Raw genomic sequence first — 115,343 nt, forward strand, 5'->3', positions numbered from 1 at the left:
GCTTGTTTTCAATTGTTTTCTTGAGAAGATGCTTACTCTTGTAAACACTTTCGACATCCTTGGTCAATAAGGAACTGAGGTCTTTTTTTAACGCATCCTGGGCTTCCAGTGTCGATAATAAATCTAGGTGGAAGTCGCGGTAATTAGTGATCGTGACCTGTATTTCCTGGATGGTCATTTTTTTGACGGTTTCTTTATTCTGTGTTTTGGATTCCTTTTCCCAAATGTCCAATTTATTTTTCTGTTCGGCTATCTCTTGCTTCAAATCGATAATGGTGGAAATTTGCCGCTCCTGCATCGAACTGTACATGTAAAGGAATATTAGCCAGCTGATGATGCCGCCGATGGCTATCCCCGCAAAGAAACGCTGCCACATTTTATTGAAGTCGATCGAGGGAGACTTCATAAGGGCATATGCTCCTGTGTAAACCATTTGATGATAATCGCGCCCGTATTGGCTCCCGCCAAAGCAGCAAGTATCCATAGAATTTGTTTAATGATGTCCCGCGATTCCCCGTTGAAAATCCCCCTTTCAAATGTATAGAACGTATCGAACGTACCTCCAATTGCTGCTACAATCGCCCAAATGCGCAGACTCTCCGAAAAACGGAGGATGGCCGTCAAGGGCGGCTGATTGGTAAAAAAAGCAGCCATGCCCCCAATAAGCGAGCCTCCCAGCAGCACACCCAAAGCAATAAAAAAACTATTTAAAAAAGCAGGAAAAAATGCTTCATTCATAGAATCCCATCCTTTATTAAATAACAAAAGTATACGGCATAGACCAACAGAGTTACATATTCTTGGACATGCCGAACCTAATCCATGTATATGAGGAAAAAAGGCAATTAAGTCCTTTTCTCCAAAACAGAACATATTTTCTTTTTGCTGAAAAAGACTTTATACTAAAGGATAAGAAAAACTTTCGATAGAAAGGGAGGGGTTTATATGGATTTCGTTCATCTTCATGTGCAGTCTGCATACAGCTTGCTATCAAGCACTGTCAGGATTGAAGAATTGGTACAAGCCGCAAAAGATAATGGAATGGACTCCATTGCCCTGGCAGACAGGAACGTCATGTATGGAGCCATTCCTTTTTATAAGGAATGCCGCAAATCAGGCATCAAGCCAATTATCGGCCTTCTTGCCGATGTCCTCCACGAAGAGGAAGCTTATCCACTCTTGTTGTTGGCTCTAAATAATACAGGCTATAAACATTTATTGAAGATAAGTTCCGCTATCCAGACAAAATCCAAGGAAGGCATACCGCTTCGTTGGCTCAAAGGCTACAGCGAAGGCCTATACGCCATATCACCGGGGCTGGGCGGATATATTGAGGCTTGTTTAGATCATGAAAAGGAAGAAGAGGCAAGGAAAGGCGTGGAGCTGTGGAAGGAATTATTCGGCGCTGACTCTTTTTCTTTATCTATACAGCCAGAATCAGCGAGCCAGGAGAAAATCCTTCAATTGGCGGTGGAAACAGAGACAACCACTGTCGCCACAAGTCCGGTTTTATATTTGGAACGGGAGGACGCTCTGGCATATACGGCGATGCAAGCCTTGAAAAATGGAGATAAGCTGGCTGATATAACCGTAGAAGCTAATAAAGGACAACCTTTTTATTTTCGCAAGCGGGAAGAGATGGCTTCCCTTTTTCGGGATAACCCGGAGGCGTTAAGCCAAACCGTACGGATTGCGGAACAATGCCGCCTTGATATAGCTTTCCACCAAAATCTCCTGCCAAAATATCCTTCAGACCTTCCAGCGGATGAACTATTGGAGCAGCTATGCAAAGAAGGATTTAAGGAACGTTATTCAAATGCTCCTGAACAGTACTATAAGCGTCTCCAATACGAATTGAATGTCATCAAAAAGATGAAATATAGCGACTATTTCCTGATCGTTTGGGATTTTATGAAATTTGCCCGCAAGCAAAAAATTATAACAGGGCCGGGCCGTGGCTCTGCCGCTGGATCGCTCGTGTCCTATGTTCTTCGCATTACAGATGTCGATCCAATGAAATATAACCTATTGTTTGAGCGGTTCTTGAATCCAGAGAGGGTGACCATGCCTGATATTGATATAGACTTTTCGGATGTCCGGAGGGATGAAGTCATTGCCTACGTCGCTAAAAAGTATGGTGAATTGCATGTTGCCCAAATTATCACATTCGGGACATTTGCTGCTAAAGCGGCTTTGAGGGATACGGGCAGAGTGTTTGGGTTGAATAACAAAGAGTTGGAGCAGCTGTCAAAAATGGTTTCTGGCAGGGTCGGTATGACACTTTCTGAAGCACTCCGGGAATCGCAGGCTTTAAGGGGATATATGGAAGAAGACGGCATGAACCGTACATTGGTCCAGACAGCTTTGAAACTAGAAGGGCTGCCCCGGCATACATCCACTCATGCTGCGGGCGTAGTGATTAGTGCCTTTCCCCTTATAGACAGTATTGCTATACAGGATGGCCATGATGGAATCCATTTGACGCAATGTACCATGGATCAACTCGAAGAACTGGGCTTATTGAAAATGGACTTCCTTGGATTGCGAAACCTAACTCTGATGGAACGGGTATTGAACGCCATCCAGCTAAAAACAGGCAAAAAAATAGATATAAAACAATTTCCGGAAAATGATGAACAAACATTAAGAATGCTTGGCCAAGGCGATACGACAGGCATATTCCAGTTTGAATCAGAAGGCATGAAAAGTGTCCTTAAACGGCTGAAGCCTGAACGTTTCACTGACTTGGTCGCCGTCAATGCGCTCTATCGCCCCGGTCCGATGGATAATATTCCTTCCTATATCAGAAGGAAGCATGGCGAGGAACCGATTGACTATTTACATCCTGATTTGGAGCCAATCCTAAAAGACACCTATGGCATAATCGTTTACCAGGAGCAAATCATGCAAATTGCTTCTCAATTTGCCGGGTTTTCACTTGGAGAGGCAGACCTTCTAAGGAGAGCAGTTTCCAAAAAAAAGGCGGAAACATTGGAGCAGCAAAGGCGGGCGTTCGTACAGGGCAGTGTCCGGCAAGGGTATCCGGAAGATGTGGCTGACCGTATCTATAACCATATCGTCAAATTCGCCAATTATGGTTTTCCGTTGGCGCATGCCACTGCTTATAGCTTGATTGCCTACCAGCTTGCCTATTTAAAAGCGCACTTTCCTTCTTTCTTCATGGCGGCACTGATGAGCAGTGTAATCGGTAATGACTCTAAGATTGCTCTGTATGCCCGTGAATTAAGAAGAATGGAGATCTCCTTGCTGCCGCCTTCGATTAATAGCGGGTATTATCCCTTCCAGGCAACAGATGAAGGCATTATTTACAGCCTTGCAGCGATTAAGGGCGTCGGAGGAAATACGGTAAAGGAAATTGTCCAAGTAAGAAAAGAAGGTCGTTTTGCAGACTTGTTTGATTTCTGCATGAGGATGCCGCCCCATCTACTGAACCGAAAATTGCTGGAGGCATTTGTCCATTCAGGAGCCTTTGATGAATGGGGCGTGGACCGTGCTGTTTTGCTCGCGAGCCTTGATGTAGCCCTTGACCACGCAGAGCTTGTATCAAGCGATGATGGAAGCTTTGATTTTTTCAAGGAAACCGGCTTCGACCTGAAGCCTAAATATATTGAAGTAGAGCCGATTCCTTTGGAAACAAAGCTTGAATTTGAAAAAGAGGTGTTAGGATTCTATATTTCCGATCATCCTTTGGCATCCTATAAACCGCTTTACCGCCATTTTGGCGCACTCCCGCTATTCGCTGCGATGGAAACAAGAGATACAAAGCATGCTGTAGCAGCATACCTGGCGGATGAAAGGACGATACGGACTAAGAAAGGGGAGGCGATGGCATTTGCTACACTGGCGGATGAAAGCGATGAACTGGAAGCAGTCGCGTTTCCCGCAGTTTATAAAAAGCACTCCCTTCATTTTAAAAAAGGGATGATCGGATTGTTTCTGGGTGTTGTAGAAATGAGAAATGGGAAATCTCAATTTGTCATCCAAGACTTGATTCCAGTTGAGGAGCTAAAGGCTTTGAAAAAGGAAGAATCAAAGATCATGTACATCCGGATAGAGGATTCCAAGGATCATCAATCGATGTTGGCCAAAATAAACCGCATCCTCAAAAAATATCCAGGCAAGACCCGAGTCGTTCTCCACCAGTCAAAAGAAAAGCGGACCATTCAGCTTCCTATGTGGGATTGGGTGCAAATTACACAGGCTTTGACCGAGGATTTAAGGAAAGAATTAGGCGAAAAAAATGTCATTGTGAAAGATGTTTGAGTTTTACATCCTTTTTAATTATGTTATAGTGAAATATATTGCAATGTGGTCTGACCACTGCAAGCTGCACTAATATTTGTTTGTTTTCCTTTTTTTAATTTGATAAGGAGTGGAAATTCATGACACTTAGAGATGAAGCTTTACATATGCATCGCATTCATAAAGGAAAGTTAGAAACAGTATCAAAAGTAGAAGTCAAAAATGCACAGGATTTAAGTTTAGCTTATTCTCCGGGAGTCGCTGAACCTTGCAAAGATATTTACGACAAACCTGAACTTGTATATGAATATACGATGAAGGGGAACACTGTAGCAGTCGTTTCTGATGGCACTGCTGTGCTTGGCCTAGGCAATATTGGCCCTGAAGCTGCAATGCCTGTTATGGAAGGTAAGGCAGTGCTTTTTAAAAGCTTTGCCGGTGTTGATGCATTCCCTCTTTGCCTAAATACAACAGATGTAGACCAAATTGTCCAAACGGTTAAGTACCTCGAACCGACTTTTGGCGGTGTGAACCTTGAAGATATCGCCGCACCTAATTGTTTTGTCATTGAAGAACGCCTCAAGAAGGAAACAAACATCCCTGTATTCCATGACGATCAGCACGGCACGGCTATCGTAACAGTAGCCGGGCTTGTGAACGCGCTAAAATTGGCGGGCAAGTCGATGTCAGAGATCAAAGTCGTGGCCAATGGAGCCGGAGCTGCGGGAATAGCCATTATTAAACTATTATTCACGTACGGGGTGCGTGAAGTGATCATGTGTGACAGCAAAGGAGCCATTTTTGAAGGCCGTACATACGGCATGAATACAGTTAAGGATAAAATTGCTGAAGTGACTAACCGTGATAAGATCGAAGGAAGCTTAAGCGATGTGATTAAAGGGGCAGATGTATTCATCGGTGTTTCTGTTGCAGGAGGCCTTACGAAGGAACATGTAGAATCGATGAATGAAAACCCGATCATTTTTGCCATGGCAAACCCTACACCGGAAATAATGCCGGCTGAGGCTAAAGAAGCGGGTGCTTTGGTTGTCGGTACAGGCCGCTCGGACTTTCCAAACCAAGTAAACAATGTCTTGGCTTTCCCGGGGATTTTTAGAGGCGCGTTGGATGTCAGAGCCACACATATAAACGAAAAAATGAAAATGGCTGCGGTCGAAGCAATCGCAGGCTTGATTAAACCTGAAGAATTAAATGCGGATTATGTTATCCCTGGGCCATTTGATCCAAGAGTGGCACCGGAAGTAGCTGCTGCAGTTGCCAGAGCTGCTATGGAAACAGGTGTTGCAAGAATTAAAGTAGATCCAGAAGAAGTGAAAGCAAAAACAAAAGAGCTGGCAATCATCGGAAAGTAGTGAAGGTTGAATTGGAAAAAAAGGATCATAAGTCTTCAAAGGTATATTTGGATATTGTTGAAAAATTGAAAAATATGATAGAAGAAGATGGTCTCCTGCCAGGAGATAAAATTCCTTCTGAACGAGAATTATCAGAACGCCTTCAGGCTGGCCGTTCCTCAGTCAGGGAAGCTTTGCGCGCATTGGAGCTTTTGGGCCTAATTGAGACTCGGCGGGGCGAAGGCACCTTTATAAATGATTTTCAGCAACATAAGCTTGTCGAAATACTTGGAGGTTTCTTTTTACAGGATCCGAAAATAAAAGACAAATTAACACAAACAAAGCATCTATTAGAAATGGACTGCCTCAGGCTGGCCGTAAAGGATGTGCCAAAAGAAAAATGGGATGAAATGATTCAATGGGCCGAGGAGTCGGTTTTCACTGACCATGATTTCTTTAAAAAAATGGCGTTTCTCCACAATAATTCGTTAATGGCGCGTATCTGGACTGCTGTTGCCAGTTATGAAAGCTTAGTATCATCTATAGATCCAATAGATAATAAACAACCTTATTTAACATTATTGGCTCATGTACAAAAACAACAGGAACAAGAAATGCTTCAGACATATGTAGAATTAATACGAAAAAAGTCGAATGTCTATTGACATATTTTTACAACATCTTAGAGGTAACTGTTGTAAAGTAGTGGACATGCAGAGCAAGTGCATGCAAGAAGTTACATGGAAAAAGGGGGATTCCTCTTGCTGAAAGAGTTATTTTCAAAACCTAAAAAGAAAAAGTACGCTACCATTCCTTCTGAAAGGAACAAACATGATGTTCCAGAGGGGATAATGACTAAATGTCCAGAATGCAAAAAAATTATGTATACAAAAGAATTGGTTAAAAATGAAAAAGTGTGCACACATTGCGGCTATCATCATCGCATGTCGGCTGCGGAAAGATTCAACTGCACACTTGACGAAGGTTCTTTTGAAGAACACTTTGCAGATATGATCTCTTCCAATCCATTGCAATTTCCGGGATATGAAGAAAAAGTGCAAAGCGATATGAAAAAAACGAATCTGAACGAAGCAGTTGTGACCGGAACTGGCACTATATCAGGCCATGAAGTAGTAATGGCTGTTATGGATGCCAATTTCCGGATGGGAAGTATGGGTTCTGTAGTAGGAGAAAAAATTACTCGGGCTGTTGAATTGGCCCATGAACGGGGAATTCCCTTTGTCATCTTCACGGCTTCTGGCGGTGCGAGAATGCAGGAGGGAATCTTGAGCCTTATGCAGATGGCCAAGACAAGCATCGCATTGAAACATTTCAGCGATGATGGCGGATTGTTCATTTCGGTCATGACAAATCCGACAACAGGCGGAGTGTCGGCAAGTTTTGCTTCATTAGGCGATTACAATTTGGCAGAGCCGCGTGCTTTAATCGGTTTTGCCGGAAGAAGTGTCATCGAATCAACCATCAGGGAAGAGCTGCCTGAAGATTTCCAGACGTCGGAATTTTTAATGAAGCATGGACAGCTCGATGCCGTCATTTCACGTTTGGAAATGAAGGAAAAATTAGCGACAATTCTTAAAATACATCAAAAGGGTGGTGAAAACACATGGTTGGAGAACTAGAGTTTGAGCGCCCGGTCATTGAGCTGCGGGAAAAGATTGAAGAGCTGAAAAAGATTACTGAAGAAGCGGATGTAGATCTTTCTGAAGAAATCAAAAAGCTTGAAAATCGCCTGACCAAGCTTGAAAATGACGTGTATGATAATATGAAGCCATGGGATCGAGTGCAGGTTGCCCGCCATCCGGGACGCCCGACAACCCTCGACTATATCTCTCATTTGTTCAGCGATTTTATCGAGTGCCATGGAGACCGTGTCTTTGGCGAGGATGAAGCCATCGTTGGAGGAATTGCAACGTACAGAGGCTTGCCGATAACGATTATTGGCCATCAGCGCGGCAAAGATACAAAAGAAAATATTCGCCGCAATTTTGGTATGCCCCATCCTGAAGGATACCGGAAAGCCTTACGGTTAATGAAGCAGGCTGAAAAGTTCCATCGACCTATTGTCTGCTTCATCGATACAAAAGGTGCCTATCCAGGGATGGCTGCAGAACAAAGGGGCCAAAGTGAAGCCATTGCCCGCAATCTGTTCGAAATGGCCGGTTTAAAAGTGCCTGTCATTTCTATTGTGATCGGAGAAGGCGGAAGTGGAGGCGCGTTGGCTTTAGGAGTTGCCGACCGTATTTATATGCTTGAGAATTCTACGTATTCGGTCATTTCTCCTGAAGGTGCAGCGACCATTTTGTGGAAAGACGCCAGCCTCTCGAAAAAAGCGGCGGAAAGCATGCGCATTACGGCACCGGACCTGGAGGATTTGGGAGTTGTAGACGCTCTAATCCCTGAAGTGAAAGGCGGCGCCCATAAGGATGCAAAGAAACAAGCTGAATATATGGATACCGTTCTTTATCCTGCATTAAAAGAGCTTTTTACCAAGAATGCCGAGACTCTTATAAATGAACGGTATGATAAATTTAAAGCAATTGGGAAATACGAGTTTTCAAAATCGTTAACAGAGGTAAAATAAATGGTGTGGCCTTTGGGCTGCACTTTTTTACATTTGCCTTATCTGTCGGAAAAGTCGGGGAATTCGGTCTGTTCTTCTAAAAATGAATATTTTTTTAAAATGTTATAGATTTTTCACCATGTAAACGCATTCTATCTATAATTAATGTTACTTCCTTCACAAACGGACTTTACGAATATGGAAAACTCCTTTAGAATGTATAGGCAGTAAGAGAATTAACACCTTCTGTACATACATTACATACGAAATGTTTTCGGAAAGAATTCAAAAGTACATTCATAAAAATGCATGTAATGACAAAGGATATTCATTAAGAAGTAGTTTGATGAGAATGAGGAACATGAACTATCTTGGGAATAATTCATTTTTACATAGAAGAACAATGCGTTGATATGTTTTCGGTTTATTCCCAGAAAGAATAATTTAGAGGTGAATCACGTGAAAAGAATAGGTGTATTAACAAGTGGTGGAGATGCTCCAGGCATGAATGCTGCGGTACGTGCAGTCGTACGTAAGGCTATTTATCATGATCTTGAGGTTTTTGGCATTTACCAAGGCTATCAAGGGCTTATGAATGGCAATATTAAGAAATTGGAATTAGGCTCTGTCGGCGATATTATCCAACGCGGAGGCACTACTCTATTTTCTGCAAGATGTCCAGAATTCAAAACAAAAGAGGGGCAGCTTCTTGGAATCGAGCAATTAAAGAAACATGGCATTGACGGTTTGGTCGTCATCGGAGGCGACGGTTCTTACATGGGGGCAAAAGCTCTTACTGAACATGGTTTCCCTTGTATCGGCGTACCTGGAACAATTGATAATGATATACCTGGCACTGAATTCACAATCGGATTCGATACGGCTTTAAATACAGTAATCGATGCGATTGATAAAATCCGTGATACAGCAACTTCCCATGAAAGAACATATGTAATTGAAGTGATGGGAAGAAATGCAGGGGACATCGCTCTATGGGCTGGCCTTGCTGGCGGTGCTGAAACCATTATTATTCCAGAAGAGAATTTTGACATCAATGATATTGTGGGCAAGCTGAAAAGAGGACATGAACGCGGCAAGAAACACAGTATTATTGTTGTAGCTGAAGGCGTTGGCAGCGCAAGCGATATCTCAAAGAAAATTGAAGAGATGACATCGTTCGAAACTCGTGTAACGGTCCTTGGACATGTCCAACGCGGAGGATCGCCAACTGCTGTTGACCGTGTACTTGCAAGCCGTCTGGGGGCAAAAGCGGTTGAGCTTCTTCTGGAAGGAAAAGGCGGCCGTGCAGTTGGCATCGAAAAAAATCAGCTAGTTGATTACGATATCATTGAAGCTCTTGGCAGACCTCATACGATCGATATGAGCATGTACAAGTTATCAGAAGAACTTTCTATTTAAATAAAAGTAGCTTACTTAGCAACATTCTTATTACTAAAAGGAGGCTATTTAGCCAAATGCGTAAAACAAAAATTGTATGTACCATCGGACCTGCAAGTGAATCTTTAGAAAAATTAACAAGCCTGATTGAAGCTGGAATGAATGTATGCCGTCTTAACTTCTCTCACGGAAGCCACGAAGAGCATGCTGCCCGCATCAAGACAATTCGTGAAGCAGTTGAAAAAACTGGTAAACAAGTAGCCATTCTTCTTGATACAAAAGGGCCTGAAATCCGTACAAATGATATGGAAAACGGCGCTGTAGAATTGAAAACAGGCAACAACATCATTATTTCAACTACAGAAGTATTAGGTAATGCAGATAAATTCTCTATTACGTATGCTGAATTGATCAATGACGTTGCAATCGGTTCAAAAATTCTTCTTGATGACGGATTGGTGGGCCTTGAGGTCACTAAAATTGACAAAGAAAATGGAGAAATCCATACTCGCATCCTGAATGATGGAACGCTAAAGAATAAAAAAGGCGTAAACGTTCCGGGCGTGTCTGTAAACCTTCCAGGAATCACAGAAAAAGATACTCAAGATATCCTATTCGGTATCGAACAAGGAGTGGACTTTGTAGCTGCATCTTTCGTGCGCCGAGCTTCTGACGTATTAGAAATCCGCGAACTTCTTGACAACAACAATGGCCGCCATATCAACATCATCCCTAAAATCGAAAACCAAGAGGGTGTGGATAACATCGATGATATCCTTGCCGTTTCTGAAGGTTTAATGGTTGCGCGTGGAGACCTTGGCGTGGAAATCCCGGCTGAAGAAGTACCATTGGTGCAAAAACAATTGATCAAGAAGTGCAATGCACTTGGCAAGCCAGTTATCACTGCTACTCAAATGCTAGATTCTATGCAGCGCAACCCGCGTCCGACACGTGCGGAAGCTTCTGACGTAGCGAATGCTATCTTCGATGGAACAGATGCAATCATGCTTTCTGGCGAAACGGCTGCCGGATCTTATCCAGTAGAAGCTGTGCAAACCATGCATAACATTGCTACACGCACTGAAACAGCTTTAAACCATAAAGAATTAATTTCAAAACGCAGCAAAGACAGTGAACATAATATCACTGATGCAATTGGACAGTCTGTAGCGCATACTACTTTGAACTTGAATGCCAATGCGATTATCACTCCTACTGAAAGCGGCCATACGGCTCGCATGATTTCTAAATACAAGCCGGAGGCTCCGATCATCGCTATCTCTTCAAACGATTTCGTGGCTCGCCGCCTGTGCCTTGTTTGGGGCGTTCAACCAATCGTAGGACCTAAAACAAACTCTACAGATGAAATGCTGGACAACGCGATTACACAAAGCTTGAATTCTGGCCTAGTTTCATACGGAGACCTTGTTGTCATCACTGCTGGTGTACCTGTTGGCGAAACAGGCACAACAAACATGATGAAAATCCAATCACTTGGTAAAACCATTCTTAAAGCCCAAGGAATCGGCCGCAAAAAAGCTGCTGGTAAAGTTGTCATTGCCAAGAATGCAGCTGAAGCAAACTCAAAAGTGCAATCAGGCGACGTGCTTGTAACAATCGGTTCAGACAAAGAAATGATGCCTGCTATCGAAAAATGCGGTGCGTTGATCACTGTAGAGGGCGGATTGACAAGCCATGCAGCAGTTGTGGGCGTTAATCTTGGAATCCCTGTAATTGTCGGTGCAGACAATGCTATGACAACTCTTACAGAAGGCCAAGTAGTTACAGTTGATGCACAACGCGGCATTATCAATGATGGAAAAGCAAACTTGCTGTAAGCACTATAATTGAAAAGAGGCCCCCGGGCCTCTTTTTATCATTTCCGGGAAAAAAACTGAGAAAATGAGGTAGAAGGAATTATTTGTTTTTGCATAGAAAGAGGCCAAGCATTGTATAATGTAGGCAGGAGGTGCAGGATGTTACGTATCCTATTATTGTTATTCGTTGTATTGCCTGCCTGTGAAATTGGATTAATGATATATTCAGGCAGAATGCTCGGGCTGTTGCCGACTGTATTGCTGATCATAGCGACAGGGATAGGCGGTGCATATTTGGCCAAATACCAGGGGCTTGTTACCTTTCAGAAGGTTCAGCAACAAATGAATCAGGGAATGATGCCGGGTGAGGAACTTATAGACGGTATAAGCATTCTTGCGGGCGGAATTTTTTTAGTTCTTCCTGGGTTCATTACGGATGTCATAGGCCTTTTGCTATTGCTGCCTCCAACACGGGCTTTGATCAAACCGGTGATTAAGAAGATGTTCCGCAAAAAGATGAATCGGACAAACATTACGATTATCCAGTAATGATGTAAATAATAGCACGAAGAAAAGGCATACTGATGTCGCGTAGATAAAAGCGAAGCATCATGCATGCCTTTTTTTATTGGCACTATTCTTCGTGGCCGCGTATATAAGCCCATAATGTATGGAACACGGAGCTTTTGTTCAAGGTTTGGATGATGACCAGTGAAACCGGCCCGACAATCAGCCCTATAAATCCGAACAATTGAAACCCGACGAAGAGAGCTACCAATGTAGCAAGAGGGTCGAGTCCGATATTCGCTGAAAGGACTTTCGGTTCCATTATTTGCCTTTGGATAAGAATAATACTATACAGAATGCCAAGACCTATAGCCAGTCCCACATGGCCTGTGATGGACTGGTAAAGGATCCAAGGAATAAAGACTGCCCCGCTTCCAATGTAAGGCAGCAGATCGACAAGGCCAGTGACTAGGGCGATCGTAATAGCATAGTCGACACGAAGGATAAGAAGACCGATAAGTACAATAAGCGTGGTCATTGATATAAGTGTTAATTGGGCTTTTAAATAACCGAATAATGCCTTTTTTAAATCGGCAAAAATAGGTTCAAGTTGAGAAATCAAGGCACTTGGCATTATGGCTTTAGCGTAACTTTGCAGCTTGTCCCAGTCATTGCTGATAAAAAATGTGGCCAGTACTGAAAACACAAGCCCAGTAGCAGCAGTAGGAAACCAGCCAAGAACTGCCGGTATCTTGTGGAAAAAATTTTTTATGAAGGTCCCTATACTGGAAGCAAGAGTGGTTCCCGCATTCTTTATATTTTCAAGAATAGTTTCTTGTTGGCCTGTGTCAAGGTGATTAAATAAAGCGGCAATCGTATTGTAAACAGGCATAATTTTATGCTCAAATAGATTTTCGCTGAAAGTTATAAGGGTAGTAAGCTGTTTGGGCACATTGTCACCAAGATACGTTGCGCCTGAAATGATCTCGGCGATTAATAAGGTGATAATGCCTGCAAACACAAGGACAATACTTAATAAAGCAACAATGATGGCTAAAGCCCTTGGAAGCCGAAGAACACTTTGTAAATAGTGGACAAAAGGGTTTATTAGGAAAGCCAATGCAAATCCTATTATAAATGGGTATGTTATGCCAGCTGTGTAATATAGCGATATGCCGCCTAGTATAAATGCGCTAATGACGATAATGATCCGTATAAACCGATAAATATGAACGGGGTTCACAGGAGAACCTCCTTTTCCTTATAAGCGGGATAAGGGTATGAGTGAGGAGAGCCAACGTAGCATATCCGCGTCTAATACAACCTATGCAAGCGTATAGTAAAAAAGACAAAGACATTGCAAAAAATAGAAATGCCTTTATGGGGATTCCCGGGTATAATGTAGAGGGCGGTTAGCCAAAATCAACAATTTAGGGCATCATAAGATAAGTCAAGAAGAGAAAAGGATGAGTAAGTTGACATCACCATATGTGTTTTTAGTATTATTACTGGCGATTGCAATTATTGCTAAAAATAATTCCTTGATCATTGCGATAGGATTTTTGTTAATAATTAAGATCATTGGCTTGGGGGATAAAGTTTTTCCGTTTCTCCAAAGCAAAGGGATCAATTTAGGTGTCACCGTTATCACCATTGCTGTCCTCGTGCCGATAGCGACTGGTGCGATTGGTTTTAAGGATTTAGGGGAGGCGGTCAAATCTCCCTTAGCTTGGATTGCTCTTGCTTCGGGGATTGTAGTGGCTATGTTGGCCAAGAATGGAGTTACCCTTCTTGCGGCAGATCCGCATATTACCACAGCGCTGGTTTTTGGCACGATTCTGGCTGTAGCTGTCTTTAAGGGAGTTGCAGTCGGTCCGCTTATCGGCGCGGGCATTGCATTTGTCGCTATGAGAATATTTCAGTTCTTTCAATGATATTCAGCTTAAGAACGCCAGCATCCATTCACTTTCATAGTGCAATGGATGCTTTTTTATATGTGGAAGGAATAGGGGATTGCTGGTGAAGCCCCAAGCTCAGTAAGGCCGGCAAGGCTTATTGAAGGGAATCCTTTCTCTGGGTGCCGGCTTGTTTTCTTTCAATATTTGTGCCATGTTTTCAAGAAGTTCCTATCCATTCTAGCCATATAAGCATTAATCTTTCCATTAAAGGGAAGAAAAAATATAAAGATAGAATACCTTTGTTATAGTACAATCTTAATTTAATGTTTTTTATAATAAATACGATTATCGTTTGATTTATGCTAGGCACATTTGTTGCTTGAAAACGCTTATTGTTATAACCTGTTTGTAGTGCTGTGATTATATTTTCAATAAATGTAAATTTTAGAAAGTTTATTCAATAGTTATATAATTATAATTTTTAGCAAGATGTGAGTTTTTCTGGAAAAACATTAATTTTTTTCAAAATAAGTGCTTTTCATTTTCAAAATGACAATAATTGTTTATAATGTTAAATGGAAGCGTCATCTTTTGTACTATTAATAATTTTTCAAATATTAATTCTTGTTGGCGATCTAACGAACTTTTCAGGGAGTGAATCTAGATTCGCTCGGGATATGCGCGTTTACATATGCGAAGCATAGGGAAAATCCGCAAAAAGGGCTTGTTGATTCAATAAGAGCAGTATGATGTTGGGATGGCTTTCACATCAGGGGGCATACTCCTGCCATTTTCATACGAATTGGCCTAGTTCTTATCCATGGCTGGCCCATTAATAAACACTAATGGATAAAGGGGAATAATTGAAAAGGAGAGATTCTGTATGACAGTAACAAGAGGTCTCGAAGGGATTGTCGCAACAACTTCATCAATCAGTTCAATCATTGATGATACGTTAACTTATGCAGGCTATAATATTGATGATTTGGCTGTGAATGCATCATTCGAGGAAGTCATTTATTTATTATGGCACCGCAGATTACCAAATGAAGTAGAATTAAAGGATTTAACAATGCAATTGGCAAGCAATATGGAATTGCCAAAAGAAGTAATAGAGCATTTTAATCTTTATGATATTAAGAATGTCCATCCAATGGGTGCACTTCGCACGGCTGTATCACTATTAGGCTTGTTCGATGAAGACTCTGAAGTGATGACTGATGAAGCAAACTACCAAAAGGCAATCCGCTTGCAAGCGAAGATTCCTTCAATCGTGACAGCTTTTTCTAGAATCAGAAAAGGACTGAAACCAGTCGCTCCGAAGAAAGATTTAAGTTTCGCAGCTAATTTCCTTTATATGTTAAATGATAAAGTTCCTACAGACCTGGAAGAAGAAGCTTTCAATAAAGCCCTTGTTCTGCATGCGGATCATGAGTTGAATGCATCTACATTCACGGCACGCGTATGTGTAGCCACTCTATCAGATGTTTATTCCGGAGTAACTGCAGCTATCGGCGCGTTGAAAGGCCCGCTTCACGGGGGAGCCAACGAAGCTGTTATGAAAATGCTGACAGACATCGGTTCTGTGGATAAAGTAGAATCTTATATTAATAATAAATTAGATAACAAAGAAAAAATCATGGGCTTTGGACACCGTGTTTACCGCAATGGAGATCCGCGGGCCAAGCATTTAAAAGAAATGTCCAAGAGGCTGACCACATTAACTGGCCAATCCAAATACTATGATATGTCAGTCAAAATTGAAGAGCTTGTGACTTCTAAGAAGCCGCTTCCTCCAAACGTAGACTTCTATTCTGCTTCTGTTTACCATAGCCTTGGAATCGATCATGATATATTTACGCCAATCTTTGCTGTAAGCCGTACATCCGGTTGGTTGGCGCACATTCTTGAACAATATGATAACAATAGACTGATCAGACCTCGTGCCGAATATACAGGCCCAGGCATGCAAACGTATGTGCCTATCGAGGAAAGATAAAGGTTTTATTTTCACAAAATAGATAAAATATAGTAGATTAACAATTATAAGAGAAAAGCGGAGGTTAGAAGCCAATTTAAAGGCTGCTAACCTTTGATAATGATTTTGGAGGGATTCGCATGAGTCAGGGAGAAAAAATCGTAGTACAAAACGGAGAGTTAAAAGTACCAAACAATCCAGTTATTCCTTTCATTGAAGGAGACGGCATTGGTCCTGATATTTGGGCGGCTGCTTCACGCGTATTGGATGCAGCTGTTGAAAAAGCCTATAACGGCGAAAAGAAAATCGAGTGGAAAGAAGTATATGCAGGGGAAAAAGCATTCAATAAGACAGGCGAATGGCTTCCGAAAGAAACGCTTGATTTAATCAAGGAGTATTTCATCGCCATTAAAGGGCCGCTGACTACTCCTGTCGGCGGTGGAATCCGTTCTCTTAACGTAGCATTGAGACAAGAGCTTGATTTATTCGTTTGCTTGCGTCCTGTACGTTATTTCGAAGGCGTTCCTTCACCTGTAAAACGCCCTGAAGATACAGATATGGTCATTTTCCGTGAAAACACAGAAGACATTTATGCGGGAATTGAATATGAGGAAGGCAGCGAAGCAGTTAAAAAGCTATTGAACTTCCTTCAAAATGAAATGGGAGTCAACAAAATCCGCTTCCCTGAAACATCAGGATTGGGAATCAAGCCTGTTTCCAAAGAAGGTACTGAACGCCTTGTACGCGCAGCTCTTAACTATGCTATTAAAGAAGGCCGTAAATCATTGACGCTTGTCCATAAAGGGAACATCATGAAGTTCACTGAAGGGGCATTCAAAAACTGGGGCTATGCACTTGCTGAAAGAGAGTTTGGGGAACAGGTATTCACTTGGAACCAATATGATAGAATCAAAGAAGAAAAAGGCGCTGAAGCAGCCAACAAAGCACAGGCTGATGCGGAAGCTGCAGGAAAAATCATCGTAAAAGATTCAATTGCTGATATCTTCCTTCAACAAATTCTGACTCGTCCAAAAGAGTTTGACGTTGTGGCTACAATGAACTTGAACGGCGACTACATTTCAGATGCCCTTGCAGCGCAAGTCGGCGGAATCGGAATCGCTCCAGGAGCTAATATCAACTACGAAACAGGACACGCTATTTTTGAAGCGACTCACGGAACAGCTCCTAAATACGCTGGAATGGATAAAGTAAATCCATCATCTGTTTTGTTATCAGGCGTATTGATGCTTGAACACCTAGGTTGGAATGAAGCAGCCAAAATGATCATTACATCAGTTGAAGAAACAATCGCCAGCAAGGTAGTAACATATGACTTCGCTCGCTTAATGGATGGAGCAACTGAAGTGAAATGTTCTGAATTCGCGGATGAATTGATTAAGAACCTAAAATAATGTAGTGTGATAATTTAATAACTCTGTTAAAAAAGAGATTGACCGCAAAGCTTAACGACATCGATTGGCAGTGTACCGTGTTGTTAAGTAATCTGGGGGTATAGACGACCATTTTATCAGCATAGGATGGAAGCTATACTGCTTTAGATGAGCGGCCAATCTCTTTTTATATTATTTTTTACGGACGAAGGGGAGGAATCGGTTAGATGGGACGCAAGAAAGTATCCGTGATAGGCGGAGGGTTTACAGGGGCAACTACTGCTTTTCTATTGGCTCAAAAAGAGTTATCCGATGTCGTATTGGTTGATATTCCACAAATGTCGGACCCGACAAAGGGCAAAGCATTGGATATGGCTGAAGCAGGGCCGGTACAAGGATTCGATGCTAAAATCATTGGCACATCCGATTATGTTGATACTAAGGATTCTGATATCGTCATCATCACAGCGGGAATAGCCCGCAAACCGGGAATGAGCAGAGACGATTTGGTGCAAACCAACCAGAAGGTAATGAAGTCTGTGACAAAGGAAATCGTTGCACACTCCCCAAACTGCACAATTATTGTGTTGACGAATCCAGTTGATGCGATGACCTATACAGTTTATAAAGAATCGGGTTTCCCAAAACACCGTGTCATCGGTCAATCAGGTGTTTTGGATACGGCTAGATTCCGTACATTTATTGCAGAAGAACTGCAAATGTCAGTGAAAGACATCACCGGCTTTGTTTTGGGGGGGCACGGCGACGATATGGTTCCTTTAGTCAGGTATTCATATGCTGGCGGCATTCCATTAGAAACGCTTATTCCAGCGGAACGATTAGAAGCGATTGTCGACCGTACTCGGACAGGCGGTGCGGAAATTGTTAACTTGCTCGGAAATGGCAGTGCTTATTATGCTCCTGCCGCTTCCCTTGTTGAAATGGCTGAAGCGATTCTCAAGGACCAAAGACGCGTTCTGCCGGCTATTGCTTTCTTGGAAGGCGAATATGGAATGAATGGCATTTATCTGGGTGTCCCGACCATTTTGGGAGCTGGAGGGATTGAAAAAATCATTGAGCTTGATTTGACTGAGCAAGAGAAAAAAGCATTGGACAAATCTGCTGAATCGGTAAAAAATGTAATGTCAGTTCTGTCGTAAGATAATAACTCAAAATAGAACGGCCTAAAAATTCGGGAATCAATTCCCGGATTTTTTTCAACACTTCAAGAATTGGATATGGTTTCTATGGGAGTGTTATAGTAAGTATAAACTAAGAATGTTGGACAATGATGTAATGAGAAAGGTGGCAGACCCATGATGATGTTAGGGAAAAAAAGAAAGATTGGCCGAAAAATAGACGAAATATCCCCAGGCGAAAAATTGACACTGACAGAAAAAATAGAAGACAAAGAGCTGCTTTTATACCTCGGGCTTTCCGGAGATGCAAATCCCCTTTATATCCAACATGATTATGCATCCTTGACCTCCTACAAAAAACCGGTAGTTCCCAGTTTGATGCTCAATGGAATTGTCACTGCAGCGATCGCTAAATATCTTCCCGGCCCGGGCAGCTATATAAAGTCCATGCAATTTGATTACCCTCAACCTGTATACCATTATGAAACCATCCAATTTTTATTTGAGGTAGATCAGGTTGACCAAACTGCGGCAGAAGTGATAATTAACATACAAGGCATGAATGAAGAAGGCAAATGTGTTCTGGATGGCCGGGTTGCTGTGAAACCTCCTGAAACCATCATCAATACGGATGGATCTGCATTAGACAATTTTTAATCTATTTTCCTAGTGTACAGATGAAAAAGAAAAGAAGAAGAGGCGCTTCAGTGTCTCTTCTTTTTTTAACATGGATGAAAACGTTATCATTAAAATTGTTGCATGATTATTGTTGTCGAATGGAAATAATTCAATTAACATTAGGCTTGAGAAAGCTTTTTCTTGCTTTACATATTTTAGATATACATGTAGTGCTTGGTGATATTTGGAGGGGTCCTTATATTAGCGGGGGCAAATACATGTACAGGAGGCAGTTATGGGAAAGAAGGTTCTTGTAGTAGATGATGAGCAGTCAATACTAACGTTGCTGCAATATAATTTAGAGCAGTCTGGTTTTCAAGTTATTACTGCAATGGATGGAGAAGAAGCGATCGAGAAAGCAATGTCGGAACAGCCAAATCTACTTATTCTGGATTTAATGCTTCCCAAGTTAGATGGAATAGAAGTATGTAAATTATTGAGGCAGCGGAAAATGAGTGTACCTATACTGATGTTAACGGCCAAGGATGATGAGTTGGATAAAATCCTAGGTCTTGAACTTGGTGCAGATGATTATATGACCAAGCCATTCAGTCCGCGAGAAGTCATCGCGCGAGTGAAGGCCATTTTAAGAAGATCAATTATACAGCAGGAATCTAAGGATGCTACTGATGAAGATGGAGAGTCGATCCGAATAGCGGAGCTGATGATTTATCCGGAAAAATATGAAACGTACTTCCGCAATCAAAAACTGGAACTGACACCGAAAGAATTTGAACTATTAGTATATTTGGCGAAGAATAAAGGGCGCGTCCATACGAGGGACCAATTATTGAGCGCCGTTTGGAATTATGATTTTGCAGGGGATACGCGCATCGTAGATGTCCATATTAGCCATCTTCGCGAAAAAATTGAGAATGATACACGTAAGCCTAGATATATAAAAACAATCCGAGGATTGGGATACAAATTTGAGGAGCCGAAAGAAGGATGATCAAATTCCGTTCCAAACTTCTGTTTGCCATTCTTTCTCTCATAGCGGTAAGTATTATCGGCATTGGGCTGCTCTTGGTCCAATTATTCGGATCCTATGATAGAGAAGAATTTATTTCAAGTGAACAGAAACAAGCAAAAAAGATTGCTTCCTTTATTGAAAAACAGGGCGGCATACAGTCTGTAACCTCCGGCCAACCTGTCATGCGCGGTTTGGGATTGCTTGACGATGGCTTGACTATTTTGACAGCGGAAGGGGAGGTCGTTTATCAGGCAAATAAGCCTGATAAAGTAACGGAAGCCAACCATCGCCGCTATTTGTCCATGGTTGTTAAAGGAAATCAGGAAGATTTCATAGAAATGGACGGAGGATTTCCCATTTTTTATTTTGGCAAGAAAATCATGGCGGAGGATGGGAAAGCTGCAGGATATGCGGTTATCACTGCCGAGAGGAAAGATATACGCCAGCTGAATGGGACATCTTGGCTTATTTTAACTGGAGCGCTTGTTTTTTGCATGTTCCTCCTCTCGTTGATCATTATCAAATTATCAAATCGGTTTACGATGCCTATTGAAGCGGCTACCAATACCGCCATTGAACTGGCTAAGGGGAATTACAGGGCGAGAACGTATGAAAACCCTACAGATGAGATGAAGATGCTCAGTACATCCATTAATATCCTTGCCCGCAATCTGCAGGAGATGGAAACATCCAGAGAGATGCAGCAGGATCGCCTTTCTACATTGATTGAGAACATCGGAAGCGGTGTTTTATTGATTGACAGTAAAGGTTATATCACCCTCATGAACAAGACCTACAAGCATTTATTTAACGTATCTCCGTCTGTATTCCTTTATCGTTTATACTATGAAGCTTTGCAATATGAAGAAGTCATTCTGATGATAGAAGAAATATTTATGACAGAGAAAAGTGTAAAAAAACAGATGATGCTCTCTTTGAAGATTGAAAGAAAGCATTTTGAAGTGTACGGTGCTCCGATTATAGGAGTAAATGATGAATGGAAGGGAATTGTTCTTGTTTTCCATGACATTTCCGAATTGAAAAAGCTTGAGCAGATGAGGCAGGATTTTGTAGCGAATGTATCCCATGAATTGAGAACACCTATCACATCGATTAAAGGGTTTTCTGAAACCTTGCTTGATGGAGATCTCAAGGACCAGCAAACGTTGCGCGCTTTCCTGACAATTATCCTGAATGAAAGCGACCGGCTGCAGATGCTGATTCAAGAGCTGCTTGAGCTTTCTAAAATCGAGAAATCGGAATTTGCTTTAGCTATGTCTAAAATTGATTTAGCATCCCTCGTGAGGGACACAGGAGAAATGTTTAAAAGGAAAGCAGAAAAGAAGCAAATTTCCTTCACTGTCGAGAATAAAGGACCAGTTATAATAGAAGCAGATTCCTCCCGCCTGAAACAGGTGTTGATCAATCTGATCAGCAATGCGTTTAACTATACGCAAGAAGGAGGAAATGTGTGGGTAAGGATTAAAGAAGATGACAATTATGCCTATCTGGAAGTAGAAGATACGGGAATTGGGATCGACGAAAAAGAAATACCCCGCATATTTGAGCGGTTCTATCGGGTAGACCGTGCGCGAAGCCGCAATTCCGGCGGCACCGGCCTTGGTTTAGCAATCGTAAAGCATCTTGTCGAAGCGCATAAGGGACTCTTGGAAGTGAACAGCATCCCTGGGGAGGGAACTACTTTTATAGTGAGGCTTAGAAAAAATAGAAGGAAGTATAAGTAACCGTCTTTCAGGAAATTTACAAGACCTTTACATTCTGTTTAATTCCCCTTTACAACAAGCCTTTATACTTATGGAAGAAGGACCCCTTCATCCAAGGAGCTAAAGAAAAGGCAAGGACATGACCCCGTCCTTGCCTTTTCGCGTGCGTTTTCCGCTTTTGTCTCATCCAGCTGTAAGCGCCATCCCCTCGAGGTCTTAAGCCGTGCCTCTGTCAAAGGCGAAGGGCGGCCTTTGTCAGTGCCCCGTCTTAAGCTTGTCGGGGATAAACGGCGCTTTCCGCTTTTGTCTCATCCAGTTGCAGGGACCAGCCACTAGTGAACTTCCCCCTCATCTTCTACGATAAGTCAACATCGAATCGCTGCGCTCTCGTGTATCCTATATCTCAAGAGTGAGGGGTCCAGTTCATACGTGGCTAAACGGTCCCTTCCTCTTTTGTTCTCATCCAGCTGCAAGCGCCATCCCCTCGAGGTCTTAAGCCGTGCCACTGTCAAAGGCGAAGGGCGGCCTTTGTCAGTGCCCCGTCATAAGCTTGTCGGGGATAAACGGCGCTTTCCGCTTTTGTCTCATCCAGCTGCAGGGACCAGCCACTAGTGAACTTCCCCCTCATCTTCTACGATAAGTCAACATCGAATCGCTGCGCTCTTCGTGTATCCTATATCTCAAGAGTGAGCGGTCCAGTTCATACGTGGCTAAACGGTCCCTTCCGCTTTTGTTCTCATCCAGCTGCAAGCGCCATCCCCTCGAGGTCTTAAGCCGTGCCTCTGTCAAAGGCGAAGGGCGGCCTTTGTCAGTGCCCCGCCTTAAGCTTGTCGGGGATAAACGGCGCTTTCCGCTTTTGTCTCATCCAGTTGCAGGGACCAGCCACTAGTGAACTTCCCCCTCATCTTCTACGATAAGTCAACATCGAATCGCTGCGCTCTTCGTGTATCCTATATCTCAAGAGTGAGCGGTCCAGTTCATACGTGGCTAAACGGTCCCTTCCGCTTTTGTAGTACCCTTGTTTTTCTTTGGGGGGCATATCGTGATAAAATAATAGGAAAGAATGTATGACACAGTCTATGAAAGTACTTTACATAAATAGTTTGTATTAGGAGGACGATTCGTTGAATAAAAAATTAATGCTGATTGATGGAAACAGTATCGCTTATAGAGCTTTCTTTGCGCTTCCGTTGTTGAATAACGATAAGGGTGTGCACACTAATGCGATCTACGGGTTTACGATGATGTTGAACAAGATGATTGAGGAGGATAAGCCTACTCATATCTTGGTGGCATTTGACGCAGGAAAAACGACATTTCGCCATGAAACCTTTAAAGAATACAAAGGAGGCAGGCAAAAGACTCCGCCAGAGCTTTCTGAGCAATTCCCTTTTATCCGCGAGCTGCTGGACGCTTATGGAGTGAAGCGTTATGAGCTGCCAAATTATGAAGCGGATGATATTATCGGTACCTTATCGCTGCAAGCCGAAAAGGCTGGTTACGACGTCATTGTCGTTTCTGGCGATAAAGATTTGACGCAGCTTGCTTCTGAGCATACAACCGTGAGCATTACCCGTAAAGGAATTACCGATATTGAAAGCTATACTCCTGAACATATCGAGGAAAAATATGGGCTGAAACCTTTGCAGATCATCGATATGAAAGGATTGATGGGGGATAGTTCTGATAATATTCCAGGTATTCCGGGTGTCGGAGAAAAAACGGCTTTAAAGCTTCTCCATGAATTTGGAAGTGTAGAGCAGGTATTGGCATCTATTGACCAGGTATCAGGGAAAAAATTGAAGGAAAAGCTGGAGGAACATAAAGATTTGGCGGTTATTTCCAAGCAGCTGGCTACAATTACCCGTGAAGCCCCGGTTGAAGTGACGCTTGATCAGCTGGCTTACGAGGGCTATGAAACGTCTAAGCTTGCGGCCATGTATAAGGAGCTTGGCTTCAATTCATTGCTTGAGAAAATGGGAGATGCACCGGCTGAGGAAGCTGACATCTCTTATGAGACAGCGGAAATACAAGTGCTTTCAAGCATCACCGAAGAAGTTTTGACGGAAGAGTCCGGTTTTTATGTAGAAGTGATTGAAGATAATTATCAACGTGCCGATATTATTGGTTTTTCTGTCGATAACGAAAATGGCACTTTTTATATTCCGTTCCAAGTGGCTATGGATTCAGAGTTGTTTAAAGAATGGGCGCAAAACGATTCGAATAAAAAAACAGTGTACGATGCCAAAAAAGCGATTGTTGCTCTTCGTAAACGGGGTGTTGATTTAAAGGGGATTGATTTTGATGTGTTTGTTGCATCCTATATCCTTAATCCGGGCAACCATGGAGAGGATGTTGCAGCTATCGCTAAACAAGAACTGGGTTTCAACTTGCAAAGCGATGAAGCTTTTTATGGAAAAGGAGCCAAACGTGCTATTCCCGAGGAAGAAAAGCTTGCCGGCCATATCGCAATGAAAGCCAAAGCTTTACGCATGCTGAAAGAGAAGATGATAACCGAGCTGGAAGAAAATGAACAGGTATCTCTGCTTGAAGATCTTGAGCTTCCGTTATCGTTGATACTTGCTGAAATGGAAATTATAGGCGTGAAGGTTGATGAAACAACATTACAGAATATGCAAAAGGAACTGGCGCTTAAGCTTGCAGAAATTGAGCAGGATATCTATGAAATGGCAGGGGAAACCTTCAATATCAATTCGCCTAAGCAATTGGGCGTGATCTTGTTTGAAAAGCTGGGGCTTCCGGTCATTAAGAAAACGAAAACGGGTTATTCAACATCTGCTGACGTTCTGGAAAAACTGGAAAGCAAGCATGATATCATCAAATACATTTTGGAATATCGCCAGCTTGGCAAGTTGCAATCCACTTATATTGAGGGATTATTGAAGGTGATCGATCCTCAAACGGGAAAAGTCCATACCCGTTTTAACCAAGCGTTGACACAGACGGGCCGTCTGAGTTCGACGGATCCGAATCTGCAAAACATTCCGATCCGCCTGGAAGAGGGAAGGAAAATCCGCCAAGCATTTGTGCCATCGGTCGAAGGCTGGTCCATTTTTGCAGCTGATTACTCTCAGATCGAATTGCGCGTTCTGGCCCATATTGCCAAGGACCCCGGTTTAATCAGTGCATTCAAGAGTGATATGGATATCCATACAAAAACTGCAATGGATGTCTTTGGAGTGAGTGCAGAAGAGGTCACATCCAATATGCGCAGACAGGCGAAAGCAGTCAATTTCGGCATTGTTTATGGAATTAGTGATTATGGTCTATCCCAAAGTCTTGGAATCACGAGGAAAGAAGCCGCGGCTTTCATCGAGAAATACCTTGAAAGCTTCCCAGGCGTACAGGATTATATGGCGGATATTGTCCGTGATGCAAAAGAAAAGGGCTATGTAACGACGCTTCTGCAACGACGCCGGTACCTGCCTGACATCACGAGCAGAAACTTCAATCTCCGAAGCTTTGCTGAGCGCACGGCTATGAATACGCCTATCCAAGGGAGTGCGGCAGATGTCATTAAGCTAGCTATGATTTCCATGAGCGAGCGCCTAAAGGAGGAGAAGCTTCAAGCCAAGTTGCTTCTGCAAGTGCACGATGAATTGATTTTTGAAGCTCCCCCTGAGGAAATAGAAGTATTGAAGAAAATTGTCCCTGAAGTAATGGAGCATGCGATTGAGTTGGATGTACCGCTTAAAGTGGACTTTGCATTCGGCCCTACCTGGTACGATGCAAAATAAAAAATCTATTGTCCAACCAACAGGAAAGGGAAATCATAAGGAAGTGATACAATATGCCTGAACTTCCAGAAGTGGAAACGGTCAGAAAAACATTGGAACAGCTAGTTATCGGTAAAGAAATTACTCATGTAACTATCCATTGGCCTAACATTATAAAAAAACCTAAGGATTATGTGCAATTTGCGCAAACATTGCCCGGCCAGAAGATAACTGGAATCGGACGCAGGGGGAAGTTCCTTCTTCTCCATTTGGATGATTACACGATTGTTTCCCACCTGCGTATGGAAGGGAAGTACGGTTTATTTCAAAGCGAGGATCCGTTGGACAAACATACACATGTGATATTTGCTTTCGATGATGATACTGAATTAAGGTATAAAGATGTACGCAAATTCGGTACCATGCATCTGTTCGGAAAAGGGGAGGAAATAAACCAATTGCCGTTGTCCCAATTGGGTCCGGAACCTTTGTCGGAGGATTTTTCATCTGGCTATTTATACTCAGTATTGAAGAAAACAAGCAGAAGTATTAAAGCAGTCATCCTTGACCAAAAAGTAGTTGTCGGGGTAGGCAACATCTATGTGGATGAATCATTATTCCGTGCGAAAATCCATCCTGAACGAGTTGCTTCTTCCTTGGAAGAAGCGGAAGTCGAAAGGCTCGTAATGGCTATTAAGGGGACGTTGGCTGAGGCGATTAAGCAGGGAGGTAGCACGATTCGGACATACCTGAATTCTCAGGGCCAAATAGGCATGTTTCAGCAGCAGCTTTTGGTATATGACCGTGCAGGAGAACTATGCACAGAGTGCGATTCCCATATTGATAAAATCAGGGTAGCCGGAAGGGGCACCCATTATTGCCCGACTTGCCAAAAATAGCAGGGACTAGCAACAATCCATAGGCTCTCTCCATATACTATCGTATTCGATTGTAGGGAGGGAGCCTTTTTGCATGTCTAATGTACTTGCATTCACCTTGCTAGCTATAGCTGTCAGCCTTGATAGCTTCAGCGTAGGATTTACTTATGGCCTCAGAAAAATGAGAATACCTTTAGGTTCAATCCTCATTATCGCTTGCATGTCTACAGCCACCTTTCTGTTGAGCATGTTGATAGGTGGGATGTTGAGCCACGTCTTATCCCCGGCTTTCGCTGCGAAATTCGGCGGCGGCCTATTGATTTTAATGGGCATTTGGATTACTTTCCAAACATTTAGATCGCGTGAAACAGATAAAGAAGAATTGCAGGAAGATAGAGTGATTGCTTCTTTTGAAGTGAAGGCATTCGGCATAGCTATCAATATTTTGAAAAAACCAATGGCTGCGGACTTGGACCGGTCAGGAACCATTGTAGGCATGGAAGCCATCTTTCTTGGGTTAGCGCTTTCGTTTGATTCTTTTGGCGCGGGCATAGGGGCAGCTATGCTCGGTTATTCTCCTTTTATTCTGGCAGGATTTGTTGGAATAATGGGCTCGTTGCTGCTTAAAGCCGGCATGATTTTCGGGCATAAGCTTTCTTATCAGCTTTGGATCAATAAATTAACGTTCTTGCCAGGGATTTTACTCATACTGATCGGTATATTAAAATGGAGGTAATCTAGGATGTGAAAGGATTGCCGACAATGAACAGAATAATAGGAATCACAGGCGGGATTGCAAGTGGAAAGAGTACAGTCAGTGCCATGATTACAGAAATGGGATACACGGTGGTTGATGCGGATGTGGCTGCCCGTGCAGTAGTTGAGCCGGGCCAAAAAGCGTATGGAACTGTAGTTGAACAATTTGGAAGAGATATTTTATGTGAAGATGGAACTCTAAACCGCGCTAAACTGGGGGGGATCATTTTCCATGATGAAGAAAAACGGTTGCTGTTAAACAGTATTGTCCATCCTGCTGTTAGAGAGTATATGGATGAACAGCGCGATGCTGCGTTTGCAAGAGGAGAATCGGTTGTGTTCATGGATATTCCGTTATTGTTTGAAAGCAAGCTGCAGGGGACTGTCGACCAGTCGATTCTTGTGTATGTTGATTACGTTGTCCAATTAAAACGCCTTATGGAACGGAATGGGTTTTCCGAGGAAGAGGCAAAAGCAAGAATCCGTTCGCAGATGCCGTTGGAAGACAAGAAAGCAATGGCCGATGCTGTAATTGAAAATAACGGTTCTATTGAAGAGACGAAAGAACAAATTCGCCATATACTTCACAGATGGTCGATCATATAATTCAATCATTGGCTATTATTCAAAGAGAATGCTAAATGCATTCTCTTTTTTTGTGTTTATTGGTTAATAAAGGAAATGGAGAAAACATTTAATAATTTTTATCATAATATATTCACATTTGAAGTTTTAATATGTTATACTAATAGCGATACGGACATAAAAAGTATAACATTAATTCGGGAGGGGCCGAAAAATGAAGGCTAGAATTGCGATCAATGGGTTTGGACGAATTGGGAGAATGGTATTTAGAAAAATGATGTTGGATAATCAAGTGGATGTAGTGGCAATCAATGCATGCTATCCGGCCGAAACTCTGGCCCACTTGGTTAAATACGATACAAACCACGGTAAATTTCTAGGAGAAGTAATCGCCCAGGAAAATGCGTTGGTCGTTAATGGGCATAAAGTGGCCATTACGGGAAGCCGCAACCCGAGTGAGTTGCCTTGGAAAGAAATGAATATAGATATTGTTGTGGAAGCAACAGGAAAGTTCAATGAACGGGATCAGGCAGCACAGCATTTGGATGCGGGCGCTAAAAAAGTCATTTTGACTGCTCCGGGCAAAAATGAAGACGTTACCATTGTCATGGGTGTGAATGAAGGGGCATTGGATTTGAATAAGCATTCGGTTATATCTAACGCATCATGCACAACCAATTGCCTTGCTCCGGTGGCAAAAGTGATTGATGAGCAATTCGGCATCATCAACGGATTGATGACGACTATACATGCCTATACGAATGACCAAAAGAATATTGATAATCCCCATAAAGATTTGAGACGAGCCAGAGCATGTGCACAAAGCATCATTCCGACAACGACCGGTGCCGCGAAAGCGCTCTCTCTTGTATTGCCGCAGCTTCAAGGGAAATTGCACGGGATGTCATTGCGTGTTCCGACCTCGAATGTTTCGCTTGTAGATTTGGTAGTGGATGTAAAACAAACTGTTACCGCTGAAGATGTGAATGGTGCTTTCCTTACATCATCACATGGTTCGTTGAAAAACATCATGGAATATACGGAAGAACCTCTTGTCTCGGTCGATTTTAATACAAATCCGCATTCTGCCATTATTGATGGCCTTTCAACGATGGTTATGGACGGGAATAAAATTAAAGTGCTCGCCTGGTATGATAACGAATGGGGTTATTCATGCCGTGTAGCTGATTTAACCAATTACGTGGCAAAGGAACTGAATAAGTTGAATCAAGTTCCGGCCAATTCATGATAAGAAGCTCCCCTCTTAGTGAGGGGAGTTTTCTATTTTATTGAGAAGCAGCCCGTTTTAAAAGAAACATAAAAGTTACATTTTTTACATTTTATTCTATTATTTATTGAAAAATATTCCTGTACCCTTTATACTAGTCATCGTGAACTTCTTTTTACAGAATTTCACTGTAGCTACTTAAAGGGTTAGGACCTCTTTGGACTAACTTTCCCCCGTGGTAGTTATGGACGTCTTTAACTTTTGCATTGAGAAATTTAAAATGTTAAAAGGGGGAATATGACATGGAAACGATGGGTAGACATGTGATATCAGAACTTTGGGGCTGTGATTTTGAAAAGTTGAATAACGTAGCGAGAATTGAGCAAATTTTTGTTGATGCGGCATTAAGATCAGGTGCTGAAGTCCGAGAGGTGGCATTTCATAAGTTTGCCCCGCAGGGAGTCAGCGGCGTGGTAATCATTTCGGAATCTCATCTGACTATACACAGCTTTCCTGAGCACGGGTATGCTAGTATAGACGTTTATACATGCGGTGAGCTTGATCCCAATATTGCGGCTAACTACATTGCCGAAGCTCTGGGAGCGGAGACGAGGGAGAATGTGGAGCTGCCTCGGGGAATGGGGCCGATCGCTGTCAGCAAGGCGAAAGTGTTTTAATCTGGATAACTCAAAGAGGTGTATATGCACCTCTTTTTTTAATGCCATTTTTCTCGTTTTGCCCAAAGGGGGATACTGTCCTCCTTTGGCAGGGAAGAATATGCCTTATAATGCGACTCACTGAACAAAACACTTTGCTATTGTGAAAATAGCTTGTTTTTTATAATATAAGAATACAATATAACATCGATCTGCAAGTATGGTCCGACTAAGAGATAACGGAGTTGATAATATGAAATGTCCGAGCTGTCAACACAATGGTACACGGGTATTGGATTCACGTCCGATTGATGATGGCCGTTCTACGAGAAGGAGAAGAGAATGCGAGCGGTGCGGTTTCCGTTTCACTACATTTGAAAAGGTAGAAGAGATGCCATTGATTGTAGTGAAGAAGGACGGGACGCGCGAGGAGTTCTCTGGAGATAAAATTATGCGCGGGCTCATCAAAGCATGCGAAAAGAGGCCGGTCCCTTTCAAGGAACTTGAAAATCTCGTCATGGAAGTTGAGAAAGAATTGCGCAGCAGTGGATTTACTGAAGTGAATAGTGAGATAATTGGTGAAAAGGTTATGAACCGCCTGGCTAAAATCGATGAAGTATCATATGTCAGATTTGCTTCTGTTTATCGCCAATTCAAAGACATTAACGTATTTATTGAAGAACTGAAAGATTTAATAAAAAAAGACCGTTAAGAGCTAAGTATATTTGGCTCTTTTTTTAACAGAAAGTGAAGATTGTTTTATCTTTACTGGATAATAAGCATTGAAAGGTTTGAGTGTTGATGATGAATCATTGGCAGCAACTGCTTCCTGTCGACCAATATAGAGTGACGACAAAGGGAATATTGGATGATTACAGCCGGAAGATCATTACGATGCTCTATCAACCGCTGATTGGCCCTCTAAGTGTAAGTTTATATATGACTCTGTGGAGCGAATTGGAGAGCAATAAACGTTGGTCTCAGGAAGCCAATCATTACAGCTTAATGAATATGCTGGATGCGCCTTTGAACGACATATACCAGGCAAGAGTCAAGCTGGAAGGGATCGGGTTAATGAAGGCATTCAAAAGGGTAAATGAGGAAGAGACGACATTCGTGTATGAACTGATGGCCCCTTTATCCCCTGAACAATTTTTTACAGATGGAATGCTGAATATATACCTATATAAAAAAATCGGTAAAGTTCAATTCGCTAAATTGAAAAAATTCTTTTGCGATGAAGAATTCGACCGGAGTTCCTATGAAGAGATAACCAAATCTTTCGCGGATGTTTTCGTCTCCTCGCATCTAACATCATTGTACGTGGCGGAAGATTCAAAAGGAGACTTGGAGCCTGCTGCTGGACAGGCCTTCCATTCGGAAGTGCAGCCTAAGGAGCTAGAAGGATTCAGTCATTCATTCGATTTTGGCCTTTTTTTTGCAGGGTTGAAGTCTTCTTTGGTTCCGGAAAAGGCGTTCTCGAAAAATATAAAAGAAACGATAGCCAAGCTTTCATTTATTTACGGTATAAATCCTTTAGTGATGCAATCGCTTGTGATTAAGGCGATGAATGAACAAAACGAGATTGATGAAGAAGAATTAAGGAAAGCAGCACGGGACTGGTTCCAAATCGAATACAGCGACGAATATCCATCACTGTCCGAACAAATCCAGCCAGCTAAATATAGACAGGCGGCAGCTGAACCTGCATCTGAAGAGGATGTATTTATTCAGCATCTTGAAACGATTTCCCCGCGCGAATTATTGCGCCAATATGGCAATGGGGCAGAACCGACTTCCCAAGTCATGAGAACGGTGGAAGAAGTAATGCTTGACCAAAAGTTGCTGCCGGGCGTGATGAACGTCCTCATCGATTTTGTCATGAATATAAACGATATGAAATTCACGAATTCCTATGTGAAGGCGATAGCGGGCCAATGGGCAAGAAAAAATGTAAAAACCGTAAAAGATGCAATGGAGCTTGCTAGAGCGGAATATAAGAAATCCCAGAATAAACAGGCCAAAGGCAGCAATAGCACTTACAATAGCAAGAAGGCTGTGCGGACAGAAATAGTCCCTGATTGGCTTAAGGAAGGGAAGGTTGAGGCCAGTACAGATCAAACGAAGGCTGAAGAACCTGATTTTGCCCGCCAAAGAGAAGAGATGCAAGCCAAATTAAAGAAAAAATACAATGCAAAAGGGTGATATGTTGTGAAAAAAATTGATAAATCTCTTTCGAAGCTCACCCATACTGAATCATTTGCCAAGAGGTACGAGGCTATCCGCAAAGACACTTTATCCCATCCAGAAGTAGTGGCCTTCCTGAATCGTAATAGCTCGGCTATAAGTGAAGATATGGTTGAGAGAAGCTTAATGGACCTGTATGAATTTACAACCCAAGTGCACGATTGCTCGGAGTGCAAAAGCCTGGCGGAATGTAAAAATATGATGAAGGGCTACATACCCAAGCTGGGATTACAGGGCAACCGCATTGAGCTTTTTTATGAACGGTGCGATAAGAAGATAAAGGAAGATGATCGCAGAGATCGGGAAAAATTGATCCAAAGCCTTTATATCCCGAAAGATATCCTGAAGGCGACTCTTGGGGAAATAGATATCAATAATGCTGAAAAGCTGAAGGCTGTTAGTGCCGCTGATGCTTTTATTGATGATTATATATCCGGCAAAAAGCCTAAGGGGCTGTACTTTTATGGCTCTTTCGGCGTCGGTAAGACCTATTTGCTGGGAGCGATTGCTAATGATCTGGCGGATAAGCATATATCTTCATTGCTGATTTATGTGCCTGATTTCTTAAGGGAGATTAAATCGGCTATTGGCGACAACACGCTGAATGAGAAGCTTGAATTTGTGAAAAAAGCGCCGGTCCTTATGCTGGATGATATCGGAGCTGAAACGATGACCAGTTGGGCTAGGGACGAGGTGCTTGGCCCTATCCTTCAGCACCGGATGGCTGATCGGCTGCCGACTTTCTTTACGTCAAACTTTGACTTCAAACAATTGGAGAACCATCTGACATACTCCCAAAGAGGGGAAAAGGAAGAAGTTAAAGCTGCCCGCTTGATGGAGCGTATCCGTACGTTGGCTTTGCCTTATTTATTGGACGGGGAGAATAGGAGAAAATAAATCCCTGAATGTAAGCGAATCAGATGGCTGGAAGAAGAGATCAAGTGGAAATAGGCTTGATCTCTTTTTGTATAGCTTTTTACTGTTGTTTCTATAGCGAGCGATATCCGCTTTCGAAAGTCTAACTCCTTCCACTCCAATTGCTTGGTGATTCTGCTCTTCTCATAAGCAGAAAAGAGCCTGTTGGATAAAGGGTTTTCCTGAAGGTTGGTCTATCTACTCTCTGATCGCTTTTTTATTTATATGTTAAAATATGGATGTGCCCTTCATATAGTGGTAAGGAAGGGGAGGTTGCAGAAATGGATAAAAAAGCGGCTGTGACGCTCGTATTGGGGATCATGTCCATTTTACTGCCTTATTTTGGCGTTGTTCCGGGAATCTATGGAGCGTTGAATGCGAGAAGAGGATTGCGAGAATGGGAATATGCCGAGAAACGGGAGAATAGGGGCGTCCTAATTGCGGCGTGGATATGCAGTGGCTGTGGTGTTGGATTGCAAGCCATCTTATGGGCCCTTTTCGTAAATGGCATGTAAGCATTTGAGGATAGGAAGTAGCGGTCGAAGGAGGAGTCGGTTTTGAGAAGAGGTTGGGTGATTGGCGATAAATACTTTTTGGTGTTTTCAGTCATACTTTCTGCTTCTTCAGTTGCCATTTTAGCAGCGGGCGGCAAGGAGCAGCCGAATGGCAGTCAGTTCATATGGGCATCTATGCTGGTTGTTACCCTTCTCATGCTGTTAACACTGCACATAAAAAAACGGAGAATATGTGAAACCATTTCTTCCAGCTTATTAAGCATAGTAGCATAATTATTTGTTAGAAATCATATGGCGGAAAGTGGGATAGGATGGGCGATAGAATGTTTATAGATATTTTCGAAGAAATTATTGATATTATGCATCATGATTATGCAGGGGCTAAAGATAAACAGGGATGGGACCACCCGGAGGAGTACAGACAGAAAATAAAGCGGCTAGATGGTTCAACAGAAAGGGAGTCGGAATTGTTTTGTAAACTGGTGAAGGAGTATTTGCTGGATTTTAAGGATCAACATTTATCATTCCATCACGTGAAAGCTGCCTCTCGGACTTACTGCGGTTTCAAGACGAGAAGGTATCAGAATGCCCTCTATATAACGGAGTCTATAAGTGAAAAAAATTTTCAGGCAGGCGATAAAATAACCGCATTGGATGGGGAAGGAATTAGCGAGCTGGCCATCCGGCATAAAAAGGATCTCTATGGAGAAGCCGAGGAAAGGCAGAACTGGAGTGATATTTTGAAGCTGTACAATGAAGCTACTGTGGAGAAGCCGGATGGGCATGCCCGAAAGCAGGCGTTGAAAAAATACCCCGTTGTCCCCTATTCTCCCCAATATAGTGCAGAAAAGCTGGATAACGGCATTGTAAAGATGACATTGACGGACTTCGACAATGCCGATGCCATCCGAAAGCTGATAGGCGAAGTAGAACCACTGCTTTGTTCATCCCGTGTGTTGATTATGGATGTCCGCATTAATTACGGAGGAGCCGATTCTGCCTTTCTTGGATTGCTGCCCTTTATTTTTCCGGTGGGAGTGACAACCATTATTCCGGACGACCTCTATCCAATGGAAATGAATTATACAAAGAGAAATGTAGAATTAAGAAGCAAAGAGTTCCTTGAGTTTATCCAAATAACCGAAGATAAGGGTAGTGTGGATTTTTTCAACCACTGCCTTAGAGAAATGCAGGCTAATAAAGGAAAGGGATTTCAGAAATATGTACACCAGCGTTCTGGGCAATCCATCGATATACAGGGAAGGAAGAACCCGGAACAAATTTTCATTCTTTCGGATGTGGCCTGCGGCAGTTCCGGCGATTCTTTTGTTGATGTATGCAAATTATCGAAGAAAGTGACTGTAGTAGGAAGGGCTACTGCCGGTTTGAATGACTATGCAAATTTAGCGGAACAAACATGGAAGGAAGAATTCAAATTGCAGTATGCGACATCCAGAATGATGTCCGTTGATAAAGGGGAGGGTATGCAAGGCAAAGGAATTGTCCCCCATGTCCATATTCCATGGAAGCCGGAGCATATAGGAACAGACGTAGATTTACTGTATTGCCTTGAAGCTGCCGATAGTAGCAAAGTCTGTAAATAATCCCGATTGAAACCGTCCTTTTTCCTTCTAAAACAGAAGAATGTCCATATACATGTATAGAACATGTGTAAGGGGGGGTACGGTTGGTATCAATCAGTTTTGATTCCGCCCATGAAGCGGAACTATTTTTGCATATATGTCAATATGATTCCGGCAATGAGAGATTGCTTTCACATATGTCCCGCAATGCAGGCAATACAGTTGTGGGGTTGGAACAGCAAAGCGGCTTGGATGCTCTGGTCCCGCTAAAGAGAGTTTTCTTTATATACATACAAAAAGAGTGGCTGCCATTGTGGCTGGATCGGATTGTAAAAGAATCCTTTTATTATAAAGAGCAGGATGAATGTGACCAGATAATAGAAATCGCGGGCATGATGATGATGATGGAGAATGAGCAGACGACTGCCTTTTGGGGGCGTCTCCAGCAGAATTTAGAAGAAGGCCTGTCATCTATACTGGAAAGGGGGGTCCCCTTTTCGTTTTCAGCATTTCTCGCTTTCAGGGAAAAAAGAATTCTCCAAGAGCTTATGTATTTTGTAGAGACGGCCATCGATGAGTATAAAATGGAACAGGAATACCTTAATTTTATCCATACATTGCGCGGGTATATGCATTCTGTCTCGCCTAAATTGCCCCGGCTTCACGTTGTGCACAAGGAACATTTTATGTTCTATAATGATTCATTGCAGGAATTGAACAGGGCTGATTTGGTCCGCTATACGGACAGGCGCCTGTTTTCGGATTATCCTATGTACATCGATTCGAATGTGCTGGCTCCGCTTATATCAATTGCTCCAGAAATTCTGTCGGTATACAGTGATGAGGAAAACCATCCCATTTTAATGACTGTCCGACGGATCTTTGAAGAAAGGGTTGAGATATTGCCGCTCAGCGAGTTTGGAAAAAATGCCAATTTTCAGAACATAGCAGACGAAAAGTAACAAACCTCTCTTGCTTTTATAAACATAACAAACTATAATGATGTACATACGAACGTACCATACGTAAAAGTAATGATGAGGACACGAATAAATTGCAAACGGTTTTTAGAGAGGGAAGCGTGCGCTGGGAGCTTCCTATTCCGGGGGATTTATTTACCACCTCTAAACTTCAGTTGTGAACGCATTCCTTGTATGTAGCGACTGACGGCAGCTGCCGTTATCAGCTTCTAAAGTGTTATCCGGCAAACGGCTGGATAAAACATGGGTGGAACCGCGGGTTAATAATAATTATATCAGCTCGTCCCTGTATTATACAGGGGCGGGCTTTTTTGCTTGGCCTGCGAGCCCCCTGAATCAATGTTATATATAACGCTTAGACAGGCTTTATTCAGCCATCAAAGTCCAAGCATACAATAAAAGGAGGAACACATATTATGTCTGAAATGCTAAAAATCACATTCCCAGATGGATCTGTCAAGGAGTTTGGGCAAGGTACTACAACAGAAGAAATCGCTGCCTCCATTTCACCGGGCTTAAAGAAAAAAGCTCTAGCAGGCAAGGTCAACGGACAAATGTATGACTTGAAACGCTCTATCCTTGAGGATGCTTCTATTGAAATCATCACTCCGGATTCAGAAGAGGCGCTTGAAATTCTTCGCCATAGTACTGCGCATCTGATGGCCCAGGCTGTGAAAAGAATGTACGGAAAAGACAATGTGAAACTGGGAGTCGGCCCTGTCATTGAAGGAGGCTTCTACTACGATATCGATGTAGACCAGCCAATTTCTACAGAAGACCTTCCTGCCATTGAAAAAGAAATGAAAAAAATCATAAACGAAAATATTGAAATCGTTCGTAAAGAAGTCACACGCGACGAAGCGCTTGAACTGTTCAAGGATGACGAATATAAAGTTGAACTGATCGGCGCCATACCTGCCGATGAAAAAGTCACTGTGTATGAACAAGGCGATTTCATTGACCTTTGCCGTGGCGTTCACGTGCCTTCTACCGGAAAATTGAAAGAATTCAAGCTATTGAGCGTGGCTGGTGCCTACTGGAGAGGCAACAGCGATAATAAAATGCTTCAGCGCATTTACGGCACAGCTTTCTTCAAAAAAGAAGATTTAGCGGAACATCTGCGTTTATTGGAAGAAGCTAAAGAACGCGACCACCGTAAAATCGGCAAAGAATTAAACTTGTTCACTTCTTCGCAAAAAGTAGGCCAAGGGATGCCGATGTGGCTTCCTAAGGGTGCGACAATCCGCCGTGTGATTGAACGCTATATTGTGGATAAAGAACAGCGCCTTGGCTATGACCATGTGTACACACCGGTTATCGGAAGCGTTGATTTATATAAAACTTCAGGACATTGGGACCACTACCAAGAAGATATGTTCCCGGTAATGGAAATGGAAAATGAACAATTGGTCCTTCGCCCAATGAATTGCCCGCACCATATGATGGTGTACAAAAATGATATCCATAGCTATCGCGAATTGCCGATCCGTATCGCTGAGCTTGGCATGATGCACCGATATGAAATGAGCGGAGCGCTATCCGGCCTGCAGCGCGTACGTGCAATGACACTGAATGATGCCCACATCTTTGTCCGTCCGGATCAAATCCAGGATGAGTTCAAACGTGTGGTACAGCTTGTGCAAGCCGTATACAAAGATTTTAATATCAATGATTATTCCTTCCGCCTATCCTACCGCGATCCGGAAGACACTGAAAAGTATTTCGATGACGATGAAATGTGGGAAAAAGCACAAAGTATGCTTAAACAGGCAATGGATGACCTTGGCTTGGATTACTTTGAAGCAGAAGGGGAAGCTGCATTCTATGGCCCTAAAGTGGACATTCAAGTCAAAACAGCGCTTGGTAAAGAAGAAACACTTTCTACAGTACAACTGGACTTCCTGCTTCCTGAAAGATTTGACCTTACTTATGTAGGTGAAGACGGCAAGCCTCATCGCCCTGTTGTTATCCACCGTGGAGTTGTATCCACTATGGAGCGTTTTGTTGCATTCCTAATTGAAGAATATAAAGGTGCGTTCCCGACTTGGTTGGCTCCTGTCCAAGTGCAAGTCATTCCGGTGTCGCCTGATGTTCATTTAGATTACGCGAAGCAAGTGCGCGAACAATTACAGGCTGAAGGACTTCGTGTCGACCTAGACCAACGGAATGAGAAAATCGGCTATAAAATCCGTGAAGCACAAATGCAAAAGATTCCATACATGCTGGTTGTCGGCGATAAAGAAGTGGAAGAAAATGCGGTCAATGTCCGTAAGTATGGCGAGCAAAAATCAGAAACAGTGCCATTTGAAGAGTTCAAGAACATGATTACAGCAGAGGTATCACGTTAAACAACTAAATAATATTTAAAAAGCTATTGCAAAAAAGACGCAGCTTTGATAATATAAGTTTTGTTGTTAAGACAGTTGTTTTGTGTTTGACATACAGGACATTCTGTGTTATATTTCTAAGGTATGAAATTGAATACTTCTTTGAGAAAAGAAGGAGCACCCGCTTCTCACCTGCTAACGCTAAAACAGCAGTTTACAGGTTATTGGTTTTCTATTTGACAATTGTCTTATTAGTGATCATACGTGTGGGTGCATCAGCATCCACACTTTTTTAATGCGGTTATGTTCTTCGTCAACTTAAACGAATGTATTCGGAAATAAACCTTGGAGGTGGCTAACTATTAGTAAAGACATGATGGTAAACGAGGGCATCCGTGCCCGCGAAGTTCGTCTCATTGACCAAAACGGTGAACAATTGGGCATTAAGACAAAATTCGAAGCTCTGGATATTGCCGCTCGTGTAAATCTTGATGTAGTGCTAGTTGCTCCAAACGCAAAACCTCCTGTAGCCCGTATTATGGACTACGGAAAATACCGTTTTGAGCTACAAAAGAAAGAAAAAGAAGCGCGAAAAAATCAAAAAATCATCAGTTTGAAAGAGGTTCGCTTGAGCCCGACAATTGATGAGCATGACTTTAATACAAAGCTTCGCAATGCTCATAAGTTCCTTGAAAAAGGAGATAAAGTGAAAGCATCTATTCGCTTTAAAGGTCGTGCGATTACTCATAAAGAAATCGGACAGCGCGTATTGGACCGCTTCTCTGCAGAGTGCAAAGAATTGGCTACTGTAGAACAAGCTCCTAAAATGGACGGACGCAGCATGTTCTTAATCTTAGCACCCAAAAACGAAAAGTAATTTTTAGATTGTAATGAGGAGGAAATCCGTATGCCTAAAATGAAAACTCACCGCGGATCTGCAAAGCGTTTCAAAAAAACTGGATCTGGTAAGCTTAAGCGTTCAAACGCATATACTAGCCACTTATTTGCAAACAAATCTACAAAGCAAAAACGTAAACTTCGTAAAGCTAGTCTTGTAAGCGCAGGCGATTACAAACGTATTCGTCATATGTTAGACAATCTTAAGTAATTAATCGTTCGCATCGATTTATATAGGAGGGAAATACATGCCACGTGTAAAAGGCGGTACTGTTACTCGCAAACGTCGTAAAAAGGTTCTTAAATTAGCTAAAGGTTATTATGGTTCAAAACATACATTATATAAAGTTGCTAACCAACAAGTAATGAAATCTCTAATGTATGCATTCCGCGATCGTCGTCAAAAGAAACGCGACTTCCGCAAACTTTGGATCACTCGTATCAACGCAGCTGCTCGCATGAACGGTCTTTCTTACAGCCGTTTAATGCATGGTTTGAAGCTTGCTGGTATCGAAGTTAACCGTAAAATGTTAGCAGACCTTGCAATTGCTGATGCTTCTGCATTCACTGAATTAGCAAACACTGCAAAAAAACATTTAGATAAATAAGTTATCGTTCTGATAACGGGAAAAGCCATTCTTCAACGAATGGCTTTTTTTTATGAAAAAAGGGGGATGCCGACTATGGAAGTCATCTATGTATGTATAATGAGCGTGATTGCTTTCGTTCTAATGGGGATTGATAAGTCGAGAGCGCGGATGAACAAAAGGAGGATATCGGAAAGGACTTTATGGATCGTTGCGTGGATCGGCGGAGCTCCAGGATCAGTGTGCGGTATGAAATACTTCCGGCATAAAACAAAGCATGTCCAATTTCGGATCGGATTCCCATTCCTGGCTGTTTTTCAAATCCTAATTATCCTTTATGTTGCCGTGCTTTAATCATCGGGATAAATAATCTTCCACTCGATTTCCGCTTCCGGATAGTGGCTGTTAAGCGAATCCTCTATATACCGGATATCTGAATCGGTAAGCTTATTGACGGCCTTCTGCTGGCAATGCCAAATGTGGATGGTGACCACGTTTCCGGATTCAAGCCGATCTGCATATTTCTCGCCTTCCATTAGAAAGCCTTTATAGGTAAGCAAAAAATTCTTCATGGGATTTGAAAAGTCATCCAGCAAATAGAACCGCCTTTGCCGTTTAGCCTTATTGAGCCTGCGTGCCGGGCTCATAATGTAGCCAACCGAGCAATAAAGAAAAAGGATTAACAAAAGAGTGAAAATGAGCGACATAAGAAGTACCATTGTAGCCTCCTTCAAGTTATGGGACAATTGTATATGAATACGTACGAATAAAGGGTGCTGTTGGTTTCATTTTTCAATCATTTCATATTAAAGGAGAATGGTATGAATACAGAACAATTATTCAGGATGCAAAAAGAATTCGACCAGCATGTCCAGCAACATCGCCAATTGCAGGGTGAGCCTCTAATGGATATGAAGTTCCTTGCTCTTTTAGTGGAACTCGGTGAATTGGCGAATGCCACCCGATGCTTTAAATATTGGAGTGCGACAGAGCCTGAATCAAAGCAGCGTATCCTGAAGGAATATGCAGACGGAATCCAGTCCATCCTTTCTTTGGGCATTGAGTTCGGTTTTGATAGCCGAAAGTATGTAGATGGTTCATATTACAGCGGTGAAAAGGAGTTGACCAGCCAATTCCTCCATGTATTCGAAGCGGTCCATTTGTTTAAAGTAAAACGGTCTTTTGATATGTATAAAATTTTATTCTACAAATATCTGCATTTAGGGATGCTGCTCGGTTTTTCGAGCAAAGATATAGAAGAAACCTATACTTCAAGAAATGAAATGCTTTCTTGAAGACAGGATGGCAGGGTTTCATAGTATAATAAGAATAGTTTGAATAGGGAGGAAACTTTAAATGGCTCAATTAGACCAAACATTAGCAATGCTGAAGGATTTAACGGATGCAAACGGTATCCCGGGCAATGAAAAAGAAGTCCGGGAAGTTATGACCAAGTACATACAAGACTATAGCGATGAAGTGGTAAGCGACGGACTCGGAAGCTTAATCGCCAAAAAAACAGGTGATGAAAACGGACCGAAAGTCATGGTTGCCGGCCATTTGGATGAAGTAGGATTTATGGTTACCCGCATTGATGAAAAAGGATTTGTCTATTTTCAGACGGTAGGTGGATGGTGGTCGCAGGTCATGCTGGCCCAGCGTGTCACCTTGTTTACGTCAAAAGGCGAATTGACTGGGATCATGGGCTCTAAACCGCCTCATATTCTGACTGCCGAGGCGCGCAAAAAAACGGTTGATATTAAAGATATCTTCATTGATATCGGAGCTTCCAGCCGTGAAGAAGCAGAAGAATGGGGCGTTCGCCCCGGGGATATGGTGGTGCCATATTTTGAATTCACGGTGATGAACAATCCTAAAATGCTGATGGCCAAAGCATGGGATAACCGTATCGGCTGCGCAATCGCAATTGATGTCATGAAAAATCTTAAAAACGAAAAGCATCCTAATATCGTGTATGGAGTCGGAACCGTACAGGAAGAAGTGGGGCTTCGCGGTGCGAAAACAGCTACTTTCAAAGTGCAGCCTGATTTGGCATTTGCTGTAGATGTGGGCATTGCCGGAGATACACCAGGAGTATCGGAAAAAGAGGCAATGGGTAAGCTAGGCAAGGGTCCGGGAATTGTCCTGTATGATGCAAGCATGGTTTCACATAAAGGATTGCGGGATTTTGTAACTGGCGTAGCCGATGAAATGAATATTCCTTACCAATTCGATGCCATGCCAGGTGGAGGCACGGATTCTGGTTCCATCCATGTAACGGCTAATGGTGTTCCTGCGCTAAGCATTACGATTGCAACGCGTTATATCCATTCGCATGCAGCTGTCCTGCATCGTGATGACTATGAAAACACAGTGAAATTAATTACTGAAGTCATCAAAAGACTGGACCGCGACGCAGTCAATAAAATTACATTTGAATAATAGAGCAAAACACGAGGAGCATGATGACCCTCGTGTTTTCTTTGGTTAAACAGAAAATGGGTCTGTATATTGATTTATCCAAGCTAGATGAAAGGGCATGGAAGAATCCATGCCCTTTCATCATTTGCTCAATCCGCTTTCTAGTGCGTACAGCATTTCTTTTTTTTCGGCATCAGTTGAATTATTCCAAATCACTTCAAATAAAACCCCGAGGCCTGGAAGCATTTTTTCCTCGCCGCTTTGTATGGCATCGACGATTGTGTTTTCGAGCTGGTCCTGTGTATTGCCGGCTACGTTATGGATGACAGCATTCCGCAGATTTAAATTCATTAAGACTCCTCCTAGAATGTACTTCATTATATTTTTTCTCAAGTGTCCGTTTATTATGTATAATAAGTTAGGTTATACTAGGAAAAATTGGGCAGAAGAAAAGGAGTGAATGAAAAATCATGAAATTCATTCAATCTGTACAGAATGAGAAAGTGAAGGCCTGGAAAAAGCTGTTGGCAAAAAAAGGCCGCGATAAGGCAAAGCAATTTATAGTAGAAGGTTATCACCTGGTGGAAGAGGCGCTTAAAAAAGGTGCTGTCACTGCCTTGATTAAGGAAGAAGAAGCAGAGCTTCCGAATAAATGGAATGTGGACGGAATTGACATATACCATGTAACACAGGCAATAGTAAAGGAATTGGCAGAAACAGAAACATCGCAAGGCGTCTTTGCTGTATGTGACATGCAATTGCAGGATGAGCGGCTGCCGAAAAAAGTGTTATTGCTTGATGGGGTGCAGGATCCTGGGAATATCGGGACGATCATCCGTACAGCGGATGCAGCAGGCCTTGATCTCGTTGTTTGCGGCAATGGCTGCGTTGATGTATATAACAGTAAGGCATTGCGGTCAACTCAGGGCGCCATTTTCCATATCCCAGTTATAAAAGCAGATTTACTCTCATATATACCTGAATTGCAAAGCAATGGAGTAACCGTGTACGGAACCTCCCTTCAGGATGCAGTGAATTACAGGGAAGTGGAGACGTCGGAGTCATTTGCGCTTGTTGTAGGCAATGAAGGCAATGGGGTCAGTGCAGCAGTTCTTGATAACTGTGACCAAAATCTGTACATACCGATTTATGGAGAGGCAGAGTCCTTGAATGTGACAGTTGCAGCAGGCATTTTGCTCTACAGTTTAAATAATCGTTGAAATATATGCGCACATGGCTGTTGCATACTGGATTGAAATTCACTATAATATTGTAGAGAAATGAATAATTGAAAAGCGTTGACAGAGAAGAGTAGCTCAACCTGTATGATACAGGGAGAAAATGCCGTGATTGAAAGCATTTTTATCTGAATGGGTAGAGTGAAGTTCACCTCTCGAGCTGGCATCGGGACCGCATGATTCATGCGTAAAGATGCACCCGGTTATTAAAGCCGTTATTGCAATGAAGTAGTGTACAGATTATTTGTGCATCAACAAGGGTGGTACCGCGACGATTACCTCGTCCCTTTTTATGGGAACGAGGTTTTTTTATGTTTTCCGGACTTGTCGATACTTCTGCATGCTTGACATAAAGTGGCCCCTTATGGCCATCCATCACAGGGCGGCTCCATTGGATCCACAAATATCCCGGCCATCGCCGGATTAAAGGAGGAAAAGAATAATGCAGGAAACGTTAAAAAAACTGCAGGAAGAAGCGTTGCAAAAAATTGAAGCGGCTTCCGATCTTAGAGGATTGAATGATATTCGCGTAGCTTATTTAGGGAAAAAAGGGCCGATTACAGAAGTCCTGCGCGGAATGGGGAAATTATCAGCTGAGGAACGCCCGAAGATGGGTGCTCTAGCCAACGAAGTGCGCGAGGCGATTGGAGGCAGCATCGAGCAAAAACAAGCAAAGCTTGAAGAAGCTGCTGTCGCTGAAAAGCTTGCTTCAGAAAAGATTGATGTTACTCTGCCGGGTAATGAAGTGAAGGCGGGCAACCATCATCCTCTTACAAAAATCGTAGAAGAAATTGAAGATTTATTTATTGGAATGGGCTATGAAGTGGCTGAAGGCCCTGAAGTAGAACAGGACTATTATAACTTTGAAGCATTGAATCTTCCTAAGGGCCATCCGGCGCGCGATATGCAGGACAGCTTCTACATTACTGAAGACACATTGATGCGTACACATACATCTCCTGTACAAGTAAGAACGATGCTTAAACATGAAGGCAAAGGACCTGTCAAAATCATTTGTCCAGGCAAAGTGTATCGCAGGGATAATGATGATGCTACCCATTCCCATCAATTCATGCAAATTGAGGGGCTTGTTGTCGACAAGAATATTGCTATGAGTGACCTATCAGGGACGTTGGAAGTATTCGCTAAGAAGATGTTCGGGCAGGACCGCCAAATCCGTTTGCGTCCAAGTTTCTTCCCGTTCACTGAGCCTTCTGTAGAAGTGGATATTTCATGTAAAATCTGCGCTGGCAAAGGATGCAGTGTATGTAAGGGTACAGGATACATCGAGGTGCTTGGAGCTGGAATGGTTCACCCGAACGTATTAAAAATGGCTGGATTCGATCCAAAAGAATACTCAGGTTTCGCTTTCGGAATGGGAGTCGAACGAATTGCGATGCTGAAATACGGCATTGACGATATCAGACACTTCTACAGCAATGATATCCGTTTCTTAAAGCAGTTCGACCGTTGCGAAGGTTAATAATCAGAGGAGGGAATAACGATGTTTGTTTCATATAAATGGCTTCAACAATATGTAGATCTGGAAGGTATATCTGCAGTCGAATTAGCAGATAAAATTACAAAAAGCGGCATTGAAGTAGAAGGTGTCGAAAAAAAGAGTGAAGGTGTATCCGGCGTTGTCATCGGTCATGTGCTGGAAAAAGTGAAGCATCCGGAGGCGGATAAATTAAATATCTGCCAAGTGGATATTGGCGAAGAAGAGCCAGTTCAAATTGTCTGCGGCGCACCTAACGTCGATAAAGGGCAAAAGGTGGCTGTTGCAACAGTCGGTGCTGTTCTTCCTGGCAATTTCAAAATCAAAAAAGCAAAATTGCGCGGCGAAGCATCGCACGGCATGATTTGCTCTTTACAAGAATTAGGCATCGAAAGCAAGCTGATTGCCAAAGAATACAGCACAGGGATTTTTGTCTTCCCTCATGATGTGGAAGTGGGCGCAGATGCCCTTGAGCAATTGGGGTTAAATGATGAGGTGCTGGAATTAGGATTGACACCTAACCGCTCTGATTGTCTAAGCATGCTGGGTGTAGCTTATGAAGTGGGCGCTATTCTTGGAAAAGAAGTTAAGTGGCCGGAAGCTGCCGTATCTGAAAGCGATGATCAAGCGGCAGATTATATAACTGTAGAAGTAGAAGACCAAGAAGACAACCCGCTTTATACGGCGAAAGTTATAAAAGATGTGAAGGTTGGTCCGTCTCCTTTGTGGCTTCAAACAACATTGATGGCAAGCGGCATTCGCCCGCATAACAATGTAGTCGATATCACAAATTATATCTTGCTTGAGTACGGCCAGCCGCTGCATGCTTTCGACTACGATAAGATCGGTTCAAAAAAAATCGTTGTCCGCAAGGCGAAACAGGATGAAATGATCGTTACGCTTGACGACGCTGAACGCAAGCTGCAGCCTCATCAATTAGTCATTACGAATGGTGAAGAGCCGATCGCACTTGCCGGTGTCATGGGAGGGGCAAACTCTGAAGTAAGCGATTCTACTACAACCGTCTTGCTTGAATCTGCTTATTTCTCTGCTGCATCTGTACGAAGAACATCTAAGGACCATGCGCTCCGCAGTGAAGCAAGCGCACGCTATGAAAAAGGCGTTGATCCAAAGCGTGTACGCGCAGCAGCAGAGCGGGCTGCTTCCCTGATGGAGCAATATGCAGGAGGCACTGTACTTGAAGGAACCGTGGAAGTGGACACTCTTACAATTGAGCCTGCTGTAGTTTCCATCACAATTGAAAAAATCAATGCCTTGCTTGGCACAGATTTATCAATGAAGCAGGTTGAAGCTATTTTTGCTGCCCTTCAATTCGAAGCAACTGTTGAAGGCAACTGCATTACAGTGACGGTTCCTACACGACGCGGCGATATTACAATTGAAGAAGATTTAGTAGAAGAAGTAGCACGCCTGTACGGCTATGATAATATTCCAAAAACCCTTCCGGCTGCTTCAGGAACAGCAGGCAAATTGTCTCCTTATCAAGCGAAGCGCCGGGTTGTCCGCCGTTTCCTTGAGGGTGCAGGATTATACCAGGCTGTATCTTATGCGTTGACATCAGAAACAAAGGCAACGGCATTTGCTATTGAGAAACGCGGAACGATTAAGCTTGCCATGCCAATGAGTGAGGAACGCAGCGTCTTGCGCCAAAGCATTGTCCCTCAATTGCTTGAGGCCCTGCAATACAATGTGGCACGCCAAAATGATTCTGTAGCATTGTATGAAACGGGAACTGTCTTCTTGCAATCAGAAGGGGAAGTGCTTCCTGAAGAAAGAGAGCATGTAGCTGGAGCCATAACCGGCCTATGGCATTCTCAACTATGGCAAGGGGAAAAGAAAAAGCTGGATTTCTTCGTTGCTAAAGGCATCCTTGAAGGACTATTCAAGAAACTTGGAGTTGCTGGGCAAATTACATTTGCAGCGGCGGAAGTGGACGGCATGCATCCAGGGCGTACAGCAGCTGTTTCCTTGAATGATCAATATATCGGCTATGTCGGACAGGTTCATCCTACCGTTGAACAACAGCATGATATTAAAGAAACCTATGTATTTGAGTTATCATTGCAAGCTTTGCTTCAAGCGGAGATAGCGCCTATCTCTTACACAAGCATTCCTCGTTTCCCATCTATTACACGCGATATTGCGCTAGTTGTGGATAAGGATACAATTGCGGGAGATGTTCAAAACGTCATTGCAGAAACTGGCGGCAAATTACTGAAAGATGTAACTGTATTTGATTTATATGAAGGGGACCGTATGGAAGAAGGCAAAAAATCTCTTGCGTTCTCATTGAAATACTTTGATCCAGCCAAAACATTGACTGATGAAGAAGTAACAAAGGCGCATGATAAAGTATTGAAGGCTGTAAAAGAAAAAACTGGAGCTGAGCTTCGCGGATAAAGTGAAAGCATTCAGGGATTCCGGTATTTTGTAAGGAAGCAAAAAACGGCAACATCATGTTGCCGTTTTTTTGTGCTTTCTTTTTATTTAATTTTTCTTATGAAGCAACTTTTTAGCTTTGTCTGTATTGGCAAAATGGAGCTTGGTAAAGGTTTTTAAACTATCCATCCCTTTTCTTTCGATTAGCTTGGCGGCAGCGAGGTCAACAGCCGGTCCGGCCCCTTTAGGGATCGTGAAACCGGCTTGCTGGCTAAGTTCGTCGAATTTTCTCACGAATGCTGCACGCGCCAATATAGAAGCTGCAGCTACACTTGAATGGACACTTTCCGCCCCGGTGCTTAAATAAATTTGCTTGCACTGGAACATTTCCTGGTCCTTTAAATAGTTGAAGAAAACATCAGGCTGGGCAAATTGGTCGATCAAGATGGCTTCTGCTTCGATTGGCTTAATTTTTTCGATCAGCTTTTTCAAGGCTAGATTGTGAAGATAGGCTTTTATTTTTCCTTGGGACATTCCGCTTGCTTGCAGCCTGTTATATTTTTCATTATCCAAAACTAGTAGTGTAAAAGGGATTGCGTGCTTTAATTGAGAAGCAATCTCTAATATTTGCGGGTCTTTGAGGTTCTTGGAGTCCTTAACGCCAAGCTCCTTCAATAAAGGTATTTTTTCGGCTGGCGCATAGGCGGCCGCTACGGTAATCGGTCCGAAATAATCTCCTGTGCCTACTTCATCTGAACCGATGACACTCATACTCCCTATAGTTGCTGGAGGGGAATATGAATGATGCTTCACCGTGTTTTTCTTAGCTGGCGGAATGGAAGCCGGTTTATATGCCTGCTTGCTTTGCCATTTGCTTGCTTCTGTTTCCGCATTGGATCCTTGAAATAAAACCTTGCCGGATTTATAGGCTGTGACCGTGCATCCGGCTGGTTTGGCTGTAAATACAGAGCCCTGGGGTGCCTTTGCGTTTTGTGAAGCATGGTAATATGTACTCATTTCAGATATGGTTGCCATATTCATTTGTAAGACAACATTTCCCATTGTTCTCTTCACTCCTTTATAAGGGACTGTTCTCCATTATATACTACATTGGCTGTTTTTATAGGCGCACCTCTAAAAAGAAAGAATCCAGTCACGAAGAAATTGCAGGCTAATGCCACATCTGCCATGCATGCATCTGCCTCTTTTTTTCTGGGTGCGGCTTCATTCAAACCTGTTTTCGCTGGAGGATGAATCTCTTTTCCCTGAGTATAATCTAACAGTCTAATTGTCTCTATATAGTGCACCTAAGAGTATGGTAAATACTATATTCCACATCCCTTTTTAATCCCCTTTATTGAGTGATTGACTTTCTGCTGCATCTCTCGGATCCCTACTAGGACTGTAGGGCAATCTTTTGCTTTAATACTTTCAAGGACCCAACGTTCATGTTATTATAGAGATTAGGATTCTTTGGAATAGGGGGATATGACCTTGTCAGACGGAAAAAAAAACAAAATTACAGTTGATATATACGGGCAGCAGTACACGATTGTCGGCACAGAATCTTCAAGTCATATCCGGTTAGTTGCCTCGATCGTGGACGATCGGATGCGTGAAATTAGTGATAAGAATCCTAATTTGGACGTGAGCCGGTTAGCTGTGTTGACTGCTGTGAATGCAATCCATGACTATTTGAAACTAAAAGATACGTTGGATGCAATCGAGATGGAACAAAAGACGGAAAAGGATTGAAATGAATGTTTGACATACTATTGATAGCTATGTTTCTGATCGGCATTGCCGTTGGTCTGAGGCGCGGTCTGATTCTTCAGCTTATACATATAACAGGCTTTTTGGTGGCCTTTATAGCCGCGGTTGTCTACTATGATGCGCTGGCTCCGAAGCTTGAATTATGGATTCCTTTTCCTTCAATGGGAGATGCAAGCTCTGTAAGTACCTTGTTTAAGGGAATTGGTTTAGAAAATGCTTATTATAACGCTATAGCGTTTATTATTATCTTCTTTGCTGTAAAGATTTTATGGCAAGTATTCGGAAGTATGCTGGATTTCATTGCATCATTCCCGATTCTGAAGCAGCTGAATCGGTGGGGAGGCGGAGTACTGGGATTCCTTGAGGTATACTTGGTTGTTTTTATTCTGTTGTTCTTGGCGGCATTGGTTCCGATTCCATTCATCCAGGACCATGTGCAGAACTCCTTTATTGCAGAGTCGATGATTAAGCATACACCACTGCTTTCTGAGAAGCTTAAAGAACTGTGGTTTCACTATACGTCAGCATAAGGCTGATCCAAAAAAGCTGAACATCCACTTTGGCTTTTTTGGATTAGCTTTTTTATATGCAGGATAAAAGATAGGCAGTTATCATCTAGTCAGCAGGGGAATACTTGTGATTGGGGAAAGAGAAAGGTATCTTTAATTACAGATGGCCTGGTTTGTCCATACATAGACAGATTGTGCATTAAACGCGAACTATTCAATGGAAGCGGTGATTGTATATGACGATAAATAAAAAAGATGTAATTAAATTGTTGGAGAGAATTGCTCTCTATATGGAATTGAAGGGGGAAAACCCTTTTAAGACATCTGCATTCAGGAAAGCGGCAGCTGCTTTGGAGAACGATCAAAGAAGCTTAATGGAAATCGAAGATTTTACGGCTTTGTCCGGCATCGGGAAAGGAACAGCGGCGGTTATAGATGACTATATGGAAACCGGGAAGTCGGCCGTATTAGAAGAATTGCAGAGTGAAGTACCAGAAGGGTTGATTCCCTTGCTGCAGATTGCAGGCCTTGGCGGAAAGAAAATCGCCAAGCTTTATAAAGAGCTCCATATCACTAATAAAGACGAATTATTGGCAGCCTGCGAGGCGAATAAGGTAAGCGCATTGGCAGGGTTCGGAGCCAAATCAGAAGAAAAAATCCTTCACGCGCTGAAAGAAGCCGGAAGCGGGCCGGATCGGCTTCCGTTGGCCTTTGTCCTTCCGATTGCATCCGAAATTGAGCGCTTCTTAGAAACTATTCCTGAAGTTGAGAAGTATTCAAGGGCAGGCAGCCTGCGCAGAATGAGAGAGACCGTAAAGGATCTCGATTTTATCATTGCCACCCACGAACCTAAAGCAGTCCGGGAGAAGCTCTTGAAGCTGCCGAAGGTAAAAAATATTATTGGAGCCGGAGATACAAAGGTATCGGTCACTTTAGCCTACCAGTATGATGTAAGCATCGACTTCCGCATGATTAAACCTGAGGAGTTTTTTACAACACTTCATCATTTCACAGGTTCAAAAGACCATAATGTCCGCATGCGCCAGCTGGCTAAGGAACGCGGAGAGAAAATCAGCGAGTATGGGGTGGAGCAGTCTGGTGACGGCGAAGTATTAACTTTCGGAAGTGAAGAAGCATTTTACCATCACTTCGGATTGCCCTTTATACCGCCTGAATGCAGGGAAGACGGTTCGGAAGTCGACTCATTTCCTAGCGGTGAATTGATTGGATTAGAGGATATCCGAGGGGATATCCATATGCATTCCACTTGGAGCGACGGAGCATATTCCATTGAAGAAATGATAGAAGCATGCCGCGCAAAAGGATATGCGTATATGGCGATTACCGATCATTCACAATATTTGAAGGTCGCAAACGGTTTGACGCCGGATCGGATGAGAGAGCAAATCCAACTCATTAAGGAGTATAATAAGAAATACGATGATATCGAAGTACTGTCGGGTATCGAAATGGACATTCTTCCTGACGGATCGCTCGATTTCGATGACGGGCTTCTTGAGGAATTGGATGTGGTAATTGCCAGCATCCATTCCAGCTTCTCGCAAAGCCGGGAGCAAATCATGAAAAGGCTGCGTACAGCGCTTGAAAATCCGAATGTGGATATCATCGCGCATCCAACTGGACGCCTAATCGGAAAAAGAGACGGTTATGATGTTGATGTTGACCAGCTGATTGAATGGGCCAAAGAGACGAATACAGCATTGGAATTGAATGCAAATCCGAATCGTTTGGATTTATCGGTCGATAACCTGAAAAAAGCCCAGGAGGCAGGTGTGCGCATTGTCATCAATACAGATGCCCATAGTACCGATATGCTGGAGCATATGCCGATTGGCGTTTCTGCAGCGATGAAAGCTCTACTGTCAAAAGAAACAGTATTGAATACGGGAAGCGCAGACCAATTGATTGCTTTCCTGAAACGTAATGATTAAATAAGAAAATTAAGTCTTGAGGAGGATTATTCTCCGTGAATAATAAATCATTAAAAGCATTGGAATTTGATAAGATACGGGAACAATTAATGCAATTTGCTGCATCCTCGCTAGGAAGAAAGCGAGTGAAGGATCTTTTGCCATCAGTTTCTTTTCAAGAAGTCGACAAATGGCAAGCGGAAACAGATGAAGGAGCAACGGTCATCAGGCTGAAGGGAAGAGCCCCTCTGGACGGCATCTTTGATATCGGTCCCCATGCCAAACGTGCAAAGATCGGCGGTATGCTAAGCCCGAATGAATTGAAAGAGGTGGCATCAACGTTGCGTGCCAGCCGCAGATTGCAGCGCTTTATTGAAGACATGGTGGAAGATGAAATTGAATTGCCGCTGTTATCTGAACAAATCCATTCTTTATACGATCTTTTTGATCTGGAAAAATGGATCGCCAATGCAATTGGCGACCAGGGTGAAGTGTTGGATTCTGCGAGCGATAAGCTGCGGACAATCCGCCATCAATTAAGAACAAATGAAGCAAGAGTCAGAGAAAAGCTGGAAAGCATGATTAGATCCTCTAATGCTGCCACTACCTTGTCGGACAGCATTATTACCATCCGGAACGATCGTTTTGTCATTCCGGTCAAACAAGAATACAAGGGCGTGTATGGAGGCATCATCCATGACCAGTCTTCATCCGGACAAACCTTATTTATTGAACCACAGGCTATTGTTTCATTGAATAATGCTTTGCAGGAAGCAAAAGCAAACGAGCAGCAGGAGATAGAACGCATTTTGATCCAGCTATCGGCAACAGTCGGCGAGTATTCATCAGAGCTTTTGCATAGCGTATACGTACTGGGCTGCATGGATTTCATTTTCGCCAAAGCGCGCTATGCCCATAGCATAAAAGCATCAAAACCAAAGCTGAATAATGAAGGGTATATGAAGCTTGTAAAGGCCCGCCATCCATTGATTGACCGTTCCCAGGTGGTTGCGAACGACATCGTTTTGGGAAAAGATTTTTCGACCATCGTTATAACTGGTCCGAATACGGGAGGTAAAACGGTTGCCTTAAAAACTGTCGGGCTTAGCTGCTTGATGGCACAGGCCGGCTTGCAGATTCCGGCTTTGGATGGCTCTGAAATCGGGGTATTTGAAAAAATCTTCGCTGATATCGGTGATGAACAATCTATTGAGCAAAGTCTGAGTACATTTTCTTCACATATGGTCAATATAGTGGAAATTCTGGATGAGGTCGATGAGCATACGTTAGTTCTGTTCGATGAACTCGGTGCCGGTACCGATCCGCAGGAAGGGGCTGCACTCGCTATTTCCATTCTGGATGAAGTGCACGGAAGAGGAACGCGAATCATAGCGACCACCCATTACCCTGAATTGAAAGCGTACGGATACAATCGGGAAGGTGTCATTAATGCCAGCGTCGAATTTGACATTGAGACACTGAGCCCAACCTATCGTCTGCTGATCGGTGTGCCAGGGCGAAGCAACGCTTTTGAAATTTCGAAAAAGCTGGGCCTTCAGCCTTGGATCATTGAGCATGCAAGGGGCTATATAGGAGAAGATACGAATAAAGTTGAAAATATGATTGCTTCTCTAGAAGAAAGCCGGAGACAAGCTGAAAATGAAAAAGTGGAAGCACGCGATTATTTGCGGAGCGCCGAGAAGCTGCACCACGATCTTCAAAAGGAAATGCAACAATACTACGAAGACAAAGATGAGCAATTGGAAAAGGCTAAAATAAAAGCGCAAAGCATCATTGAAAAAGCGAAAGAAGAAGCGGAAGAAATCATTTCAGACCTTCGCAATCTGCGCTTGAATAAACAGGCTGAAGTAAAAGAGCATGAACTGATAGAGGCGCGCAAGAAGCTTGAGGAAGCTGCACCAAAATTGAAGAAAAAGAAAAAAGTGGCGAGCAAACAAGACCATGTCCTTCAACCGGGTGATGAGGTGAAGGTTCTAAGTTTGAATGGAAAAGGCGCTTTGGTTGACCGTGTATCCAGCAATGAATGGCTTGTGCAGATCGGTATTATGAAAATGAAAGTGAAAGAACAGGATCTTCAATTTATTAACGCACCAAAGCCTGTGGAAACGAAGCCTCTTGCAACAGTAAAAGGCAAGGATTTTCATGTGAGCCTGGAGCTGGACTTGCGCGGTGAACGCTATGAAAATGCACTGATGCGCGTCGAAAAATATATTGATGATGCATTGCTGGCCGGATATCCAAGAGTATCCATCATCCATGGAAAAGGAACGGGTGCATTGCGCCAAGGGGTTCAGGAATATTTGAAAAACCATCGTTCTGTTAAAAAAATTCGCTTTGGTGAACAGGGTGAAGGCGGCAGTGGTGTGACCATTGCAGAATTGAAATAGGCAAATTAACGATAGGAGCCAATTATATGGAAGCATTTTGGTCTAATAGTTATGTATTTATCGCTGCCTATTGCAGTGTAGCCCTTCTCTGCACGGTTGTATTTCTTGCTGTGTTCGAACTTGTGACCAAATACAGGAACTGGGAAGAAATCAAAAAGGGAAATGTGGCAGTCGCGATGGCTACAGGCGGGAAAATATTCGGGATTGCGAATATTTTCCGCCATTCCATCCTGGAGCATGATAGTCTTATTGATATGATTTATTGGGGAATCTATGGATTTATCTTATTGGTGGCAGGTTACTTTATTTTTGAATTTTTGACACCGGGTTTTAAAATCGATGAAGAAATTAAAAATGATAACCGGGCTGTCGGCCTGATTGCTATGATTATTTCGGTCGGGCTTTCCTACATCATTGGGGCGGGCATAACCGGGATATCACAATGAGGCCTCATAAACAAAGGTATTTGGAATGGATTTTTCACATGCAATAAAGGGGAGATGTGGATGTGGAGACATTAGCAAAGGTATTAATCGCTGTTGCAGCCACTTTTATTGTGATCGGGATTGTATTTATGTTTGTCGGCAGTTAAGGGATAGGGGATTTTGGTTATGAAGAAGGCAAGCCAGCTTATTGCAAGAAGGCTTGCCTTTTTTTAATCCCTGGAATCGTATTTTTCTTACAGGACAAACCATTGAATGGCTTCGGCTTTAATTTTCTTAATTGTCAGTCATTGGTAGGTATATTATAATTAAATCGGACTATAAGGAAAAAATTTCAAAGGGGGTTAATGTATGGGAGAGAAAATATGGTTAAAAGAATATCCTTCTGAAATACCAACAACGTTGGACTATGGGGATTTGCCGATCCAATCTTATTTAAAAGATGCAGCAGAGCAGTATCCCGATAAGGCGGCAATCCATTTTATGGGGAAGGAAGTCACATTCCAACAGCTTTTTGAAGATGCATTGCGATTTGCCAATTATTTGCGCGGTCTTGGAATTGAAAAAGGCGACCGTGTGGCCATCATGCTTCCGAATACGCCTCAATCCGTCATTGGCTATTTCGGCGTACTGTTTGCGGGAGGTATCGTTGTACAGACAAATCCGCTGTATATGGAACGGGAACTTGAGTACCAAATGAAAGACTCTGGTGCGAAGGTAATCCTTACTATGGATGCATTATTCCCGAGAGTATCATCTATCCAGAAGAATACCGACCTCGAACATATAATTGTAACCGCTATCAAGGATTATTTGCCTTTCCCTAAAAACCTCATTTATCCGTTCATTCAGAAAAAAAATCTAGGCATCGTTGTGAACGTCCGGCATGAAGGGAACATTCATTTATTGACTGAGATTCTTAAAATGAGCGAGGCGAATGAAATTCCGTTGGATGTCGATATTGAAAACGATTTGGCATTACTGCAATATACCGGAGGGACAACAGGATTTCCGAAAGGGGTTATGCTCACCCATAAGAACCTCGTTGCCAATACTAAAATGTGCAAGGCATGGATGTATAAATGTAAAAAAGGAGAGGAATCTGTCCTAGGCATCCTTCCATTTTTCCATGTGTATGGAATGACAACTGTCCTTATCTTATCCGTGATGGAAGCATATAAGATGATCCTTCTGCCGAAGTTTGATATCCAAACAGTTCTAAAAACCATCGATAAACAAAAGCCGACACTTTTTCCTGGAGCACCGACTATGTATATCGCTATTTTAAATCATAAGGACCTATCCAAGTATGACCTATCGTCAATCCAATCCTGCATTAGCGGATCAGCTCCGCTCCCGGTAGAAATCCAAGAGCAATTTGAAAAGGTGACGAACGGTAAATTAGTTGAAGGTTATGGGTTGACGGAAACATCACCAGTTGTCCATTCCAACTTCCTGTGGGATCGCCCTCGCATCAGAGGAAGTATTGGCGTTCCATGGCCAGATACAGATTCCGCCATTCTCTCTATGGATACAGGTGAACCGCTGCAGCCGAATGAAGTTGGCGAAATCGCGGTTAAGGGGCCACAAATTATGCAGGGGTACTGGAACCGGCCTGAAGAGACAGAAGCGGTATTTAAGAATGGCTGGCTGCTGACAGGCGATTTAGGCTATCAGGATGAAAATGGTTATTTCTATATTGTTGACCGTAAAAAAGACATGATTATCGCAGGAGGGTACAATATTTATCCACGTGAAGTGGAAGAAGTGTTATACGAACATAAAGATATTCAGGAGGCTGTAGTGGCAGGTGTGCCAGACCCATACAGAGGAGAAACAGTAAAAGCTTATATTGTCCTCAAGGAAGGGCGCCAGACAACAGAGGAAGAACTGAACCAATTCGCCAGAAAGCATTTGGCTGCTTATAAAGTGCCCAGAAAATATGAATTCAGAAGCGAATTGCCAAAAACGGCTGTAGGGAAAATCCTGCGGAGAAACTTGGTAGAAGAAGAGCGCAAGAAAGTAACCGATGAAAAGAAAGAGGCTTAATTAATTATCCGCCAAGAGTGCCATTCAATCGGCACACTTGCTTGTATGTTTTGGACAGCCTGTCGGTGCAAAGTGTATAATAGACAGGTTCAATGTATGAAGAAGAGCTTCTCGTTTCTTTCTTTTTACTTGACATCCTAGAATAATCAAATTATTATAAAATTATGAATGAATAGTCATTCATTTCTCTGGAAGGGGAAGAAACTGTGAAGCGAAACAAACCTAAATTCAAACAAATTATTGATGCTGCCGTTGTAGTCATTGCCGAGCACGGCTACCATCAAGCGCAAGTCTCGAAGATTGCTAAGCAAGCCGGTGTTGCTGATGGAACGATTTATCTATATTTCAAGAATAAAGAGGATATCCTTATCTCTCTTTTTCAAGAAAAAATGGGCGAATTCGTTGAGAAAATCAGTGCAGAAATTATGCTGAAGGAAAAAGCCTCGGATAAATTGGCGGTTTTGATCCAAACGCACTTCGACATTATGTCGGAAGATCCACACCTTGCTGTTGTCACGCAGCTTGAACTGCGCCAGTCCAATAGCCAATTGCGGACACAGATCAATGAGGTGCTAAGAGGTTATTTAAAGCTAGTGGATGGAATCCTGAAGGAAGGCATGGCGAACGGCGAATTCAAACAGGATTTGAACCATAAGCTGGCCAGACAGATGATTTTCGGAACGCTGGATGAAATTGTGACTAGCTGGGTTATGAATGACCAGAAATACAGTTTGCCGAAATTATCAGCAGATGTTCACAATCTATTCATTGCTGGGCTTGAACAGAGTGCAGCTGACTAATGGAAAAAGGGCTTCATCTACTGCGGCCCTTTTTTTAAAAACTTGCAAGCTGTTAAATAGTGACTGAAATGAATAATATTGTATAATAAAGTAGGATATAGAAACAAAGGGGGATTTGGATGTCATACATTTCATATCAAGTAGATGAGTATATTGCTACTGTAAAACTTGATAAAGCTCCTGCAAACGCTTTATCGTCTGCTGTTCTTCAAGAGCTGTCATCTATCATGGATGAATTGGAAGAGCGGCAGGATGTAAGGGTGGTCGTCATCCAAGGGGAAGGCAGATTTTTCTCGGCAGGCGCCGATATTAAAGAGTTTACAACCATTTCAGATGGCTCTGAATTTTCGAATCTATCGGCAGGGGGACAATCTTTATTTGAGAGAATTGAGACATTCTGCAAGCCGGTTATTGCCAGTATCCATGGCGCAGCGCTTGGAGGCGGACTTGAATTGGCGATGTCTTGCCACATCCGCTATGTAACTGAGTCAGCGCAATTGGGTCTGCCCGAATTGCACTTAGGTTTGGTTCCAGGCTTTGCAGGCACCCAAAGGCTCCCTCGATTGGTCGGTATGGCAAAAGCAGCTGAAATGCTCTTTACTAGCGATTCGATATCCGGCAAGGAAGCGGCTGGCTGGGGATTAGCCAATGCTGCATTCCCGGAAGATGAATTACAGCCGGCGGTCCAAACATTAGCGAAAAAAATTGCGAGAAAGAGCCCGCTTGCCTTAAAGAAAGCAATTGAACTATTAAACTATTCCAAGCATGCCCAGTATTATGAAGGGGTTCAAAAGGAAGCCGCTTCCTTTGGGGACATTTTCGGGTCGGAGGATGCGAAGGAAGGCATTTCGGCTTTTGTCGAAAAGCGCCAGCCTACATTCTCAGGTAAGTAAAAGTAGATTCAATATTCATAATCTTCATAATTAAATCGTAGCAGGAGGCTATTACATGAATATTTATGTGTTGTTAAAAAGAACATTCGATACAGAAGAAAAAATTACGCTATCAAACGGAAAAATCAATGAAGATGGAGCTGAATTCATCATCAATCCATACGATGAATATGCCGTGGAAGAAGCGATTAATGTAAGGGATGCGCATGGCGGTGAAGTGACAGTCGTGACAGTAGGGAGTGAAGAGGCGGAAAAGCAGCTTCGTACAGCACTTGCAATGGGAGCCGATAAAGCGGTGTTGATCAATGTGGAAGACGATGTAGAGGACGGAGACCAATTCTCCACTTCAAAAATTTTAGGGGAATACCTGAAAGATAAAGAAGCAGATTTGATTATCGCAGGGAATGTGGCAATTGACAGCGGTTCAGGGCAAGTCGGACCACGTGTGGCCGAATTTCTTGATATCCCGTATATCACAACCATCACAAAATTGACAATCGACGGCACGAATGTAAGCGTTATCCGCGATGTCGAAGGAGACTCTGAAGTCATCGAAACGAGCCTGCCTTTATTGGTTACAGCACAGCAAGGACTAAACGAACCAAGATATCCATCCCTTCCTGGCATTATGAAAGCGAAAAAGAAACCGCTTGAAGAATTGGAATTGGATGATCTTGATCTTGAAGAAGATGAAGTTGAAGCAAAAACGAAAACGATTGAAATCTATCTTCCAGCTAAAAAAGAAGCTGGTAAAGTGCTAGATGGAGAATTGCAGGACCAAGTGAAGGAGCTAGTAAACCTGCTTCACACAGAAGCGAAAGTTCTTTAATCCAACATGAACGTAATAGGAGGGTAAATAGATGTCTAGAAAAATGCTAGTATTAGGTGAAATTCGTGATGGTGCACTTCGTAATGTATCGTTTGAAGCGGTGGCGGCAGCAAAAGTCGCTTCTGAGGGCGGAGAAATCGTTGGTGTTTTGATTGGAGATTCAGCCCAATCATTAGGAAATGAATTCATTCACTATGGTGCTGATAAAGTAGTAGTGATCGAAGATGAAAAATTATCCCAATATACATCTGACGGCTATTCCCAAGCGTTGATGGCTGTTGTGGATTCAGAGAAACCGGAAGGGATTATCATTGGCCATTCTGCAATGGGGAAAGACCTGGCTCCGCGAATTGCAGGCAAACTGAAATCAGGTTTGATTTCAGATGCTACAGCAGTAGAAGAAGAGGGTGGAAACATTGTTTTCACCAGACCAATATACTCAGGTAAAGCATTCGAGAAAAAAATCATCACTGATGGTGTCATCTTGGCTACAATCCGGCCGAACAACATCAGCCCATTGGCAAAAGATGAGTCCCGTTCCGGTGATGTGACTGCACAAAGCGTTGAAATTAAAGATCTTCGTACAATCATTAAAGAAGTAATCCGGAAGGCTACTGACGGTGTAGATTTATCAGAGGCGAAAGTAGTCATTGCAGGAGGCCGCGGTGTAAAGAGCGCAGACGGATTCCAGCCATTGAAAGAGCTGGCTGATGTACTCGGAGGCGCAATTGGTGCATCACGCGGAGCCTGTGATGCAGACTATTGCGATTACTCCCTGCAAATTGGACAAACGGGTAAAGTGGTTACTCCTGATCTATATATTGCATGCGGCATTTCTGGAGCAATCCAGCATTTAGCCGGTATGTCCAATTCAAAAGTGATCGTTGCCATTAATAAAGACCCAGAAGCAAATATCTTTAAAGTGGCTGATTATGGAATTGTAGGGGATCTATTCGAAGTAGTTCCTATGCTCACTGAGGAATTCAAAAAATTAAAAGTAAATGCGTAATGTAAGAAGAACTAGGGACTCCGTGCCATCGTATAGTGGGCGGAGTCTTTTTTTACATTTCTTTAATAAAAAATGGCTGAGTGAACAATCGGATAGCAAAAATAGGGAATTCCTAGTTGTTTACTTTAATAAGGTTAGGGTACATACTAATATAGAAGCAGTTCAGCTTGCTGAATGCTTTTACAGCACTGTATAGGGATATATTCTATGGGCATATTAGCTTGGACGCTGGAAACAAATAATTAGCTTCTTGCAATATATCTCTGTTATACTTACAATAGAATTTTAGTAATTATTAGGAGGGCATTCGTATGGCAATTGTCAATGCTACTGATCAAACATTTACAACTGAAACTTCTCAAGGTTTAGTGCTTGCTGATTTCTGGGCACCATGGTGCGGACCTTGTAAAATGATTGCTCCTGTACTGCAGGAACTAGATGGCGAAATGAGCGATACAGTCAAGATCGTTAAAGTCGATGTTGACGAAAACCAAGAAACAGCCGGCAAATTCGGAGTAATGAGCATTCCTACTCTAATCCTTCTAAAAGACGGACAAGTTGTCGATAAAGTAGTTGGTTTCCAACCAAAAGAAGCTTTAGCTGAATTGGTTAAAAAACACGCTTAATCTGTCATTGAAGAGAGCTGCCCTGTGGAGGGCGGCTTTTTTGTATGAAAAGAAAGAGATCATTTTGTTCCTGCTGCGGTCGGGAATGAAGCTAATATCTGTTAAAGGCAAAACCGGGCATAGGCATTGCTGAATGATTGCTTTATCAATAGAGACTTCTGTAATGTGAAATCATGCATAATTTTAGACTGATGGATGTTAGAATAGAAACAGAGGTTTTGTAAGGGAATCGTGTATTTACCTTAACATGAAATCGATAGACAGGAGGCGAAGGCGATGAATGAAATAGTGAAAGGAAAGCTGGCTTTGCTTCCTGACCAGCCTGGCTGTTATTTAATGAAAGACCGGCAAGGAACAGTCATTTATGTCGGTAAGGCGAAAATTTTAAAAAATCGAGTCCGATCTTATTTTACAGGCTCGCATGATGGGAAAACATTAAGGCTTGTAAATGAAATTGAGGACTTTGAATATATCATTACATCTTCGGATATGGAAGCTCTCCTTCTAGAGTTGAATTTAATAAAGAAGTATGATCCGAAATATAATATTATGTTAAAAGACGATAAGAGCTATCCTTTTATCCATTTGACAAACGAAAAAAATCCTCGACTGTTAATAACCCGTAAAGTCAAGAAAGGGAAAGGGAAATACTTCGGCCCATACCCAAATGCCAGTGCGGCAAATGAAACGAAGAAGCTATTGGATCGCATTTACCCATTGAGGAAATGCACCAATCTGCCGGACAAGGTGTGCCTCTATTACCATATCGGCCAGTGTCTGGCTCCTTGCGTATACAATATTCAGGAACAGCAGTATAAAGAAATTACAACTGAAATCACTAAATTCCTGAATGGCGGATATGAGGAAATAAAACAGGAGCTGATTGCGCGAATGATGGCTGCTTCGGAAGAGTTGGATTTTGAACGGGCAAAAGAATACCGTGATAAAATTGCCCATATTGAAGCAACAATGGAAAAACAAAAAATGATCATGAACGATTTCACGGACCGCGATATTTTCGGGTATGCCATAGATAAAGGTTGGATGTGTGTCCAAGTTTTCTTTATCCGCCAGGGAAAGCTGATTGAAAGAGATGTCTCCATGTTCCCTATATATGGGGAGCCTGATGAAGAATTTCTAACATTCCTCGGGCAATTCTACAGTAAAGCGAACCATATTAAGCCAAAAGAAGTATTGCTGCCGGATTCAATCGATTTGGAGATGGCCCAGGCTTTGCTCGGAGTCAAAACTATTCAGCCGCAGCGCGGTCAGAAAAAAGACTTGCTGAAGCTGGCTAATAAAAATGCCCAAAATGCATTGAAAGAAAAATTCTTCCTGATTGAACGGGATGAAGAGCGAACCATTAAAGCGGTTGAAAACCTGGGTCAAATACTTGGGATTTATACACCACACCGGATTGAGGCATTTGATAATTCAAATATCCAAGGGACGAATCCTGTTTCTGCCATGGTTGTGTTTATTGATGGAAAAGCAGACCGGAATCAATATCGCAAGTATAAAATTAAATCGGTCCAAGGGCCGGATGATTATGAATCGATGCGTGAGGTAGTAAGGCGACGTTATTCCCGGGTACTGAAGGACCACCTTCCCCTGCCGGATTTAATTATTGTAGATGGTGGGAAAGGCCATATTGAAGCGGTGAGGGATGTCCTCGAGAATGAACTTGGTTTAGAAGTTCCTATTTCTGGACTGGTGAAGGATGATAAACACAAAACCTCCAATCTGCTGATGGGCAATCCGCTCGAAATTATTCCAATGGACCAGCGCAGCCAGGAATTTTATTTATTGCAGCGTATTCAAGATGAGGTTCACCGATTTGCTATCACGTTCCATCGCCAGATCAGAGGCAAAAATGCTTTCCAGTCTATGCTTGATGAAATACCGGGCATTGGACCAAAGAGAAAGCAATTACTTTTGAAGCATTTCGGTTCATTAAAAGCCATGAAGGAAGCATCTAAGGAAGAATTCATTAAAATAGGCATTCCGCAGCCGTTGGTAGACGATCTCATCGACCGTATAAATAATAATGAGGAAAAATAAAAAACAGCCTTAAAATCGGCTGTTTTTTTATTTTTCCTATTCTTCATCATCTATAATGTCTTTAGAATCCCAACGTACGATAAATTTAGCTTTTTCTGTTTTTTTCTTCGTTTCAACTGCAGCCTCGGTCATTCTTTTTTGCTGCTGCTGCATTTGCTGTGCGATGAATCCTGCTTCCAATTGAAAGTCCGGCTCTTCGTTCAGGGCGAATCTCCGTGAAACTATAGTGTTGCTTAAAGTCAACTCAGCTTCATGTTTAGATAGTTTATCCAATGCCAGTGTACCCCAGCCAGCATTTTCGAAAAAGGCAATGGTTTCATCCATAGATTGTAAAGGGAATTTTCGGGCTAATTGTTTTCCAGCCCAATAAAGAACTTGTGTATGGTCTTTTCCTAGTAGATCAGGTAATAGTATATCTCTCAATAATTCCTTGCTAAATAAGGAAACTGTTTCATCTTCAGTATGTTGTTGCTCCTCAACCGCATTTTCTTTTGTCATGTAAAACCCCTCTTTCCTAACTTACATTATATACAATTTTCTTACAGACTAGAACCATTAAACCGAACTTTTAAAAAAGGAATATTGCTATTTTTATATAACAGTATGTGAACAGGTAACAATATAGATTATATCCAGTAAACTGAATAGATAAAGAATGATGGCTGTCGAAAAATATCTAAAAAAGAATCAGTAGGATTGAAAGCTGTCGAATTCAATTTTTTTAAACCACGTATTCAGTCGATTATTTGTCAAATTGTATTCACTGAATGCGTGAACTTCTTTATAGTAGTGCGGTAAATGCTAAAAGTAACGCTAGCTTTCTATACCTTTTTTACGTATGCGTTTTCTTGACGGTATTAGTTTAAGAGAGTAAAATGAACTTGTCATATAATTGTTGGAAATTAGTTAAATAAGAATACTTTTAAAATTAACTATTTTCACTATGTTGAAAAAGGAATTCTTGTGTACTTTATTGTTTTGACAATTATAGATCAGAGGCAATTTTATTGAACTATTGGTAAAATTTTATATACTTACCGGTAGTGAAAGATCAACTTTTTTATTTCGAGGGGGGAACATGATGGCAGGAAATAGTAAAGAGTTTGCGAGCCGCAAACTTCACTCACTATTAGGGGTAATTCCAGTGGGTTTGTTTTTGATAGTGCATTTAACTGTAAACTATTTAGCGACCCGTGGTGCCGATTCATTCAATGCAGGCGCTGATTTTATGGAGAGTCTTCCATATCTGATTTTCTTTGAAATTGTATTGATTTACTTACCATTGCTATACCATGGGATTTATGGAGTGTATATCGCATTCACTGGTACATTCAATGCAGGGAGATTCGGATATTTCCGTAACTGGATGTATATTTTACAGCGTGTAACTGGTATTATCACCTTTATTTTTCTGATTTGGCATGTTTGGGAGACAAGAGTACAAATTGCTCTTGGAAACGATGCGCTTGATTACAATATGATGGTTGATATCCTATCAAATCCATGGATGTTAGCTTTCTATATAGTAGGTGTCATTTCGGCAGTTTTCCATTTTTCAAATGGTCTGTGGTCTTTTGCTGTAACTTGGGGTATTACAGTATCACCACGTTCTCAACGCATCTCTGCATATGTTGTCGGAGTGGTTTTCATTCTATTGGCATATGTCGCTGTAAGAGCGTTGTTGGCTTTCGTTTAAAACAATCGTCTAGCAATCTAGTTCAAATAGTATAAGAAATATCGGTAATTACAAGGGAGTGAGTAAGGTTGAGTAAAGGTAAAATTATCGTAGTCGGCGGAGGACTGGCAGGATTAATGTCCACCATCAAGGCTGCAGAACAAGGCAAGCATGTGGAATTATTTTCTTTGGTTCCAGTAAAGCGCTCTCACTCAGTATGTGCTCAAGGTGGCATAAATGGTGCCGTCAATACCAAGGGTGAGGGAGATTCAACCTGGGAACATTTTGATGATACAGTTTACGGCGGGGATTTCCTTGCAAACCAACCGCCTGTAAAAGCAATGTGTGATGCGGCACCGTCCATTATACATATGTTCGACCGTATGGGTGTTATGTTCAACCGTACGGAAGAAGGTCTGTTGGATTTCCGCCGTTTCGGTGGAACGCAATATCACCGTACCGCTTACGCTGGAGCTACAACTGGGCAACAGCTATTATATGCGCTTGATGAGCAGGTGCGCCGCTATGAAGTCCAAGGGCTTGTAACAAAATTTGAAGGCTGGGAGCTGTTGGGAGTCATTGTGGATGATGAAGGTGTATGCCGAGGAATCACAGCCCAAAACCTGACAAGTATGGAAATCCAGTCATTCTCATCTGATGCCGTTATTTTGGCATCCGGAGGCCCGGGAATTATTTTCGGAAAATCAACTAACTCCATTATTAATACGGGTTCTGCAGCATCTACTGTATTCCAGCAGGGCGTACATTACGCAAATGGAGAGTTCATCCAAATTCACCCAACTGCGATTCCAGGAGACGATAAACTCCGTCTTATGAGTGAATCTGCACGTGGTGAAGGTGGACGTATATGGACATATAAAGATGGTAAACCGTGGTATTTCTTGGAGGAAAAATATCCTGCTTATGGAAATCTGGTTCCACGTGATATTGCTACCCGTGAAATTTTCGATGTATGTGTTGCCCAAAAAATGGGTATCAACGGCGAAAACATGGTGTATTTGGATTTATCGCATAAAGATCCTCACGAATTGGATGTTAAACTTGGCGGCATCATCGAAATTTACGAGAAATTCACTGGTGAAGACCCTCGTAAGCTTCCAATGAAGATTTTCCCTGCAGTCCACTATTCAATGGGCGGCTTATGGGTAGACTTCGATCAAATGACGAATATCCCTGGCTTGTTTGCTGCCGGTGAGTGCGACTACTCACAACATGGCGCGAACCGTCTTGGCGCGAATTCATTGCTATCCGCCATCTTCGGAGGAATGGTAGCAGGACCGAACGCAGTTAAATATATTAATGGATTAGAGAAGAGCGTCGATGCTGTTTCATCCCAAGTCTTTGATAATGCAGTCAAAGAACAACAAGCAAAATGGGATAATATCATGAAAATGGACGGCAATGAAAATGCTTATGTCCTTCATAAAGAGCTTGGCGAATGGATGACTGAAAATGTTACCGTTGTCCGTTATAATGACAAGCTATTGAAAACGGATGAAAAAATCCAGGAGTTGATTGAACGCTATAACCATATCAACATTAATGATACAGCTAAATGGAGCAACCAGGGTGCTGCCTTTACCCGACAGCTTCAAAATATGCTTCAATTGGCACGTGTAATCACTCTTGGAGCATACAACCGAAATGAGAGCCGCGGTGCTCACTATAAACCGGACTATCCGGAACGTAACGATGAAGATTTCTTGAAAACAACGATTGCAAAATATACTGGCAATACAACTGCTCCTGATATTTCGTATCAAGAAGTAGATATTTCTTTAATTGAACCGCGTAAACGTGACTATTCAAAACAAAAAGAGGAGAAATAAAAATGGCTGATAAAAAAACTGTACGTTTTATTGTAACTCGTCAGAATGATCCTAAGTCAGCCCCTTATGAAGAAGAATTTGTAGTTCCTTATACAACTAATATGAATGTCATTTCTGCATTAATGGAAATCAGAAGAAATCCTGTCAATGCCAAAGGGGAAAAGACAACACCGGTCACTTGGGATATGAACTGTCTGGAAGAAGTATGTGGAGCTTGTTCAATGGTGATTAATGGGAAACCGCGCCAATCTTGCACAGCGCTTGTTGATAAATTGGAGCAGCCGATCCGTTTGGCGCCAATGAAGACATTCCCGATCATCCGCGACTTGCAGATCGACCGCAGCCGTATGTTTGATTCATTGAAAAAAGTGAAGGCTTGGATTCCGATCGATGGAACTTATGATTTAGGCCCAGGACCGCGTATGCCTGAACAAAAGCGCCAATGGGCATATGAATTGTCAAAATGTATGACTTGCGGTGTTTGTTTGGAAGCTTGTCCAAATGTAAATAGTAAATCAAATTTCATTGGACCTGCACCGCTTTCTCAAGTACGTCTCTTTAATGCCCATCCTACTGGAGAAATGCATAAAAAAGACCGTTTGGATGCAATTATGGATGAAGGCGGGCTTGCCAATTGCGGTAATTCACAAAACTGTGTCCAAGCCTGTCCAAAGGGAATTCCTTTAACCACTTCAATTGCAGCGCTAAATCGTGATACTACTTTACAATCATTTAAAAACTTCTTCGGAAGCGATCGCATTTAATAATGGAAGAACCCTCAGCCTGGGCTGGGGGTTCCCTTTTAACTGAAATGTACATGCAGAGCTATTTCCTAGGAAACTAAAAAGTCATCATTAAAATGAATGAACAATCATTCAAAATCTAAGGAGGATTCTATGTCTAGAATTGCATACATCGATAATATGGAAACATGGAAAAAAACATTTCAATTTTCCCATCCCATTATTGTCCGTTTTTCTGAGACTGATATGTTTGGCCATCTCAATAATACAGTTCCATTTACGTATTTTGAATTGGCTAGGATTGAATATTTCAAGGAACTTGGCTTCATGAAAAACTGGGTTGACCCTGATTTTGAGTCAATTCCTGTTGTGGCCGACCTACAATGCGACTATATTAAGCAGGTATTCTATGATGAAAATATTGATTTATATGTTAAAGCGGTATCAATTGGCCAATCATCCGTAGATCTTCATTATATGGCTGCACGGAATGGCGATGAGATCGTTTTTGTCGGCAGAGGAACTATTGTCCAGATATCAAGGCTTACTGGCAAGGCTCTGCCCTGGGATGAAGAAAAGAAGGGGAAATTCAAACGTACGAGCGGACTACTCGTGTGATTGGAGTTTTTTAGTTGAAAAGGCTAACCAAGTAAATTCTTTTGCATATACTTTAGTAGCATTGCTTCCGGTGATAGGACAGAGTGATTCCTCGGCGGTTTAGCTTACTGGCTGACTATATCGGAAGAGGCCCATTGTTTGTCCCTTGCTGAAGGGATCGTTTGCACTTGAAATGATACTAAACACAGACGCTCATGAATAGAATAATAAAAGCCTGCAAATTAATCGTCACTTCCTTCGGCAACGTATCATATGATAAGTTGACTAAATCTATACCCATTCCTAGGTTACAGCTGGTCAAGGCAAGGAGGGTTACAGTACTTGAAGGAGAATGAATTCACTCATAAGCCATTACTCACCAAAAGAGAAAAAGAAGTTTTCGAGTTATTAGTTCAGGATAAGACTACGAAGGAAATTGCCGGCGAACTGTTCATAAGTGAAAAAACAGTTCGGAACCACATTTCAAATGCCATGCAAAAGCTTGGCGTGAAAGGGCGTTCACAAGCAGTAGTAGAACTCCTTCGCATGGGGGAACTTCATTTATAGCATATATTGCTTGCGATGCTTGCCAGTTGATGGTTTGATCAGTCGCTCCATGTATATAAGCAGTAATCATGGACTTGATTCTAGGTTGTTGATCAAGTTTGTCATTGCTGCTTTTTTTTTGCGGAAAAGGGCTAAAACGGTTATTCCTTTCTTTGTATGCATGATGTACATATCCATATTGCTGTACATAGTGGAAGCCTGGACAGACTGTCGAATCCCCGTGGTTGGAGGCTTGCCAAACTGTCTGATTCCATGAACTTGAAATTTCTTTGCAATTGGGTGAAAATGATAGATAATAGCAGTAGAAAAATTCCAGGGGTTGTGATTATGAGTAAGGACCAAAATATGCAAGATAATGCCTTAGTGGCTTCCATAGAGAAAGAGCTGCGATTCATATCTGCAATCGTAAAGCAAAAGGGCAGGGAGTTATTGGGCGACTATTCGATAACACCGCCTCAGTTCATCGCTTTACAATGGCTGAATGAAGACGGAGACATGACAATCGGGGAATTGTCGAATAAAATGTTCCTTGCATGCAGCACGACAACAGATTTAGTGGACCGCATGGAAAAAAAGGAACTATTGAAACGCATAAAAGACGATCAAGACCGAAGAGTGATCCGCATCCATCTGTTGGCAGAAGGAAAAAGGATCATCGATGATGTCGTAAGCAAAAGACAGGGGTACCTAACGGATATTTTACTTGATTATAGCGACGAAGAAATTATTTCACTGAATCGCTCATTAATTAAATTACATCAAGAAATGAAAGAAAACTGAGGCGATATTGTGAATCAACCAATCGGCATAATCGATTCAGGCGTTGGCGGCCTTACAGTGGCTAAAGAAATTATCCGCCAGCTGCCGTATGAACAAATTATCTATCTAGGAGATAATTTAAGATGTCCATATGGACCAAGGACGAAAGAGGAAGTGCGTAACTTCACGTGGCAATTAACGGATTTTTTATTGAAGAAACAAATAAAAATGTTGGTCATAGCCTGCAATACAGCAACAGCCGCCGCGTTGGACGATATAAAAAAATCAGTCCCTATTCCAGTGCTTGGTGTTATTCAGCCAGGTGCGCGTGCTGCCATCAAAAATTCAACCAATATGAAGATTGGTGTGATCGGCACAGTAGGCACTGTGAAAAGCGAAGCCTATCCAAACGCATTGCAGGCAATCAACGAGCAGGTGGAAGTCAAAAGCATTGCTTGCCCTAAGTTTGTCCCGATTGTAGAAAGTGGGGAAGTATCGAGCCCGCTGGCGAAAAAGGTTGTGGCTGAATCCCTTGCTCCTTTTAAGGGGAGCGGTATAGATACTTTAATATTGGGATGTACGCATTATCCTTTGTTGGGGCCGGTTATTTCATCAACGGTAGGCAAACGGGTCAAAGTGATTTCATCAGGCGATGAAACAGCAAGGGAAACAAGTGCAATCCTTGAATACAATGGCCTTTTAAATAAAGGGAAAAAGAAACCGGAGCATTATTTTTATACGACTGGATCAAGGGATATGTTCCATCGTATTGCTTCCTCCTGGTTGCATCAGGACCTTCAGCACGTATATTCTATTAAACTATCTTAGAGCTCTCTGTTGAGAGCTCTTTTTTTACGTGTATAAACAATGCTGCCCGTTTATTTTTTTCCTCTCTCCGGTCTATTTTTATGTAAGGCTCGTATACATAATAGTACAAACCATGGTAGGAGGGAAAAAAATGTCTAAGAAAACAAGTGCGGCAATCGCAACAACCGTGCTGGCTTCTTCGGTCATTCTAGGCGGGTGCGGTCTGTTCAATACAAAGGAAAAGGCGATTGATCCGCCGCAGAGAGAAGTAATGGTCAATGACAGCGCATCGCTGAATGAAAAAGCCGATACGAAAGAAAAGACGGCAAAGAATGATGCCGCAGAAGGGAAAGTCGTAACAGAATTATATTTGATCGATAAGAATGGATACGTTGTTCCCCGAACCATGGCTTTGCCGAATACACAAGGTGTGACAAAGCAAGCACTGGAATATTTAGTGAAGGACGGCCCTGTTTCAAACTTGTTGCCTTCCGGTTTCCGTGCAGTTCTTCCGGCGGACACACAGGTCGATGTGGATGTTGCCAAGGATGGGAAAACGACGGTCGATTTCTCTAAAGAATTCGCTAATTACGAAAAGAAAGATGAGCTGCGGATTTTAGAGGCTATCACCTGGACCATTACCCAATTTGATAATGTCAAGAATGTAACGCTAAAAATGAATGGGCATGAGTTGAAGGAAATGCCAGTGAACCATACGCCTATCTCCAAACATTTATCCAGGGCTAGCGGCATTAATATAGATACGTCCGATATTGCGGATCTGACCAACACAAAACCGCTGACTGTTTATTACTTAGGCGGAAAAGCGGATAACTATTATTATGTCCCTGTTACAAAGCGCATCAGCTCGAGTGAAAAGGATATGGCTACTGCTGTCGTAAACCAGTTGGCAGAAGTGCCTTCGGGTAAAAGTAATCTGGTGACCGAGTTTATGCCTGAATTGGCTTTATTGGATCCCCCTAAAGTAAAGGATGGGGAATTGACATTGAATTTCTCTGAAAGCATTTATGGAAGTTTTGAAGAAAATACAGTTTCACAGCGTCTAATCGATGCCTTGGTCCTGTCTTTGACTGAACAAAAGAACATTAAAAAGGTTGATATCCTTGTAAAAGGAAAGCCTTCACTAAAGACAGAGGATGGCAAAGAATTGAACGAGCCGGTCATGCGTCCGCAAAAAGTGAACAGCACTAGTTTGTAAAGGCCCATTTTTTGTTATACTAATGAGTAGCACATATAGAGGTTGGCTATATCTGTATAGCCGCCTCTTATTTATTGTGTTCATCCAGATAAGCTGTTAGCATAACAGAAAAGCCATAAGGAGGAATAGATATGCGCCATGATGGCCGAAGTAATAATCAATTAAGGGATATACATATAGAAACAGGATATTTGAAGCATCCGGCTGGGTCCGTGCTTATCACTGTAGGGGATACGAAAGTCATTTGTACAGCGACTATTGAGGATCGGGTTCCGCCTTTTATGCGCGGGGAAGGAAAGGGCTGGGTAACAGCTGAATATAGCATGCTGCCGGCTGCCACTGCCCAGCGCAATATCAGGGAAGCGGCAAAAGGGAAAATTACTGGCCGTACGATGGAAATCCAGCGATTGATTGGACGGGCTTTACGTGCTGTAGTTGACTTGGAAGCCATGGGAGAAAGAACCGTTTGGGTGGATTGCGATGTTATTCAGGCAGACGGGGGAACACGGACAGCATCCATTACGGGTGCGTTTGTCGCAATGGTGTTGGCTTTCCATAAATTAAAAAGTGAAAAGAACCTTCCAAGCTTTCCAATCAAAGAGTATTTGGCAGCTACAAGCGTCGGTATGATCGAAGGGGCAGGAGCTGTGTTAGACTTGGATTATGTAGAGGATTCAAGTGCTGAAGTGGATATGAATGTTGTCATGACAGGCAGCGGTGAATTTGTCGAATTGCAGGGGACAGGAGAAGAAGCGACTTTCTCTTATCCACAGCTGCAGGAACTGCTTGGATTAGCAGACTCTGGTGTTAAAGAGTTGATTCAGCTGCAGAAAGAAGCGCTTGGTGATATTGCTTCATTGATTTCTATTCAAAAAGGGTGATAAGAATGAAAAAAGTAATTATAGCCACAAAGAATAAAGGGAAAGCGAAAGAATTTGAAACACTTTTCTATCCCCTCGGGTACGAGGTATGTACACTGTTGGATGTAGAAAATGCCATGGATGTTGAAGAAACAGGAAGTACATTTGAGGAAAATGCTATATTAAAAGCGGAAGCGCTTTGCGGCCAATTCAATACAATGGTTATTTCCGATGATTCTGGATTAATCATCGATGCCCTAGATGGCCGACCGGGCGTCTATTCTGCGCGATATGCCGGTGAACAGAAGGATGATGAAGCCAATATCGATAAAGTATTGGCGGAGCTCGAAGGGATCCCGGATAGAGAGCGGACGGCACGTTTTTACTGTGCATTGGCGGTCGCAATACCTGGACAGCAAACTGTTACATTTTCAGGAACGGTGGAAGGATTTATCCTGCATGAACGAACAGGCAGCAATGGCTTCGGCTATGATCCCATTTTCTATGTGGAATCATTGGGTAAATCAATGGCTGAACTGAAACCGGAACAAAAAAATCAAATCAGCCACCGGTCCAACGCACTCAGAAAGCTTCAGGCATCCATCCTGAAACTGTAGTTTGAAAGGAGCGTTCATTGTGAAAATTCTTATTGTAAGTGACAGCCATGGGCAGACAGACATTTTGCATAAGCTGAAAGCCCGATATGCTTCAGAAATGGCTGCTATGATCCATTGCGGAGATTCTGAGTTGAACAACGGAGATGAAGCGATAGAAGGCTTTACGTATGTGCGTGGGAATTGTGATTATGATTCCGCCTTCCCTAACGAACGGACAGAAGAAATCGGAGGTTACCGTTTTTTCATTACGCATGGCCATTTATACAATATCAAAATGAATTTACAGAGTATAACCTATAAAGCAGAAGAGGCGGAGGCGCAATTCGTCTGCTTCGGGCATTCCCACCATGCAGGCAGTATGCAAGGGGATGACGGACTGATTTACATTAATCCAGGAAGTATTTCATTGCCGAGGGGCCGTAAGGAAAAGTCATTCGCCATACTTGAAATAGAAGATTCAAAAGCAAATGTACAATTCCTGGATGATGAAGGAAAAACGATACAATCTTTATCTGCATCTTACAAAATCAAATAATTTGATGTATAATGGATTACAGGGAAAGAAACACCCTGTGATCCATTATCGTTATGATGTTAATTCTTTTGAAAAAATGTTGACTTTCCTTTGATATGGCGCTATAATAATACTTGTCCTTGATAAAAGGAACTGCAAAATTGATTACATATTATGTCCTGGTAGCTCAGCTGGATAGAGCAACGGCCTTCTAAGCCGTCGGTCGGGGGTTCGAATCCCTCCCAGGACGTCGCAAGAACTTTATTTTGTTTCGTAAAGTTCAGATTGGAAAATCACTCAAAATGTTTGAGTGATTTTTTTGTTTTTTCAAAGCATTTAGTTTCCTATGCGGGAAAGGTGCTTGGCTGCATCCTTAGGAAGCTTGAATGTGATTGCGAGCTTCTTTTGAATGAATGTTACATAAGGGCTATCTTTATAAGTAATAATGGCAGCTACTTGTTTCATTTCTTTTTCATTCGTTTTGGATTGGCCAAGCTTGATCGTATCTTCTTGGTACATCTTATATATAATTCCTTCCGTTTCTTTTGATGGGACTTCTACTTGCTTCCATTTATCGATTTTAAGCGAATGGGTAAATTCTTTTACATCCTTGTTATTGTTGATTACTTGTAAAATCGTTTCAGGGTTTTGGGATGAAGCAACTTCAATCTTTTGGATTTTTTCAAGGTTGAAATCATCTTTTTTTATGCTGCAACCAGATGCCAGCGCAGAAATGCAAATGAGCAATAAAGGTAAAGTATACCTTTTTTTCATATTTTCCTCCTGTGAATTTTATTCCTAGTCTTAGTTTCTACTATTAAGAAAAATTGTACTTTGTTTTGGACAATATTTCCATAAGACCTAGGTCCTTTAGCCTTAGCTAGTAGTGCAATTAGCTCTTTATGTTGTCTTACTATGGTTTTTAAAAAATGTACAAATAGGTATAAAATAAAGATTATTTAAACCGATGCTCTATAAGAGGACAACATTTAGATAGAGGGTGTATTTCATGAATCTTTCATTTAATTTTACAGATCTATCACTCATGGATTTAGATAGCCAAGAATGGGCCAGCGAAATGGTTCCCAGTGAACATGCCATAATTGGCATGAAGGATGAAAAGTGGATGTTTATGTGTGAACTGACTGGAGAGCAAGTAGAATATATAAAAAAACAGATTCGAAAAAATAAACATATGGACGATTTTAAGTCTGCGAAAATTTTGCATGATGCTTCTCTAGCCGAGTTAGAGAGGATGAAACGGTTGCAGGGAAAACTGGCTAAGCAGCTGCAGCTTGTGTGTCCCCATAAGAAGAGGCACTCGATAAATGGGCGGGAAACATGCAAGGATTGCGGCATTACCCTATAGAAACAAAATAGAGGAAGAAGCATGTCGTTACGGGGTGCTCTTCCTCTTTTCTTTAATATGTTCAATGAGTTGTATTAATATGGAATTATCCTGTTCGAAGTAATGCGCCATCGGGCATTCAGTGGTTGAAAGGCGATCCAAAACAGAACGGATTGTATAATCCTCCATGCGCAAATCCATCTGTAATTCATCCCAATAGAGCGGCACAGCCACTGTGGCTCCAATCTTTCCGCGTGGAGAGTAAGGGGCGATAATCGTTTTTCCTTCGGCATGCTGTACATAATCCAAATAGAGCCTGCCTTTCCTGTTTTTCTTTAACCGTTCAGTTGTGAAGGAATCAGGGTGCTGCTCGGAGAGAAAGGTAGCAATGAATTGAGTGAATTCTTTTGTATGCATATATGTTAGGCCAGTCGAGGCAATCGGGATATGGATCTGAATCCCTTTGCTGCCGGAAAGCTTAGGAAAGCTGCAGATTCCAAATCCCTCAAAAATGCCCTTCATCATTAAAGCTGCTTTAATGGCGAGAGGGAAGGCATCTCTGCTGGGGGGATCGAGGTCGAAGACGATTTCATTTGGTTTAGCATCTTGAATGGTCTGGAAGGGAACGTGAAATTCAATTGCCGCTTGGTTTCCAAGCCAAACGAGTGTATTCAAGGAGTTGCATACAATATATTGAATGCCTTCTGCACCAGACACTTCTATGAAATCAGGGGCATAGGCAGGGCAATTTTTCTGAAAGAAAGCCTCCCCTTCAATTCCATCAGGAAAGCGGATCGTAGTCAATCGCTTATCCTTTAGGAATGGCAGCATAAATGGGCCGGCTTGGGCTAGATATTCAATCATTTCCCCTTTATTAATAGCTGGTTTTGTCCACATGATTTTTTCTGGATGGGTTAATTTAATATCTGGTGGACCCGTCAAGGAAAGAATCATCCTTTCCCACGTACAATCCTTCCAATGGGCATGGAACTTAAAGGAAATGAAACGTGCATTTACCAGCATTCCCTTTTCGATGTGTTCAAAGGAAAGCTCAAGGCATATGCCCGGTTCAATCGAAATGGCGCCATCAGCTGATTTTGTCCCATGGCTCCGCATAGTGTCAACGAGGGAGTTTCTTTCTTCTAGCTTCATGCCCTCTGAAAAAGTTCCGATAGCTGTAATGTGGCCTGCCTTGACGATACCTACATCAAATGTGCCTGTTTTATTCATACCAAGTACAATGAAGTCCCCTTGTTTGGTTTCCATAGACATCTCCTTTCAATCAGGTAAGATACAACTTTCAGGCGTGCGGCTGACAAATGCCTGAATAGTCGGCTGCCGCAATGAATGCCCTTCAGGCCATTCGATATACTGCACCTTAACCGTTATTACCGGCTTAAGCCAATGTACAGATTTAGGGACATCCTTAAAGGGCATAAAAGGCGGGGATACGGATGTAAAGGAATCAAGTGCGTGCAAGAAAGTTTGCCATTCCTTTTGGGTCAGCCTTCCCGGACCGGCATTTCCAATGAATTGTAACTGGCCGGATGAATCAAACAAACCAAGCAGAAGGGAGGAGGCTCTGCCGGACCGGTAAGAAACCCCGCCTACGATGGCAATCAAATCCTTATAGTTTTTTATTTTTCTCCACTGATCATTTTTCCCCTTGATTTCATAGAGGCTATCTTTCTTTTTGGAGACAATTCCTTCTAAATGGTGCTGCTGTACGACCGAAAATAGTGCATTTCCATCGTCATGCTGTGGAACGATTTGGATGGAGCGATTCGGTTTGACCACTTCATGTAAAAGGGCAAGCCGTTCATGAAGAGGGCGCTGGTTGGTCCAGCAACCATTGCAATAAATAATATCAAAAATCATGTAATAGACGGGAACCGCTTCAGATACGGAAGGGATATGATGCAAATTCCTGATTCCGTCCCGCCTCATAACCTCATGGAAGGAAGGGGCCCCCGTATGGTCCAGAGCAATCACCTCGCCGTCCAGTATCGCAGTTGAAGCATCTGTATAAAGGGATGCTTCATTTATTTCCGGATACATGTGGGTTCGTTCATTCAAGTGCCTGTTGAACAGGGACGTTGCCTGTCTGTTTTTATAGACAAGTACTCTGACGCCATCCCATTTTACTTGATGGATCCAGTCATCTCCCTCGGGGATACGGTCAGCGTACACTGGTTCGAAGGGGATAATAGGTTGTAGGGGCATTTTGGCGGACTCCTTCCCATAGTAGATTAACTTGTTTTCTTGGCAGACGTCTTAGTTTTTGCAGTTTTAGGTTTATTTGGGGGCTTAGGCTTTGTTTTTTCAATAGATGCCTGAAGTGCAGCCATAAGATCCACCACATTGCTTCTGTCATCGTCTGAATCAGTTACGGTAGTAGTGATGAATTCGTTTCTCTCCATTTTTTCCTGGATTAGCTGTTCAAGTGCAGTCCTGTACGTATCCGTGTATTTGGAAGGGTCAAATTTGGTTGTCAGTTGGTCGATCAGCATCATGCCGATATCGAATTCCTTCTCAGATAGTGCTGTTTGGCCGGCAATGCCGGCTGGTACATTATTGGCATCGCGGACTTCGTCAGGAAAATGAAGCGTTTCTAAAAGCAGCATATTTTGGTGCGGCCTGATGGCAGCCAGTCTTTCTTTGCTTCTGATGGAAATTTTGGCAATGCCGATTTTCTTAGCTTTTTTCAGGATTTCTGATAGAAGTGTATAGGGCTTTGAACCGCCGCTATCTGCTCCTACATAATAGGTTTTATCATAGTAAATGGGATCGATTTCTGACAGCTTCACAAAGTCAATGATGGATACTTGTTTGACTTCGTGCTCTTCTTTTAGTTTTTTGATTTCATCCTCGGTTATTTCTATAAAACGGCCATTCGGCGATTCGTATACTTTAATGATCTCATCGCTGGTAACATCATCATCGCACTCTGCTACTTTCCGGTACTTAATAGGAGACAGGCAGTCCTTATGGAATTGGCGAAATTTAATATCACGGTCTTCCACTGCAGAGAAGAGCTTCACAGGAATGTTCACCAACCCGAATGAGATGCTGCCTTTCCAGACTGTATGCATGGGTATACACCTCTCTTTCAACGATTTATATTTAGAATTTGTAAGTAGTAAATGTTATATTCAGACCGTAATCAAATTACTGCTTGTTCCATATTTTGGATAACGAAGGCGGGTGGAGTCCAGAAAGATGATTGAGATGCATAAAAATAGGGAATCAAAAAAATGGACATAATTCTTCCATGACTTCGAATGATGCATTACCTATTGGTTTTGGTGTATGATTTGAAGGTATTACATTAATGATAGGAGTTTTAACATGAACATCAAAAAAATAGGTACAGGCTTCATTCTGTCAGCCATGCTCATCACAGGGGTTGTGGGATGCAGCGCCTCTAAAGAACCGGACCAAAACAAAGGTGAAGCAGTAGACCGATCTATTTCAGAATATACAGACGCAGTCAATATAGCCTATGGAGAAGATTTGTTCACTGAAAAAACGAGTGAAGGCGAAAATAGCGGAGTTGAATACCGTTCATTTGTGGATAAGGAAAAAGGCTACAATTTCAATTTCAATAGCAAAAAAGATCAATTGACATACGTCCAATTTAATTTTCCTAAAGAGGATAAAGATGCAGATAAGGTCATGAAGGTCCTATTAAAGGAAATCGGATATAATATTTCTGATGAAAATTTAGGGAAATTGAAAAAGGATTTACTGATGACCTATGACTATAGTTGGGAAGAAGCCTTAAAAGGGAAAAAACCTAAAAATAAAATGAAAATTAAACGAAAAGCCATTCTTGATGAGGAATATATCCTCCAATACGCTAAGTATGAAGGCAACGCTGGCAAACATACATATGTTTTTAGCATTATTGATAAAAGTAATTTCGTGAATACAAAAGAAAAATAATGAATAAAGGCCTTCAAATACATTGGTAAGAAGGCCTTTTATCTTTAGTTGAAACTAACGCATTGCGAAAAATCAAAAGGTATTTGAAGATTTTTGCCGAAAAAGAATCTGTAAAGAAAGGGGGAAATGTATGAAGATTAGAGAAGCCAATATATTGGATGCTGATGGAATTGCTAAGGTGCACGTTGATAGTTGGAGGGCAACTTATAAAGGAATAATGCCAGAAGAATTGTTAAACCATTTATCATATGAGAGTAGAACAGAGCTTTGGAAAAAAAATATAAGCGATAAAAACAATTATATTGTTATTGCTGAAAATGAGGAAGGACAAGTTATCGCTTTTGTAACGGCAGGAAAAAGAGAAACAAACCTAGTGGAAAATTCAGGCGATTTGACTTCGATTTATGCATGTGAAGAATATAAAGGTAAGGGTATTGGAAAAAAACTATTACAAGAGGCTTTTTCACATTTTAAAACCATCGGATATAATAAAATCTTTGTAGAAGTATTAGAGGACAATAAAACAAAATATTTTTATGAATATTATGGTGCAGAATTAGTAAATACTGTTCAGATAAAAATTGGCGGAAAAGTGTTAAATGAATCTATATATGAATGGGATTCCATAGATAAGGTACTTGCTAAATTGCAAATAACAAAGCTTCCTTGACTAATTAGACTGACTATTCTATAATTACTGATAATTAAAGTGGATTTTCATTTTTTAAACACAATGATAGAGAGAGTAAGCTGTTCAGACATCTGGCAGAGAGTTCCGGTAGCTGAAAAGGAATAGATAGAGAAAAGCTGAAAATGGCTCTTGAGTGGCGCACCGATATGCTATTGATTCGTATTAGTTGCATCTAGGCTGCGACAGGTTTGCCTGTTATAGCAATAAAGTTCGATCCGGATGTTTAGGATTTGTACTTTTCAAGGCTTGCATTGTGAAATGTAGGTAAATGGAAGTGGTAACACGTGATAATAGTCTCGTCTTCTTTATAGAAGATGGGACTTTTTGTTTTGATTGCTGCATACCGTCCATTTGGATGGGCGATATGATATATATGCAAAATTCAGCTTCATGGGGAGGAAACAGATAATGAGCAATACTTTCAAACAGGCAGTTAAGCGTGATCAAGCACCTTTCAGGGCGGATCATGTGGGTAGCCTACTGCGTCCGCACAGCGTAAAAGAAGCGCGCCTTCAATTTCAAAATGGGGACATAACAATAGAGCAGCTGCGTTCTATTGAAGATGTTGAGATTAAAAAAGTAGTGGAAAAACAAAAGCAACTTGGTTTCAAGGCGGTAACCGATGGGGAGCTGAGACGCTCTTGGTGGCATTTTGATTTCTTGGCCGGTTTAGAGGGAGTCGAAAAGGTACAGACGAATAAAGGGTATGCATTCAGCGGTGTGCAAACGAAAGCGGAAGCAATTGAAATAAATGGGAGAATCGGTTTTTCCGAGGCACACCCTATGCTGGAAGACTTCCGTTATTTGAAAAGTGTAGCGGGGGAGCATATTGCCAAATTCACTATTCCTTCACCAGCCATGCTGCATTTGGTGGCTGTAGTCAGAAACGAACAATATGAACCTTTGGATATGTATAAAGAGAATGAGGATCTCTTACAAGATATCATACAAGCCTATCAAAAGGCCATTCAAGCATTTTATGATGCAGGCTGCCGCTATTTACAGCTGGATGATACATCGTGGGGAGGGTTGAGTTCTAAGGAAACTCGTAAGAAATATAGCGATAGAGGAATTGATCCAGTCCAGCTAGCAAAAGAGTATGTTCGTTTGATTAATGAATCGATCAAAGACAGACCAGCTGATATGATCATAACGATGCATATTTGCCGAGGCAATTTCCGTTCGACTTGGCTCACTTCAGGGGGCTATGATCCTGTTGCGGAAGAACTGTTTGCGAATGCAGAAGTGGATGGCTTCTTCCTGGAATATGACAATGACCGTTCAGGGGATTTTAAGCCGTTGCGTTATATAAAAGGCCAGCAAGTTGTTCTTGGATTGATTACGTCTAAAACCGGAGAGTTGGAAAACCGGGAAGGCATTTTGAAGCGCATTGAAGAAGCGGCTGAGTATGTAGATATGAATCAACTATGCGTAAGCCCCCAATGCGGCTTCTCTTCAACAGAAGAAGGAAATATCATTACCGAGGAAGAGCAGTGGAAGAAGCTTGAATTGGTTGTAAGTATAGCAGATGAAGTATGGAAATAAAAAGGAATGGACCCTGTGGTATGCGGGGTCCATTCCTTTTTGCATTAGTCTTTATTATGTTGTATCTTTGTGTTTTTTTACAATAATAAAAGCTTGGCCCTTATATAGGTTATATAGGGGTTTACTGTTTAATCAATTTTCACAACGATTTTCCCGATATTTTTACTTGCTTCCATATGTTTATGCGCTTCGGCAATCTTTTCGAAAGGAAAGACCTTATCGATGATGGGCTTAATCGTTCCATTCTCTAGCAAAGGCAAGTACTTATCTGCAAACTCCTGGGTTAGTCTTGCTTTATAATCGTTACTGCGTGTGCCTAGCAGAGTTGCATTTATTTCAACACGTTTGCTGAAAAGGGGCATGAGATCCACTTGTTCTATTAACGATCCCCCGAGAAATCCAATTAAAACCATTCTTCCATCGAGAGATAACGAGGAAATATTCTGTTTCCAGTAGGATGCCCCAATAAAGTCCAAGATGAGTTGGACCCCTTCTCCGCGTGTGATATCTGCAACTTCTTCGTCAAAGTTCTGCGTTTTGTAATTAATGGTGTAATCGGCACCTAGTTCTCTGCAGAAAGCCAGTTTTTCATCGGAACCTGCTGTAACAATGACCTGGGCATCCGCCAATTTGGCCAATTGAATGGCTGCCGTGCCAACACCACTTGCACCAGCATGAATCAACACCCACTCGTTTTGTTTTAGAGCGCCGATCCAATGCAAGGTTTGATAAGCCGTAAGGAAGACTTCCGGAACGGCGGCTGCTTGTTCGAATGTCCAACCGTCAGGGATTTTCATGGCTCTGGCAGCTTGTATGGCGGCAAATTCCGCATATCCTCCGTTATTTAAAAGGCCAAATACTTTATCGCCCTGCTTCCAATCGGCAACGTCTTTTCCCACTTTTTCTACGATGCCCGAAATCTCAAGGCCCAAAAGCTGTTCATTTAATGAGTTGCCCGGATAATTTCCTTTTCTTTTTTCTATATCTGCTCTGTTGATGGATACTGCTTTTACTTGTATTAACAATTCATCCGGTTTGATGGAAGGTTTTGTCCGTTCGGCTATGGAGAGCTCCTCCGGCCCGCCAGGTTGTTTGACTATGATTGCTTTCATTCTGTAACTCTCTCCTATCCTGGTTCATTCAACCTCATGTTCGATGTTCTTTGCTAACACTCTATACCCTGAATGGCAGAGGGTAAACAGGACGAAGCGGGGATGCCTGGCACTATTTGGCTGCTTCTGTGTCGTTAGCCCATATTCGGTCAAGGTGATAGAACATAGTCATTAAGTGCGCCCGTGTAATTGCTTCATTCGGCCTGAAAGACTCAATGGATGAGACATTCAAATAGCCTCTCACTACTCCTTGGTCATATAGCCATTGAATGGCATCGTTTTGGGAAAGCTTTTTTTGGGTGAAAGCCTCTGCGAGCATGATGGCAGCTTCTCCGCGCGTCAAGGTCGAATAGGGTTTGTTTTTAATAGAAAGCCCTTTTTCTTTTGCGAGAGCATAGACGGTTTTCTGTGATTGGTCTTTAAAAGAGTCGCCCAGAATATAGCGGAAGAAGACGTGCAAATACTGCAACTCAGTCATGGATTGCCCTGGTTTCAGTTTTTTCTCTCTAGAATAGCCAAGGATGATTCCTTTATCCAATGCCCAGGCGAATGGGACAGACCAGTATTGTCCGGTTTTATAATCGGTAAAAGTGGATGGATCAACCTTATGGGACGGTGGAAGCTGTAATGATTGGATCCATTTATAGACATCATTAATCATTTCTTCAGATACGTTGCCGGAGGTGACATATTCAGTGATGCCATCCGGTTGCCCGCTGTAATTTCCTAAGGTGTGGAACATATTCGGATAAAGCTTATATAGGACATTTGATTTTCCCTTTAATTCCTCTTTCCATTTATCCAATTCTGTGGGAGGCACCTGAATATCTTTGCCGCCTTGTATGATCAGCATAGGCTTATTTTGCTTTTTGGCTAATGATGTTGGGATATAATCACGCAAATCAAACCACCAATAAGGGTTTCCAAGGGCGAATTCGGTTGGCAAGCGTTCTGTTGTGTAGCTGTGGTCATTAAGGAGTGCTGTTTGTTTTTTCAAAATAACTACTTGTTCTTCCGCTTGTTTGATCTGTTCCGCAGGAGCGTTAGCTTTCTTGGCCCGTTCTAAAATTTGTTCAGTTTGCCACAAGAGGAGCTCATGAAATTTACTGTTAGGGCCTGCAGCATTGATGACACCTCTAATATCATCACTTGTATCATTGTTGAGAATGAGCGGCATGGCGAAAGCTCCCTGGCTGTGCCCAAAGACAAATAATTGTTGAGGATCAATGCCGGGTTGTGTTTTTAATAGTTTGATAGCTGCATTGGCATCCATAACCGTTTCTTTTTGAATGGAATAATAAGGGTCGAGCACCGTCTTGAATTGATGGGCATTTGTCCGCTTATCATATCGGAGGACGGCAATTCCTTTGCTTGCCAGGCCAGCTGCAAGATCCTTGAATACCTTATAGGAATAAAAGGTTTCGTCTTTATCGTTTGGACCTGAACCGTGTACGAGTACAACTGCTGGATGAGGCCCTTTTCCTTTCGGGATGGCCAAAACTGCCGGCAGCGCAAATTCGCCAGAGCCTACTACAAGTTCCTTTTCGGTATATGTTTTTTGATCATAGGATGGTGCTTTATAGGGAAATACAGTGGAATCAAAGGTTGCGTTAAAATCGTCTATTAGCCCTTTGTCGTCATATCGGAGAATAATATTCACTTTCGTTGCCTCAGTCGCACAAATGAGTGTAACGTTCGTGTGAACTCCATCTTTTTTTATGTGTACATTTTCTATCTTTTGTGGTTTTCCATAGGGGGCAAGAAGTTGCTGCCATATGATCGGCAAGAGCTCGGCTGGAAGATTCTTTTTTAAGTTAGCGTTCAGTGTTTGATAGGCTTCTGCATATTTTTCTTCAAGCATCTTTTGATAGAAAGCCTTTGCTTGGTCATCATAATGAATGGTCGTGTTTTCTGAGGCAAACACCGGGGGTGCAGAACCGAAGCTGCCGGCTAAAGAAGTTATTCCAACCGTGCCGGCTATGAATAGTGTGTATGCGATTGTCCTTTTTTTCATAAATACCTCCATCTAGTTTTCTTTTAATCTTATCATTTATCCTTATATAAATTAACAAATAAAGGAATTTTTAAAGGTTTTCTTTTGGAAGCCATCCTTTTTAGGATATTTAGTAGGAATAAATTTGTTGGGGCAGGATTGCAAGAGCAGTGTATAGAACCTATTGCAGTAGAAAGGGGATGATATTGACGGATATTAAGACAATAGTGAATGAGTATTTTACATCCTGGAATGATAGCTTCATAAGTAAGAATCCGGATCCAATCAGGTACTGGATGTCCCGGCAATTTATAGGCTATTGGTCATATTCAGGTTTGGTGCTGCCAGAGCAATATGGCTACCAGTATGACCTTGAACGTGTGCTGGTTCAATATGGCAAGGCGGAAAAGAGTTTTGAAGCGGCCCTAATTGCTGAACGCGATGGAGGTAATGAGTATATCGTTTCCGGAAGGGAAAAGAATCTCATTGATGGTGTTCCCCATTACGCCCAATGTATGTTTCTATGGAGAAAAGAAGAAAAAGGCTGGAAGTTATTGAGGGAATATATCGAATTGGAAAAGTGACTTTTTGTTACATGTGAAGGATGGAGAGGAGTTATTATATGATAAAAGGTCTTGTGCCCTATTTAGTTACGAATGGAAACGGCCAGGAGGCTATTGCGTTCTATGAAAAAGCATTGCATGCAGAAGTGTTGAATGCCCAGACATTCGGCGATATGCCCGGCCCTGAAGGGAAAGAAGCACCTGCTGAGATGAAGAATCTTATCCTTAATGCGCAATTAAAGGTAGGGGAAGCCCAACTCATGCTATCGGATGAATTCCCTGGAAATCCTTATCAAATCGGTTCTCAAGTTACTATAGCTATAATAGTTGATGATGCCAGCCAAGCACAGCAACTATTCGGCAACCTGGAGGAAGGCGGTACAGTGATTATGCCATTGCAGGAAACGTTTTGGAGCCCGGCGTATGGACAAGTGTTAGATCAGTATGGCGTTACCTGGAAAATTTCTACAGAATTGGCCGAGCAGAATCAGAAAGAAATGTAACGTGGAAAAAGGCTCGCCATAAAGGGTGTCAACTTCAATTTCTGCCATCCATTAAGAAGAATAGATAGAATGAATAGCAGTGGTTAAAAATGGAAGGGAGACACTTTTGCAAAAAGCAAGCCAGGAAGCGTATGTGGGTGGCTCGACTTAGGACCCAATAAAATGTGTAGAATAGAGACCGGGCTGCATCCACTCGGTCTCTTTTACGGCACTCTGAAACCTCTTATTTCACACTTTACTGCAGCGTTGGAAATCCATACATAAACTTTACATGGCATTCATCCGCCCTACATAATTCAAAGCCTATAATAAGAGAGGGATCCCTGATCGCCTAATGATAGCTATACACATAAAGGAGGAGTTTGCCTGTTTGTCATCCGATCCAAAAGCGGGGCCATTCTTGGTTCAATTGAAAAAGAAAAGGAAGGGCAGGAGATTACATTTTGCACTGAGGAAGAAGCACACTCCATCATCCCTATTTTGGTCAATAGCCTTCCGCCGGATGAATGGATAATCATCCCTATCGGAATGGATTAATGCCAACTTGCCAATTGAATGAGTACTGAAAAGCCCCCTTCTATTCAAGGATAGTCTGTTAATAATCATAGATCCCTCAATGCGCTCCTATTTTGTTTTCATTGTTTTTTCAATAAGAATATTTTTACTCCAAAGGCATTCATCCACTTTCTGTAGAATATATATAGGTGATATGGATTTTGGAGGTTTTCGTATGTTTACATTTGGAGAAGCTTTATTTTTTCAATTTTTTATTTGGTTCATATTCCTATGTGCGCTTTATTTTGTGGTCAAATGGGCTGTAAAGAATGCTATTAATCAATCCATGCTGTTTTCCGATGAGGAGAGGGGAAGCAACCATAAAAGGGAAGTGGCCAAAGCAGAGGAGAGATGGAATCTCAAAGATGAAAAGGATGCCGGGGAATAAAGCAATCGGAATGGAGAGATACCGGCAAACTATATCCAATATGTGCATTAGGGCAATGAGAAGGGGAAGGGATAATAAAAAAGCTTATGAATTGTGAAGAATATAATGATCCGATTTTATATGATAAAGAGAACGAGGGATACATGCCAGAAATGCCTTTATTGCTTAAATGGGCTGAGAAAGAGGAAGAAGGGGCTATCATTGATTTGGCCTGTGGAACTGGCCGGATGACTTTGCCGATGGCCTCGCTTGGGTACCGGATAATCGGCGTTGACAGACATAAAACAATGTTGGAGGCAGCGAAAAGCAAGGCGGAGGAAGCCGGACTCGCAATCGAGTGGGTCCGGCAAGATTGTACATCATTGCACTTGACTGCCCCTAGCCATTTTATGTATTCGGTTGGCAATTCATTTCAACATTTCTTGACAAATGATGACCAGGATGAATTATTGAAATCTGTCAACCGGCATTTGTATATGAATGGCACTTTTATATTTGATACTAGATTTCCAAGCAGAGAAGAATTAATGCAGCCGCCTACGGAAGAATATTGGAAATCATACACTGATGCTGGAATGACAGTAGATGTATATACGGTCAGCGAGTATGATGACCTTGAGCAAATTCAGCATTATATAACAATCCGTAAATATTGCGATGCAGCTGGGATGATATTGCGGGAATCGAGAACGTCTATAAAACTCAGGTATACGTATCCTAAGGAAATGGAAAGGCTGCTTAAAAACCATGGATTTGAGATTGTCCATGTATACAATGGGTGGAACGAGTCAGCCTTATCAAACGATTGCTATCAAATGGTGTATGTATGCCGAAAGACCCATACAATAGAATGAATAGTATTAATGTGAATGGAGCAGACTGAATTCAATTAATAGGAATATGAATCCCTGAATAAAAAAGAATTAAGAATAGGTAAATAAAGTATTGAAAAGTGATTTAATTTAGTATATTGTATAAAACAATAAATATTCAGTAAAGCAAAGATGAGGACATGGGCTGCTTGAAACGTTTACAGAGAGGGAAGAAAAGCTGAAAACTTCCTAACGCAGAAGAGTATCTTACCGCCTTTGAGCTGCATTGGGGAATGACAGTATCCAGTGCCGTAAAGCTACGTTACAGCTCCAAGCCATATGTTTTTATTCATTATGGGAAATTGGGTGGAACCACGAATATGACGCATTCGTCCCTTTCTGAGGGATGGATGCGTTTTTATTTAGGCTATTTTCATACACTTTGTCGTTTATAGAACTGCTACTGGATAACCGCTTACTAAGCGGAAAGCAAAAGATTCACATCGGATGAGGGCATGTCTGAGTGCATTACCAAACTTAAAAAAAGACAATCCTTTGAACAGAGTGTTTTTTTTACCATACCGTTATTGCTTTGATAAGGACATGGATTATTTTTACGGTCTACAGAGAGGGGAGGATTGCTGGAAACTCCTTGGCTTAGGAAAATCATTCACCGCCTTTGAGCTGCGTTGGGGAACTGAAGTATCCAATGCCGTCCATGCTGCGTTATAGCACCAAAGCCATAAATGTTTCATTTATGGAAAATTGGGTGGAACCACGGGTTTGAACGCACTCGTCCCTTATTCAGGGACGGGTGCGTTTTTGTTGATTCAAACCATTCCTTTAAGCGTTCACTATACTAAAAAGGAGTGTAATAAAGAATGGTACAAAAAAAGATTAAGATCCAATTTCCTGATGGGCAAATAAAGGATTTTCCAATGGGCATTCGTGTAGCTGAAGTAGCTGCATCCATCAGTAAAGGGCTAGCGAAGAAAGCTGTTGCCGGAAGAGTGGAAGGGAAGCTTGTGGACATAAGCTTCAATTTAGATAAGGATGCTTCCTTATCAATCATTACAAAGGACTCAGAGGAGGGGCTTGGCATAGTGCGCCATACATGTGCACATATACTGGCACAGGCTTTAAAGAGATTATATGGCGAGGTGCAACTGGGAGTCGGTCCGGCGGTAGAGGATGGCTTTTATTATGATTTTCAGATGGAGCGCCATTTGACTGTAGACGATTTACTGGATATCGAAAAAGAAATGGAAATAATCATCAATGAGAATTTAGAAATTCGGCGGAAGGAGATGTCCTACAAAGAAGCAGAACAGTATTATCTTAAGGAGAAGAACCATTTTAAAACGGAGATTCTTAAGTCCATTCCCGAAACTCAGATTATCACTTTTTATCAGCAGGGAGAATTTATTGATCTATGCAGAGGTCCTCATCTTCCTTCTACTTCCTTTGTTAAAGCATTTAAATTGACTAAGGTTTCTGGCGCATATTGGAGAGGGAACAGCGACAATGAAGCAATGCAGAGAATATACGGTGTCGCTTTTTATCAAAAAAAGGATTTGGATGAATATTTGCTGTTCCTGGAGGAAGCGGCCAGACGGGACCACAGGAAAGTAGGAAAGCAATTGGATTTATTTATGTTCTCCGAGGAAGCTCCCGGAATGCCGTTTTATTTGCCGAAGGGGCAAATCATTCGGAATGAATTAGAGAATTTTTCCCGTGAACTGCAGAGTCAAGCTTATTACGAGGAAGTCAGGACACCATTTATGTTAAATCAGCAGCTTTGGGAAAAATCTGGCCATTGGGACCATTATAGGGAGCAAATGTACTTTACAGAGGTGGACCAAACAAGCTACGCATTGAAGCCGATGAATTGCCCTGGCCATATGCTCATCTTTAAGAATTCTTTGTATTCTTATCGTGACCTCCCGATCCGATTGTCTGAGTTCGGCCAGGTTCATCGCCATGAATTCAGCGGAGCTTTGAATGGGATGCTTCGTGTCCGGACTTTTTGCCAGGATGATGCCCATCTGTTTGTTCGCGAAGACCAAATAGAAGCAGAAATCAAACAGATTTTTCATTTGATCGATGAGGTATACCGTACTTTCGGATTTGAGTATTCTGTAGAGCTATCGACTCGTCCAGGTGACTCTCTTGGCGATGACTCATTATGGGAAGCATCGGAAGGAGCGTTGAAAAATGTATTGGATTCCTTAGGGGCAGCGTATGCGATTAATGAAGGTGATGGTGCATTCTATGGACCGAAGATCGATTTTCATATAAAGGATGCTTTGAAAAGAAGGCATCAATGTGCAACGATCCAATTGGACTTTCAGATGCCGGGAAAATTTGATCTGACTTATGTGAATGAAAAAAACGAAAAAGTTCGTCCTGTTGTCATCCATCGTGCAATCTTTGGGTCAATTGACCGTTTCTTTGCCATATTGATTGAGCATTTCTCGGGGGCATTCCCTGTTTGGCTGTCTCCAGTACAGGTGCAATTGATACCGGTATCTGATGTCCATGAGGGCTATTGCACTTTGGTCCGGAAGGAATTGCAGCAGCACGGCATTAGGGTGAAAGTGGATGCGAGGAATGAGAAGCTGGGTTATAAAGTCAGGGAGGCGCAAATGCAAAAGGTGCCGTACACAGTTGTTCTTGGTGATACAGAGGAAAAAGAAAAGACAATGAATGTACGAATTTATGGTAAGAAGGAATCGAGCAAAGTTGACTTGGCCTCTTTTATTGAGCGAATATCTGAACAGATCAGACAGCGTAGTCTATAGAAGAGAGAGGATGGAATGCTTATTTCCATCCTCTTCCCTTTTGGCCGGCATTACTTTTGAGCAAGAATCCGTTTAGCTGCCAAGTAGCCTGATGTTGCATTCATGCCGCCTCCAGGCCAAGTGGAAGCTCCGCTGATATAAAGCCCTTTAATTGGCGTATCATATTTGGAAGCGCCAAAAAATGGGCGGAAAACGTAGTTTTGGTTGATATGATGGCTTCCGGATACACTATCGCCTTTCCAGAGATTCATATTATCATTCATTAAGTCTTCAGGAGATAGAACGGTATGGGAAAGAATGCTTTGTTTAATATTAGGCGCATACTCTTCGATTTTATCAATCACCCGTTCAGCGTAGGCTTCTTTCATATCAGCCCACTTTCCAGGTCGGATCTTGCCGTCGCGGTCGGCGGTCGGCTCGAAAGGAAGAGCGCGTACCTGTACCCATAGAGTATGCTTTCCTTCTGGTGCACGCGATGGGTCGGATGCTGTTTGTTGCCCTATCACAAGCATTGGGGAGCTTGGCAATACACCATTGATTGCGTCTGTATATGTTTCTGATATTTCTTTCACATAAGGCCCGATATGGACATAAGTAAAATTAGAAAAATCTTCTCCAGCATTCCATTTAAGAGGTTCATTCAACGCCAAATGAATCATCATCGTTCCAGGGCCATAGCGATATTCTTTTGCTTTTTGGACAAACTGGGAAGGTAAATGTTCTTTTGCGACCAAGCGGGTGACCAGCTGTGTAGGCGTTACGTTGGCGAGAACTGCTTTTTTTGCAGAAAGCTGTTTGCCGTCCATAAGCTCAACCCCGACTGCACGGCCGTTCTTAACGATGATTTCCTTGACATCATGGTCAGTTAGGACAAGGCCTCCATTATCTTCAATCGATTTGACCATCGCATTGATCAAGTTGGATATCCCGCCTTTTACGATCGGCATGCCATTTTGATAATCACTTGGCGCTTCTACAAATGCAAAAGTGGCGCCCCCTGAAACATCCGGGCCGTAATCCAGATGGAATCCCCAAGGAATGAAAAGGGATTGGACTTTTTTATTCTCGAACCATGATTCAGTGAATTCACGGGGCGATTTTAAAGTCAATTGTGCTAAATCAAAGGCGCCTTTCATTTTCAATGATTGCACTAATTTAAGGGCTTGTTTTGCTGCATCGCCTGAAGGCAATGTTTTTTGCATTAAAGGCAGAAAAAGTGGCGCTGTTTTATTGAAGTAAGCAATCAGTTCCTTCCAGGCTTCAGCATCATGCTCGGAGTGCCTGCGGATTTGCTGGTCTGTCTTGTCTGCATCGCGATAGATGGCAAGGCCATCCCCATCCGGAAAAACATTCGAATAAGGCTTGTCGTGATTAATCACTTCAAATCCATTTTTATGTAGCTCTTCCCCGTAATTGGCATACAGTTCACTGCCCATGAATAAGCCTACATTCGTAGCGTACAAATCATGGATAAATCCGGGTTTTGTAATTTCGGCCGATTTAGAAGCTCCGCCGGGAATGCTTGCTTTTTCCAGGACCAGTACCTTTAATCCTGCTTTCGACAATACCATTCCAGCTGCTAAGCTGTTATGTCCGGCTCCAATAATAATGACATCTGCATCGTTCATAATATCCACTCCCGTTCATCTGTCATTCTGAATGCTCTTATTTAAAGCACTCAGAAGCGTCTCTGTTTTTCATTTCCCTCTCGGTTTTACATGTGTTATTTTCTGAATGATAGAAAACACCAATCCTGCTAAGAATCGGAATCAGAGTAAAGAAAACACCTATAACCGCATCAACACCAGTATAGCATTTATTTTCTGAATAAACTGAAACAGTGATTGCGGCTATAAGAATGGAGGGAAGAGAATCGGATGTAAAATACGTTGCTATTGGTGGAATTTGAATATCATGGTAACCTAATGAAAGAATGGATTAGATTAAAAAGGAGTTTGACTAGTGAAAGCGTTAAAATATATCTATATGTTTGTCATCTTTTTGATTATACAATGGTTCTTTTATACCTTTGTTGCCAGCAGCGACCATGGAACCACAATGCTTGATATGCTGGTTGTTTCAATTGTTTTTACAGCTATCATGTTTATCTTTGATCAAATAGCAATCCGCATAAGAAAGTAAGTGTTCAGTTAATGGCCTGTATTCCTGATGGGATGCAGGTTTTTTTATTGTCTTTGTTTCAATGGGAGTTAAAAGGGCTATTAATTCTATTACATAAACATCTCGTTTGGATTAATTCATAGAGAGGAAGAGGGGAACAGGCATTTGTTAAAGAAAAAGATACTGATTATATCTATCTTGCTCAATTTGTTTTTGGTTACAGGAGCCGTATACTGGTTTATTAATGTAGGGGGAATTCCATATATAAAAGACCATCTGACATCCAAAAAGTATAGCCCTCCACAAATAAAGATCAGGGACGATGCCTTAAGCCTCTTGGGAAGCCATCAGAAAAAGATAGTTTTTCTAGGTGACAGCCATACTAATTATTTTGAGTGGGGAGAATATTTCAATGGAAAAAGTATTGCGAATAGGGGAGTGGCAATGGACACTACCTCTAATATGGTGAAGAGGCTGAATGGGGTAAATGAGCTTCAGCCTGAGAAAATATTCATTATGGCTGGCATTAATGATTTACAGCAGGGCGTAAAAGAAAAGACTGTTTTACTCCATTATAAAACAATCATTGATAGTCTTCTCAAGGAAAATCCACAAGCCCACATCTATATACAAAGCACAATGCAGGTGAATGTGAAGAAATATAAAGAGCATTTTTATAAAGATGCCAGCAATCTTAACGAAATGGTGCCAAGATTAAATAAACAGCTGAAAAGCTTGGAGGGCCCGCAGATCACCTATATTGATATTAACCGCAAAGTAAGCGGCGATAATCAATTAAATCCTGAGTTGACAGTCGATGGATTGCATCTGAATAAAAAAGGCTATCAAATATGGGTTGATGCTATTGAATCTTATGTATCCTCGAAGTAAGCATACTTTGCTTTCGAATTACCTGCTGACATGTATTTAATGATGGATTTCATATAGCGAGGTCAGTTAGACAAAAAGGGATTTTTTTTATTACATTGCCGTTTATGTAATATATATAGGCAGATATGGGTAATGAACATATAGGTTACACATTACAAATTGGAGGAGATAAGCATGGCAACAACAAACCATATGGAAATGCTGCAAAACCTTGAAAAGGCAATTAAAGACCAGTTATCCAATGCAAAGGACCGGTTGGTTATCGTGGAGCAACTGCGGGTTGATCCTATGAACGAAGAAGCCCAAAAGGGATTGAGGGTTTTAAGTGAAGAAAATAAGGAGCTATACCGGATTTCCCGTGAATTGGAAACATTTTTTTCGTAAATAAAAAGCGATGATTAAATCATCGCTTTTTGTTATTTTCCTGGTTTGTTTCATAAAGAAACGGGTAAGGAATAAGTATCATTAATTCAATACGCGTGTTGCACTTGAGAAGGCTCCTGGGCTGTATGAAGAAATCTTAATAACATCGCCAGTTTGTGGAGCGTGGATGTATTGTCCGCCTCCAATATAGATGCCTACATGATAAGCAGGTCTGCCCATAAATACTAAGTCACCTGGTTGTACAGAGCTAGTAGAAATTTGCTTACCGACATTTTGTTGGTCTCTTGAAACACGTGGAAGGCTGACTCCTGCTGAACGGAATACATAGCTTGTGAAACCTGAGCAGTCGAAACCGCTAGGAGTAGTTCCACCCCAAACGTAAGGGAGACCTAAGTATTTTTTAGCTTCTGAAATAATAGCAGATGCACTGCCTGAAGCCACGGATCCACCTAGTGAAGGAGACGTGCTTGGTGCATTATTGCTGCTGGAATTGCTTTGATTTGAAGAAGCTGTATTATTTGTTTGTGTTGATGTTTGTTCAGTTGCCTGAGTTTGTGAAGCTTGATTATCAGAAGCTTGTGTTACAGCTCTGCTTTGTGCTGCTTGTCTAGCTGCAGCTGCTTCACGTTGCTTGCGCAATTCTTCTGCACGACGTTTTGCTTCTTCTTCTGCTTTTTTCTGAGCTTCTTTGACTTTTTTCAATTCTACTTGAATCACTTGTTTTTGCTGTTCAATTGCTTTTTTCTCATTGCTTGCTTGTACTTGCTTTTTAGTGATTGTTGCTAAATCTTGGTCAAGTTCCGCTTTTTTAGCTTTTAACTCGCGATCTTTCTTCTCTAGTGTTTCAGATAACTGTTTATCGCTGTCCATGATTGTCATAACAGCATTTGTCTTTTGGAAGAAATCTGAAAGTCCTTCAGAAGAAAGAAGGATCTCGATGATATTAGATTGTACTGTTCCGTTCGATTGGATATTTTCTAAACGTTCTTTTGAAAGTTCAAGAGTGCGTTTATATGAATCTTCTAAAACCACAATATCCTTTTTAGTTGTTTCTACTCTAGCTTCCGCATCTTTTACTTGTTTATTCAATTTATCTACTTTCTCGATTGATTGAATAATCTTGTCATCCATTTTTTGAATTTTAGTTTGTAACTCTTCTATTTTTTGGTTGTATGTACTAGGGTTAGAGGTTACCGTGTCTGTAGCTGGAGCTGCAAAAGTAGGAGTTACTTGAAAAAGTAGTGCTAGTGACAATCCAGCTGCCACCACTTTTTTCTTTGTCGAAGTCTGCATACTAATTCTCCTTGTTCTTAAAAATAATTTATATACACTGTTCTTAATCCATTTACTAGTTTATTGTTAATTCAGAGGAAAAACAATGAAAATAGAAGGATGTAATAAAAACGTGTTCTGTGTAACACAAATGTAATATTTCAGATTATTTTGTAACTATTTGTCTTAATATGCAATGGTTCACGTATAATCGAATACATATAAACGATACTCCGCTCGCATAATGAACAGGAAAATGTTCATTACTGACCCAAACGAAACAAGGCCGATTGCTCCAATCGGCCTTGTTTGTCGTCATGTTATGAATGAAGAGGAATGGTTCTCTTCTTTGTTAGGGAGACAGAAGAACCTTTTTACAGGACAGTTGCCCCTAATGAATGCTTGAAATGTTCGATTGCCCATTGGTGCCCTGCCGGATTGAAGCTGGCGGTAGCCCGTTCATGGATAGTGATAGTATACCCTTTGTTGTAGGCATCAACTGCGGTATGCAGGACGCATATATCCGTGCATACTCCGACAATATGAAGATCGGTGATTCCTCTTTCACGCAGGCGTATATCCAAATCGGTGCCTGCAAATGCAGAGTATCTGGTTTTATCCATCCAATGGATGAGGTTGTTGCCTGATTCTACTGCATCTTTATATACGTCATTCAATTGGCCATATAATTCCCTTCCGGTTGTTCCTGCAATATTATGTGGAGGGAACAGCTTCGTTTCTGGATGATAGGGATCTTGCTCGCTATGCATGTCGATGGCAAATACCACATACTCTTTTTGTTCTATGAAATCCTTTGTGATTTCTATTATTGCATCTTCGATAGCCTGTCCTGGTTCACCACAGGTCAGTGCGCCATTTTCAGCCACAAAATCATTTGTATAATCTACATTAATCAAGGCTTTTTTCATTAAAAGCACTCCTTTTACAATACGTCTTCCTTTTATTATAGTTTGATATTCATCGATAGAAAAGAGGTGATGGGATACTTGGATTTCATTCTGTCTTTGTTTGCCCATCCAGTCAGAACGGGATTATTTTTCGGTGCTTTCCGTATTGGAGCAACTCTTCATACGGGTCTCCATCAAGCCCAAGTAATAGACAAAAAGCAGGTTCGGTTTTTAAACCTTGTCGTTTAAGTTCAATGATTTTGTTGCGTATATCTGGTTGTTCTTTTAAAATTTCATGTTCGATTACCATATGCCGATAAGCATTTTGGTGTGTCACCGGCTGGTTTTGCGCAAATATTTCTATAATAAAACCTTTATGGGCAAAGGAACAAGTGACTGCCGGTGTTTTACGCACCTGTTCTTTTTTTAATTGAAAATCCGGTTTATGCCTATATAATTGTGAAACAAGAATGCTGAACTCTTGCAGATCGTTTACCTCCACAATGATGTCAAGGTCAGAGTCTTCAATATCAATGTTGAGGGGGATTGTTCCGCATAATGTGGGTTGGTAGGAAACCAGATTTTCCATGATGCAGAGGCCTTGCAAGCATTCGAATGCTTGCTGCTGCTTACGGGTACCATTCTTCAAATAGTCGAGTGAAGTAAACATATGGCATCTCCTTTATGGATATGAAATAGGAAGAGCGGGCATCTTTTCAGGATTATAGAGTTGAATCCAATGTTCAGCCTCTTCAATAAGCCAATTGCCGATGCTGTTCAATAGGTCAATCAGTTGTCTTTCATCCGAAACAGGATCGATAGCAAGCTTAAGGACAGCCATCATTTCTTCAGATTTATCGGGATATAGTTTGCAAAATAAGGTGTAAGCAGGAAAAAGGTCCCGTGTATAAGCATGTTCAATCGGAATGGTTAAGGCCATACCTGCACGGACCAACTGTTTTGCTATCCATTGGCAGCACTCCTTTTTGTCATCATCATCGTTATTTCCCTGTACATCATCTTTTGCCTGCTGGATGTTAGTGCCGATCGACATTAAATGAAAATTGGCCACTGGTGAATCGCATTCGTATTGAGGCAGTTCTGGAATGAGATTGTCTCCATAAACGCAAATACTATGGGTCTTGATCATGAACGGAAGTATATGAAAATGTGATTGTTTCTTTAACAAATCAACCTGGACAAACTGGATTTCTATTCCAGTAATACAAGGATTATTATGTACAAGCTTCTCTTCTGTTTCCTGTCTCCATGCTGTATTTACCTCCGTATATGGTTTATTGATTACACAAATGGAATCCAAATCGGAAACACCTTCAATCCCAAACCCCCTGGGAATAGATCCTCTTATGTAAATACTGTGGATCGTTTCGGCCATATGTTCCAAATAAGCAGCTTTCAACTGTTCGATGGCTTGCATAAAGCAGTGCGGCACCTTTGATAAGCTGGAATCGTTTAAGATTGTTCCTGTCCCATCCGTGGGGCAAATACTGCCTATGTTCTTTATAATAGCCATTCCATTCACCTTCCTTTCATATATAATTAGTGATTTGAACTAATATTTGTTTTGAAAGATTCCAGTATGTGTTTAATAGATGTCTAAATGTGTGGTAACATCCATGCACGTCGCCAACAATAAGCAAATCCATTCAATTAGCCTCATTTCTGATCTGTTTTTTATCTACTATTATTTTACACAATTCTAACTTGATGGAAAATAAATGGATTTTTCAGGTTGATTACTATAGTTTTTGCTTGCTGATTAGCTAATAAATGAAAAAAAGAATACTGATTTCGTAGAAGTCTTGCATTGCTGTAAAAAATCTGTTATTCTAATGGAGAATTATTTTTGTTCGGTTTAGATTGATAAGTCATAGTAGCTCGTCTATAGATTTGAGCAAGGATAGTATTAACATGTGTGGGTACACACGTAGGAGGCAACAAATATGGAACATGGTAAAGTAAAATGGTTTAATGCAGACAAAGGTTTTGGATTCATCGAGCGCGAAGGTGGAGACGATGTATTCGTACATTTCTCAGCAATCCAATCTGAAGGCTTCAAATCTTTAGACGAAGGTCAAGAAGTTTCTTTCGAAGTTGAAGAAGGACAACGCGGACCACAAGCTACTAACGTAGTGAAATTATAATTAATGCTTTAAAAAGAACAGGCTCTCTTGGGCCTGTTCTTTTTTTGTTGATATTGAATGTATAATGATGGCTAAGTGGAAGACCGTTTTTCAAAATGGTGATTGTAGGGATAGAACGCATTGGTTGGTTCTGTGGCTAAAGAGAGAAGGTACGTAACCTTCTTATAGGAAGAAACAGGCGAGTAGCCTTAGGGCTTGAAGGCAGGTTGCGGCTATACGGAGCAACATATAAGCATGTTAAATAAATGGCCATATTTGAATGTTTCATTCATGAGGTTTGGCGGTTTGATGCAATAAAAAAACGGTTCCGAATCGGCAAGGTTCGGAACCGTTTTTTATATAGACAGAGTCGTTCATAGTATGCTGGATAGAAAAGTTGGCTGCCATCGAAGTACAGCTGCCTTCCATATACAACAAGTAAAATAAAATGGTAACGTAAGTATATCACAGATTCCTCACAATCCCTAATGATTTTATTCACAAAGTGCAAATGGTGACAAATTCAGGTCTATGCAAGGAAAAAACTTAAAATGGATAAACATACAGACGTGATCAACATGGCTACTAATGGTTTAAATGCTTTCTTGCGCACTTCGTTCAAGTGGATGTTCAATCCAAGGCCGACCATTGCTGAAGTTAAGCACCATGTAGTAAATACAGCCGTCCCATCAAAGACTTTCTGCGGTACATCAATATACGTGCCGAATACATAAGTGCCGATTAAGCTCATTAGTACAAAACCGATTAAAAAGTAAGGGAAAGCGATTTTTTGCTTCTCTGCTTTGTCTTGTTTCCGATTAAAAATGGCAATAAGAACAAAGCAAAGTGGAACAAGGAAAAAGACACGCCCTAATTTGGCAAGTAAAGCCATGGCGAGCGGATCTTCCCCTGCAGGCGCAGCAGCAAGAGCGACATGTGCCAATTCATGAAGGCTCAGACCGCTCCATATGGCGTATTCTGTCGCATCTAAAGGCAAAATAGGTCTTAATAGTGTATAAACAATAGCGAAAATAGTTCCCACTAATGCGATAATCCCTACTGAAATGGCAGTCTCATCATCATCCGATTTCACGATGGGGGCAGTTGCTGCAATAGCTGCAGCGCCACAAACACCTGTCCCAATTCCAAGAAGCAACGAAATTTTGCTGTTTCCTTTAAAGTATTTGGATAGCCAAAGCATAAACAGGATGGCAAAGGCAATAACGAAGATATCCTTCAATAAAAGAAGAGGGCCTTCAGAAAGTAAAACGGCTATGTTTAGTTTAAGTCCGTATAAAATAATCGCTAAACGCAGCAGTATTTTTGAAGAAAATTGAATACCTGATTTAATCGAATTTGGATAACCCCATATTTGCCGGTAAATAACCGCAATGATTATGGAACAGCCCATTTGTCCAATCATTGATATGCCAGGAATTTTTGCAAGTAAAAATCCGATAAGTGCAATTAAAAATGTAAATGCGATGCCGCCGGCCATTTCCGCAGGGCTGCTCAGTGGTTTACGGGCGGCTTTTTCTTTCTCTATAGACATCTTGTATCCTCCTTCATATTCCAGTATCTTAAAGATAAGTGATTTTTACTTATAAGAAAAATAAATAATTCGTATAGTGACCATAAGTAATTACTTATAGTGGGGGTACATAATGAAACAACAATTATACGTCTTTCTAAAAGTAGTAGAATTGAAGAGCTTTTCGCGGGCGGCCGAGGAACTCTATATGTCCCAGCCTGCTGTCAGCCAATATATACAATCTTTGGAGCAAAGTTTCGGGACGAAGCTTCTGGAAAGGACCAACAAGGTGTTATCTCTGACGAAAGCCGGTGAAATCGTTTATGTGAAAGGAAAGGAAATTGTCAATCTTTATAATAATATGTATACATTGATCGACGATTTGACCAATCATGCGAACGGACCTGTTAAAATAGGCGCTAGTTATACATTTGGCGAGTATATACTGCCGAGGATTTTGGCAGATCTAAAGAAGGAATATCCGCACATTTCACCAGGTGTACAAATTGCGAATTCAAAGGAGATTATGGAGCTCGTTAAACAGAACAGTTTGGATCTTGGAATCATCGAAGGATCGCAAAAGGGGCATGGGGATCTCACTATTGAAAGCTTTCAGGAAGATAGGCTGCATATTGTTGCCGCACCTTCATTGTACAAGGAATTAGGTGGTGAAGGCATTACACCCGAGAGTTTAGAAACATTAACTTGGATTGTGAGGGAAAGCGGATCGGGGACAAGAGAAGCCGCCGAAACCCTTTTTCGGCAGCTACAGATAAATCCGCTGGATAAATTAGTTTTTGGCAGCACGCAAATTATTAAAGAATCTGTCGAATCAGGGATGGGTATTGCTTTTCTGTCCGAATCCAGTTTTCTGAAAGAGTTAGAGTTGGGGACTTTGATTAAAATTCCGGGAAAAGGCTTTAGGCTTAGCAGGCAATTTTCGATAGTTATGAAAGGGACTTTCCAGACCAAAGCTGTCCAAATAATAATCGAATTATTGAAAAATCATAATCGCATCAAGAAAAAAGCCTCCGTTTAGAAGGCTTTTTCTAGGCGATTTGTTTTCTGGGCAGCGGCGTTTGCTTTGAGGCAAGGTAGTTGGATACTTGGGCGCCGATTGATAGATTGATGATCAAATTTAATATGGGTGCAACCGCTCCTAAGCCTCCAAAAAACTGAAAGGCGAGAATGCCCGCCAATGCTGAATTTGAAAGGGAGACTTGAAACATGGCTGCGATGGCATCGTTCTTTGATGAGAAGGCTTTTTTTGCAATATAATAACTGCTGGCCATGGGGATAACTGTTTGAAGAATGCAAGCCAATATCAATAATGGGAAAAGGTGCATTTCCTCCGCAAAAAAGGATTTGACACTAGCAGTCAGTGTATGGATGACGACCAGCAAGGATAGAGGCGATAAAAACTTGGTCAGATAAACGGTCCGATGAGGCAGCTGAGGAAACAATCTTTGAAGGGTGATCCCTGCTGCCAAAGGTATGATAACAATGACTGCAAATGAGCGTAACAGGCTTAAGAATGAAATAGAAATCGTGCCGGCATCTATTGTGTTCATTGCCAGTGGTGCAATCAATGGACTTAGCCCGACATCCAATAGGGACGACGCGATTACGAGCGAGATATTGCCACCGGCCATGAATGTATATAGTGTTGCTGCTGTTGCGCTTGGGACTGCTCCGGTTAAAATAACGCCTGCTGCTATCTCGGGAACGGATTGGAAAAATAATAATGCCAAGATAATCCCGACTAGTACAGACATAGTCCATTTGAGTAGTACAGTGATAAAAAGTTCTTTTTTCTTATATCTTGTTTCTTTCAATGCAGCGGTGTTCATGGAGAGTCCTGTGAAAAAAATAACAAAACCGAGAAACAGGCTGGGGACCCATGTGGGAACTTTCCAAACGAAAGCGGAAAAATAAGTGGCGACCGCAACAATCGGAATTAAAAGGCTAAGGTATTTCGAAAAAAAATCGGCAAGTAAACGCAAATAAGCCACCCCTTTATATGTATTAAGTCTTATTATTCAGAAAAAACAATTTAAATCAAGATATTATTTGGACGATAAAAAAATATTTCCGTTGTATGTAGAATTAGAAGAATATATAAACAGCAATAATGAAAGCGGATACAACTCGTATTCATTTTACTGAATTGTCAAATAATTATAAAAATAGCTATTGACGGGCAAGAATAATCAGCGTAATATAAGCGACAAATAAGACAACGTTTTACATTTTCAAATAAATATACACAAGTGATGAAGAGGACAATTACCTTTATGGACAGACGGAACAGAGAACCGGGAGGGTGGAAACCGGTACGTGCTGAATAAAGCGAACTCACCTCTGAGCTTCAGCTCGAAACGTTAATGGAGTAAAGCTGAACGGGTGGCAACCAGCACCCGTTACCAAAACAACTAGTGCGCACAATTATGTGCGAATAAGGGTGGTACCGTGGAATGGCGTTCTAACAGCCCCTTCACCCCTTAGCCTTTTCTAAAGATAGGCGTATGTGGGTGTGGGGCTTTTTTGTTTTCCTGAAACAAAGGCAGGTAAAATAGTTAGAATATTGAAAATGCAATTCAGGGGAGGAAGGACGATTGTTTGCGGTCAACAATTTTTGTGGGAGGTTAAGGGAATGACACAGGAAACAGTGATGCCAGTTGAAAATAAGGCAGCGACGAAGAAAACAGGAGCCGACTACTTATTGAATGCTTTGAAGAAGCAGCAGGTCGATCTTATATTCGGTTATCCGGGAGGGGCGGTTCTTCCTATCTATGACGCGCTGTATGATGCCGGGATTGTCCACATTTTGACACGCCATGAACAGGGCGCCATTCATGCGGCAGAGGGATATGCCAGAATTACAGGAAAGCCTGGTGTGGTCGTTGCTACTTCAGGTCCCGGTGCAACCAATATTGTCACCGGATTAGCCGATGCAATGATTGATTCATTGCCTCTCGTGGTGATAACAGGTCAAGTAGCGACTGGCGTCATTGGAACAGATGCTTTTCAGGAAGCGGATGTGCTTGGGATAACGACACCAATCACTAAGCACAATTACCAGGTCAGAAGAGTGGAAGACATTCCAAGAATTGTCAAAGAAGCATTCTATATTGCCTCAACCGGAAGGCCTGGACCTGTGCTAATTGATTTTCCGAAGGATATGGCTACTTTGGCGGATGAATGTGATGAAGATCCAGAATTATGTTTGCCAGGCTACCAGCCGACCATCAAGCCTAATAAATTGCAGATTCGCAAATTGATAGACGCAGTTTCTGCTGCCGAGAAGCCAGTCATACTGGCCGGCGCCGGTATCCTCCATTCCAAGGGATCAGCCGAATTGCTTGAATACGCGGAGCAGCAAGGGTTGCCGGTAGTCCATACACTACTGGGTTTAGGGGGATTTCCCGCAAATCATCCGCAATTTGTTGGAATGGCGGGTATGCATGGTGAGTATGCAGCCAACATGGCTCTTTATGAATGCGATCTATTAATTTCTATTGGTGCCAGATTCGATGATCGTGTGACAGGCAACTTGAAAACCTTTGCTCCTTTTGCAACTATCGCCCATGTTGATATTGATCCCGCTGAGATCGGTAAGAATGTACCGACAGCTATACCTGTTGTAGGAGATGCGAAAGCAACATTGCAAACACTCATAAAAAATGAAGGAGTAAAGGGAGATTACGGAGCGTGGATAAAAAGAATTTCTGCGTGGAAGAATACCCATCCGCTTCAATACGACTCTGCATCAAAGGGAAACCTGAAGCCGCAAAAAGTAATCGAACTTTTGCATCAGTTTACAGAAGGAGATGCAATTGTCGTGACGGATGTTGGCCAGCATCAAATGTGGGCTGCCCAATATTATACTTTCAATAAGCCGCATGCCTGGGTAACATCAGGCGGTCTCGGTACAATGGGATTTTGTTTGCCGGCGGCAATAGGCGCCCAATTGGCCGCAACTGAGAAGACAGTTGTAGCGATTGCGGGAGACGGAGGCTTCCAGATGACATCGCAAGAGTTAGGCGTAATTGCGGAAATGAAATTGCCGATCAAAATGATTATTGTCAATAACCAAGCGCTAGGAATGGTTAGGCAATGGCAGGAAATTTTCTATAAAGAAAGATATTCACATAGCTTGTTGACCAGCCAACCATCCTTTGTCAAATTGGCTGAAGCATATGGAATTAAAGCTTTCCAGGCATCCACAGAAGAAGAAGCAAGAGTTTCTCTTCAAGAAGCCTTTTCTGTTGCTGAACCGGTGTTGATTGATATGAGGGTCGAAGCGATGGAAAACGTATATCCTATGGTTGCTCCGGGCAAAGGCCTGCATGAAATGGAGGGGATTTAAGGCATGAAAGGGATTATTACATTGACTGTTATGAACAGGCCTGGTGTGTTGAACCGCATTACTAATTTGTTCTCGAGCCGGAACTACAATATTGAAAGCATAACAGTTGGCCATTCTGAACAAGAAGGCATTTCCAGAATGACTGTCGTGGTTAATGTGGATGAGGAAAGAATCCTTGAACAGATCACAAAGCAGCTTAATAAACAAATAGATGTCATCAAGGTGACTGAAATGACAAACCAAAGCTTTGTTGCCAGGGAATTGGCTTTGATTAAAGTGTCAGTTACTCCTCCTACAAGGGGAGAAATATATTCGCTGGTGGAACCTTTCAGAGCTTCAGTCATTGATATCAGCAAAGATTCCCTCGTTATCCAAATAACCGGGGAATCAGATAAAGTGGAGGCTTTTATTGAACTGTTGAAGCCGTATGGAATAAAAGAACTGGCAAGAACAGGTACAACAGCCTTCCCGCGAGGCATGCAGAAACATTCCAATGCAGCAAACACATTGTCAATTGTATAACCATTGTCAAAAACAATGTAAAAATAATAATAAAAAGGGAGTTTGATGAAGATGACAGCAAAAATGTATTATAACGGGGACGCTAATAAAGATTATTTACAAGGAAAAACAGTTGCAATTGTAGGGTATGGTTCACAGGGACATGCGCACGCACAAAATTTGCGCGATAGCGGAGTGAATGTTGTGATCGGCCTCCGCAAAGGACGTTCATGGGATAAAGCAGTTGAAGACCGATTTGATGTGTATTCTGTTAAAGAAGCGGTGGAGCAAGCGGATGTTGTTATGATCCTGCTGCCGGATGAAATGCAGCCTAAAGTGTACCATGAAGAAATTGAAGCAAGTTTGACAGCAGGCAAAGCATTGATGTTTGCCCATGGATTCAACGTTCATTTCTCACAAATTGTGCCTCCGAGCGATGTGGATGTATTGCTGGTTGCCCCTAAAGGTCCAGGACATCTAGTGCGCCGTACATATGAACAGGAAGCGGGCGTACCGGCACTGTTCGCGATTTATCAAGATGTGACTGGGGAAGCGCGTGATTTAGCGTTGTCTTATGCATATGGAATCGGCGCATTGCGCGCAGGTGCTCTTGAAACTACTTTCCAAGAAGAAACAGAAACTGATTTGTTCGGTGAACAAGCTGTTCTGTGCGGGGGATTGACTGCACTTGTAAAAGCCGGTTTTGAAACATTGACGGAAGCTGGCTATCAGCCTGAGCTCGCATACTTTGAATGTCTACATGAACTGAAATTAATCGTCGACCTTATGTATGAAGGCGGCTTAGAAAATATGAGATATAGCATCTCCGATACAGCGCAATGGGGAGATTTCGTTTCAGGTCCGCGGATTATTACCGATTCAGTAAAAGCAGAAATGAAAAATGTATTGACTGATATTCAGGAAGGCCGTTTTGCAAAAGGCTGGATCTTGGAAAATCAGGCAAATCGTCCAGAGTTCAATTCAATCAACCGCAGGGAAAATGAACATCAAATCGAAAAAGTGGGCCGCGAACTTCGCAAAATGATGCCGTTTGTACAGCAATCCCATAAGAAGAAAGAGGTGGTCGGTGTTGCGCAAGATTAATATTTTCGATACCACACTTAGGGATGGAGAGCAGTCGCCAGGAGTCAATCTAAATTTCTCGGAAAAACTTGAAATAGCAAAACAACTTGAAAGATTAGGAGTCGATATCATTGAAGCGGGCTTTCCTGCCGCTTCTCCAGGCGATGCTGCGTCTGTGAAGGAAATCGCACGTGTTGTAAAGGGATCATCTGTCACCGGGCTGGCGCGTTGTGTGACGAAAGATATAGATGCGGCATGGGAAGCGTTGAAGGAAAGTGCAGAACCAAGAATACATGTATTTTTAGCTACATCACCAATACATCGTAATTATAAATTGAAGTTATCAAAAGACGAAGTGATAGAGCAAGCTGTAAATTGTGTTAAATACGCTTCTGAACGGTTCCCAATCGTTCAATGGTCAGCGGAGGATGCTGGCAGGACTGAACTGGACTACTTGGCCACAATTGTGGAAAAAGTCATAGCTGCAGGTGCAAAGGTCATCAATATACCAGATACGGTCGGTTACATTACGCCGAAAGAATATGGCGATGTATTCAAATATTTACATGAGCATGTTCCTTCTATAGATAAGGTACAGCTTTCAACCCATTGCCATGATGACTTGGGAATGGCGACAGCAAACTCACTAGCGGCAATTGAAGCGGGAGCAACACAGATTGAAGGAACATTCAACGGTATCGGTGAAAGAGCAGGGAATGCTGCACTAGAAGAAGTCATCCTTGCCCTCTATACCCGGAAGGACCATTACCAAGCTTTCACTGATATTCAATTAAAAGAAATTAAGCGAAGCAGTGACCTAATCAGTAAGCTGACAGGGATGGTCGTTCCAGCGAATAAGGCAGTAATCGGGAATAATGCCTATGCACATGAATCAGGGATCCATCAGGATGGCGTTTTGAAAGAAAAAACAACCTATGAAATTATTTCACCTGAAGTGGTAGGCTTTAGCCTCAATAATATGGTGCTAGGTAAGCACTCAGGAAGACATGCCTTTAAAACTCGGCTAGAAGAATTGGGATTGCAGGTAAATGAAGAAGAAATGAATAAATTATTCAAAACATTCAAAGAATTGGCGGATAAGAAGAAAGAGATGACAGATGACGATTTAGTAGCGCTTGTACTGGAGGAGCGATCAAGCAACACAGAAAAATTCATTGAATTGGTTTCTCTTCAGATCCAATATGGAACGAACCAAGTGCCTACAGCGACAGTCACATTGTCTGGTTTCAACAATGAAATCATCCAGGAAGCTGGAACAGGAGCTGGCAGTATCGAAGCTCTTTACAATACGCTGCAAAAAAGCATCGAAGGCGATGTGGATCTGCTGGATTATCGCATTCAGTCGGTTGGTGCCGGCCGTGATGCTTTAGCTCAAGTCTATGTGAAAATGAACTATATGGGTACGGAAACAAGCGGCCGAGGATTGGCCCAAGATGTACTTGAAGCATCTGCCAAAGCTTATTTAAACGCTATTAATAGAGTGATTTATCTGGAAGGCAATAAAGCAGTCGTAACATCTTGACCTTCTGGATGGCCGGGTGAAATTATTCGAATCATTCGTTTTTCGCTCCGGCCTGTAGTTAACGATGAATAATTCAAACAAAGGAGATGTTCCGTATGGAAAAAGTGATTACTGTATTGCAGGGTGACGGAATAGGCAAGGAAGTAACGAAGGGGGCTGTTGAAGTTCTCAAAGCGGTAGCGCAGCGATACGGGCACTCCTTTCAGTTTGAGTATGGCTTAATCGGGGGTGCTGCCATCGATCAGGCAGGCAATCCGCTTCCTGATGAAACGTTGGAAATGTGCCGAAAAAGCGATGCTGTTCTGCTTGGGGCCGTTGGAGGGCCGAAATGGGATGAGAATCCGTCCCATCTGCGGCCTGAAGCAGGATTGTTGAAAATCAGAAAGGAACTTGGATTGTATGCCAATCTTCGTCCGATCACTTTTTTTAAAAGCTTGGCTGATGCATCGCCTTTGAAGAAAGAATTTATTGAGGGTGTCGATATGATGATTGTCCGTGAATTGACAGGCGGAATTTATTTCGGCAAACCGAGTGAACGAATAGAATGTGAAGGGCAAGAGGCGGTAGTCGATACATTATTCTACAAGCGTGAAGAAATAGAACGCATTCTGGAATTGGCGTTTCAGCTGGCAAGTAAACGGAAGGGAAAAGTGACATCTGTCGATAAAGCAAATGTTCTTGCTTCAAGCAAGCTTTGGCGGGAAGTGGCCATAGACGTAAGCAAAAAATATCCGGATGTTGAATTGGAGCATATGCTAGTCGACAATGCAGCTATGCAATTGATCCGCCATCCTAAACAATTTGATGTGGTAGTCACTGAAAATATGTTTGGAGATATTTTAAGCGATGAAGCTTCTGTATTGACAGGCTCTTTAGGAATGCTGCCTTCAGCAAGCCTTTCTACTGGGCAATTAAATCTGTTCGAGCCAATCCACGGTTCTGCTCCTGATATTGCGGGCAAGGGCTATGCGAATCCGTTGGCAACCATTCTTTCTGCCGCTTCGATGCTTCGATTATCATTCGGCCTTGATGAAGAAGCGCAGGAGGTAGAGAAGGCTGTGCAGGAGGTGCTGGAACTGGGGATTCGGACACGGGATATCGCCCATACCGGCTCAAGAGTGGTCAGTACGGATGAAATGGTTCAGGAAGTGAAAGCTACTATTCTTGACCATGAAGCTATTTCTCATATTATGGGAGCATATGCATAATGATTGTGGGTTAAATGCAGAAAGGCACGCAAGATCCATGCTGCGTGCCTTTTTCTTCAAATGAGTAAAAATCGAATACGGATGTATGTTTATATAGGAGGGGAATTATGGGGAAATCCATTATCGAAAAAATTTGGGAGAATCATATAGTCAGCAGTGAAGCGGAAAAACCGGATCTTATATATATAGATATGCATTATATCCATGAAGTCACATCGCCGCAGGCTTTCGAAGGAATCCGCTTGAAAAAACGGACGGTAAGAAGACCGGACAAGACATTTGCCACAATGGACCATAATGTACCTACAGTCAATAAATATCTGATCCATGATGAAATAGCCAAGAATCAGCTGGCGGCCTTAGAGGCGAATTGCAGTGAATTCAATATTGCATTGGCTGACCTGGATAGCCCGGAGCAAGGAATTGTCCATGTGATCGGACCTGAATTGGGCATTACCCAGCCTGGCATGACGATTGTTTGCGGAGATAGCCATACATCCACTCATGGAGCTTTCGGGGCACTTGCTTTCGGAATTGGAACCAGTGAAGTGGAGCATGTCTTGGCAACTCAAACATTATGGCAAACGAAGCCCAAAACGATGAAGCTTGAAATAAATGGGGAGCTTGGTCAAGGCGTCAGTGCGAAAGATGTAATCCTTTATGTCATTTCTAAATTTGGTGTGAATTTTGGAACAGGCCATGTAATTGAGTATTGTGGCGGTGTTTTTGAGCAAATGTCGATGGAAGAGCGGATGACTGTTTGCAATATGTCGATTGAAGGAGGCGCAAGAGCCGGGCTGATAGCGCCGGATGAAACGACTTTTTCCTATTTAAAAGGAAGGAAATATGCCCCTACAGGAGAGAAGTTTGAGCAATCTGCAGAACGATGGAAGCATTTAAAGAGCGATTCCGATGCAACCTATGATACGTACATCACTCTTGATGGTGAGGAAATTGCGCCGATGGTCAGCTGGGGTACAAATCCAGGCATGTGCAGCGCTGTGAGCAAGAATGTGCCGACCTTGTCTGAGCAGGCGTCGGAGGGGAAACGTTCGGAGCTGGAACGAGCCCTAGCTTATATGGGATTGCAAGAAGGCATGCCTATTTCATCTATACCAGTTCAGCATGTGTTTATAGGATCCTGCACAAACTCCCGTATCGAGGACTTAAGAGCTGCTGCAGAAGTAGTAAGGGGCAAACAAGTAAAAGCTGGAGTACGGGCAATGGTGGTCCCTGGTTCACAGCAGGTAAAGAAACAGGCTGAAGAAGAAGGGTTGGCCGACCTTTTTACTGCGGCTGGATTTGAATGGAGAGAATCAGGCTGCAGTATGTGCTTGAGTATGAATCCAGATGTTGTTCCTTCGGGCGAGCATTGCGCATCCACTTCCAATAGGAATTTTGAAGGCAGGCAAGGGCAGGGAGCCCGTACCCATTTAGTTAGTCCAATTATGGCAGCGGCGGCAGCCTTACATGGCACTTTTGTAGATGTTAGAGAGTTGCTGGGCCAGTCTGAACAAACAATTTGAAATGATCAAACGAATAGGAGGTTTCAGGAATGGAGCCGTTTAAACAATATAATGGAAAAACAGCGGTATTGAATCGGGTGAATGTCGATACCGATCAAATTATCCCAAAGCAGTTCTTAAAAAGGATTGAACGGACTGGTTTTGGAGAATTTTTATTCTATAATTGGCGTTTCAATGAAGATGGAACCAAGAATGAGCAATTCGAGCTGAATCAGCCGAATGCCATGGGGGCCAGCATCTTAATAGCCGGCGATAATTTTGGTTGTGGTTCATCAAGAGAGCATGCGCCATGGTCGTTGGCGGATTATGGTTTCAAAGCTGTCATTTCATCGTCATTTGCCGATATTTTTTACCAAAATTGCCTTAAAAATGGGTTGCTGCCTATTAAACTATCTTCGGGGGAATTGGAAGATCTCATTAAACGGTCCCAACAGGTGGAGGATTATCAACTATCCGTTGATTTGCCTGGCCAGATCGTTAAAGATGAAGCAGGGTTCTCTGCATCGTTTGATATCCATCCTTATTGGAAGGAAATGCTGGTAAATGGCTGGGACGAAATATCGATTACTCTGCAGTATGATGAACAAATTACTCAATATGAGCAAGCAATCGGGAGTAGATGATCTCCGATATTTCCATAAATTGTACGGACAATAAAAAAGCATCCTCAATTCAATTATTGAGGGTGTTTTTTCTGTTTGAAGGCTTTCAGGCTGCTGTTGCTATGGCGGAAAGGCCAGTGGGGATGAAGATGAAATGTTTTAAACTGTGGCAAAAAAGAAAAATAAGGTTTGAAAGGGTGTTTTTGTGTTAAGGAATAGAACATGTTAAACTGTATGGTAAATTCAGAAGAATCAAGGCGGAATGTCAGTCATGAAAAATAAGAAAGAGACCGGTAATATTATTCCTTTTCCCGGCTTGGAAAAAAGGCTGGTCGAAAAAGGATTAGACTCCATCGTTGAAAAACGGTTCAAGGAAGCCCAGCCGCTTTTATCAGAAGCATTGCAATTCAATCCGGAAGATTATAACGCCAGATTTGGTTTAATTGTCGCCAGTTTGGAAATGGGGCAATATCTCGAAGCTAGGCAGCATTGCGAGTTTTTACTGAAAAATGGCCTAGGGGATTATTTCAAAACAGTTGAAATGTATATTATGATTCTGCTGCAACTACAGGAATACGAAGAAATGGAAGGCATAATTGCTGCACTCCTGGATGAGGGCCATGTGCCAACTGATAAAGAGGAACATTTTCAAAGTATGCTGGAATTCAGCAGGAAAATGGCATCGCAAATACCTCATGAAGAAGAGGAACCGCTATTTTCCGATGAAGGAACGAACCTAGCAGATCTTTCTTTACAGGAGCAAATGCTGTTGGTACAGCAATGGAAAGATGGAAATATCCGTATACATATACCGGAGATAAGGGAATATCTGTGTTCGGAGAAGGGGCATCCTTTTATTAAAACAATCATGCTGCTGCTGCTTAGAGAGCAGGAAGTGCAGGGAGATTTCGAAGTCCATAAATGGTCAGAATTGAAAACGGTCAGCCCTTTATCGCTGGATGATGTTCACGAGCGCCCATTTTATAGGGAAATAACGTCTCTCCTGGAAGATGTACTTGGAAGCATGGATCCATCACTTGCCCAATTAGCCATTCAATTAGTGGAAAGGCAGCAGTTCATCCTGTATCCTATGGAGCCGGAACAACCATTTGGAAAATTTGCGGCCGCGTATCATATGATGTCGCTAAACTATTTCGGAACTGAGTGCGATATGGACGAAATAGCAGGTTTATATGGGTGCGGAGAGGCTGAGGCGCTAGATGCCCTCGCGTTTATCGAGCAGATAGAAGAAATTTCTTCTATATAATATTTAAGGTTAAGCTGTTGAAAGAAAGTGAAGCTATGATATAATGTAATGGTTGTAATAGAATAGTTACAAATAATGCCACCATTAGTGAATCTACGAATGGTCGATTAAGCTGCCTTACATAAGGCTTTTGGCATTTTTACGTGGAATTGTGTAAAAGAACTATTAAATAGATGTCTTGGAGGGAAACTCATGTCTGCAAAATGGGAAAAATTAGAAGGGAACCGTGGGGTTCTAACTGTTGAAGTAGAAGCAGATAAAGTCAACAAAGGTTTGGACGCTGCTTTCAATAAGGTTGTAAAACAAATTAATGTACCTGGATTCCGTAAAGGAAAAATGCCTCGCCAAATGTTCGAAAAACGTTTTGGTGTAGAATCATTGTACCAAGATGCATTGGATTTCATTCTTCCGGAAGCATACGCTACTGCCGTTGAAGAAGCAGGAATCGATCCTGTCGACCGTCCTGAAATTGATGTGGAAAACATGGAAAAAGGACAAGCGTTAGTATTCAAAGCAACTGTAACTGTTAAACCTGAAGTTAAATTAGGAGACTACAAAGGTTTAGAAGTAGAAGCTGTTGATACTGAAGTAACTGAAGAAGATGTAAACAATGAATTGGCTAAAATGCAAGAGCGTTTTGCAGAACTAGTTGTGAAGGAAGACGGAAAAGCTGAAAACGGAGACACAGTTGTCATCGATTTCGAAGGATTTGTTGACGGAGAAGCATTTGAAGGCGGAAAAGCTGAAAACTATTCTCTTGAACTAGGTTCTAACTCTTTCATTCCTGGTTTCGAAGAACAATTAGTTGGTCTTGAAGCTGGACAAGAAAAAGACGTTGAACTTTCATTCCCAGAAGAATACCATGCAGCTGAACTAGCTGGTAAGCCTGCAGTATTCAAAGTGAAAATCCATGAAATCAAAACAAAAGAACTTCCTGCTCTTGATGACGAATTCGCAAAAGATGCAGATGAAGAAGTGGAAACACTTGCTGAGTTGAAAGAAAAAACAAAGAAAAATCTTGAAGACAGCAAAAAGCATGAAGCTGAGCACGTTGTACGCGATACAGTAGTTGAAAAAGCTTCTGCAAATGCTGAAGTTGAGATTCCAGAAGTAATGATCGAATCTGAAGTTGAACGTATGGTTCAAGAATTCGAACAACGCCTATCGATGCAAGGTATGAACTTGGATCTATACTTCCAATTCTCTGGACAGGACGAAGCTGCTCTTAAAGGACAAATGAAAGAAGACGCTGAAAAACGCGTTCTTGCTAACCTTGTTCTTGAAGCAATCGTTAAAGCTGAAAACATCGAAGTTACTGACGAAGATGTGGATGCTGAAATCCAAAAAATGGCTGACATGTACAACATGGAAGTAGAAGCAATCAAGCAAGCTCTTGGAAGTCTTGAAGGCGTTAAGGGTGACTTAAGCGTTCGTAAAGCAGTTGACTTCTTAGTGGACAACAGCAAACAAGCTTAATTTCAACTTTTTCTGAAATGAGAACCTTACCGAACAAGGCACGATTTATCGTGCCTTGTTTTATCATAACCGGAGGAATTTTGCATAAAGGATTAAAAAGGGAATTTTTGCAATGTTTCTTTATTGATTTTATATTATAATAAGTGTAGATTATTTTTAATAATTCTTTTATTGAAACCTACTTTCTCTTTTTACTAAGTTTGATTGGTATTTTTAAGGGCAATATACATATATAATGAGAAAGTAACAAGGACTTTTTCTATTGCAAGTCATTTTATTTTTTTTTTATTGGATAAAATGATACAATGCAAAGCACATAGAAAAAAGAAATACATATTGCGTGTTCTGTAATGGTTGATTTTAGCTTGATTACACTATAATTTCCAAGTATTTAGAAGGGGTGAAGCTAATGTTTAAATTTAATGATGAAAAAGGCCATCTAAAATGTTCGTTCTGTGGCAAAACACAGGAGCAGGTTAGAAAGCTTGTCGCCGGACCTGGCGTATATATTTGTGATGAGTGCATCGAGCTGTGCACTGAGATCGTTGAAGAAGAATTGGGCACTGATGAGGAAGTGGAATTCAAAGATGTGCCGAAACCGCAAGAAATCCAGCACATTTTGGATGAGTATGTAATCGGTCAAAAACAGGCGAAAAAATCGTTGGCTGTGGCTGTATACAATCACTATAAGAGAATCAATTCCAACAGTAAAATCGACGATGTCGAAATTTCCAAGAGTAATATCTGTCTGATCGGGCCTACTGGTAGCGGTAAAACGTTGCTGGCCCAAACTTTGGCACGTTTATTGAACGTACCGTTCGCCATCGCAGATGCAACCTCCTTGACTGAAGCAGGCTATGTGGGTGAGGATGTTGAAAATATTCTATTAAAGCTTATTCAGGCTGCGGATTATGACGTTGAAAAAGCAGAAAAAGGCATTATCTATATCGACGAAATAGATAAAGTGGCACGTAAATCTGAAAATCCATCTATTACAAGAGACGTTTCGGGAGAAGGCGTACAGCAGGCGTTGCTGAAAATCCTCGAAGGAACAGTGGCAAGTGTGCCGCCGCAGGGTGGAAGAAAGCATCCGCATCAGGAATTCATCCAAATTGATACAACTAATATCCTGTTTATTTGCGGAGGGGCTTTTGATGGAATCGAACCTATTATCAAACGCCGTCTTGGCCAAAAAGTAATTGGTTTCGGATCTGAGAATAAAAATGTTGTTATCTCTGAAAAGGATTTATTGTCAAAAGTGCTTCCAGAAGATTTATTGCGCTTTGGCCTAATTCCTGAATTCATCGGCCGTCTTCCGGTTATCGCCAACTTGGAACAATTGGATGAGGGTGCACTAGTTGAAATATTGACGAAGCCTAAAAATGCCTTGGTTAAACAATTCCAAAAAATGCTGTCACTTGATGATGTTGAATTGGAATTCGAAGAAGAAGCATTGAAAGAAATCGCTAAGAGGGCGATTGAGCGTAAAACCGGAGCACGTGGTTTGCGTTCCATTATTGAAGGCATTATGCTCGATTTAATGTTCGACCTTCCTTCAAGGGACGATATTCAGAAATGTATCATCACAAAAGAAACAGTGGCGGAAAATAAATTGCCGAAGCTGATTTTGAAGGATGGCACAGTAGAACCGGAAGAAGAAAAGAAAACTTCTGCCTGACTATAATTGAAAGAATAGCAAAGGAGGGCCAATTAGGCTCTCCTTTTTTTAATTATGCTATGGTCCCTCTTAAGCTTGCCGGGGATAAGCGTGCGCCTTCCGCTTTTGCTATTCCTTTCAAGGTGTCATAGTTAGCCTGGTTTATATCTCCAAAGTTTCCCTCTAACTACGATTATTTTTACCATTTAAAGGTGATACTACATAATAAATCACACAATAGCCATGTTCAGGAGGGAAGAATATGAGTTGGATGACTGTATTGATCATCGTACAAATGTTTTTTGGGATTATCATCGGATTATATTTCTTGAATTTACTTAGGGGCCAACGGGCGCAAAGAGTAACCATAGACCGTGAGTCAAAGAAAGAAATGGAACAATTAAGGAAGATGAGGGATGTGTCTTTGACGCAGCCTTTGGCCGAAAAAGTAAGGCCTTCCAATTTTAATGAGATCATTGGGCAAGAAGATGGAATTAAAGCTCTAAAGGCGGCGATATGCGGTCCGAATCCACAGCATGTCATCATATATGGGCCGCCGGGAGTCGGTAAAACGGCAGCTGCACGGATAGTGCTCGAAGAAGCAAAGAAATACATACAATCTCCATTCAGGAAAAGCGCAGTTTTTATAGAGCTTGATGCGACGACTGCCAGATTTGACGAGCGTGGAATCGCTGATCCGCTCATCGGCTCCGTTCATGATCCGATTTACCAGGGAGCGGGAGCCATGGGACAGGCAGGCATTCCCCAGCCGAAGCAGGGGGCTGTATCGAATGCACATGGCGGAATCCTGTTCATAGATGAAATAGGGGAATTGCATCCAATTCAAATGAATAAGCTGCTTAAAGTATTGGAAGATAGGAAGGTGTTTTTTGAAAGCGCCTATTATTCGGAGGAAAATCAGCAGATTCCGCTTCATATCCATGATATTTTCAAGAATGGGCTGCCCGCCGATTTTCGTTTGATTGGAGCGACTACCCGTACGCCGAATGAAATTCCGCCAGCAATCCGTTCGCGCTGCATGGAAGTGTTTTTTCGCGAATTAGAGCATGAAGAAGTAAAGTCTGTGGCGAGTAACGCTGCTGAGAAAGTGGCATTGGAGATATCCGATGCAGGATTGGATATTTTGGCTAACTATGCCCGCAACGGGCGGGAAGCTGTTAATATGGTCCAGATAGCAGCAGGCTTAGCTATTACGAATAAACGAAAAAATGTCCAAGATGACGAAATGGAATGGATTGTCCATAGCAGCCAATTGACGCCGAGGATAGATAAAAAGATTGCGGATATTTCAAAAGTCGGCCTTGTGAATGGTTTGGCCGTTTATGGACCCAATAGTGGTTCTTTGCTGGAAATTGAAGTGACGGTCATACCCAACGAAGAAAAGGGAAGCATTACTATTACGGGGATTGTAGAAGAAGAAAGTATAGGAAACAACGGGAAATCTATCCGCCGTAAGAGTATGGCAAAAGGCTCCATTGAGAATGTAGTTACGGTACTCCGTTCGATGGGAGTCCCTGCTGATTCATATGATATCCATGTCAACTTTCCAGGAGGAGGGCCAGTTGACGGTCCATCAGCGGGTATAGCCATGGCAACTTGCATTTACTCGGCCATTTATAAGATACCGATTCACCGTACTGTCGCCATGACAGGGGAAATCAGCGTTCAAGGGGCAGTAAAACCAATCGGAGGGATTTATCCGAAAGTGAAGGCAGCCCAGAAGGCAGGCGTCAAGAAGGTGATTATCCCTGCTGAAAATATGCAGAGTATGCTAAAGGAGTTCACTGATATAGAGATTGTGCCTGTCACGTCCTTTAAACAAGTGATTGAACATGCCCTAAAAAGAAAGATCGAGCAGACTCTCGACCTTAACAAAGAGGGCAGCCCCTATCCGAAG

At 42.1% G+C, this 115,343-nt stretch carries 106 protein-coding genes, 1 tRNA gene and 5 other annotated features (2 of these 112 cut by a window edge); of the genes, 87 read left to right on the top strand and 20 right to left on the bottom strand.

What is annotated here, in order from left to right:
• Window positions 1–406, bottom strand: partial view of a sporulation membrane protein YtrI gene (gene ytrI, locus ABC357_RS02705; RefSeq protein ID WP_412886020.1) — the 5' portion only. It extends 95 nt beyond the left edge of the window; only the first 406 of its 501 coding nucleotides appear in the window; the start codon lies at window positions 404–406; its stop codon lies beyond the left edge, outside the window.
• The gene (gene ytrH / locus ABC357_RS02710) at window positions 403–738 is read right to left on the bottom strand and encodes a sporulation membrane protein YtrH (RefSeq protein WP_412886021.1); all 336 of its coding nucleotides are present in this window, start codon (window positions 736–738) and stop codon (window positions 403–405) included. Before ytrH ends, ytrI begins: the two co-directional genes overlap by 4 nt.
• Window positions 739–945: 207 nt before the next feature.
• On the opposite strand from ytrH, the gene dnaE reads away from it, so the two are divergent.
• From dnaE to ABC357_RS02750, 8 genes are all read left to right on the top strand, one after another.
• Window positions 946–4,284: a DNA polymerase III subunit alpha gene (gene dnaE, locus ABC357_RS02715; RefSeq protein WP_412886022.1), complete on the top strand. Its 3,339-nt coding sequence runs from the start codon at window positions 946–948 to the stop codon at window positions 4,282–4,284.
• Window positions 4,285–4,403: 119 nt separating this feature from the next.
• Complete coding sequence (gene ystJ / locus ABC357_RS02720) at window positions 4,404–5,636, top strand: NADP-dependent malic enzyme (RefSeq protein WP_412886023.1); 1,233 nt, start codon at window positions 4,404–4,406, stop codon at window positions 5,634–5,636.
• Between the two features lie 11 nt (window positions 5,637–5,647).
• Window positions 5,648–6,280, top strand: a complete 633-nt coding sequence (locus ABC357_RS02725; RefSeq protein WP_412886024.1) for a FadR/GntR family transcriptional regulator — start codon at window positions 5,648–5,650, stop codon at window positions 6,278–6,280.
• 96 nt (window positions 6,281–6,376) lie between these two features.
• Complete coding sequence (gene accD, locus ABC357_RS02730) at window positions 6,377–7,255, top strand: acetyl-CoA carboxylase, carboxyltransferase subunit beta (RefSeq protein WP_412886025.1); 879 nt, start codon at window positions 6,377–6,379, stop codon at window positions 7,253–7,255.
• A complete protein-coding gene (gene accA / locus ABC357_RS02735; RefSeq protein ID WP_412886026.1) occupies window positions 7,240–8,217 on the top strand; it encodes an acetyl-CoA carboxylase carboxyl transferase subunit alpha in 978 nt (325 codons plus the stop codon). Before accD ends, accA begins: the two co-directional genes overlap by 16 nt.
• A gap of 438 nt (window positions 8,218–8,655) precedes the next feature.
• Window positions 8,656–9,615, top strand: coding sequence for a 6-phosphofructokinase (gene pfkA, locus ABC357_RS02740; protein ID WP_412886027.1), 960 nt, complete (start codon window positions 8,656–8,658; stop codon window positions 9,613–9,615).
• A gap of 56 nt (window positions 9,616–9,671) precedes the next feature.
• Entirely contained in the window at window positions 9,672–11,432 is a 1,761-nt protein-coding gene (gene pyk, locus ABC357_RS02745; RefSeq protein ID WP_412886028.1) for a pyruvate kinase, read from the top strand.
• 138 nt (window positions 11,433–11,570) lie between these two features.
• Window positions 11,571–11,960, top strand: coding sequence for an FxsA family protein (locus tag ABC357_RS02750; protein WP_412886029.1), 390 nt, complete (start codon window positions 11,571–11,573; stop codon window positions 11,958–11,960).
• An 85-nt stretch (window positions 11,961–12,045) separates the two neighbouring features.
• On the opposite strand, the gene ytvI is transcribed toward ABC357_RS02750, so the two are convergent.
• Window positions 12,046–13,161 (bottom strand): sporulation integral membrane protein YtvI, encoded by a 1,116-nt coding sequence (ytvI, locus tag ABC357_RS02755; protein WP_412886030.1) that lies wholly within the window; start codon window positions 13,159–13,161, stop codon window positions 12,046–12,048.
• 223 nt (window positions 13,162–13,384) lie between these two features.
• Here ytvI and ABC357_RS02760 point away from each other — a divergent pair, with 223 nt between their 5' ends.
• The 25 genes from ABC357_RS02760 (at window position 13,385) to ABC357_RS02880 (ending at window position 39,944) form a co-directional block, all read left to right on the top strand.
• Entirely contained in the window at window positions 13,385–13,852 is a 468-nt protein-coding gene (locus ABC357_RS02760; protein ID WP_412886031.1) for a DUF441 domain-containing protein, read from the top strand.
• Window positions 13,853–14,699: 847 nt separating this feature from the next.
• Entirely contained in the window at window positions 14,700–15,815 is a 1,116-nt protein-coding gene (citZ, locus tag ABC357_RS02765; protein WP_412886032.1) for a citrate synthase, read from the top strand.
• 119 nt (window positions 15,816–15,934) lie between these two features.
• Complete coding sequence (gene icd / locus ABC357_RS02770) at window positions 15,935–17,206, top strand: NADP-dependent isocitrate dehydrogenase (RefSeq protein ID WP_412886033.1); 1,272 nt, start codon at window positions 15,935–15,937, stop codon at window positions 17,204–17,206.
• Window positions 17,207–17,412: 206 nt separating this feature from the next.
• Window positions 17,413–18,345 (top strand): malate dehydrogenase, encoded by a 933-nt coding sequence (mdh, locus tag ABC357_RS02775; protein WP_412886034.1) that lies wholly within the window; start codon window positions 17,413–17,415, stop codon window positions 18,343–18,345.
• A 159-nt stretch (window positions 18,346–18,504) separates the two neighbouring features.
• Entirely contained in the window at window positions 18,505–18,981 is a 477-nt protein-coding gene (locus ABC357_RS02780) for a MaoC/PaaZ C-terminal domain-containing protein (RefSeq protein WP_412888558.1), read from the top strand.
• A 256-nt stretch (window positions 18,982–19,237) separates the two neighbouring features.
• A complete protein-coding gene (locus ABC357_RS02785; RefSeq protein ID WP_412886035.1) occupies window positions 19,238–19,954 on the top strand; it encodes a winged helix-turn-helix domain-containing protein in 717 nt (238 codons plus the stop codon).
• The gene (gene pnpS, locus ABC357_RS02790) at window positions 19,951–21,720 is read left to right on the top strand and encodes a two-component system histidine kinase PnpS (RefSeq protein ID WP_412886036.1); all 1,770 of its coding nucleotides are present in this window, start codon (window positions 19,951–19,953) and stop codon (window positions 21,718–21,720) included. Before ABC357_RS02785 ends, pnpS begins: the two co-directional genes overlap by 4 nt.
• Window positions 21,721–22,838: 1,118 nt before the next feature.
• Window positions 22,839–25,457: a DNA polymerase I gene (gene polA, locus ABC357_RS02795; protein ID WP_412888559.1), complete on the top strand. Its 2,619-nt coding sequence runs from the start codon at window positions 22,839–22,841 to the stop codon at window positions 25,455–25,457.
• A gap of 53 nt (window positions 25,458–25,510) precedes the next feature.
• Entirely contained in the window at window positions 25,511–26,335 is an 825-nt protein-coding gene (gene mutM, locus ABC357_RS02800; RefSeq protein ID WP_412886037.1) for a DNA-formamidopyrimidine glycosylase, read from the top strand.
• A 73-nt stretch (window positions 26,336–26,408) separates the two neighbouring features.
• Complete coding sequence (gene ytaF / locus ABC357_RS02805; RefSeq protein ID WP_412886038.1) at window positions 26,409–27,050, top strand: sporulation membrane protein YtaF; 642 nt, start codon at window positions 26,409–26,411, stop codon at window positions 27,048–27,050.
• A 26-nt stretch (window positions 27,051–27,076) separates the two neighbouring features.
• Complete coding sequence (gene coaE / locus ABC357_RS02810) at window positions 27,077–27,676, top strand: dephospho-CoA kinase (protein ID WP_412886039.1); 600 nt, start codon at window positions 27,077–27,079, stop codon at window positions 27,674–27,676.
• Between the two features lie 193 nt (window positions 27,677–27,869).
• Entirely contained in the window at window positions 27,870–28,904 is a 1,035-nt protein-coding gene (locus tag ABC357_RS02815; RefSeq protein ID WP_412886040.1) for a glyceraldehyde-3-phosphate dehydrogenase, read from the top strand.
• Window positions 28,905–29,185: 281 nt separating this feature from the next.
• Window positions 29,186–29,560 carry an adenosylmethionine decarboxylase gene (gene speD, locus ABC357_RS02820; RefSeq protein ID WP_412886041.1) on the top strand — a complete coding sequence of 125 codons (375 nt, stop codon included), beginning with the start codon at window positions 29,186–29,188 and terminating at the stop codon, window positions 29,558–29,560.
• 232 nt (window positions 29,561–29,792) lie between these two features.
• Complete coding sequence (gene nrdR / locus ABC357_RS02825) at window positions 29,793–30,251, top strand: transcriptional regulator NrdR (protein WP_412886042.1); 459 nt, start codon at window positions 29,793–29,795, stop codon at window positions 30,249–30,251.
• Window positions 30,252–30,340: 89 nt separating this feature from the next.
• On the top strand, window positions 30,341–31,744 hold the full coding sequence (locus tag ABC357_RS02830) for a replication initiation and membrane attachment family protein (protein WP_412886043.1): 1,404 nt from the start codon (window positions 30,341–30,343) through the stop codon (window positions 31,742–31,744).
• 6 nt (window positions 31,745–31,750) lie between these two features.
• The gene (dnaI, locus tag ABC357_RS02835) at window positions 31,751–32,683 is read left to right on the top strand and encodes a primosomal protein DnaI (RefSeq protein ID WP_412886044.1); all 933 of its coding nucleotides are present in this window, start codon (window positions 31,751–31,753) and stop codon (window positions 32,681–32,683) included.
• A 299-nt stretch (window positions 32,684–32,982) separates the two neighbouring features.
• Complete coding sequence (locus ABC357_RS02840) at window positions 32,983–33,216, top strand: hypothetical protein (protein WP_412886045.1); 234 nt, start codon at window positions 32,983–32,985, stop codon at window positions 33,214–33,216.
• Window positions 33,217–33,258: 42 nt separating this feature from the next.
• On the top strand, window positions 33,259–33,489 hold the full coding sequence (locus ABC357_RS02845) for a hypothetical protein (RefSeq protein WP_412886046.1): 231 nt from the start codon (window positions 33,259–33,261) through the stop codon (window positions 33,487–33,489).
• Window positions 33,490–33,539: 50 nt separating this feature from the next.
• A complete protein-coding gene (locus tag ABC357_RS02850; protein WP_412886047.1) occupies window positions 33,540–34,820 on the top strand; it encodes a S41 family peptidase in 1,281 nt (426 codons plus the stop codon).
• 83 nt (window positions 34,821–34,903) lie between these two features.
• Entirely contained in the window at window positions 34,904–35,761 is an 858-nt protein-coding gene (gene ytxC, locus ABC357_RS02855) for a sporulation protein YtxC (protein WP_412886048.1), read from the top strand.
• A gap of 63 nt (window positions 35,762–35,824) precedes the next feature.
• Window positions 35,825–36,070: a binding site (T-box leader), on the top strand.
• A 125-nt stretch (window positions 36,071–36,195) separates the two neighbouring features.
• A complete protein-coding gene (gene thrS / locus ABC357_RS02860; protein WP_412886049.1) occupies window positions 36,196–38,127 on the top strand; it encodes a threonine--tRNA ligase in 1,932 nt (643 codons plus the stop codon).
• Window positions 38,128–38,269: 142 nt separating this feature from the next.
• Window positions 38,270–38,406, top strand: a sequence feature (ribosomal protein L20 leader region).
• Window positions 38,407–38,479: 73 nt separating this feature from the next.
• Window positions 38,480–38,983 carry a translation initiation factor IF-3 gene (infC, locus tag ABC357_RS02865; RefSeq protein ID WP_050616011.1) on the top strand — a complete coding sequence of 168 codons (504 nt, stop codon included), beginning with the start codon at window positions 38,480–38,482 and terminating at the stop codon, window positions 38,981–38,983.
• A 30-nt stretch (window positions 38,984–39,013) separates the two neighbouring features.
• Entirely contained in the window at window positions 39,014–39,214 is a 201-nt protein-coding gene (gene rpmI, locus ABC357_RS02870; protein WP_050616010.1) for a 50S ribosomal protein L35, read from the top strand.
• Between the two features lie 37 nt (window positions 39,215–39,251).
• A complete protein-coding gene (gene rplT, locus ABC357_RS02875) occupies window positions 39,252–39,611 on the top strand; it encodes a 50S ribosomal protein L20 (RefSeq protein ID WP_412886050.1) in 360 nt (119 codons plus the stop codon).
• Window positions 39,612–39,686: 75 nt separating this feature from the next.
• Window positions 39,687–39,944: a DUF1294 domain-containing protein gene (locus ABC357_RS02880; RefSeq protein ID WP_412886051.1), complete on the top strand. Its 258-nt coding sequence runs from the start codon at window positions 39,687–39,689 to the stop codon at window positions 39,942–39,944.
• On the opposite strand, the gene ABC357_RS02885 is transcribed toward ABC357_RS02880, so the two are convergent.
• Window positions 39,941–40,309 carry a sigma-w pathway protein ysdB gene (locus tag ABC357_RS02885; protein ID WP_412886052.1) on the bottom strand — a complete coding sequence of 123 codons (369 nt, stop codon included), beginning with the start codon at window positions 40,307–40,309 and terminating at the stop codon, window positions 39,941–39,943. The genes ABC357_RS02880 and ABC357_RS02885 overlap by 4 nt on opposite strands.
• Window positions 40,310–40,411: 102 nt before the next feature.
• Between ABC357_RS02885 and ABC357_RS02890 the strand changes: the two genes are divergently transcribed.
• Both ABC357_RS02890 and ABC357_RS02895 read left to right on the top strand, forming a co-directional pair.
• Window positions 40,412–40,885, top strand: coding sequence for a dUTP diphosphatase (locus ABC357_RS02890; RefSeq protein WP_412886053.1), 474 nt, complete (start codon window positions 40,412–40,414; stop codon window positions 40,883–40,885).
• A gap of 61 nt (window positions 40,886–40,946) precedes the next feature.
• Window positions 40,947–42,032, top strand: a complete 1,086-nt coding sequence (locus tag ABC357_RS02895; protein WP_412886054.1) for a M42 family metallopeptidase — start codon at window positions 40,947–40,949, stop codon at window positions 42,030–42,032.
• Window positions 42,033–42,152: 120 nt separating this feature from the next.
• Here the strand turns inward: ABC357_RS02895 and sspI are convergent, their stop codons facing one another.
• On the bottom strand, window positions 42,153–42,362 hold the full coding sequence (sspI, locus tag ABC357_RS02900; protein WP_412886055.1) for a small acid-soluble spore protein SspI: 210 nt from the start codon (window positions 42,360–42,362) through the stop codon (window positions 42,153–42,155).
• A 119-nt stretch (window positions 42,363–42,481) separates the two neighbouring features.
• On the opposite strand from sspI, the gene ABC357_RS02905 reads away from it, so the two are divergent.
• The 3 genes from ABC357_RS02905 to pheT all read left to right on the top strand — a co-directional run bounded on the left by ABC357_RS02905 (window position 42,482) and on the right by pheT (window position 47,168).
• A complete protein-coding gene (locus ABC357_RS02905; protein ID WP_412886056.1) occupies window positions 42,482–43,231 on the top strand; it encodes a TrmH family RNA methyltransferase in 750 nt (249 codons plus the stop codon).
• 460 nt (window positions 43,232–43,691) lie between these two features.
• Window positions 43,692–44,732 carry a phenylalanine--tRNA ligase subunit alpha gene (pheS, locus tag ABC357_RS02910; RefSeq protein ID WP_412886057.1) on the top strand — a complete coding sequence of 347 codons (1,041 nt, stop codon included), beginning with the start codon at window positions 43,692–43,694 and terminating at the stop codon, window positions 44,730–44,732.
• Window positions 44,733–44,753: 21 nt separating this feature from the next.
• On the top strand, window positions 44,754–47,168 hold the full coding sequence (pheT, locus tag ABC357_RS02915) for a phenylalanine--tRNA ligase subunit beta (RefSeq protein WP_412886058.1): 2,415 nt from the start codon (window positions 44,754–44,756) through the stop codon (window positions 47,166–47,168).
• An 87-nt stretch (window positions 47,169–47,255) separates the two neighbouring features.
• On the opposite strand, the gene rnhC is transcribed toward pheT, so the two are convergent.
• Window positions 47,256–48,209 (bottom strand): ribonuclease HIII, encoded by a 954-nt coding sequence (rnhC, locus tag ABC357_RS02920; protein ID WP_412886059.1) that lies wholly within the window; start codon window positions 48,207–48,209, stop codon window positions 47,256–47,258.
• 432 nt (window positions 48,210–48,641) lie between these two features.
• Between rnhC and zapA the strand changes: the two genes are divergently transcribed.
• The 12 genes from zapA to uvrC all read left to right on the top strand — a co-directional run bounded on the left by zapA (window position 48,642) and on the right by uvrC (window position 62,478).
• Window positions 48,642–48,902, top strand: a complete 261-nt coding sequence (zapA, locus tag ABC357_RS02925) for a cell division protein ZapA (RefSeq protein WP_412886060.1) — start codon at window positions 48,642–48,644, stop codon at window positions 48,900–48,902.
• Between the two features lie 5 nt (window positions 48,903–48,907).
• The gene (locus ABC357_RS02930; RefSeq protein WP_412886061.1) at window positions 48,908–49,450 is read left to right on the top strand and encodes a CvpA family protein; all 543 of its coding nucleotides are present in this window, start codon (window positions 48,908–48,910) and stop codon (window positions 49,448–49,450) included.
• 215 nt (window positions 49,451–49,665) lie between these two features.
• Window positions 49,666–51,381 carry a DNA polymerase/3'-5' exonuclease PolX gene (polX, locus tag ABC357_RS02935; RefSeq protein ID WP_412886062.1) on the top strand — a complete coding sequence of 572 codons (1,716 nt, stop codon included), beginning with the start codon at window positions 49,666–49,668 and terminating at the stop codon, window positions 51,379–51,381.
• Window positions 51,382–51,416: 35 nt separating this feature from the next.
• The gene (locus tag ABC357_RS02940) at window positions 51,417–53,768 is read left to right on the top strand and encodes an endonuclease MutS2 (RefSeq protein WP_412886063.1); all 2,352 of its coding nucleotides are present in this window, start codon (window positions 51,417–51,419) and stop codon (window positions 53,766–53,768) included.
• Window positions 53,769–53,794: 26 nt separating this feature from the next.
• Window positions 53,795–54,214 carry a DUF350 domain-containing protein gene (locus ABC357_RS02945; RefSeq protein WP_412886064.1) on the top strand — a complete coding sequence of 140 codons (420 nt, stop codon included), beginning with the start codon at window positions 53,795–53,797 and terminating at the stop codon, window positions 54,212–54,214.
• 348 nt (window positions 54,215–54,562) lie between these two features.
• Window positions 54,563–56,260 carry a long-chain-fatty-acid--CoA ligase gene (locus ABC357_RS02950; RefSeq protein ID WP_412886065.1) on the top strand — a complete coding sequence of 566 codons (1,698 nt, stop codon included), beginning with the start codon at window positions 54,563–54,565 and terminating at the stop codon, window positions 56,258–56,260.
• Window positions 56,261–56,466: 206 nt separating this feature from the next.
• The gene (fadR, locus tag ABC357_RS02955) at window positions 56,467–57,060 is read left to right on the top strand and encodes a fatty acid metabolism transcriptional regulator FadR (RefSeq protein ID WP_412886066.1); all 594 of its coding nucleotides are present in this window, start codon (window positions 56,467–56,469) and stop codon (window positions 57,058–57,060) included.
• A 119-nt stretch (window positions 57,061–57,179) separates the two neighbouring features.
• Entirely contained in the window at window positions 57,180–57,953 is a 774-nt protein-coding gene (locus ABC357_RS02960) for an enoyl-CoA hydratase (RefSeq protein ID WP_412886067.1), read from the top strand.
• A gap of 55 nt (window positions 57,954–58,008) precedes the next feature.
• Complete coding sequence (locus ABC357_RS02965) at window positions 58,009–58,782, top strand: electron transfer flavoprotein subunit beta/FixA family protein (protein ID WP_412886068.1); 774 nt, start codon at window positions 58,009–58,011, stop codon at window positions 58,780–58,782.
• A gap of 31 nt (window positions 58,783–58,813) precedes the next feature.
• The gene (locus ABC357_RS02970; protein WP_412886069.1) at window positions 58,814–59,791 is read left to right on the top strand and encodes an electron transfer flavoprotein subunit alpha/FixB family protein; all 978 of its coding nucleotides are present in this window, start codon (window positions 58,814–58,816) and stop codon (window positions 59,789–59,791) included.
• A 311-nt stretch (window positions 59,792–60,102) separates the two neighbouring features.
• Complete coding sequence (trxA, locus tag ABC357_RS02975) at window positions 60,103–60,417, top strand: thioredoxin (protein ID WP_412886070.1); 315 nt, start codon at window positions 60,103–60,105, stop codon at window positions 60,415–60,417.
• Window positions 60,418–60,693: 276 nt separating this feature from the next.
• Window positions 60,694–62,478 carry an excinuclease ABC subunit UvrC gene (gene uvrC, locus ABC357_RS02980; RefSeq protein WP_412886071.1) on the top strand — a complete coding sequence of 595 codons (1,785 nt, stop codon included), beginning with the start codon at window positions 60,694–60,696 and terminating at the stop codon, window positions 62,476–62,478.
• A 36-nt stretch (window positions 62,479–62,514) separates the two neighbouring features.
• Here the strand turns inward: uvrC and ABC357_RS02985 are convergent, their stop codons facing one another.
• Window positions 62,515–62,976, bottom strand: a complete 462-nt coding sequence (locus tag ABC357_RS02985) for a YslB family protein (protein ID WP_412886072.1) — start codon at window positions 62,974–62,976, stop codon at window positions 62,515–62,517.
• 583 nt (window positions 62,977–63,559) lie between these two features.
• On the opposite strand from ABC357_RS02985, the gene ABC357_RS02990 reads away from it, so the two are divergent.
• The 12 genes from ABC357_RS02990 to ABC357_RS03045 all read left to right on the top strand — a co-directional run bounded on the left by ABC357_RS02990 (window position 63,560) and on the right by ABC357_RS03045 (window position 72,936).
• On the top strand, window positions 63,560–64,174 hold the full coding sequence (locus ABC357_RS02990; RefSeq protein WP_412888560.1) for a succinate dehydrogenase cytochrome b558 subunit: 615 nt from the start codon (window positions 63,560–63,562) through the stop codon (window positions 64,172–64,174).
• A 68-nt stretch (window positions 64,175–64,242) separates the two neighbouring features.
• Window positions 64,243–66,003 carry a succinate dehydrogenase flavoprotein subunit gene (sdhA, locus tag ABC357_RS02995; protein ID WP_412886073.1) on the top strand — a complete coding sequence of 587 codons (1,761 nt, stop codon included), beginning with the start codon at window positions 64,243–64,245 and terminating at the stop codon, window positions 66,001–66,003.
• A 2-nt stretch (window positions 66,004–66,005) separates the two neighbouring features.
• Window positions 66,006–66,767 (top strand): succinate dehydrogenase iron-sulfur subunit, encoded by a 762-nt coding sequence (gene sdhB / locus ABC357_RS03000; RefSeq protein ID WP_412886074.1) that lies wholly within the window; start codon window positions 66,006–66,008, stop codon window positions 66,765–66,767.
• A 132-nt stretch (window positions 66,768–66,899) separates the two neighbouring features.
• A complete protein-coding gene (locus tag ABC357_RS03005) occupies window positions 66,900–67,364 on the top strand; it encodes an acyl-CoA thioesterase (protein WP_412886075.1) in 465 nt (154 codons plus the stop codon).
• Between the two features lie 321 nt (window positions 67,365–67,685).
• On the top strand, window positions 67,686–67,910 hold the full coding sequence (locus ABC357_RS03010; protein WP_042345475.1) for a helix-turn-helix domain-containing protein: 225 nt from the start codon (window positions 67,686–67,688) through the stop codon (window positions 67,908–67,910).
• A gap of 327 nt (window positions 67,911–68,237) precedes the next feature.
• Complete coding sequence (locus ABC357_RS03015) at window positions 68,238–68,690, top strand: MarR family winged helix-turn-helix transcriptional regulator (protein WP_412886076.1); 453 nt, start codon at window positions 68,238–68,240, stop codon at window positions 68,688–68,690.
• A gap of 9 nt (window positions 68,691–68,699) precedes the next feature.
• Complete coding sequence (gene racE / locus ABC357_RS03020; protein WP_412886077.1) at window positions 68,700–69,497, top strand: glutamate racemase; 798 nt, start codon at window positions 68,700–68,702, stop codon at window positions 69,495–69,497.
• A 130-nt stretch (window positions 69,498–69,627) separates the two neighbouring features.
• Entirely contained in the window at window positions 69,628–70,695 is a 1,068-nt protein-coding gene (locus ABC357_RS03025) for a GerMN domain-containing protein (protein WP_412886078.1), read from the top strand.
• 131 nt (window positions 70,696–70,826) lie between these two features.
• Window positions 70,827–71,576, top strand: coding sequence for a ribonuclease PH (gene rph / locus ABC357_RS03030; protein ID WP_412886079.1), 750 nt, complete (start codon window positions 70,827–70,829; stop codon window positions 71,574–71,576).
• Between the two features lie 5 nt (window positions 71,577–71,581).
• Window positions 71,582–72,172 carry an XTP/dITP diphosphatase gene (locus tag ABC357_RS03035; protein WP_412886080.1) on the top strand — a complete coding sequence of 197 codons (591 nt, stop codon included), beginning with the start codon at window positions 71,582–71,584 and terminating at the stop codon, window positions 72,170–72,172.
• A 19-nt stretch (window positions 72,173–72,191) separates the two neighbouring features.
• Window positions 72,192–72,707 carry a metallophosphoesterase family protein gene (locus ABC357_RS03040; protein WP_412886081.1) on the top strand — a complete coding sequence of 172 codons (516 nt, stop codon included), beginning with the start codon at window positions 72,192–72,194 and terminating at the stop codon, window positions 72,705–72,707.
• Window positions 72,708–72,862: 155 nt separating this feature from the next.
• Window positions 72,863–72,936 (top strand) — tRNA-Arg (locus tag ABC357_RS03045).
• An 86-nt stretch (window positions 72,937–73,022) separates the two neighbouring features.
• On the opposite strand, the gene ABC357_RS03050 is transcribed toward ABC357_RS03045, so the two are convergent.
• Window positions 73,023–73,460, bottom strand: coding sequence for a hypothetical protein (locus tag ABC357_RS03050; protein ID WP_412886082.1), 438 nt, complete (start codon window positions 73,458–73,460; stop codon window positions 73,023–73,025).
• Window positions 73,461–73,695: 235 nt separating this feature from the next.
• Between ABC357_RS03050 and ABC357_RS03055 the strand changes: the two genes are divergently transcribed.
• A complete protein-coding gene (locus ABC357_RS03055) occupies window positions 73,696–74,055 on the top strand; it encodes a hypothetical protein (protein ID WP_412886083.1) in 360 nt (119 codons plus the stop codon).
• Window positions 74,056–74,082: 27 nt separating this feature from the next.
• Here the strand turns inward: ABC357_RS03055 and ligD are convergent, their stop codons facing one another.
• From ligD to ku, 3 genes are read right to left on the bottom strand one after another with little or no spacing between them, the layout of a single operon-like run.
• Entirely contained in the window at window positions 74,083–75,300 is a 1,218-nt protein-coding gene (gene ligD, locus ABC357_RS03060) for a DNA ligase D (RefSeq protein WP_412886084.1), read from the bottom strand.
• A 12-nt stretch (window positions 75,301–75,312) separates the two neighbouring features.
• Window positions 75,313–76,257: an ATP-dependent DNA ligase gene (locus tag ABC357_RS03065; RefSeq protein WP_412886085.1), complete on the bottom strand. Its 945-nt coding sequence runs from the start codon at window positions 76,255–76,257 to the stop codon at window positions 75,313–75,315.
• 26 nt (window positions 76,258–76,283) lie between these two features.
• Window positions 76,284–77,126, bottom strand: coding sequence for a non-homologous end joining protein Ku (ku, locus tag ABC357_RS03070; protein ID WP_412886086.1), 843 nt, complete (start codon window positions 77,124–77,126; stop codon window positions 76,284–76,286).
• A 256-nt stretch (window positions 77,127–77,382) separates the two neighbouring features.
• On the opposite strand from ku, the gene ABC357_RS03075 reads away from it, so the two are divergent.
• The 3 genes from ABC357_RS03075 to ABC357_RS03085 all read left to right on the top strand — a co-directional run bounded on the left by ABC357_RS03075 (window position 77,383) and on the right by ABC357_RS03085 (window position 80,215).
• The gene (locus ABC357_RS03075; protein ID WP_412886087.1) at window positions 77,383–77,979 is read left to right on the top strand and encodes a hypothetical protein; all 597 of its coding nucleotides are present in this window, start codon (window positions 77,383–77,385) and stop codon (window positions 77,977–77,979) included.
• Between the two features lie 130 nt (window positions 77,980–78,109).
• Window positions 78,110–78,649 (top strand): GNAT family N-acetyltransferase, encoded by a 540-nt coding sequence (locus tag ABC357_RS03080; protein ID WP_412886088.1) that lies wholly within the window; start codon window positions 78,110–78,112, stop codon window positions 78,647–78,649.
• A 54-nt stretch (window positions 78,650–78,703) separates the two neighbouring features.
• Window positions 78,704–78,977 (top strand) — a binding site (T-box leader).
• A gap of 101 nt (window positions 78,978–79,078) precedes the next feature.
• On the top strand, window positions 79,079–80,215 hold the full coding sequence (locus ABC357_RS03085; RefSeq protein WP_412886089.1) for a 5-methyltetrahydropteroyltriglutamate--homocysteine S-methyltransferase: 1,137 nt from the start codon (window positions 79,079–79,081) through the stop codon (window positions 80,213–80,215).
• Window positions 80,216–80,343: 128 nt separating this feature from the next.
• Here ABC357_RS03085 and ABC357_RS03090 read toward each other — a convergent pair whose 3' ends face one another.
• Window positions 80,344–81,327 (bottom strand): NAD(P)H-quinone oxidoreductase, encoded by a 984-nt coding sequence (locus ABC357_RS03090; protein WP_412886090.1) that lies wholly within the window; start codon window positions 81,325–81,327, stop codon window positions 80,344–80,346.
• 112 nt (window positions 81,328–81,439) lie between these two features.
• Window positions 81,440–83,341, bottom strand: coding sequence for a serine aminopeptidase domain-containing protein (locus tag ABC357_RS03095; protein ID WP_412886091.1), 1,902 nt, complete (start codon window positions 83,339–83,341; stop codon window positions 81,440–81,442).
• Window positions 83,342–83,520: 179 nt separating this feature from the next.
• On the opposite strand from ABC357_RS03095, the gene ABC357_RS03100 reads away from it, so the two are divergent.
• The 5 genes from ABC357_RS03100 (at window position 83,521) to thrS (ABC357_RS03120) (ending at window position 88,942) form a co-directional block, all read left to right on the top strand.
• Entirely contained in the window at window positions 83,521–83,904 is a 384-nt protein-coding gene (locus ABC357_RS03100; protein WP_412886092.1) for a DUF4440 domain-containing protein, read from the top strand.
• 38 nt (window positions 83,905–83,942) lie between these two features.
• Window positions 83,943–84,386 carry a VOC family protein gene (locus ABC357_RS03105; protein WP_412886093.1) on the top strand — a complete coding sequence of 148 codons (444 nt, stop codon included), beginning with the start codon at window positions 83,943–83,945 and terminating at the stop codon, window positions 84,384–84,386.
• 730 nt (window positions 84,387–85,116) lie between these two features.
• Complete coding sequence (locus tag ABC357_RS03110) at window positions 85,117–85,329, top strand: DUF6019 family protein (protein ID WP_412886094.1); 213 nt, start codon at window positions 85,117–85,119, stop codon at window positions 85,327–85,329.
• A gap of 86 nt (window positions 85,330–85,415) precedes the next feature.
• Window positions 85,416–86,183, top strand: a complete 768-nt coding sequence (locus ABC357_RS03115; RefSeq protein ID WP_412886095.1) for a class I SAM-dependent methyltransferase — start codon at window positions 85,416–85,418, stop codon at window positions 86,181–86,183.
• Window positions 86,184–86,724: 541 nt separating this feature from the next.
• Window positions 86,725–86,945, top strand: a binding site (T-box leader).
• Window positions 86,946–87,022: 77 nt separating this feature from the next.
• On the top strand, window positions 87,023–88,942 hold the full coding sequence (gene thrS, locus ABC357_RS03120) for a threonine--tRNA ligase (RefSeq protein WP_412886096.1): 1,920 nt from the start codon (window positions 87,023–87,025) through the stop codon (window positions 88,940–88,942).
• Window positions 88,943–88,992: 50 nt separating this feature from the next.
• On the opposite strand, the gene ABC357_RS03125 is transcribed toward thrS (ABC357_RS03120), so the two are convergent.
• Window positions 88,993–90,570 (bottom strand): phytoene desaturase family protein, encoded by a 1,578-nt coding sequence (locus ABC357_RS03125; protein ID WP_412886097.1) that lies wholly within the window; start codon window positions 90,568–90,570, stop codon window positions 88,993–88,995.
• A gap of 334 nt (window positions 90,571–90,904) precedes the next feature.
• On the opposite strand from ABC357_RS03125, the gene ABC357_RS03130 reads away from it, so the two are divergent.
• The 3 genes from ABC357_RS03130 to ABC357_RS03140 all read left to right on the top strand — a co-directional run bounded on the left by ABC357_RS03130 (window position 90,905) and on the right by ABC357_RS03140 (window position 92,338).
• Window positions 90,905–91,084, top strand: coding sequence for a hypothetical protein (locus ABC357_RS03130; protein ID WP_412886098.1), 180 nt, complete (start codon window positions 90,905–90,907; stop codon window positions 91,082–91,084).
• 144 nt (window positions 91,085–91,228) lie between these two features.
• Window positions 91,229–91,954: a GDSL-type esterase/lipase family protein gene (locus ABC357_RS03135; protein ID WP_412886099.1), complete on the top strand. Its 726-nt coding sequence runs from the start codon at window positions 91,229–91,231 to the stop codon at window positions 91,952–91,954.
• A 174-nt stretch (window positions 91,955–92,128) separates the two neighbouring features.
• Window positions 92,129–92,338, top strand: coding sequence for a hypothetical protein (locus ABC357_RS03140; protein ID WP_412886100.1), 210 nt, complete (start codon window positions 92,129–92,131; stop codon window positions 92,336–92,338).
• 81 nt (window positions 92,339–92,419) lie between these two features.
• On the opposite strand, the gene ABC357_RS03145 is transcribed toward ABC357_RS03140, so the two are convergent.
• The 4 genes from ABC357_RS03145 to ABC357_RS03160 form a co-directional block, all read right to left on the bottom strand.
• A complete protein-coding gene (locus ABC357_RS03145) occupies window positions 92,420–93,631 on the bottom strand; it encodes a C40 family peptidase (RefSeq protein WP_412886101.1) in 1,212 nt (403 codons plus the stop codon).
• A 353-nt stretch (window positions 93,632–93,984) separates the two neighbouring features.
• Window positions 93,985–94,539, bottom strand: a complete 555-nt coding sequence (locus tag ABC357_RS03150) for a cysteine hydrolase family protein (RefSeq protein WP_412886102.1) — start codon at window positions 94,537–94,539, stop codon at window positions 93,985–93,987.
• A gap of 112 nt (window positions 94,540–94,651) precedes the next feature.
• A complete protein-coding gene (locus ABC357_RS03155; protein ID WP_412886103.1) occupies window positions 94,652–95,188 on the bottom strand; it encodes a DUF4269 domain-containing protein in 537 nt (178 codons plus the stop codon).
• Window positions 95,189–95,200: 12 nt separating this feature from the next.
• On the bottom strand, window positions 95,201–96,052 hold the full coding sequence (locus ABC357_RS03160; protein ID WP_412886104.1) for a nucleotidyltransferase family protein: 852 nt from the start codon (window positions 96,050–96,052) through the stop codon (window positions 95,201–95,203).
• Between the two features lie 430 nt (window positions 96,053–96,482).
• Between ABC357_RS03160 and ABC357_RS03165 the strand changes: the two genes are divergently transcribed.
• The gene (locus ABC357_RS03165; protein ID WP_412886105.1) at window positions 96,483–96,683 is read left to right on the top strand and encodes a cold-shock protein; all 201 of its coding nucleotides are present in this window, start codon (window positions 96,483–96,485) and stop codon (window positions 96,681–96,683) included.
• A gap of 508 nt (window positions 96,684–97,191) precedes the next feature.
• Here the strand turns inward: ABC357_RS03165 and ABC357_RS03170 are convergent.
• On the bottom strand, window positions 97,192–98,214 hold the full coding sequence (locus ABC357_RS03170) for a YeiH family protein (RefSeq protein WP_412886106.1): 1,023 nt from the start codon (window positions 98,212–98,214) through the stop codon (window positions 97,192–97,194).
• Window positions 98,215–98,326: 112 nt separating this feature from the next.
• Here ABC357_RS03170 and ABC357_RS03175 point away from each other — a divergent pair, with 112 nt between their 5' ends.
• Window positions 98,327–99,232, top strand: a complete 906-nt coding sequence (locus tag ABC357_RS03175; protein WP_412886107.1) for a LysR family transcriptional regulator — start codon at window positions 98,327–98,329, stop codon at window positions 99,230–99,232.
• Between the two features lie 10 nt (window positions 99,233–99,242).
• Here the strand turns inward: ABC357_RS03175 and ABC357_RS03180 are convergent, their stop codons facing one another.
• Entirely contained in the window at window positions 99,243–100,196 is a 954-nt protein-coding gene (locus ABC357_RS03180; RefSeq protein ID WP_412886108.1) for a bile acid:sodium symporter family protein, read from the bottom strand.
• A 261-nt stretch (window positions 100,197–100,457) separates the two neighbouring features.
• Window positions 100,458–100,690, top strand: a binding site (T-box leader).
• A 156-nt stretch (window positions 100,691–100,846) separates the two neighbouring features.
• Between ABC357_RS03180 and ilvB the strand changes: the two genes are divergently transcribed.
• The 11 genes from ilvB to lonB all read left to right on the top strand — a co-directional run.
• Window positions 100,847–102,562 carry an acetolactate synthase large subunit gene (gene ilvB, locus ABC357_RS03185; RefSeq protein ID WP_412886109.1) on the top strand — a complete coding sequence of 572 codons (1,716 nt, stop codon included), beginning with the start codon at window positions 100,847–100,849 and terminating at the stop codon, window positions 102,560–102,562.
• Window positions 102,563–102,565: 3 nt separating this feature from the next.
• On the top strand, window positions 102,566–103,084 hold the full coding sequence (ilvN, locus tag ABC357_RS03190) for an acetolactate synthase small subunit (protein ID WP_412886110.1): 519 nt from the start codon (window positions 102,566–102,568) through the stop codon (window positions 103,082–103,084).
• A 51-nt stretch (window positions 103,085–103,135) separates the two neighbouring features.
• The gene (ilvC, locus tag ABC357_RS03195; RefSeq protein WP_412886111.1) at window positions 103,136–104,167 is read left to right on the top strand and encodes a ketol-acid reductoisomerase; all 1,032 of its coding nucleotides are present in this window, start codon (window positions 103,136–103,138) and stop codon (window positions 104,165–104,167) included.
• Window positions 104,154–105,689 carry a 2-isopropylmalate synthase gene (locus ABC357_RS03200; RefSeq protein WP_412886112.1) on the top strand — a complete coding sequence of 512 codons (1,536 nt, stop codon included), beginning with the start codon at window positions 104,154–104,156 and terminating at the stop codon, window positions 105,687–105,689. The genes ilvC and ABC357_RS03200 overlap by 14 nt, the downstream gene beginning before the upstream one ends.
• Before the next feature lie 95 nt (window positions 105,690–105,784).
• Entirely contained in the window at window positions 105,785–106,897 is a 1,113-nt protein-coding gene (leuB, locus tag ABC357_RS03205; protein ID WP_412886113.1) for a 3-isopropylmalate dehydrogenase, read from the top strand.
• Between the two features lie 107 nt (window positions 106,898–107,004).
• Window positions 107,005–108,423 (top strand): 3-isopropylmalate dehydratase large subunit, encoded by a 1,419-nt coding sequence (gene leuC, locus ABC357_RS03210; RefSeq protein WP_412886114.1) that lies wholly within the window; start codon window positions 107,005–107,007, stop codon window positions 108,421–108,423.
• Window positions 108,424–108,452: 29 nt separating this feature from the next.
• Window positions 108,453–109,046: a 3-isopropylmalate dehydratase small subunit gene (leuD, locus tag ABC357_RS03215; RefSeq protein WP_412886115.1), complete on the top strand. Its 594-nt coding sequence runs from the start codon at window positions 108,453–108,455 to the stop codon at window positions 109,044–109,046.
• A 250-nt stretch (window positions 109,047–109,296) separates the two neighbouring features.
• Window positions 109,297–110,292, top strand: coding sequence for a tetratricopeptide repeat protein (locus tag ABC357_RS03220; protein ID WP_412886116.1), 996 nt, complete (start codon window positions 109,297–109,299; stop codon window positions 110,290–110,292).
• A gap of 192 nt (window positions 110,293–110,484) precedes the next feature.
• Window positions 110,485–111,768: a trigger factor gene (gene tig / locus ABC357_RS03225; RefSeq protein WP_412886117.1), complete on the top strand. Its 1,284-nt coding sequence runs from the start codon at window positions 110,485–110,487 to the stop codon at window positions 111,766–111,768.
• 409 nt (window positions 111,769–112,177) lie between these two features.
• Window positions 112,178–113,446, top strand: a complete 1,269-nt coding sequence (gene clpX / locus ABC357_RS03230) for an ATP-dependent protease ATP-binding subunit ClpX (protein ID WP_412886118.1) — start codon at window positions 112,178–112,180, stop codon at window positions 113,444–113,446.
• Window positions 113,447–113,687: 241 nt separating this feature from the next.
• Window positions 113,688–115,343, top strand: the 5' portion of a protein-coding gene (gene lonB, locus ABC357_RS03235) for an ATP-dependent protease LonB (RefSeq protein WP_412886119.1). 15 nt of this gene lie beyond the right edge of the window; the window shows 1,656 of its 1,671 coding nt (coding positions 1–1,656); the start codon lies at window positions 113,688–113,690; its stop codon lies beyond the right edge, outside the window.

This window comes from Bacillus kalamii (assembly GCF_047238185.1).
Lineage (GTDB): Bacteria > Bacillota > Bacilli > Bacillales > DSM-1321 > Bacillus_AD.

Coding starts and splice junctions, on each gene's coding strand:
- ytrH (WP_412886021.1), bottom strand. CDS start 738: ATGAATGAAGCATTTTTTCCTGCTTTTTTAAATAGTTTTTTTATTGCT.
- dnaE (WP_412886022.1), top strand. CDS start 946: ATGGATTTCGTTCATCTTCATGTGCAGTCTGCATACAGCTTGCTATCA.
- ystJ (WP_412886023.1), top strand. CDS start 4,404: ATGACACTTAGAGATGAAGCTTTACATATGCATCGCATTCATAAAGGA.
- accA (WP_412886026.1), top strand. CDS start 7,240: ATGGTTGGAGAACTAGAGTTTGAGCGCCCGGTCATTGAGCTGCGGGAA.
- pyk (WP_412886028.1), top strand. CDS start 9,672: ATGCGTAAAACAAAAATTGTATGTACCATCGGACCTGCAAGTGAATCT.
- ABC357_RS02750 (WP_412886029.1), top strand. CDS start 11,571: ATGTTACGTATCCTATTATTGTTATTCGTTGTATTGCCTGCCTGTGAA.
- ABC357_RS02760 (WP_412886031.1), top strand. CDS start 13,385: ATGAGTAAGTTGACATCACCATATGTGTTTTTAGTATTATTACTGGCG.
- citZ (WP_412886032.1), top strand. CDS start 14,700: ATGACAGTAACAAGAGGTCTCGAAGGGATTGTCGCAACAACTTCATCA.
- icd (WP_412886033.1), top strand. CDS start 15,935: ATGAGTCAGGGAGAAAAAATCGTAGTACAAAACGGAGAGTTAAAAGTA.
- mdh (WP_412886034.1), top strand. CDS start 17,413: ATGGGACGCAAGAAAGTATCCGTGATAGGCGGAGGGTTTACAGGGGCA.
- ABC357_RS02780 (WP_412888558.1), top strand. CDS start 18,505: ATGATGTTAGGGAAAAAAAGAAAGATTGGCCGAAAAATAGACGAAATA.
- ABC357_RS02785 (WP_412886035.1), top strand. CDS start 19,238: ATGGGAAAGAAGGTTCTTGTAGTAGATGATGAGCAGTCAATACTAACG.
- pnpS (WP_412886036.1), top strand. CDS start 19,951: ATGATCAAATTCCGTTCCAAACTTCTGTTTGCCATTCTTTCTCTCATA.
- polA (WP_412888559.1), top strand. CDS start 22,839: ATGCTGATTGATGGAAACAGTATCGCTTATAGAGCTTTCTTTGCGCTT.
- mutM (WP_412886037.1), top strand. CDS start 25,511: ATGCCTGAACTTCCAGAAGTGGAAACGGTCAGAAAAACATTGGAACAG.
- ytaF (WP_412886038.1), top strand. CDS start 26,409: ATGTCTAATGTACTTGCATTCACCTTGCTAGCTATAGCTGTCAGCCTT.
- coaE (WP_412886039.1), top strand. CDS start 27,077: ATGAACAGAATAATAGGAATCACAGGCGGGATTGCAAGTGGAAAGAGT.
- ABC357_RS02815 (WP_412886040.1), top strand. CDS start 27,870: ATGAAGGCTAGAATTGCGATCAATGGGTTTGGACGAATTGGGAGAATG.
- speD (WP_412886041.1), top strand. CDS start 29,186: ATGGAAACGATGGGTAGACATGTGATATCAGAACTTTGGGGCTGTGAT.
- nrdR (WP_412886042.1), top strand. CDS start 29,793: ATGAAATGTCCGAGCTGTCAACACAATGGTACACGGGTATTGGATTCA.
- ABC357_RS02830 (WP_412886043.1), top strand. CDS start 30,341: ATGATGAATCATTGGCAGCAACTGCTTCCTGTCGACCAATATAGAGTG.
- ABC357_RS02840 (WP_412886045.1), top strand. CDS start 32,983: ATGGATAAAAAAGCGGCTGTGACGCTCGTATTGGGGATCATGTCCATT.
- ABC357_RS02850 (WP_412886047.1), top strand. CDS start 33,540: ATGTTTATAGATATTTTCGAAGAAATTATTGATATTATGCATCATGAT.
- thrS (WP_412886049.1), top strand. CDS start 36,196: ATGTCTGAAATGCTAAAAATCACATTCCCAGATGGATCTGTCAAGGAG.
- infC (WP_050616011.1), top strand. CDS start 38,480: ATGATGGTAAACGAGGGCATCCGTGCCCGCGAAGTTCGTCTCATTGAC.
- rpmI (WP_050616010.1), top strand. CDS start 39,014: ATGCCTAAAATGAAAACTCACCGCGGATCTGCAAAGCGTTTCAAAAAA.
- rplT (WP_412886050.1), top strand. CDS start 39,252: ATGCCACGTGTAAAAGGCGGTACTGTTACTCGCAAACGTCGTAAAAAG.
- ABC357_RS02880 (WP_412886051.1), top strand. CDS start 39,687: ATGGAAGTCATCTATGTATGTATAATGAGCGTGATTGCTTTCGTTCTA.
- ABC357_RS02885 (WP_412886052.1), bottom strand. CDS start 40,309: ATGGTACTTCTTATGTCGCTCATTTTCACTCTTTTGTTAATCCTTTTT.
- ABC357_RS02890 (WP_412886053.1), top strand. CDS start 40,412: ATGAATACAGAACAATTATTCAGGATGCAAAAAGAATTCGACCAGCAT.
- ABC357_RS02895 (WP_412886054.1), top strand. CDS start 40,947: ATGGCTCAATTAGACCAAACATTAGCAATGCTGAAGGATTTAACGGAT.
- sspI (WP_412886055.1), bottom strand. CDS start 42,362: ATGAATTTAAATCTGCGGAATGCTGTCATCCATAACGTAGCCGGCAAT.
- ABC357_RS02905 (WP_412886056.1), top strand. CDS start 42,482: ATGAAATTCATTCAATCTGTACAGAATGAGAAAGTGAAGGCCTGGAAA.
- pheS (WP_412886057.1), top strand. CDS start 43,692: ATGCAGGAAACGTTAAAAAAACTGCAGGAAGAAGCGTTGCAAAAAATT.
- pheT (WP_412886058.1), top strand. CDS start 44,754: ATGTTTGTTTCATATAAATGGCTTCAACAATATGTAGATCTGGAAGGT.
- rnhC (WP_412886059.1), bottom strand. CDS start 48,209: ATGGGAAATGTTGTCTTACAAATGAATATGGCAACCATATCTGAAATG.
- ABC357_RS02930 (WP_412886061.1), top strand. CDS start 48,908: ATGTTTGACATACTATTGATAGCTATGTTTCTGATCGGCATTGCCGTT.
- polX (WP_412886062.1), top strand. CDS start 49,666: ATGACGATAAATAAAAAAGATGTAATTAAATTGTTGGAGAGAATTGCT.
- ABC357_RS02945 (WP_412886064.1), top strand. CDS start 53,795: ATGGAAGCATTTTGGTCTAATAGTTATGTATTTATCGCTGCCTATTGC.
- ABC357_RS02950 (WP_412886065.1), top strand. CDS start 54,563: ATGGGAGAGAAAATATGGTTAAAAGAATATCCTTCTGAAATACCAACA.
- ABC357_RS02960 (WP_412886067.1), top strand. CDS start 57,180: ATGTCATACATTTCATATCAAGTAGATGAGTATATTGCTACTGTAAAA.
- ABC357_RS02965 (WP_412886068.1), top strand. CDS start 58,009: ATGAATATTTATGTGTTGTTAAAAAGAACATTCGATACAGAAGAAAAA.
- ABC357_RS02970 (WP_412886069.1), top strand. CDS start 58,814: ATGTCTAGAAAAATGCTAGTATTAGGTGAAATTCGTGATGGTGCACTT.
- trxA (WP_412886070.1), top strand. CDS start 60,103: ATGGCAATTGTCAATGCTACTGATCAAACATTTACAACTGAAACTTCT.
- uvrC (WP_412886071.1), top strand. CDS start 60,694: ATGAATGAAATAGTGAAAGGAAAGCTGGCTTTGCTTCCTGACCAGCCT.
- ABC357_RS02985 (WP_412886072.1), bottom strand. CDS start 62,976: ATGACAAAAGAAAATGCGGTTGAGGAGCAACAACATACTGAAGATGAA.
- ABC357_RS02990 (WP_412888560.1), top strand. CDS start 63,560: ATGGCAGGAAATAGTAAAGAGTTTGCGAGCCGCAAACTTCACTCACTA.
- sdhB (WP_412886074.1), top strand. CDS start 66,006: ATGGCTGATAAAAAAACTGTACGTTTTATTGTAACTCGTCAGAATGAT.
- ABC357_RS03005 (WP_412886075.1), top strand. CDS start 66,900: ATGTCTAGAATTGCATACATCGATAATATGGAAACATGGAAAAAAACA.
- ABC357_RS03015 (WP_412886076.1), top strand. CDS start 68,238: ATGAGTAAGGACCAAAATATGCAAGATAATGCCTTAGTGGCTTCCATA.
- ABC357_RS03025 (WP_412886078.1), top strand. CDS start 69,628: ATGTCTAAGAAAACAAGTGCGGCAATCGCAACAACCGTGCTGGCTTCT.
- rph (WP_412886079.1), top strand. CDS start 70,827: ATGCGCCATGATGGCCGAAGTAATAATCAATTAAGGGATATACATATA.
- ABC357_RS03035 (WP_412886080.1), top strand. CDS start 71,582: ATGAAAAAAGTAATTATAGCCACAAAGAATAAAGGGAAAGCGAAAGAA.
- ABC357_RS03050 (WP_412886082.1), bottom strand. CDS start 73,460: ATGAAAAAAAGGTATACTTTACCTTTATTGCTCATTTGCATTTCTGCG.
- ABC357_RS03055 (WP_412886083.1), top strand. CDS start 73,696: ATGAATCTTTCATTTAATTTTACAGATCTATCACTCATGGATTTAGAT.
- ligD (WP_412886084.1), bottom strand. CDS start 75,300: ATGGAAACCAAACAAGGGGACTTCATTGTACTTGGTATGAATAAAACA.
- ABC357_RS03065 (WP_412886085.1), bottom strand. CDS start 76,257: ATGCCCCTACAACCTATTATCCCCTTCGAACCAGTGTACGCTGACCGT.
- ku (WP_412886086.1), bottom strand. CDS start 77,126: ATGCATACAGTCTGGAAAGGCAGCATCTCATTCGGGTTGGTGAACATT.
- ABC357_RS03075 (WP_412886087.1), top strand. CDS start 77,383: ATGAACATCAAAAAAATAGGTACAGGCTTCATTCTGTCAGCCATGCTC.
- ABC357_RS03080 (WP_412886088.1), top strand. CDS start 78,110: ATGAAGATTAGAGAAGCCAATATATTGGATGCTGATGGAATTGCTAAG.
- ABC357_RS03085 (WP_412886089.1), top strand. CDS start 79,079: ATGAGCAATACTTTCAAACAGGCAGTTAAGCGTGATCAAGCACCTTTC.
- ABC357_RS03090 (WP_412886090.1), bottom strand. CDS start 81,327: ATGAAAGCAATCATAGTCAAACAACCTGGCGGGCCGGAGGAGCTCTCC.
- ABC357_RS03095 (WP_412886091.1), bottom strand. CDS start 83,341: ATGAAAAAAAGGACAATCGCATACACACTATTCATAGCCGGCACGGTT.
- ABC357_RS03100 (WP_412886092.1), top strand. CDS start 83,521: ATGATATTGACGGATATTAAGACAATAGTGAATGAGTATTTTACATCC.
- ABC357_RS03105 (WP_412886093.1), top strand. CDS start 83,943: ATGATAAAAGGTCTTGTGCCCTATTTAGTTACGAATGGAAACGGCCAG.
- ABC357_RS03110 (WP_412886094.1), top strand. CDS start 85,117: ATGTTTACATTTGGAGAAGCTTTATTTTTTCAATTTTTTATTTGGTTC.
- ABC357_RS03115 (WP_412886095.1), top strand. CDS start 85,416: ATGAATTGTGAAGAATATAATGATCCGATTTTATATGATAAAGAGAAC.
- thrS (WP_412886096.1), top strand. CDS start 87,023: ATGGTACAAAAAAAGATTAAGATCCAATTTCCTGATGGGCAAATAAAG.
- ABC357_RS03125 (WP_412886097.1), bottom strand. CDS start 90,570: ATGAACGATGCAGATGTCATTATTATTGGAGCCGGACATAACAGCTTA.
- ABC357_RS03140 (WP_412886100.1), top strand. CDS start 92,129: ATGGCAACAACAAACCATATGGAAATGCTGCAAAACCTTGAAAAGGCA.
- ABC357_RS03145 (WP_412886101.1), bottom strand. CDS start 93,631: ATGCAGACTTCGACAAAGAAAAAAGTGGTGGCAGCTGGATTGTCACTA.
- ABC357_RS03150 (WP_412886102.1), bottom strand. CDS start 94,539: ATGAAAAAAGCCTTGATTAATGTAGATTATACAAATGATTTTGTGGCT.
- ABC357_RS03155 (WP_412886103.1), bottom strand. CDS start 95,188: ATGTTTACTTCACTCGACTATTTGAAGAATGGTACCCGTAAGCAGCAG.
- ABC357_RS03160 (WP_412886104.1), bottom strand. CDS start 96,052: ATGGCTATTATAAAGAACATAGGCAGTATTTGCCCCACGGATGGGACA.
- ABC357_RS03165 (WP_412886105.1), top strand. CDS start 96,483: ATGGAACATGGTAAAGTAAAATGGTTTAATGCAGACAAAGGTTTTGGA.
- ABC357_RS03170 (WP_412886106.1), bottom strand. CDS start 98,214: ATGTCTATAGAGAAAGAAAAAGCCGCCCGTAAACCACTGAGCAGCCCT.
- ABC357_RS03175 (WP_412886107.1), top strand. CDS start 98,327: ATGAAACAACAATTATACGTCTTTCTAAAAGTAGTAGAATTGAAGAGC.
- ilvB (WP_412886109.1), top strand. CDS start 100,847: ATGACACAGGAAACAGTGATGCCAGTTGAAAATAAGGCAGCGACGAAG.
- ilvN (WP_412886110.1), top strand. CDS start 102,566: ATGAAAGGGATTATTACATTGACTGTTATGAACAGGCCTGGTGTGTTG.
- ilvC (WP_412886111.1), top strand. CDS start 103,136: ATGACAGCAAAAATGTATTATAACGGGGACGCTAATAAAGATTATTTA.
- leuB (WP_412886113.1), top strand. CDS start 105,785: ATGGAAAAAGTGATTACTGTATTGCAGGGTGACGGAATAGGCAAGGAA.
- leuC (WP_412886114.1), top strand. CDS start 107,005: ATGGGGAAATCCATTATCGAAAAAATTTGGGAGAATCATATAGTCAGC.
- leuD (WP_412886115.1), top strand. CDS start 108,453: ATGGAGCCGTTTAAACAATATAATGGAAAAACAGCGGTATTGAATCGG.
- ABC357_RS03220 (WP_412886116.1), top strand. CDS start 109,297: ATGAAAAATAAGAAAGAGACCGGTAATATTATTCCTTTTCCCGGCTTG.
- tig (WP_412886117.1), top strand. CDS start 110,485: ATGTCTGCAAAATGGGAAAAATTAGAAGGGAACCGTGGGGTTCTAACT.
- clpX (WP_412886118.1), top strand. CDS start 112,178: ATGTTTAAATTTAATGATGAAAAAGGCCATCTAAAATGTTCGTTCTGT.